Below are 115,343 nucleotides of genomic sequence, written 5' to 3' on the forward strand. Positions count from 1 at the left end.
AATTACTCACAGGCTAAGCTTAATGCCATAGCTAGGAAACTGAATGAGCGCCCTAGAAAGACACTAAACTATCAAACACCGGCAGAACGTTTTGCCCAATCTGTTGCGTTGACCGGTTGAATCCAAGGTTCTTTTACGTCATTGACAGTATTACCTGCCGCCTGTATTTCATCCATCGTCCAATAACGAGGACCATTTAACAAAACAAATGAGGCATCAAAATTCTTCGCAATAGATTCTTTGGTCAAGGTTTTCCACTGTGCTTCAGGACAAAGATTAAGGCCTTGCGTATTAAATACTTTTACCTCTAAATTGAGCCAAGCTCGTTTGCCCACCAGAACTTCGCAATAACGCTGGTTACGCAAATTAGAGACACTTTTCTGAAATACCGGCTGAGAGTCAGCCGATTGGGCAATTGAAGCCCTACAAAGAAGGGCAGAACCCATGAAGAGCAAACCTATTGAAATGAAGTGGGTTGCTTGATTGCGACTAATCATTTTGACGCCCGTTCCAGTGGTAATGTTCGGTACAGCTTACACCTATAAATAAAAAACGCCTGGTCTTTTGAACCAGACGCTCTTATTTCTACAGCCAGATAGCTGGGGAAATTAACGGCTATTACATAATGCTACTCATTCTGCCAGTGTTGCCCATATCAGACATACCACCAGCAGATTCATCTTTTAGGTATTCGATGATACGAAGAAGGTTTGTTGAGTAAATTTAAGAACTAGTCGCCTTAGGAAACTGCCTACGGGCGGTTTTTTATTGCGCTAAGATACGTCATAGAAGCGTCGACAGAATGCTTCATCACTTAATAGGTGGAGACAATATGCAATTCAAATCAGCATTTATTGCTTTTTTAATCTCAATATGCGCAATTTTTTGGGTAGGATCAGCCAGCTCACAAAGCAACTACCCTAACCGAACCATTCAAACCGTCATGCCGCTTCAAGCAGGAAGTGGCGTTGACATCTTGATGCGCCCAGTTGCCCAAAAAATGGGTGAAAGCCTAGGTCAAGCAATCACAATAGAAAACATTCCAGGAGGCGCGGGATAATTGGCGCAGCTAAGGTTGCACAAAGTCCCGCTGATGGCTATGTCTTGGGCGCATTTAATGACAGTATCCTAACGATGTTACCCAATCTATACAAAAAGATTGATTACGATCCGATTCAAAGTTTTGCTCCAATATCTGAGGTAGCTGCGATTACTTTTGTGATGGTTGCCAACCCAACATTTCCCGGAAATACCGCAGCAGACCTAGTGCGTATTGCTAAAGAAAAGCCCGGTAGGATTGACTATGCATCTGGGGGCAATGGTTCACCACAGCATATTGGCATGGAAATCTTCCGCCAATATACTGGCGCCCCAATCGTTCACATTCCTTATCGTGGAGCTGCTGCAGCAGTCACTGACGTCATGGCAGGCCAAGTACCAGTGATGATCAGCGCTTTATCGGTTGTACTTCCTCATATTCGCGCTGGGAAGCTAAAGGTATTGGGAGTGGCGAGTAAAACACGGTCTCCGCTGCTACCCAACGCTCCAACAATTAGTGAGAGCGTAAAAGGTTATGAATTCTCAACCTGGAGCGCCCTACTAGCACCCAAAGGTACTTCACCAGCAATTATTGAAAAACTAAATGAGTCTTTAGCAACTGCGCTAAGAGATCCAAAGCTACGTGAACAACTTATTCAGCAAGGCTTTGAATTTGTCCCTCTCGGCCCAGATCATTTAAAAGAAATGATTGCACAGGGATTGGTAAAGATGAAAAAAGTGATTAAGGATGGCGGTATACAGCCTGACTAATTCGAGAAGAACCAAATAAAAAAGCGCCTGGTCTTTTGAACCAGGCGCTCTTATTTCTACAGCCAGATGGCTGAGGAAAGTAATGGCTATTACATCATGCCGCCCATTCCACCCATACCACCCATATCAGGCATACCACCAGCACCAGATTCATCCTTTGGCGCTTCAGAGATTGCGCAATCGGTAGTCAACAATAAGCCAGCAACAGAAGCCGCATTTACCAATGCAGTTTTTGTGACCTTAGTTGGGTCGATAACACCTTGTGCAACGAGGTCACCGTATTCACCAGTAGCCGCGTTGTAGCCGTTATTACCTGTGCTTGCTTGTACGGCATTAACAACGACACCAGCATCTTCACCGGCATTGCTAACGATAGTACGCAATGGCTCTTGCATAGCGCGCAATACGATGCTGATACCGGCATCTTGATCAGCGTTATCGCCTTTCAAGCCCTTGATACCTTGCATTGCACGAATCAACGCTACGCCGCCGCCAGGAACAATACCTTCTTCAACAGCTGCACGAGTTGCGTGTAATGCGTCGTCAACACGAGCCTTCTTCTCTTTCATTTCTACTTCAGTAGCAGCGCCAACACGAATCACTGCAACACCGCCGGCCAACTTGGCTACACGCTCTTGCAATTTTTCCTTATCGTAGTCGCTAGTAGCTTCTTCGATCTGAACACGAATGTTCTTCACGCGAGCTTCAATCGCTTTAGCATCGCCAGCACCGTCAATGATGATGGTATTTTCTTTGCCTACTTCGATACGCTTCGCTTGACCCAAGTGCTCAAGAGTTGTTTTCTCGAGTGTGAGACCGATTTCTTCAGCGATCACTGTACCGCCAGTCAAAATCGCGATGTCTTCCAACATTGCTTTACGACGATCGCCAAAACCTGGAGCCTTAACAGCACAAGTCTTGATAATGCCGCGAATATTATTCACAACTAAAGTTGCCAAGGCTTCGCCTTCAACATCTTCTGCAATGATCAACAATGGACGGCCAGACTTCGCTACTTGCTCAAGTACTGGGAGCAAATCACGGATGTTAGCAATCTTCTTGTCAAACAAGAGAACATATGGGCTTTCCAATACGGCAACTTGTTTTTCTGGTTGATTGATGAAGTATGGAGAGAGGTAACCGCGGTCAAACTGCATACCTTCAACTACTTCCAGCTCGTCTTCTAATGACTTGCCATCTTCAACAGTGATAACGCCTTCTTTACCCACTTTTTCCATCGCTTCTGCAATGCGCTGACCAATACTGTGGTCGCTGTTTGCAGAGATAGAACCTACCTGAGCGATTTCTTTAGTAGTGGTGCAAGGCTTGCTGATTTTTGCAAGTTCTTGGATAGCTGCTGCAACAGCTTTGTCGATACCGCGCTTCAAGTCCATTGGGTTATGGCCTGAAACTACATATTTCATACCTTCGCGAACGATAGACTGAGCCAATACAGTAGCGGTAGTTGTACCGTCACCAGCGATGTCAGCAGTTTTGGAAGCAACTTCCTTAACCATCTGAGCACCCATATTCTGGAGCTTATCTTTGAGTTCGATTTCTTTTGCTACGGATACACCATCTTTAGTGATTGTTGGCCCACCGAATGAACGCTCGATCACTACGTTGCGACCCTTTGGTCCCAAAGTTGTTTTCACTGCATTAGCAAGAATATTAACGCCTTCGACCATTTTGGTGCGGGCGCTATCTCCAAATACAACATCTTTTGCTGCCATGATTAAATTCCTCTCTTAAATACCGAAATTACTTCTGTACAACAGCCATGATGTCGTCTTCACGCATCACGATGAGTTCTTCGCTGTCAACTTTTACTGTTTGACCTGCATATTTACCAAACAACACACGGTCGCCTACTTTGACGTCAGGTGCATTTAATTTGCCGCTGTCATCGCGCTTACCTGGGCCTACTGCTAGAACTTCACCTTGATCAGGCTTTTCTGCAGCAGCGTCAGGAATGATGATTCCGGAAGCAGTTTTTGATTCTTGATCTAAACGCTTGATGATTACGCGATCATGTAAGGGACGCAAATTCATCTCTTCTCCTATGTTAGTAAGTGTTAACTATTTAAATAAACTATATAAATCAAAGATTTATAATCTCTTCACACGGAAGCCAAGGGTTATTTAGGTACAAATCACCTTTTAGCACTCGCATGTAGGGAGTGCTGATTATATAGGTCTGAATCCTTGGATTTCAAGAGCAGATCCCCATAAATTCTTTAAGGATTTAGCCCCTATCTATACTTTGGACAGGCTGGTAGGACAATTCCTACAGATAAATCAGCCCAAAGCCCTTACCGCTCCAATCCGTCCTGCCTAGACTGGACAGTCACCGATTGGAGAATGCTGATGAGCCCGAAATCCCGGCTGTACACACTTGTAAAGGCATGGAAGAACAAACCCTCCCAAGAAGTACGAGACGCCTGTGGCGACCCCTGGCTTGGCCTAAGCAACCAAGCCCTAGAAGAACACCAATCCTGGTCTAAGCGACAGGCAATTAGTCATGAACCCATTTTTAACTGCAAGGGCACAAAACTGACAGGATCTTTATTTAGACCACTTCTTATTGCGTCCAATATGCAATTACTACGCCTTTTTATGGAGGGTCTAGACACTATTGCATATTGGTATCGTACCGGTCGCTTTATTCCCGGCATCTTGCCAATACCAACGCATGCCATAGCCACAAGCGGATATATAGATGCAATGAGTGAGCTCATTTTGAACTCACGCCTACCGGTTGGCTTAGTAAACATTGGCATTCTAACAATGCCTGAGTCCAACATTTCTGATGCATGCAAAGAAGGATTGCTACGCTTACGTCGGCTTGGCGTCTTACTGCATTTTATGAAATTTACTGGAAGTGTTGAGGAGTTGCAGTGGATCACAGAGATGCAATTAGAAGGTGTACATATTGACATGAGTCAGTTTCGTGAGCGTGAGCTAGCAAGCGGTGTACTGGCCCAACTCAGGCAATCATCCTATTCCCCTACAAAATTTTATGCCAGCAATATCGGGCTGGTAAAGGATTTAGAAAGTGCTTCCACTCTCATTGCCGACCATTCTTATGGTGGGCTCATGATGCCGCCTGTCAGCCGCCATCAGATGCTACAGATTAACGATAGCCGTATCGCTAAAGCCATTTTTTCGCTGCACCCTCATCAACACCCAAACCAAAACGGAGACAAGTAATGAGAAAACGCGTGATGTTGGTAGATGACCATCCAGCAATGCTGATGGCTCTTAAAAGTATGTTGCAAGATCAGTTGTTATTTGAAATTGCAGGACAAGCCCAGAATGGTGAGGAGTGCCTCAGATCCATGAAAGAGGTTAATCCCAATATGGTGATTCTAGATTTAGATATGCCCAAGACAGATGGCTTTGATGTCATACGCCGTATCGGATTAATGTATCCCGAAGTTCGAATGCTTGTTCTCTCCAGCATGGACGAAGCAGTTTACGGCGGTAGAGTTCGCTCCTTAGGTGGTCATGGCTTTGTAAATAAAACTGCTGGGGCTGATGTGATCTTAGCCGCCTGCGTTGCTATCTCGCAAGGTTACAACTTTTTTACTCATGGTAAAAATGGTAATAGCTCATTAACTGATAACGATAAGCTGGCTTTAATTTCTGATCGAGAATTGCAAGTCATGAAATACCTCGGCAAAGGAAATACCAATCAACAGATCTCTGACATGTTGCACATCAGCAATAAGACTGTCGCAACTTATAAGACTAGGGTCTTTGACAAATTAGGGATTAACAATATCGCTGATCTCATCTTGTTCTGTCGTATGAACAACATTATCGAAAGCTAAGTCGCAATGCATCGATCTATCATGCACATTACCCTTTTTGTCATATTGACTGGCTTTATGGGTAGTACTTCTGCAAAATTACTCAGCTCAACAGAGCAAAGGTGGATCGATGCCCATCCTGTGGTGCGTTTTAGCATTCACGAAAAATATGCACCCTATCTAGAAATTAATGGAAGGGGGGAGTGCGGGGTCTTTCATGGCCTATTAATTAAGTTAGGTGAATTTACCAAGCAAGAATTTCTGCCAAAGTGGCGCAAAACTGATCAAGAAGGACTTCAACAACTCGCTGCCGGAGAAGTCGATTTCATCATTGATCCCCCAGTCTTGGATGATGAATACCTCAAGTTCGGCTCATTATCGGAAGCAATCTTTTGGGGTCACGATGCCATTCTGACAAGGCGATCAAAACATGATATGCCTATTGAACCAATCAATATTGCGTTCTTTGATCGTGGTTTTGAAAACCCGCCAATACCTAAACAGCTTCAATCCAGTTCATCTAGTCATATCGATACACTAATCATTGATCTTCTCAAAAAAGATGTTGAAGCACTTGTCTTACCGCTTCGCTTAGCCCAGCAACTCATTCAACAATTGGAAGGAAGGGATCTAAAGATTGATGGGCTTTACAGCAGAGAACCATTTGCATATCGCTGGCTCATTTCGCATCAAGATCAGGCTTTACATGGTGTACTTGGACGTTTTCTTAATAATCTAGACCCAATCGCATCTCGCCAACTTTTTAACCTCAATCCATCCACTTTTGAAACAGAGACTGCCACTCCAGCTTACTTCATGCCCTGGTTCTCCACCTTAGGGATCCTGCTCATTGGCGCCTATTGGTTATGGCGCATGCATCAGAAACAATCTCTTCAAAAACAAGAAGCAGATATTCTGATGTCATCAAAAGAGCAGGCTGAACATGCAAATGCTGCGAAGTCCGCCTTCCTTGCCACTATGAGTCATGAGATTCGCACGCCAATGAATGCAATTTTGGGTGTTCAAGAACTCTTACTCAAGAGACCTCTTCCTGAAAGTGAAAAAGCTTTATTGAAGAGTGCGCACTCATCAGCAGAATCTCTTCTCGGAATCCTAAATCAAGTTCTGGATCTCTCAAAAATAGAGGCCGGTAAACTCACACTCAATATTGAACCCTGCAATCTCAATGCTTTGATAGATGATATCGATTCAGCATTTACGACAGTAGCCCAAAAACAAAGTCTTCAACTTCATACCTCTAAAGACCCACGCATTGCGGAAGTTTTAATGCTAGATGGATTGCGCTTACGTCAAATATTGCAAAACCTCATTAGTAACGCAATAAAATTCACTGATCAGGGTGAGGTTTATTTTTCAATTAGCGTCTTGGCAGATGATCATGCAGGGCAACTGATTGAATTCAGAATTATTGATACGGGAGTTGGCATGGGATCGGAAGAAATTGCCCTTGCGCTGCAACCTTTTGAGCAGATACCAGGCACTACTGAACAAGCAAATGGAACTGGTCTTGGTTTAACCATCACCAATCATCTTGTTACCTCAATGAATAGCCAGCTCTATTTTGAAAGCGCCCCTGGCTTTGGAAGTAATGTCCATTTTTGTCTCGCATTCCCCCGAACGACCATAGCTGCAACTAGTCCCTCAACTTCAGAACATACCAGCCCCTCCAGAAGACTAGTATCTAAGCACGCTCAAAGCGATGAGCCCCCGTTACAAGCCCTAGTAGTCGAAGATCATCCCGCAAGCCGTCAGATTATTTCTTTACAACTTCAAGTCTTAGGTATCGAAGTATCGGTTTGTGATAACGCTATTTGCGCACTTGATCTCATAGACCAACAAGATTTCGATCTACTCCTAACCGATCAATCCATTCCAGGCATGCAGGGGTCAGAACTTGCCAAGCACCTACGAGATAAGGGACATCAAGATCTCATCATTATTGGAATTACTGCCGATATTTATGCGCTAGATTCGCGTCAACAATTTTTAGCTGCTGGTATGAATGCTGTTCTCATAAAGCCATTAAGCCTAATGACATTAGAAAATGAACTATCTCGTTATTTCATATCCAAGGAAACGGATGATGCACCTCTCCCCACAAAAAAATTGGAAGCATATTCATTTGATGCTTTTGGCAATCTCTTAAAAGAAAACCCAGAATACATTCTGGTCATCCTAGAAGAGATTAAAAAGGTTCATGATGAAGTCCTTGAAACCATCAAGGACGATAAATGCAACGAAAGCGACTTCTGTAGACTAGTTCATAAGGTGAAAGGGGGCGCACAGTTGTTGAGCGCCCAATCATTTGTTCAGGCTTGCGAATCCTTAGAACAAGAGGGTAATCTAAGCGTTAGGATCAGCACCTTCATCCAATTGCTAGAGGCGCAAAATCAAATCATTCGCCGTTATCAAGCAAGATATTCAAAGTTTTCGTCTTGGGAGTAGCGCTACATCCAGTAATGTGGGTTTATCCTATGGGAAATGCATCATTTTTTTCCTCGCTCCCTGGCCATAATAGCGGCCGTCTTTTGGCTAGCTAGCTCTTTAGCCAGCGCCAATGAAAACGCGCCTCCAGAAATTCCTAAGGCCGTAAGCAGTAGTCTAGAGCGCAATCAAATACCTCTTGATGCTGTAAGCATTTCAGTTTTAGAGATTGAACCTGGTCGCTCCGGAAAGAACCTAGCCAAGAAAGTTTTAGATTGGCGCAGTGGCGATCCAATGAACCCTGCTTCAACTATGAAGCTACTCACCACATTGAGCGGCTTAGATATCTTGGGTCCACAGTATCGCTGGCGAACCAATGTATATACCGATGGTGTGATTCGTCAGGGGGTCTTAAAGGGCAACATTTATTTGCAGGGCACTGGTGATCCTAAGCTCGTTCCTGAAGAGCTAGCAAAGATGATGAAAGATCTTCAAGGCCTTGGCATTCAGAAGATTGATGGTAATTTATTCTTTGATCGAAGTGCTTATGCACCGAGTGCGATGGAACACAATACCATTGATGGCGAATCTCTTCGCGCCTATAACGCTCCACCAGACCCTTTGCTCTATGCGTTTAGAACAATCTCGTTTCAGCTGGGTAAATCGCGTACCGCAGACTTTATAGATATTAACTATAGCCCACCCTTGTCTCAGCTAAAGGTATCCAATCAGATGCAATTAGTTGATCGTTCATGCGATAACTGGAAAAGTAATATTCGCTTTAATTTGGATCCAGAAGGCGTCAGCAATACCGATCAGCCCTTAACTGCTCAGTTCTCTGGTGCATTTCCGAGCTCCTGTAAGGGCGTAAACTTTAATGTCGTCGCATTAGATGCCAATACCTTTCTAACGCAAGGTTTTGCGGCCGCCTGGGAATTAGCCGGCGGTACATGGACGCAGCCGCCGGTTGGCAAAGACGGTGCTGTACCGCTTGCAGCACGACTACTACTTCAGTTTGAAGGTATTTCATTGGCAGATGATGTTTTAGACATCAACAAATACTCCAATAACGTCATGGCTCGCCAAGTTCTTTTGACTCTAGCGCTAGAAAAAATGGGTAAGCCTGCAACCACCGCCAACGGTGACTTAGTGATTCAGAGTTGGCTCAAAAAAAATGGTTTGGACTTTGAGGGTCTGATTATTGAGAATGGCTCAGGGTTATCGCGCAATGAAGCAATCTCAGCAAGTCAGATGAACCAACTTTTATTGACTGCTCGCAATCTTTCCGTGGGTGATATTTTTTATAACAGCCTACCGATTGCCGGTACAGATGGCACGATGCGTAATCGCTTGATGAGTCAACTGCGAAAATTTTTACACCTTAAGAAAAAACCAGAAGCTAGAATTAAGACAGGCTCACTTGCAGATGTGCGGGCAATATCAGGTTATGTTTTAAGTAAATCCGGAAAGATGTATGCGGTAACTTCATTCATCAACCATCCCAATGCCTGGAAAGGTCTAGATGCTCACGATCAGTTGTTGTCGTGGTTGCTTGAGGATGGGCCAGAACCAAAGCACGCGCGCTGAAGCCGGTCTCTAACGCCATCCCACTCCTCGCCTGCTGGCGGCTCCGGGAACAAAATCAAATCCCAGCCTTGCTGGTCTAAATCACGCAAGGAGCGATATAGCCTGCTAGCAAATGTGGTCGGATCACTAGAGACAATTACTTCTTCAACATCTGTTGATGGATGATCATCGAGAACCAAAGAAGATTCAGAATCCCAAACCGCTACTGCAACCCTAGACTTGATATCCGGAAACTCACTTAAAGCATCCAAGACACGGCCAGGAGCATAAAGGCGTAATGGAGTAGTTGGTGCGTAATGTGCCTTGAGACTTCCAGATACCCTGGGTAAATCGACAGTTACTTCGTTACCACTCTTTACCTCTCCAGGTTGATATACCTTCACACCTGTTTTGGCAAAGATCTCACTTGGAGTAATAGAGCCCGGTCTCAGAAGTATGGCCTTATCGCCTGAAGATAAATCGATGATGGTTGATTCAATACCAACTTCACAATCGCCGCCATCCAACACCATTAAATCCAACATGCCCTCGAATTCATGACGGACATCTGCGGCACTCGTAGGGGAAACCTTACCAAAGCGATTCGCTGAAGGGGCTACAACACCACCTTTAAATTTACGCAACAGCTCTTGAGCAATTGGATGAGAGGGCGCACGAATGGCTACTGTATCTTGCCCACCTGTTAACTCATTTAAAACGCTTTTACCCTTCTTAAAGACCAGAGTTAATGGTCCTGGCCAAAAGGCATTAATTAACTTTAGCGCTTCTTCAGATAAATCTCTTACCCACGGCGCTAATAGTGCTACCCAATCAATTTGGGTTTGATCGAATTTATCTGGAGCAGCTAAATGAACAATTAAAGGATGATTTGACGGGCGTCCCTTAGCAATGAATATTTGCTTAATCGCTTCAGGATTTTTAGCATCCGCACCCAAGCCATAAACAGTCTCAGTGGGAAATGCAACCAAACCTCCATCACGCAATGTTTGCACTGCTTCATTAATCACTGCTGATGATTGCATTGACGTACTATCGGAATTTCCCCTAGACATTCTAGGGCTCGATCCCTAATTCAAGAGCAACAGCTGCACAATTTTGGCGTGCTTCATTAAGGGCTTCACCCAAGCAGTTAATGTGACCCATTTTTCTACCAATTCTGGGGGCAGATTTGCCATAGAGATGTAACTTGGCATCAGGATGGGCTAGTACTTTATCCCAAGCAGGCTCTTTTGGCTGATCTTCATTCCCTTCAAACCAAAGGTCGCCCAATAAGTTCAACATAGATACTGGAGCTAACTGACGGGTGTCACCCAAAGGCAATCTAGCCATTGCTCTAACCTGCTGCTCAAACTGGCTGCTCACACAGGCATCCATGGTGTAGTGTCCAGAATTATGGGGACGCGGCGCGATCTCATTAGCAATAATGTCGCCATTCTTGAGAACAAAGAACTCAACACAAAGAACGCCAACGTAATCAATCTTCCGAATGAGCGCCTTAGCAGCATCAATGATTTTCTTTTCTTGGGCAGGCTTAAGTGAAGGGGCTGGCACAGTCGAGGTATGCAAAATACCCTCGCGGTGAATATTTTGAGCAACTGGATAAGCCACTACAGCATCGTCATAGCCACGCACTACTAAAGCCGATACTTCAAAATCTAAGTCCATACGCTTTTCTAGCACGCACGGTACACGCCCGAATTCATTCCACGCATTGGTCAACTCTTCGAGTGAATAAACAGTAATCTGACCTTTGCCGTCATAACCCATACGAGCAGTTTTTAATATTCCAGGAAAGAGATCGATAGGAGTATGCGCAATGTCTGCTTCATGCTCAATCACAAAGTTGGGGGCCGGCCCAATGTTAGTTTCTGATTTCCAAGCAGCCAAGAAATTTTTCTCAGCAATGCGATTTTGAGCCAATGAAACGCAACTGCTGCTTGGCGCCACAAAGACCCCCAGAGCCTCCAACTCATCTAAAGCTTGAGCGGGCACATTTTCAAACTCAGTACTCACTGATGAACAGAGAGCAGCCATCTCTTTTAAAGCAGTACTATCGGTGTATTCAGCTTGAATATATTTTTCAGCAATAGAGCCTGCAGGGCTATCTGAGCCTGGATCAAGTACGCAAACCTTATAGCCCATCGCTTGAGCAGCCTGAGTGAACATCCGCCCCAATTGACCGCCACCTAAAATTCCTAAATACGAACCCGGCAAAATGGGCTCCATACGATCTGCCATGTAATTAATATCCCGGCAAATTCATTGAACGCGCAGCATCAGACTGCTTTACACGAAACTCTTCTAAGCGTTTCGCCAAATCAGCGTCATGCAAAGCTAAACCAGCAATCACATGCAGGGCAGCATTAGCAGCACCAGCCTCTCCAATTGCGAAAGTAGCGACAGGTATACCCTTTGGCATCTGCACAATGGAATAGAGAGAATCTTCACCGCGCAAATATTTGCTTGCAACGGGAACGCCATAAACTGGGACGATAGTCTTAGATGCAAGCATGCCCGGTAAATGGGCTGCGCCACCTGCTCCAGCAATAATTGCCTGCAAGCCGTTAGCCAGCGCTTTTTCTGCATACTGGAACATATCGTCAGGCATACGATGAGCGGAGAGGACTTTAGCTTCATGAGCAATACCAAATTGCTCGAGCATTTGAGCAGCGTGCTGCATGGTGTCCCAATCTGAATTGGATCCCATCACTATTCCGACGATTGGCCTCTTGCTCATTTACCTCTCCAAATACCTTATATCTATCAAGGACTCTATTATCCTCGAGTTACACCTATCCGTTAAGCAGTCTTAGTAAGACGGGTTAGCGCTTCACGATACTTTTGGGCAGTCTTTTCAATTACATCTACTGGTAATTGAGGTGCAGGGGCTGTTTTAGACCATAACTTACCATCCACCATAGCGGTTTCAAGCCAATCTCGGACAAATTGCTTGTCATAAGAAGGCGGGTTTGAACCAACATAGTAGGTCTCCGCCGGCCAGAAACGTGAAGAATCTGCAGTCAAGATTTCGTCCATTAACACTAGCTGGCCATTTGCATCTAATCCAAACTCAAACTTGGTATCGGCAATGATGATTCCACGAGTAGCGGCGTATTCAGAAGCTTCTTTATACAAACGAATACTCACCTCACGAATTTGATTAGCTAACTTTTCGCCAATCATCTCAATCACTTTTTCAAATGAGATATTTTCGTCATGCTCACCCACTTCTGCTTTTGCAGCTGGAGTGAAAATAGGCTCAGGTAATTTCTGCGCATTCTCCAAACCTTCTGGCAAGGCAATGCCGCAAACTTTGCCAGTTTCTTTGTAATCTTTCCAGCCACTTCCTGCCAGATAGCCACGAACTACCGCTTCAACCAAAATTGGTTTAAGACGCTTAGCCACAACAGCGCGGCCTTTGACCTGGTCTACTTCATCTGCAGCAACGACGGTGGTTGGGTCAACACCAGTTAAATGATTTGGAATAACAGAAGCTAATTTATCAAACCAAAAATTAGCCATTTGATTCAGAACCACACCCTTCTCAGGAATAGGCTCGCCCATGACTACGTCAAATGCAGAGAGGCGGTCCGTTGTAATCATCAATAACTTATCGTCATCTAATGCATAAACATCGCGAACCTTACCTTTAGACAATAAAGGCAATGACTTAATAGAGGTAGCGTACAAAGCGGGCATATTTCAATCACTTCACTATTTGGGTTAATTTGCCACTCTTATATAGCTCTGCCATTTTCTCCAAAGAAATTGGTTTAATTTTGGATGCCTGACCAGCAGAACCAAAAGCTTGGAAACGCGCGATGCATACCTTCTTAGCAGCTTCACGGGCGGGCTTCAAATAATCGCGGGGATCAAACTTAGTTGGGTTTTCAATAAAGTAACGGCGAATCGCACCAGTCATCGCTAAACGGATATCTGTATCGATATTGATCTTACGAACGCCGTTCTTAATGCCCTCTTGGATCTCTTCAACAGGTACGCCGTAAGTCTCTTTCATATCACCACCGAATTCGCGAATCTCAGCAAGCAACTCCTGAGGAACGCTAGAAGAGCCATGCATTACCAAATGCGTATTCGGAATACGTGCATGAATTTCTTTAATACGATCGATAGCCAAAATATCACCCGTTGGCTTTTTGGTGAACTTGTATGCGCCATGGCTAGTACCAATCGCAATAGCTAAAGCATCACATTGGGTTGCCTTCACAAAATCAGCAGCTTGTTCAACGTCAGTCAGCAACTGCTCGCGTGTCATCTTGCCATCAGCGCCATGGCCATCTTCTTTATCGCCCTGCATAGTCTCAAGTGAGCCTAATACACCGAGTTCAGCTTCCACAGTAACTCCAATCGAGTGGGAGAACTTCACCACCTCTTTGGATACGTCGACGTTGTACTCGTAACTAGCAACACTCTTGCCATCTGCTTCCAATGAACCATCCATCATTACGCTAGTAAAGCCGCTCTTGATTGCTGCCATACAAACTGCTGGGCTTTGACCATGGTCTTGGTGCATCACTACGGGAATATGGGGGTAAGCCTCCACTGCTGCAGAAATCAGATGGCGTAAGAATGCCTCACCAGCATATTTTCGTGCGCCAGCAGAAGCCTGCATGATCACCGGGGAATCAGCTTCATTCGCTGCTTCCATGATTGCCGTTACTTGCTCTAAGTTATTCACGTTAAAAGCTGGTAGGCCGTAACCGTTTTCAGCAGCATGATCCAAGAGTTGTCTTAAAGATACTAAAGCCATGATGTTCTCTTAATAAATGTTAATGAGGTTAAAAATAAATCCGTTATGAATCTGTTTTGCGTTTGTAAATGTAAATTACTTCACATGAATAATTTTGAGAGTGTTCGTTCCACCAGGCTCACCCATTGGCTCACCACAAGTTAGCACTACGGTGTCACCTTTTTCGACAGCACCCACTTTTTTTAAGCAAGCCTCTACCTCTTGTAAGGCAGTATCACGATCTTTTGTGTAGTCCAAGCCAATTGGAGTGACATTGCGATAGGTACTTAAAGCCCGCTGAGTTGCAATCTTGGAGGTTAATGCAAAGATCGGCACATGTATATTGTGACGACTCATCCAAATGGCTGTTGAACCTGAGTCCGTTAATGCGGCAATCGCATTGGCATGTAAGTGGTGGGCTGTAAATAGAGCACCCAAAGCAATGGTTTGATCAATACGTGCAAATGTTTGATCCAAAAAGTCGGTATCTAATTTCACGGGGTCTGATTTCTCAGCCTCGATACAAATTTCTGCCATCGCTTTAATCGTTTGAACAGGATACATACCAGCAGCAGATTCAGCAGATAACATTACTGCATCGGTGCCATCTAAAACAGCATTGGCAACGTCACTCACTTCCGCACGTGTTGGTACTGGAGCATTGATCATCGACTCCATCATTTGTGTAGCGGTAATCGTAAATTTATCCGCTTCACGCGCCCACTTAATCATGCGCTTTTGCAAAGCAGGCACTGCGGCATTGCCAACTTCAATAGCAAGGTCGCCACGAGCAACCATAATGCCGTCACTCTCAGCAATAATACTTTTAAGTGCCTCAGGTTCAATGGCTTCTGCGCGCTCTACCTTGGCAATTGTCCTTACTTTGCCAACCCCATATTTAGCGCTCGCAGCGTCTGCCAGTTTACGGGCATACGCCATATCAGCACCATCTTTAGGAAAACTAATTGCCAAGAAATCAACACCCATGGCAATCGCCGCATCTAAATCAGCAATATCTTTTTCAGTCAGTGCTGGTGCGGTCAAGCCGCCACCAGCACGATTGATGCCTTTGTTATTGGAGAGTGATCCACCCTGCTCAACGATAGTAAAAATCTCTCCGCCTTTAACGCTCTCAACTGTGAGAACAACTAAACCATCATTCAATAAAAGACGGTCGCCAGGCTTTACATCACCCGGGAGCTCTTTGTAATCAAGACCTACTTTGGATTGATCCCCGAGCTCACAAGCTACGTCCAGAGTAAATTTATCGCCTTCCTTTAGAAGAATTTTGCTATCGACAAATTTACCAACGCGAATTTTAGGACCTTGTAAGTCAGCCATGATGCCGACTTCTTTACCAGCTTCAGCGGAAATTGTGCGCACTAAGTCATGACGCGCCTTGTGGTCAGCAACGGTACCGTGAGAGAAGTTCATCCGCACAACATCTACACCAGCACGGATCATGTCACGCAAGATTTCAGGCTTTTCGGAAGCAGGCCCTAAGGTTGCAATGATCTTTGTTGCTCTCAACATATTTATTCTTTCGCTCTTTCAGTAAGTATTGCAAAGGCTGGCAAAGTTTTACCTTCTAGGAATTCTAAGAAGGCGCCACCACCAGTAGAGATGTAATCTACTTGATTCTCAATACCGTATTTTGCAATTGCTGCCAAAGTATCGCCGCCACCTGCAATGGAGAATGCAGGTGAGTGCGCAATGGCTGCAGCTAACATCTTAGTTCCACCGCCAAATTGATCAATTTCAAATACGCCTAGTGGGCCATTCCAAACAATCGTGCCTGCATGAGCAAGCATGATCGATAAGCGCGCAGCGGTCTTTGGGCCGATATCCAAAATCATGTCGTCTTCTGCTACTTGATCAGATGAAACTCGGTTTGCGCGGGCTAATGGAGACAACTCATTAGCAACGACAACATCTTCTGGAATCGGCACATGAGCGCCACGCTTTTCCATGATCTCCATGATCTCTCTAGCTTCATCCACTAAATCAGGCTCAGCAAGAGATTTACCAATAGGCAAACCTTTGGCCAACATGAAGGTATTCGCAATGCCACCACCAACGATGAGCTCATCCACTTTCTCAGACAAGGCCTTCAAAATAGTGAGCTTAGAAGAAACTTTGGAGCCGGCAACAATGGCAACTAGAGGACGTTTTGGACTGGCTAATGCACGACTCAATGCATCTAATTCAGCAGCCATCAAAGGGCCGGCGCAAGCAACTGGCGCAAACTTGGCTACGCCATATGTAGTAGCTTCTGCGCGGTGAGCGGTTCCGAATGCATCGTTTACATAGACATCGCACAATGCTGCGATTTTTTTAGCCAACTCATCACTGTTCTTTTTTTCGCCAACATTAAGGCGGCAGTTTTCTAGCAATACTATCTCTCCAGGATTTACTTCAAATCCCCCATTCACCCAATCGCTAATTAATGGAACTTTGCGATTCAGTAAGCTAGCAATGCGATCAGCAACAGGGGCCAAACTATCTTCTGGTTTAAATTCCCCCTCCGTTGGACGCCCTAAATGGGAGGTCACCATTACAGCCGCTCCAGCATCCAAGCACATTTGCACTGCTGGCATCGATGCCCGTATGCGCGTGTCTTCAGTAATGTTTCCAGCTTCGTCTTGGGGAACATTGAGGTCGGCACGGATAAACACTCGCTTACCCTTTAATTGACCTGATTGGGCTAATTCGCTTAAACGCTTAACTTTAAATAAGGAATCCGGCATGAGTTTGGGTAAATAAGTGGTTTATGGGGAAAGCTCCATTCTAAAGGCTCTGGCCCAGCTACCCCCGAGGATCCGAGCCGACAGACTGCCCTGCCTGCTCTACAATAAGGACTTAAATGCATTCTGGGCCGGAAGACCAAAATCTATCGGCTGGTTGCCTGGCTTACAGATACTTAATAGACACAAAAGGTAAAGAAAATGTCGATGTCCGACCGAGATGGCTTTATTTGGACTGATGGGAAGCTAATTCCTTGGCGTGAGGCCAATATTCACGTGTTAACCCATAGCCTCCACTATGGAATGGGCGTATTTGAGGGAATCCGAGCCTATAAAACCCCTCAGGGAACCGCTGTTTTCCGCCTCCCAGAGCACGTAAAGCGCCTTTTTAATGGCACCAAGATCTTCCAAATGAACATGCCTTTTAGCCCTGAAGAGATCACCAAGGGCATTATTGATGTAGTGAACAGCAATAAGCTCGAAGCCTGCTATATCCGCCCAATTATCTTTATTGGCTCTCAAAAGCTTGGAATCTCCCCTAAAGGTAACAGCATCCATACCTCGATAGCTGCCTGGGAATGGGGTGCGTATTTGGGTGAAGATGGCCTAAATAAGGGCATTCGGGTTAAAACATCCTCATTTACACGTCATTTCGTCAATTCTTCACTCGTTCGCGCCAAGGCATCTGGCTACTACATCAACTCTATTTTGGCTAACCAAGAAGTGACTGCCAATGGATACGATGAAGCTCTGTTGCTGGATACCGAAGGTTATGTTTCTGAAGGCTCAGGTGAAAACCTCTTTATGGTTCGTAACGGCATCGTTTACACACCAGATTTAGCCTCATGCTTAGATGGCATCACACGTGACTCCGTTATCCAGATCGCTAAAGATCTTGGCTATGAAGTTCGTGAAAAACGTCTGACTCGCGACGAAGTCTATTCTGCTGATGAAGCATTCTTTACCGGCACTGCTGCTGAAGTTACCCCAATCCGTGAATTGGATGACCGCACAATTGGCGACGGTAAGCGTGGCCCGATCACTGAGAAAATTCAGAAAATATATTTTGATGCAGTCTATGGCAGAGACCCTCAATATAAATCTTGGCTCACTTACGTTAAATAATTTCAGTAATTAGGAAACAGCTCATGACTCAAGCTCAAGTTGTAATGGTGGATGGCAAAGATTTGCCGCTGCACTGCCCCACTAATAAAACACCAGCATGGAACTCGCATCCACGCGTTTTCTTAGACATTACTGAAACCGGTGAAGCCAAGTGCCCATACTGCGGCACCGAGTACAAACTCATTCCCGGCACTGAGCCGCACGGTCACTAAGCCTTATCAGCACCTCTTACTGAGGTGCTGAGTCGGGATACATTACATGCACGGTATTCTGATCATTGCCCCAAACTGGATTGGGGACGCTGTAATGACTCAGCCATTACTGGCATCGCTCAAAGAACAATATCCAGAAGCAAACATTGATGTTCTAGCGAGCACTTGGGTAGCCCCAATTTATCGCGCTTGCCCTGAAGTACATGAAGTCATTGAAGCGAAGTTTGAACACAAAAAATTACAGTGGAACCTTCGCAAAAAACTAGCAAAAAAGCTGGCGACAAAAAAATATCAAGCCTGTTTTGTATTACCCAATAGCCTTAAGTCAGCACTCATTCCTTGGCTTGCTAACATTCCTTTTCGGGTTGGCTATCGTGGCGAATTACGCTTTGGCTTAATTAACTTATCACTAGATAACCCAAGTAAGGTGAATCGGCCGCCTATGGTGGAGCACTATCTTGCATTAAGCCAACTGCTTAATGAAGCGCAATCTGTATCAACAGCAAGCAATCTCGTACCCAAGTTAAATGTATCCGCTACCGCTAATCAATCGGTACAGACTAAATTACTCAATGCCAAAGTTGATCCAGCAAACATCTACGTGATGTGCCCTGGCGCCGAATACGGCCCAACCAAGCGATGGCCCACAAGTCACTTTGCACAATTGGCGCAAAAACTCATTGCCAGCAATCTGCATAGTCAAATCATACTTTTGGGCAGCAAAGGCGATAACGTACTTGCCCAAGAAATTCAGTCTCAGGCAAAGCAAGATAGTCATATTCATAACTGGTGTGGAGATACTTCACTTGATGAAGCGATTGCCCTGATTGGTATGGGTAAAGCGGTCATCAGCAATGACTCCGGCCTAATGCATATTGCAGCAGCCCTCAAAACTCCTCAAGTCGCAATATTTGGATCGAGTGACCCGGCCCATACTCCTCCGCTATCGGATAAAGCTAAGGTAATTTGGCTCAACCTGCCTTGCAGCCCATGCCATAAAAAAGAATGTCCACTAGGTCACTTAAAGTGCTTAAACGACATCTTGCCGGAACAAGTATTCGCTACACTAAATACCTTGCAGCCATAACCCAGGAACAGTAAGCTATGTCCAAACTTGCCAGACTCTTTCACAATGCAGATGAAGTTGTAGAGGCGTGGCGAGATGCACTTCGCCATCGCGATGTGCAGGGTGCCCTAGATATTTGGTTGGATGATGACTCGATCACCTGCGTTCTTCCAGAAGGTCATCGCCTAACTGGTCATGCAGAAATTCGAGAGGGCTTAGAAAGGCTGCTTGCCAAGCAACCTTTATTTTTAGAGCCTATTGCTTGCATTAGTCACTCCGTTTTAGGTGCTGCTATATACGACACAACTGAAGCAGTGCATCTGCGAGTAGATCAAGTTGAAGCGGAATTTTTTCTCAATATTACGCTCGTACTGCTGCAAGATAGTCAAGGTTGGCGCATTGCACACTTGCATGCCAGCCACTCGACTGAAGAAACTTTCGATGCCCCCTCTACTCCCCACGGCTTGCACTAAAGAGCATGGATGATCAAGTACTTCGGTCACTGATGAAGTGGCCAAATGTGCCTGATTGCTATGGCTGGCTTGCCTTAGATCGTCGCGGTCAATGGCGTATGCGAGATGAGTTCACGCAACTCAACAATCTCCCAGGTCAGGTAATTCAACACACCGCTCTGAAAGAATTTATCGTACGTAACTATGCCTGCGATGAACTCGGTAGATACTTTTTTCAGAATGGGCCACAGCGCGTTTACATAACACTAGATGCTACTCCCTGGATTGTAAGAATTCTTCCTAGTGACAAAGGTCTCAATTTTATTAACCAATGCCATCAAAATATGGATCCAGCTGGCGCACTGAGTGATGAGAAGGGCAATATCTATATTGTCGGAAACCTAAATCAAATAATTTATAACGGCAGCGATCGCAAGAACGGTCAATTTACTGAGAGCAATAGTCAAACAATCGCTTTGTTACATGATCATGATTTAGATCAGTTTTCTGGATTAGCCAAGTTACATGAAGAAGCTTGTAGTTTTGGGGGGTCATGGGTTTGGCAAAACAAGCAGTTGTCTTTGGAACCCATTCACTCTGAGGAACTTGCTGCACGCTTTAATTACATAAAAAATCCGCGGCCCTAGCCCGGCATTTTCTTGCCCTGCTCCTTAAGCTCATCTTGATACTGTCGTTGCATTTCACGCAAACGCACATCAATACTAGAGCCTTGATAAAAATCGGAGCCACCAGCAGCGCGAGCAATTCTCAACTGCTCAATCGCTGAAGGCCAAGCTCCCTCTAAGGCATATTTTTCACCGAGAGCGTAATGACGCATAGGGATATTCTTAGCCTGATCATAGGATTGAGAAAGCAAGGTCCACCAAACAATCTCATTAGGCTGAGACCTTGTGCGGGCTTTTAACCATGTGATGGCATCATTAGTGCGGCCTAGTTTTAACTCAGCATTAATCATGGCCGCACCAGCGGCATAAGACTGAGGATAAGCGCGCAAAGTAGCCTGAGCAATTTGTAATGCTTCTTCACTTTTCCCTTTCGCTAAGGCCAGCTCTGAGGCAGTGATGTCTAGAGATAGGCTTTGTCTTTGGATGGGCGATCCTGGTGCGCTTGCCCTCTGAGCCAAATTGCGAGCTTGTTGCAAATCAGCCTCTGCCTGGTCAATTTTTCCTTGGCGTTGCGCTATCAATGCCAGCCCATAGAGGCCTTCCAATTGCTTGCCGATAGCCTGTTGCTTACTGTAGCTCTCAAAAGTATTTTTCAAGTCATACATTCCACTAGATGTGCCTGATTGCTCCATGCGAGCTCGTGCTTTGATGAAATAAAACTCGACAGAGGTTGGAACATTACGCGCCCCCACAGTTCTTGCCCTATCCTGCATATCTGCAATACGGTCTGTTGTTAAAGGGTGGGTTCGAACGTAGCCTGGCACCCCTTTATCCATAATCCCTGTCGCTTTTTGCAAACGCTGGAAGAATCCTGATGCGCCATTGACATCATATCCACTCGCATCCAGAATCTGGAATCCAATACGATCTGCTTCACGCTCCGCATCACGGGAATATGAGAGCTGGTTATTCACTGCAACCGCTTGACCGCCCTGCATCAAACCGGCAGCAGCAGAAGGGTTACGGGAGGCCGCTAAAGCCCCCAGCACCACACCTGCCAGCGCAATCATCATGTTGGTGGTTTGCTTGTCCATCTGACGCGCCAAATGGCGTTGTAATACGTGACCAGTCTCATGCCCCATCACTGAAGCAACCTCAGAATCAGATTCGGCACTGACTATCAGGCCCGTATGAAAGCCAATAAACCCGCCAGGTAAAGCAAACGCATTAATACTGCTATCTTTCACGGCGAAAACTTCAAAGTTATAAGCGCCACTTCCCTGCTCATTTGCGCCCCCAAGTTGCAACTTCCTAGCGGCTTGCAATAGACGGCGCTCCATTTGATTTAAAAAATCATAAAGTGGTAAGTCATTTGAATAATCGGGATCGGGACGAATCTGACGCATGATCATTTCGCCATACTTGCGCTCATCCATTCTGCTTAAGGTGTCTCCGCCAGGATCACCCATGTCGGGCAAAATAATCGTTGGCTGACTTTGCATAGTGCTACGTGTAGGCGCATTAGTGGGACGCGCATCGGGCGATTGCATTGCTCTACCAATATTCTGAATGGCAGCTGAATTACCCTCAACAGAGACATCCCCAGTTGGAGTGGCTGCATATGCAGGAAATCCAGAGAAAGCCAACCCTACCATCAGCTGAATAGCTAAAGCACGGCGCAATAAAGAGGTTTTTGTAATGGACTTTATGTCTTGCATCTCTATATGGTAAAACTTATCCCATGAACAAACTAACTCATTTTGACGCAAGTGGGCAAGCCCACATGGTAAATGTTGGCGATAAGCCTAATACCCATCGTATAGCCATTGCCACTGGCAAAATCACCATGCTTCCTGAAACTTTCAAGATGGTGGAAGCAGGTAGCCATAAAAAGGGTGATGTCCTGGGTATTGCCCGAATTGCAGGGATTCAGGCATCAAAAAGAACATCAGACCTTATTCCTTTATGCCATCCATTAGCGCTGACTCACGTTAGCCTGGAATTTAAAAGCAATCCCCAAGAAAGTAGCATCACCTGCCAAGTCAGAGCAGAAACTACCGGACCAACAGGCGTTGAAATGGAAGCCCTCACTGCAGTCCAGGTTGCCCTACTAACAATCTATGATATGTGCAAAGCAGTAGACCGAGGCATGGCGATGGGAGATATTAAACTTCTTGAGAAGAGTGGCGGGAAGTCTGGAGAATGGAAATCTTCGTAAAGACACCTAAGAATGTTCAATCATAAAAAGCCGCTTTACGGGCGGCTTTTTATTTGAATCTTTACTTAACTATTCTGCATTCCGAAGGTAATAACTGAGGAATTAAATTTGTTTCGGTAGATCTACAGGACCAACCACCTGCCCAGGTTGCGCCTTCCGGTTTAGATAAATCAATAGCCCTAGGGGAGTTGGCATCAGGCTCATTTGTTGGCACTAAATGAAGTGTATTTTTACCTTCAGGCGCTACACTCACTTGATAGTCAATCGCAATAGCACCTGATGTAGTTATTTCAATTAACTTTACGCTACGTGTGGGGGTGAATGTAAAAGATCCATGCGTTGCTTCATCCATAGGAACAGTACCGCGACTTGCAAATGCTTCCGTCACAGCAAGCTTGGCACTGGAGGATAAATTCATACCTTCTACCACTCGACTTCTGGCTATATAGTCCTGATACTGCGGTACTGCCACTGCAACCAAGATCCCAATGATGGCTACAACGACCATCACCTCAATCAAGGTAAAGCCATCTTGATTGCCTTTGATACTTTGAACATCTTGAATATCTTTACTCAGCTTTTGCATATCTTTTAACTCCCTTGGTGAAATACTGCATCATCCAATTTTGCGCAGATTCTCACAAGGAAGTGCGCAACAAAAAAGCCGGCATATTGAGCCGGCTTTTCTGATTTAAAGCGAAGAAATTACGCCGCCTCTTTACTCTTCTCTTTCTTTTTGAGATAAGTGCCAACCAAAAGCACAAAGGCAACTCCAATACCCTCAAAAATCATATGTGCATCTTCAAACGCAGCCTGCATAGAATCTTTTATTGCTGGATCTTCAACCAACATACCCCCTGCTAACAAACCCAATAAGCCAGCTCCCAAAGTAATGATGATTGGGAAGCGATCCATTACTTTTAATAGCAAAGCACTACCAAAAATAATCAACGGAATAGATAAACCCAAGCCAACGATAAGCAGTACCAAGCGAGTTTCTTCTGGACCCTTTTGAGCAGCAGCTGCTACTGCCAAAACATTGTCTAGACTCATGACCAAGTCTGCAACCAAGATCGTGCGAATCGCACCCCAAATATTTGGATGGGCATGCATATCCTCTTCTTCGCCGCTATCCGCCAATAGCTGAACACCGATATAAAGAAGCAAAATAGCGCCAATAATCTTGAGATATGGCAGGGTCAATAACTGAACTGCCGTAATTGTAAGAACTACACGCAAGACAATTGCTGCAGCACTACCCCAAAAAATGGCTTTCTTCTGCTGTACCGGTGGCAAATTACGTGAAGCGAGCGCAATCACAACTGCGTTATCACCAGACAACAAAATATTCGCAACAATAATTGATAAAAGAGCAGCCCAAAATGCTGGTCCTGAAAATACTGATAAATCCATCATGTCTCCTGCGTTTTTATGTTTTAACTACAGATTGCTACTAAAAAAGGATGCTGAATGAACAGCATCCTTTTCGTAATTACTAATTACTAATTACAGCATGGCCTTCAACAAAGCAGCCATCTCTGATGGGTTCTTTGTTACCTTGAAGCCACACTCTTCCATAACGGCAAGCTTGGCATCAGCAGTATCGGCACCACCAGAAATCAACGCACCTGCGTGACCCATGCGCTTGCCTGGAGGCGCTGTTACACCAGCAATGAAGCCAACTACAGGCTTCTTCATATTGTCTTTGCACCAGCGAGCAGCTTCAGCTTCATCTGGACCGCCGATTTCGCCAATCATGATGACAGCGTCAGTCTCTGGATCTTCATTAAACATTCTCATGATATCGATGTGCTTTAAACCGTTGATTGGGTCGCCACCAATACCAACTGCTGTGGACTGACCTAAGCCAATGGATGTCAACTGACCAACAGCTTCATAAGTCAATGTACCGGAACGGCTAACAACGCCAATGCGGCCTTTCTTATGAATATGGCCCGGCATGATGCCGATCTTGATTTCATCTGGAGTAATGATGCCAGGACAGTTAGGGCCTAGTAACAAGGTTTTCTTGCCACCAGCAGCCTCTTTAGCATGCATCTTGTTGCGTACTTCAAGCATGTCACGCACTGGAATACCTTCGGTAATACAAATCACGAAGTCAAGGTCAGCTTCCACAGCTTCCCAGATTGCAGCCGCTGCGCCAGGAGGCGGAACATAAATTACAGAAGTCGTTGCGCCAGTTTGCTGAGCTGCTTCTTTAACAGTTCCATAAATTGGAATATTAAAAATGGACTCACCAGCTTTTTTAGGATTTACACCAGCAACAAAACAGTTTTTGCCGTTTGCGTATTCCTGACATTTTTCAGTATGAAACTGACCGGTCTTACCAGTAATGCCTTGTGTAATGACTTTGGTGTTTTTATTGATCAAAATAGACATATCGAAATTCCTGAATTATTTGTTTTTGGCAACAGCAGCAACTACCTTGGTAGCAGCTTCAGCCATTGAATCGGCGCTAATGATTGGCAAACCAGAGTCTGCAAGAATCTTCTTGCCCAACTCTTCGTTTGTACCCTTCATACGCACAACCAAAGGTACTGTCAGGTTTACTGCCTTACAAGCAGTAACAACACCATCAGCAATTACGTCGCAACGCATAATGCCGCCGAAGATGTTTACCAAAATTGCTTCGACGCTCTTGTTCTTGAGCATGATCTTGAATGCTTCAGTTACTTTTTCTGCGGTAGCACCACCACCAACATCTAAGAAGTTTGCTGGCTCGCCGCCGAACAACTTAATGGTATCCATCGTAGCCATCGCTAGACCTGCGCCATTCACTAAACAGCCAATATTGCCGTCCAATGAGATGTAAGCAAGATCAAATTTAGAGGCTTCGATTTCAGCAGCATCTTCTTCGTCGATATCACGGTACGCAACGATCTCTGGATGACGGAACAATGCATTTGGATCAAAGTTGAACTTTGCATCCAAGGCCTTGATCTTACCGTTGCCTTCCAGAATCAATGGGTTGATTTCAACCAATGAAGCATCGGTATCCCAGTATGTCTTGTACAAGTTTTTAAATACGTCACGCGCCATTGGAATAGACGCTTCAGGAACGCCAATACCTTTAGCAACGATGTCGCAATCCGCATCTGTCAAACCAATCATTGGATCAACAAATACTTTGATAATTTTTTCCGGATGAGATTCAGCAACTTCCTCAATATCCATACCGCCTTCGCTAGATGCCATGATCACATTCTTTTGTGTGCCACGGTCCGTAACGATACTGAAGTAGTACTCTTTTTTAATATCCGCGCCATCTTCAATCAAGAGGCGATTTACCTTTTGACCTTCTGGGCCAGTTTGATGGGTCTTGAGCTGCATTCCCAAAATTTCTGAAGCATATTTCTTCACCTCGTCCATGCTTCTAGCCAATTTCACACCGCCGCCTTTACCGCGACCACCCGCATGAATCTGTGCTTTCACAACCCATACTGGACCGCCCAGTTTTTCAGCGGCCTTCACTGCCTCATCAACACTAAATGCAGGGATGCCGTTAGGAACTGGCACATTAAATTGGCGAAGAAGTTCTTTGCCTTGGTACTCGTGAATTTTCATAATTACTCCGAAACGATATCTTTTTTAGCAAGCGATGAGGATTAGTAAAACCGATGTTGCCTTGATCCCATACTTACTCTAGAAATAGCTAAATTAGCCAAATTTGAATAAATGCGAACGGCTTGACCGACACCATAAGTCTATCATGCTGCAACACCGCAAATTGCCCTTGCTGATCCGTAATTGCCCTAATCAGGGCTCTGGCCACCGATCACCTTTGCAACCACCTCCGAACCAAAACCCTTGGAAGCCAAAAAGCGATACTGCCTTGCTTTCTCCTTTTGATCTTGAGGTTGCGCCCCGTATTTCCTGGTCCAGAGATCAAATGCACGCTGAAATTCCGTCTCTTTGAGGCTCCCAAGAAGCTTGGCTGATTGTTTTGCATCCACGCCAGCCCTTTCTAGCTCATCAGCAATCTTTCGCATCCCATAGCGCTCACTGCGACGGCGGACTAAAGCCTCGGCAAAGCGCTCGTCGGATAGCCACCCTCGGGCCACAAAATCGTCCAAAACAGCCTCAATTTGAGAGTGCCTAGACTCTGGGGTGTGCTCCGCCTGCTCACCCCCTAGCTTGCCCCATCTCGCCTCTGATTCCGTCAGTTTGGCAGCCAGGCCCTTACGACTGTATTCCCGCTGCGACAAAAGACGCAAAGCCCGAGCTTTGAGACTCGGGCTTTGCTTGACCTTCTTGTTGCTACTTAATTCTGACATTGAATTGTTCAGCGCGGTTATTCGACTTCTTCCTCGCTCAGCACATCAGTTACAACTGCTGAACCAGATTTAACACCTAATTTCTCACGAATTCTTGCTTCGATATCTTTAGCAATGGCTGGATTCTCTTTTAAGAACTCACGCACATTGTCTTTACCTTGACCAATACGATCACCGTTATAGCTATACCAAGAACCTGACTTTTCAACGAGGTCAGCTTCAACACCCATATCAATGATTTCGCCTTCTCTAGAAATACCGGCACCGTACATAATGTCAAAAATCGCTTCGCGGAATGGAGGAGAAACTTTATTCTTCACAACCTTCACACGGGTTTCGTTACCGACAACCTCATCACCTTTTTTGATACTACCGATACGGCGGATATCTAAACGCATAGAAGCGTAGAACTTCAGCGCATTACCGCCAGTAGTGGTTTCTGGAGAACCGAACATCACACCAATCTTCATACGAATTTGGTTGATGAAGATCACAGTAGTGTTGGTGCGCTTGATAGCGCCAGTCAGCTTACGCAAAGCTTGACTCATTAAACGAGCTTGCAAACCTGGCAAAGAGTCACCCATATCACCTTCGATCTCAGCTCTTGGAACTAAGGCAGCTACAGAGTCGATGACGATCAAATCAATCGAGCCAGAGCGCACTAAAGCATCTGCAATTTCTAAGGCCTGCTCACCAGTGTCTGGCTGAGAGATTAAAAGATTATTTACATCCACACCGAGGCGTGATGCGTACTGCACATCCAGAGCGTGTTCCGCATCAATAAATGCGCAAGTGCCACCAAGCTTTTGCATTTCTGCAATTGCATGTAATGTCAAAGTAGTTTTACCTGAAGATTCTGGGCCGTAGATTTCAATTACACGACCGCGTGCAAGACCGCCAACTCCAAGCGCAATATCTAATCCGAGCGAACCACTAGATACCACCTGAATATCTTGACTAATTTCAGCATCGCCCAATCTCATGATTGAACCTTTGCCAAACTGTTTCTCAATTTGTGCCAGCGCTGCTGTAAGTGCTTTTTGTTTGTCTCCGCTCATTCCTTCAAACTCTGAAGAGGCTGATTGCTTTTTGTTATCCAAGGCCATTTTTAATTCCCTTTTCACTATGTACTGGGCTTTTTCCCGAAGTTTTATCTACTGTGTAACAACTTAGGAGTTACTGTATATAAAAACAGTACTCTTTGCAAGCGACTTTTATACTGAATTTACGGATTCTTGACTAGGCTGGCTTTGATTAACTCGGTCCCAGTAGAAAAACAGGGGTATAGCGACCGCCCAAACTACCCCTACTAGGATCAATCCAGTGATTTCGCTACCAGGAACCCAAGATCCAGCACCCATCCGAATACCCGCCTCATAGGACATGGGACCAGCAATACCCCCTAAAACAGCTCCCAAAACAGGTCTGCCGCGCAACCAAGTCAAGGATCCATTAACGGTAGTGGCAACCAATACCCATAAAACCCACATCCAAAGGGGAGATAAATAAGGTGACGGCCAATCATCCCGAAAATCCAGGTAGCCCAAATGCATGATGAGGGTGTCGGCTACCAAGCCAAAGATGAAGGCCTTCAATAAAAGGCTGATTTCTGTTTTGGGGGAAGGTGAGCGCCAAGCGTGGAAGGCGATATAGACCAGGGTCGCCACTGCCGCCCAAAGCACTTGTTTATTGGCCGCGCCCAGCACACAGGCAAACCAACCAAGCTGGAAAATAACAAAGTTCCAAAATTTCGCCATACCCAGCACCCTAAGAAAAAGGCCACTGCCCAGGGGCAATGGCCTTTAGATTTGGTGGCGAATCAGGGATTTGAACCCCGGACCTGCGGATTATGATTCCGTCGCTCTAACCAGCTGAGCTAATTCGCCGAACTCGCTATTGTAAATGATCAGAGTCTATCTGTCTAAAGGAAACGGGGTTGCCATGCCCAAACTCTATTTGAGCCTTTATTTAATCTGAAAGGTGCTGAGTGCCTCGTCGCGACCATAAAGCACATTAAATTCAATTTTCTTAGCTAAAAAGAGCTTTTTCAACACTTCATCCTTGTTTTCAAAAACAATGGCTGTTTGCTCGGGGTAGCGCGAAAAAGGGTCGCTTGAGACATCGAGCACCACACCATCAATCTTGATTTGTTTAATAGAGCGCTTATAAAACTTATCGGAGCGTATAAAAATGAGGCGTTTTACATACTTATCCAGCACAAGCTTTTGACCTTGATCGTTGGTCTTGTAGTAGTAGACCAGCTCTTCTTTGCCATTAGTGGTCATGTCACGCTCCTCATCCCACTTGGCATGAACACCTTGGCTCACCATGAAAGCAAAAATTAGTAGGGCTGCTCGTCTAAGCGTTGAGATAATTTTCTTTTGAGAGAAATGCTTCATGCATTCATATTATCCCAAGCTACGGATAAAAAGCAGAAGGCGTAATATTCCTAAATGAAGAATCTTTTTCTATCTCGCCTTTTAGCTACCCTGCTCTTAAGTCTGTGTATGCCCATTTGCGCTTCTGCAGCCCAAATCTTCGTCACCAATTACCCGTCTGAAGCCAATGCTAAAGTCTTTGTCACCAAGTACCCATCAGAGGCTAACTGTATTGTGTATGACACCCAATACTCCAGCGATAGCGAACCAGGTGTTTGGTTCTACACAAAATACAAGAGCGATGCACGTGCAGTGATTTACTACACTCAATATAAGTCCGAAGCAGATCTCATTGTGTATTTCACTAAATACAAGAGTGATGCGCGCTGCCGTTACTGATTACCATTTATCCATCTCATGAGACTTCTTTCGATATCTGCCGGTAAGGTAGCCCCTTTGTTTAGCAATGACCATCCTAACTACAAGTCAGTTGCTTCGGCAATTCGCAAAAAAGTAGTAAGCAGCCTAGAAAATTCCACCCCAATTGAAATTACCTCACTGGGCGTAAAGGGAGATGAGCAAGCTGACCTATCAGTACATGGCGGTATTGAAAAAGCGATTTATGTTTACCCAGCCGAGCACTACGCTTTCTGGAATGAGCTGCTTACCCGCGAAACCAAGAGACCCACTGATTTGCAATATGGCGCTATCGGCGAAAACTTCACGATTGAGGGCTTACTTGAAACAGAAATATTTATTGGGGATCGACTAAAAATCGGAGAATTAGAATTCACAGTAGTAAAACTACGCGAGCCTTGCTTCAAGTTCAATGCAGCTGTTGGCTATAAAGGCGCAAGCAAAGCAATGCTTCAATCTGGATTTAGTGGCTGGTATTTACGTGTATTAAAAACTGGGTTACTAAGTGCTGGTGCTGTAATCACTTTAACTCCAGGCCCAAGAGAAACCTCTATTGCCCAGCAAAATCAAAAGCTCTTAAGCAATCGCAATCAGAAAGATTTGTGGGAATAAAAAAACCCGACCATTTCTGATCGGGTTTCTTATTTGATGCAGACTAAATGACTTAGTCTTTTGCGTAGATGTCTACGTCTTTTGTCTCTTTAATAAACAGTGTACCGATTACCAACGTCATCGCAGCGATGATGACTGGGTACCAGAGACCGTAGTAAATATTACCGTTTTGCGCTACCAAGGCAAAGGAGATCGTTGGCAGCAAGCCACCGAACCAACCGTTACCAATATGGTATGGCAAGGACATAGAGGTGTAACGAATGCGGGTTGGGAACATCTCAACCAACATTGCGGCGATTGGACCATAAACCATAGTTACCAATAGCACTAAGATCACCAAAATACCAAGAACTGCAGGGTAGTTAATTGCAGCAGGATCAGCCTTTACAGGATAGCCAGCGGCATTTAACGCTTCACGAATTTGCTTCTTGAACTCAGCATCTTTTGCTTTAGCTTCAGCAGGCTCAAGACCCTTAGCAGTGTAGCCAGTGATTTCTGTATCACCAATCTTCACAACCGCTGTACCGCCCGCAGGACCAGCAATGGTGCTGTAACTAGCAGAGTTTGAAGCCATCACTTGTTTTGCAATATCGCAAGAACTTGTGAACTTCGCTGTACCTGTTGGGTTGAACTGGAATGTACATTCATTCACGTCAGCAGTAATTGTTGCTGGTGCAGTTGCCATTGCTTTTTCCAATGCTGGGTTAGCAAAGTGGGTTAAGCCATTGAACAAGGAAACTGGTGTGTTAGGGATGTACAAAATGATCGCAATCAACAGGCCACCCATGATGATCACTTTACGGCCAATCTTGTCAGACCATGAGCCGAAAATAACGAAGAATGGTGTACCGATTACCAATGAAGCAGCAATCAACAAGTTTGCAGACTTAGGATCTACCTTCAGCACTTGGGTGAGGTAGAATAAAGCGTAGAACTGACCTGTGTACCAAACCACTGCCTGACCTGCAACCAGACCAAACAATGCCAAGATAACAATCTTCAAGTTCTTCCATTGACCAAATGACTCTGTCAAAGGTGCTTTAGACAATTTGCCTTCTTCTTTCATCTTCTTGAAAGCTGGTGATTCATTCATGGACAAACGAATCCATACAGAAATACCCAACAATGCGATAGAAGCGATGAAAGGAACGCGCCAACCCCAAACATCAAAGTCTGGACCGGTGAATTCACGTGTGAACAAAATCACGAGCAAGGAGAGGAATAAGCCAAGGGTGGCTGTTGTCTGAATCCAAGCTGTGTAGGCACCACGCTTACCATTAGGAGCATGTTCTGCAACATAAGTGGCAGCACCACCGTACTCACCACCCAAAGCTAAACCTTGAAGCATACGCAATGCGATCAAGATAACTGGAGCAGCAACACCGATAGCTGCATAGTTAGGCAGAATACCTACGATGAAGGTCGAACCACCCATCAACAAGATGGTTACCAAGAAGGTGTACTTACGACCAATCAAATCACCTAAGCGACCAAATACCAATGCGCCGAATGGGCGAACGATAAAGCCAGCAGCAAACGCTAACAAAGCGAAAATGAAGGCAGAGCCAGCATCTAAGCCTGAGAAAAACTGCTTGGCAATAACAGCAGCCAAAGAACCATAAAGATAAAAGTCGTACCACTCAAAGACCGTACCTAATGAGGAGGCAAAAATAACTTTGCGCTCTTCGGGGGTCATTGGGGCTGCTTTAGTTGATGTTGACATCAGTAGCTCCTAACTATTTTTATTAAATAAAAAACAACGGATTGATTATGCTTTGAAAAAATTCAAAGAAATCCACTAGTTAGGGTAATTCCCCATCAAATAGGATCGGGGTTTTCCCGAGAAATGAGAAATCTAGAGGTAATTTCACAACAAGTATGAGCCTCACGCCTAATACAAGGCATAGCTTGTATGTTGCGGACATAAAAGCCATGCAAGCAAAAAAATTGGGGGCTAGGGGAATGGCGCTGTTAGCGCGTTTTAGTAATAAACATTTTGGGTACGCGCAGATCCCAGTAAATAGCTGCTGCGCGTAGTCCAAAAATTCCGAGCATACAAATCACGGAACCCTCAACTACATACTGAGGTAAGAAGTTCAATATCAGAACATAGGCACAACATCCCAGGGTTACTGGAATTGCATAAAGCTCATGTGACATGATGAGTGTTTTTCTGCCAGCCAAAACATCGCGCAATAAACCACCACCGATTGCCGTAACAACGCCCAAAATAACGGGCGCTACTGGTAGGCCATAACCCATACTCCAGGCCTTATCAGTCCCCTGAATAGCAAAGAGTGCCGCACCAAAACCGTCTATATATAGCATCCAGCGATAAATTTGCGGTTGCGTGAAGAAAGACTCTGCGAAGAAAGTAACGACACTGGCGCCTAGTGCAAGCCATACATAAAGTTGATTCTCGGACCAGAAAATAGGGGCTTCCAAAATGATGTCACGAATAGTACCTCCGCCAATCGCAGTGATCAGCCCAAGCACCAACACACCAAAGAGATCAACGCCACGATCTGCAATCGCCAAGACTCCAGTCACAGCAAAGGCCATGGTTGCAATGATGCCAATCCAGAAATTAATATCTTCCATATAAATAAGTCTAAAGCACTTTGCATGAATAAAGACTGCAATATCCATCTCAATATACTGATAGCCATCAGATTAAATGTGATTTTGATATGACCCCCAAGCTTTATAGCTGTTGGAGTAGCTCTGCCGCGTTTAGTGTTCGTATTGCGCTGAACCTTAAAGGCATATTGGGGGTAAATCGATGCAGGGAGATTAAACCCCGTTGCTCCACCACAAAAATAATGAGAGCGTGAGTAATGAGCTCACAGTTGTTATTAAAACTACTCTAGAAATCACGCTGCCGTCAGCTTTGTAATATTGCGCCAACATAAAAGGCCCAGTACCAGTAGGTAGTGCACTCAAAATCACAATTGCACTCACCCATAATGCTGGCAAATCCAAAATTAGTGCCGCAATGATCCAGGCAATTAAGGGCTGAAGAATTAGCTTTGCCAAGCTAATACCCCAAGCTTGCGCTGGTGCGGCAGTACTTTTTTGTATTAGAAATAAACCAATCGATACGAGCGCACAAGGTGTCGATGCAGCAGCCAAGAAAGCAATTACCTGGGCAATCGGATCATACAAAGTCAGGTCGCTAGCCGACCATACCAAACCAGCAATAGGCGCAATTAATAATGGATTGGTACAAAGCGATTTGATGACACTCCACATAATCTGATGCGGTTTTTTATGCGACAAGATGCCGATTTCAACCAACACTGTCGCCAAAGCAAACATGACAAACACAATGAATGTAGAAATAATCGCGGGCGCCAGACCATCTTGACCCAAGGCAAGTGCGCTCAAAGGTATGCCCATATACCCAGTGTTTGAGTAAGAAGCGCTAAGGCCATCGAAGCTGGCTGCAGCTAAATCTCGATTGTGTTTCCAACTAATCGAAAGCACTAGGACGAAAACAATCAAACAACTCAGAAAAAATGCAGTAATAAAACCTGGCTGCCAGAGGGTTTGCCAACCGCTATTAGCAGCAAAGTTAAAGAGCTGAGCCGGCAATGCCAACCAGACAACAAATCGGTTTAACTCTATGGAAGCGTTAATACCCAACTTACCCGCGCGCCCACCAACATACCCAATCAGAATGAGTAAAAAGACTGGAAGAACTACATTAAATACGTAGAGCAAAATATTTAACGGATGAGAGTGGCGGGTTAGGAAATCTTCTTCAACGTCTTGACATAACGCTGTGCATTTTTGACATAACGTCCAGCGATATCGTGGATGTCAGCAATTTGCTCTGAGGTCAGCTCTTTAACTACTTTGGCAGGCGCCCCCAAAATCATGGAGCCATCTGGAAATTCTTTTCCTTCGGTAACGAGCGCGCCTGCACCAACCAAACAGTTTTTACCAATCTTGGCGCCATTTAAAACAACCGCGCCAATGCCAATCAAACTACCATCCCCAATTTGGCAACCATGCAACATGACTTGATGCCCTACAGTGACATGCTTACCAACGATGAGTGGGAAACCTGGGTCGGCATGCAGTACAGATGCGTCTTGCACATTACTGCCTTCTCCAACTTGAATGAGGTCGTTATCGCCGCGGATAACTACCTTGGGCCAAATACTCGCATCTAGATGGAGCTCTACTTTGCCGATCACTTCCGCGCTCTCGGCAACCCAAGCACCCGCAGCCAATTGTGGGGCGTTTCCGTCTAGTTCAAATATAGCCATGACTCATTATAGGTATGAATCCGGCTATAAATAAACAGCAAGATCGGTGAATTACCAGTTAGGTTCGCGATCCGGTGTAGAAGAAATGCGATGCACACTTAAATCAGCGCCTTCATACTCTTCTTCTTGTGACATTCGAATACCCAAGAATGCTTTTAGAGCGCCGTACACAATAAAACCGCCGACTAGCGCTATACCAACACCCAACGCACTACCAATCAATTGACCAGTAAAAGTAATGCCGCCAATTCCACCAAGCGCTTTAGTTCCAAAGATACCTGCGGCTAATCCACCCCAGAGACCGCATAAGCCATGCAAAGGCCATACACCCAGAACATCATCAATCTTCCAGCGGTTTTGAACCAAGGTGAACATATAAACAAACAAAGCGCCAGCAACTAAACCAACAAATAAAGCACCTAGAGGATGCATTAAGTCTGAGCCTGCACACACCGCAACCAAACCAGCAAGTGGGCCGTTGTATGTAAAGCCAGGGTCGTTGCGGCCAACTACCCAAGCCGCCAATGTTCCACCAACCATTGCCATTAATGAGTTCATCGCAACTAGGCCGCTAATCTTGTCGATCGTTTGCGCGCTCATCACATTAAATCCAAACCAACCTACCGCCAAAATCCAAGCACCCAAAGCCAAGAAAGGAATGCTTGAGGGTGGATGAGCAGAAATTTGACCTTCTTTTGTATAGCGGCCACGACGCGCACCTAACAGAATGACTGCAGGCAAGGCAATCCAACCGCCTACCGCATGAACCACTATCGAGCCTGCAAAGTCATGAAACTCTTCACCAGTGAAGCCTTTGATCCAAGCCTGAATGCCATAGTGTTGGTTCCATGCAATACCTTCAAAGAAGGGATACACAAAGCCAACCAATACAAAAGTAGCTATTAATTGAGGATTAAATTTAGCGCGCTCTGCAATTCCGCCTGAAATAATTGCTGGGATTGCTGCCGCAAAAGTTAGCAAGAAGAAAAACTTCACCAACTCATAACCATTCTTCTCCGCTAACAACTCTGCGCCAGAGAAAAAATTCACGCCATAAGCAATGCTGTAACCAATAAAGAAGTACGCAATCGTTGACACTGCAAAGTCCACCAAGATTTTGACCAAGGCATTTACTTGGTTTTTCTTGCGCACGGTTCCGAGTTCCAAGAATGCAAATCCCGCATGCATTGCCAGAACCATAATGGCGCCGAGCAAGATGAATAAAGCATCGCTACCTGACTTCAAAGTTTCCATGAAATTTCCCCTCTGATTTTTTGCATCATTATGGGGAATTAAAAAACCCAAAAAAGGGCATGCTGCACTTTTTTAGTGCATATACCTGAATTTATATGGTTTATTATCATTTCTACATACACCTAAGGGAGAACCCATGAAAAAATTCCTCATTGCATTAGCCGCTTTAGCTTCATTTTCCGGCTTTGCCCAAGCACAAGAAACTATCAAAGTATTGAGCACTCAAGAACTGGCAAATGTTTGTAAACTCCCTGCAAGTCCAGAATCACGTAGCTTTTGTATTGGCTTTACAACTGCTGTGTATGAAACCTATTTAACTACACGTCACCCACAACGTGCAAAGCCATTTATTTGCGTTAAACAACCAGCGCCAGCGCGTGATGAAGTTATTGGTGATTTTGTGAAGTTTGCGCAAAGCAATCCCCAGGTTGCTGACAAGCCAGCATCAGGTGTTTTCTTGGGCTTCTTGGCGTCACGCTTCCCTTGCGCCAAAAAATAATCCAAGCAGCTTAGCCAAACCAATACCTATTTAAAGGATCAGTTGAGATGAAAAAAATTATCGCAATTACTGCAGCAACTTTAGCAATCGCTGGTTGTTCAAACATGAGCAACACTGAGCAACGCACACTTTCAGGGGCAGGCATTGGCGCAGCAGCTGGCGCTGTTGGCACTGCAATCTTCCACGGCAATCCTATTTGGGGTGCAGTTGGTGGCGCAGCAGTTGGCGCAGCATCTGGATATGTCTATGATGCATACAAGAAAAATGAAGGCGCAAATTACAACGCTGGCTATAACGCCGGAAAAAATAATCAGCCAGCGCAAGCACCAAACTAAGCCACATCACTCGGTCTAAAAAAAAGCCGAAGTTCAGCGACACAACCCCAGCTCGTATTAATTTACCAGCTGGGTTTTTATTTGAATCTGGCCAGCTAGGGCTTTATGTATTGGGCACTTATCTGCAATTTCCATTAAGCGCTCTTTTTCTTCTACGCTTAAACTTCCTTGAAGCTGAATCTCTCGGGAGAATGTTTCAATATCATCAGCCCTCTCAATATCTACAGTCACAATCGCATTCTCTAGTTTCATTTCTTTGCGCCCTGCATACATCTTTAAAGTCATTGACGTACAGGCAGCCAAAGCAGCACCAAGATATTCATGAGGACTTGGGCCAGTTCCAGAGCCTCCTTTAGAAACTTCTGCATCGGCTAAAAAATGGAGATCTCCAGCAGTCAATTTCTGCTGAAGTGGGCCTTGGCCAAACTGCGAAACTACTTTTCTCATAATGGTCCTAAAAATTATTTCAGTGGGTTGAATTAAGGAATGACTTTAACCGGGATGGGGTTTGCTTGCTTTATTTACAGCAGGTAATTGCGCTTTCTTCCATGCGGTAAAGCCACCCTCTAAATGGCAAATATTGGGCACGCCCATTCTTTGCAAGGTTTGCGTGGCTAAAGCTGAACGCCAAGCGGAGGCGCAATACAAAACCAACCGTTTCCCCTCGCCAAAGACAGGCTTGTAATAAGGGCTATCTGGATCAACCCAAAACTCCAGCATGCCCCTTGGAGCATGCAGGGCATTCGGAATCATGCCCTCTCGTTCTAACTCGCGAATATCGCGAATATCCACAAATACTACATTGGGGTCAGCTAACAATTCCTGCGCCTTTTCCATGGGCAGAGTCTCAATTTCAGTCATTGCCTCCTGAATGAGCTCTTGATATCCAACCTTTAATTTCACCAAAATCCCCTAAATTAACAGTATCAAAATCTTCTCACACACCTGCTAACATTCAGTTATGAACTTTACCCCCACAGAACTTGGCGCAAGCGTTATTTTTGCAGTTGCCGTTTTGCATACCTTTTGCACCGGCTATTTTGAATCCATCGCTAAAAAATCCCCACGACATGCTGGCCTATGGCACCTCCCTGGCGAAGTGGAGATTGTTTTTGGTTTTTGGGCAGCCGTCTTAGTTATTTTCATCTCTCTGCAAGATGACTTGAATACTGCCAAAGCTTTTCTCAATAAACGCAATTTCACGGAACCCCTCTTTGTCTTTGCCATCATGATTGTGGCGGGTACAAAACCCATTCTTCATATTTCTACTCAAATTTTGCATGCGCTTGCTAAGCTCTTGAAGTTTGTATTTCGCATTCGTAGCGCTCCTGCCTTATATTTTTTAATACTCGGAGCCACACCGCTCTTAGGCTCTTTAATCACAGAACCCGCAGCGATGACGCTAGCGGCTTTTTTATTACGCGACCTAGTCTATCGCCATCAATGCTCTAAGGCGCTCTTATTTGGAACCCTTGGAGTTTTATTTGTAAACATTTCGATTGGGGGCACACTCACTAACTTTGCTGCTCCACCCGTCCTCATGGTGGCCTCTACCTGGGGATGGAGTTCGGCATTTATGTTTAGCAACTTTGGCCTAGAGTCTTGTATTGCCATTTTTATTAATGCTCTCGCAGCGACCCTTATCTTTCATCGCCAACTCATTGAACCGAGTGACAATAAAAAAGAGATGAAGATTCCATTAGCAGTGATCTTCATGCACCTGCTGTTCTTATTCGGAGTGGTTTTCTTTGCGCATGACCCAGTTATTTTTATGTGGATTCTGCTGTTCTTTATTGGTTACACCACCGCCTACCCCAAACATCAAAGCCCCCTCATTCTGAAAGAGGCGCTTTTAGTTGGATTCTTCTTAGGTGGCCTGGTTGTATTAGGTGCTTTACAGGGCTGGTGGCTTCAACCGATTCTCGAAATGATGAGTCCGACCGCAGTCTTTTATGGCAGCCTTGTCTTAACCGCATTTACAGATAATGCTGCTCTCACCTATTTAGGGTCGCTGGTTACCGGAACTTCACCAGAGTTCAAGTTGGCTTTAGTGGGTGGTGCGGTTGCGGGTGGCGGCCTAACAGTGATAGCCAATGCCCCCAATCCAGCAGGCATTGCAATCTTACGCAGCCATTTTCCCGGGCATTCAGTTTCCGCGTTGTATTTGTTGATTGCAGCCATTCCACCCACAATCGTGGCTATTCTGGCTTACAGGCTCATATAAGCACAACATAAGCCCGAGTACGCCTTAGGCAGTAAAATCTGAGCTTCGCCCCCAGCTATAAACCTGAGAACGGCATATGAAAAAGCTCTATATCAAAACCTTTGGCTGTCAAATGAACGAGTATGACTCGGGAAAAATGGCAGACCTCCTCCATGCCGATGAAGGCATGGTCATGACAGATCGGCCTGAAGATGCCGACGTAGTCCTACTAAATACCTGCTCGATACGTGAAAAAGCAGAAGACAAAGTCTTCTCAGACTTAGGTCGACTACGCGAGCTAAAGAAAAAAAATCCTGACTTACTCATTGGAGTTGGTGGTTGCGTCGCCAGCCAAGAAGGTCAGCAGATTGTCAGTCGTGCGCCTTATGTGGATGTCGTGTTTGGACCTCAAACACTTCATCGCTTATCCGACTTGATTGCTGAACGACGCAAAACGGGAATTTCGCAAGTAGACATTTCTTTTCCTGAGATTGAAAAGTTTGATCATCTACCTGCATCACGCCAAACTCGTGGTTCGGCTTACGTTTCGATTATGGAAGGCTGCTCTAAATATTGCAGCTACTGTGTTGTACCTTACACACGCGGCGAAGAAGTCTCAAGACCATTTGATGATGTTCTTACTGAAGTGGCAGGCCTTGCCAGCAAAGGTGTAAAAGAAATTGTTCTGCTTGGTCAAAATGTAAATGCTTATCTGGGCAAAATGGGTGGCACCGAAGAGATTGCCGACTTTGCTTTGCTCATTGAATACATTGCCGAAATTCCTGGGGTTGAGCGCATTCGATTTACTACTAGCCACCCTAAGGAATTTACACAACGCCTCATCGATGTCTATGCCAAAGTACCTAAGCTTGTAAGTCACCTACATTTACCAGTACAGCATGGATCAGATACGATTTTATCTGCGATGAAGCGTGGCTATACAGCCTTAGAATTCAAAAGCATTATTCGCAAGATGCGTGCTGTTCGCCCCGACCTAACCTTATCAAGCGATTTCATTGTGGGCTTCCCAGGTGAAACTGAAGCTGACTTTGAGAAGTTGCTCAAGATGGTGAAGGAATTAAATTTTGATAACAGTTTTTGTTTTATCTTCAGCCCGCGCCCAGGAACACCCGCAGCCAATCTCGCCGATGAAACGCCATATGAAGTCAAGCTAACGCGTCTTCAGACTTTATTAGCATTGGTTGAAGGACAAGCAAATGAAATTAGTCAAAAAATGTTGGGAAATACGGAAAAAGTATTAATCGAAGGTCTTGCAAAGGATGGCATTAATTTACAAGGCCGAGCTGAAAATAATCGCGTGGTTCATTTTGTGGCTCCCGATCAAGATATTGAAGAGCTCATTGGCCAGATGGTTGATATTCGTATCACGGAAGTACTCAATTACACCCTCAGAGGCGAAATGGTAGAAGCACATGCCCACTAAAGGCCAAAAGATTCCTCTTAAACTAACAATTGATCTGCAGTATGGGGGTCCAGCAATTGAATCCGCCGTTAGTAAGGTAGCCTCCTCTGTTCTTATTAAGAAATGGGTTAAGAGTGCTACGCCCCTTAGTGGCTTAATTACCCTTCGCTTTGTGAATGCCGCAGAGGGCAAAAAGTTAAATCTAGCCTTTCGTCAAAAAGATTACGCTACCAATGTTTTAACTTTCCCTTACGAGCTTTCAAAAGAAGTTTTGACTGCCGATATTATTTTTTGCTTACCAGCGCTTCAAAAAGAAGCCAAGGAACAAGATAAAACATTGAAAGCCCATTTGGCGCACTTAATTGTGCACGGCTGTCTTCATGCCCAAGGGCATGATCATGAGATAACCCGTGATGCTAAAAAAATGGAATCGCTGGAAATCCAAATTCTCCAAGAATTGGGCTTTGCTAACCCCTATTCTTGAGTTGCCATATTTCTAAGCTATTCTTGCTATATGTCTGACCCCAATAAATCCCTTTTAGACCGCCTGGCTGACTTTTTAAGTCCCGAGCCCACAGAACCTAGTGAACGCCGTCAAGAGCTCATTGAAACTCTGCGCGAGGCCCATTCCGAGGGGCTAATAGACGCTGATGCCCTCTCAATGATTGAGGGGGTTTTTCAAGTAGGTCAGTTATGTGCTCGCGACATCCTTGTGCCGCGCGCCCAAATTGACTGGATCGATATTGGTCAGGGACTTCCTGAAATTATTAAGAGTGTGATCACAGCAGCTCACTCCCGTTTTCCTGTATTCGAAGGTAGTCGAGATAATGTCATTGGAATTTTATTAGCCAAAGACTTATTGCGTCATGCCACCGAGAAAGATTTTCAAGTTCGCGATTGGTTACGACCAGCCGTCTTTATTCCAGAATCCAAACGTCTAAGCGTCTTATTGCGAGACTTTAAAGACAATCGCAATCACTTAGCTATAGTCGTAGATGAATACAGTGGCGTAGCTGGAATTATTACGATCGAAGATGTACTTGAACAGATTGTTGGCGATATTGAAGATGAGCATGATGTTGATGAAGAAGCTGACAACCTGATCGCATTAGATAATGGCGATATTCGTGTTAAAGGTATTACTGAACTCGAACAATTCAATGAAATGCTTGGCACCCACTTTGAAGTTGAAGATATCGAAACAGTTGCAGGCTTGGTCATTCAGCATTTAGGTCGTGTACCTAAAATGGGCGAGATTATTGAGATAGATGGTATTGAATTTGAAGTTCAACGCGCCGACCCAAGACAAATTCATATTTTGCTTGCGCGACAAAACAATAAAAAATCAGACTGAGATTTAGATTGTTTGACCAGCACTCTTATCGTCCGCGTATGAGCGTCAATATTTTTTCTGTCTTTATTTTGTTTGTATTAGGCGCTGCTCTCGCTGCTATTGCCGAATTGCCTTATGGTGGATGGATTCAGATTCCTGTCTTAAGTCTTCTCTGGTGGCGACTTGACCCCCAATCTCCAGCATCTTTCAAAAAACAATTTGCCTTAGGCCTCTCATTTGGCATTGGTTATTTTGTTGTCGGTCTTTGGTGGCTATACATTAGTCTGCATGATGTTGGCGGCATGAATGCACTTCTTGCTTGTATGGGGGTATTTCTACTCTCTGCGTATGTAGCCCTTTATTTTGCTTTAGCAACACTTGCAATTCCACTATTTAAAAAGAATCGTTTATCAGGCCTGCTCTTAGCAGCAAGCTGGGTGCTCGCAGAATTCTTGCGAGGCTATGTCTTTACTGGGTTTCCATGGATGGGCTTTGCTGAAAACCAATTTAATGGTCCCTTCGCCCCTATAGCCCCTTTCTTTGGTGGGCTAGCCTGCACCTTTTTAGCGGTATGGGTGTCCTGGGAACTTTATCAACTTCGCAAGCACATAGTTTCTAGCGTCCTTTTGATTGCAATTGCAATTGCTGCTTCGCAGCTTGCTGGTTTATTCATATTTACAAAACCCACTGGAGAGCCCATTAGCGTTCGGCTCATTCAAGGTAATTTTGAGCAAAGTCTAAAATTTAATCCTCAGGCTATTGGCCAACAGATTGATTTCTATGCAGGTGAAATAACTAAAGAAGCAGCCAATCTCATCATTATTCCTGAGACCGCCTTTCCATGGCCACTTCCCAATTTGCCGATAGGCTTAATTGATTACTTGCAAAACTTTTCTAATAAAAGCAGTAGCAATCTCCTACTTGGCTTAATTGGTGAAGTGTCCGGAGAAGCCGGTATGCAGTACTCAAATCGCGCAACAGGACTCTCCCCCAATGCGGTACCCTATCAATACGATAAAACCCATCTTGTTCCCTTTGGAGAGTTTATCCCTCTCGGCTTCCAATGGTTCGTCAAAGCATTTCATGTACCCATGAGTGACTTTGCCAGAGGAAGATTGAATCAAGCACCATTTACCATCGTACGTAAAGATCAAGACGATATTCATGCCGCAATCACGATTTGCTACGAAGATGTCTTTGGTGGTGAATTAGCCTCTCGCATTCAACACAGCGATAAACCGGTTAACTTGCTAATTAATATGACCAATCTTGCTTGGTTTGGGGAATCGCAAGCCTCTACTCAGCAACTCAGACTTTCGCAGCTACGCTCACTAGAAACTGGCTTGCCTGCCTTGCGTGCAACTAATACGGGAATTACTGCCGTCCTTGGACCAGATGGTCAAGTACTTAAATCTCTCCCAGAATTTACTCAGGCCACCCTAAGCACCCAAGTACAAGCCTATTCTGGCAAAACACCGTATGTAATTTGGGGCAATTTACCGATTTTGGGTATTTCTTGCTTGCTCTTACTCTGGGGCTTGATTCGGTACAGACGTTTTTAAGCATTTTTTAACTCCAGAGTACTCTAGCCATGTAGAATCAATAGCTTAGCCAGGTTAATCATGCTTACTTTTCAGCAAATCATTCTCAAACTTCAAGATTATTGGGACCAACAAGGTTGTGCCCTATTGCAACCCATCGACCTCGAGGTTGGTGCCGGTACATCTCATACTGCGACCTTCCTTCGTGCAATTGGTCCCGAGCCATGGAAGGCAGCTTACGTGCAGCCATCCCGCCGACCAAAAGATGGTCGATATGGTGAGAATCCAAATCGTCTCCAGCACTACTATCAATATCAGGTAGTACTAAAACCCGCTCCAGAAAATATTTTGGATCTCTATTTAGGGTCTCTAGCCGCTTTAGGCCTGGACCTTAAAGAGAATGATGTTCGCTTTGTAGAAGACGACTGGGAAAACCCGACGCTTGGCGCTTGGGGTCTTGGCTGGGAAGTTTGGCTCAATGGCATGGAAGTAACTCAGTTCACCTACTTCCAACAAGTTGGTGGTTTAGATTGCAAGCCGGTTCTTGGTGAAATCACTTACGGCATCGAACGCTTGGCAATGTACATCCAGAACTGCTCAAATGTATATGACCTAGTCTGGGCTGATGGCATCTCTTATGGCGATGTATATCACCAAAATGAAGTTGAGCAATCTTGCTATAACTTTGAACACTCTAATACCGATTTATTGTTTGCAAACTTTACAAACTTTGAAGGTGAAGCGAAACGCTTGATGGAAGTGCCGTTAGCACTTCCCGCTTATGAGATGGTTCTTAAAGCTGCGCACACATTTAACTTGCTGGATGCTCGTGGTGCCATCTCGGTTACTGAGCGTGCAGCCTATATTGGCCGCATTCGTAACCTTTCTCGCGCAGTTGCTCAAGCCTACTTTGAGTCTAGAGAAAAACTGGGCTTTCCAATGTGTCAACGTCAAGCTAAAGCTCAGGCTTAAGCGCATCGAGATTTCTGCATTCCACATATGAGCACATCCAATACAAATCCCCAATCAGCAACATTACTGATTGAGGTATTTACTGAAGAGCTACCGCCAAAGTCATTACGCCGCCTAGGTGATGGATTTAGCGAAGGTATCTTCGTAGCCCTCAAAGCCGCAGGCTTAGCATCCGAGTCTTCTAAAGTCACCAGCTTTGCTACACCACGCCGATTAGCAGTTCAAGTAACTAACGTTTTGGATCAAGCGCCAGACTTTCCTGTACGTGAAAAATTACTACCTACTAGCATTGCATTTGATGCTGAAGGCAAAGCTACTCCACCCTTACTCAAAAAATTAGGTGCACTTGGGTATGGAGATATTGATCTTGCTGCTCTAGAAAAATCGGGTGAGGGCAAGAATGAAGCCCTTTATCTCAATGTCATTGCTAAAGGTGCCGCCCTTGAGCAAACCGCACAAACAGCCCTTGAGCAAACATTGAACAAACTGCCCATTGCAAAAATGATGCACTATCAAGTGCCGCAGAAGAATGGTCAATTGGCGGATGTGCAATTTGCTCGCCCTGCTCACCGCATCATTGCACTTCATGGCGGCAACACGCTAAATATCAGCGCACTGGGCATCGATGCAGCCAATCAAACCGAAGGTCATCGCTTCCTGGCCCCGGGCAACATCACAATCGACAGTGCAGAGCAATACGAATCAGACCTACAGTTAAAAGCGAAGATTATTCCTAGCTTTAATCAGCGTCGTGCACAAATTGAAACAGCCCTTTTAAAAGCGGCTGGTGATGATTTAGTGTTAATGCCAGATAGCCTGCTAGACGAAGTAACAGCTCTCGTTGAATGGCCAGCCATCTATGAGTGTCATTTTGATCAAGAGTTCTTGGAAGTGCCACAAGAATGTTTGATTTTGACAATGCAAACCAACCAAAAGTACTTTGCGCTTACGGATAAGCAAGGCAAATTACGTAATCGCTTTTTGATTATTTCGAATATTGAAACCAATAAACCAGATGCCATCATTTCCGGCAATGAACGCGTTGTGCGTCCACGTCTATCTGATGCCCGCTTTTTCTTTCAACAAGATCAAAAGCGTCCATTAGCTTCCCGCGTGGCTGATCTTGGCAAGGTGGTTTATCACAATCAATTAGGTAATCAGCTAGATCGCACTAAGCGCGTTCAAGGCCTTGCATTAGGTATTGCCAAGAAATTAGGCGCTGATGAAAAGTTGGCTTCACGAGCGGCAGAAATTGCTAAAACAGACTTATTAACCGATATGGTTGGTGAGTTTCCAGAATTACAGGGAATTATGGGGCGTTATTACGCCACCCATGATGGCGAGAATGCGGATGTTGCTAGCGCTTGCAGCGAGCACTATATGCCACGCTTTGCAGGTGATGCCTTGCCGCAAACCCAAACTGGCACGATCTTGGCCATTGCCGACAAACTAGAAACCTTAGTTGGCATTTGGGGTGTTGGACTTGCCCCTACTGGTGATAAAGACCCGTATGCCCTACGTCGTCATGCCTTAGGTATTTGCCGTTTACTCTTAGAAAAAAATCTTTCGCTGAATTTGCCGGAATTAATTGAACTCGCTCGTGCGCAGTTTCCGCAAGCTGATGTACAAGAAAAAGCAAAAGCTGCTGATATCTACGCATTCATTATTGATCGTCTACGCGCTTATTTGCGCGACCAATCGGTTGCTGGTAAAGCCTTTACTAGCGCTGAGATTGATGCAGTCTTGAGTCAAGAACCAGCACAAATTAATGACTTGATCGAGCGCCTAACTGCATTACGTGAATTTAATGCTCTCGCAGAAGCCTCCCAACTGGCTGCAGCAAACAAACGTATTAGTAATATTTTGAAGAAAACGACTACTGCGATTCCAGCAGCATGTTCTGCAAAATTACTGCAAATTCCAGCAGAGGCGACGCTACACAAGGCATTGGAAACAGTGACTCCAGCACTCAATGCTGCCTATGAAAATCGTCAATTTGTTGAACTCTTAAAAGCGCTTGTTGCCTTGAGTGGGCCAATTGATCAATTCTTTGCGGACGTCATGGTGATGGACCCCAACCCCGAGCTACGAGACAACCGTTTAGCTCTCCTGCAACAACTTCACCAGAAAATGAATCTCGTTGCCGATCTCGGCAAATTAGCATGATCACTAGCTCCTCTAAATTAATCATTCTGGATCGCGATGGCGTGATCAATGAAGATAGCGATGATTATGTGAAGTCAGTAGAGGAATGGATTCCCCTTCCAGGAAGTCTAGAAGCCATTGCTTTACTCAATCAAGCTGGCTATCAAATTGCCATCGCAACCAATCAGTCAGGCCTTTCAAGAGGTTATTTCACCATTAGCGACTTGCATGCCATGCACAACAAGATGGATGGCCTACTAAAACCACTTGGCGGTCGTGTTGATAGCATCTTTTTTTGCCCCCATCAGGATGCGCATCAGTGTGATTGCCGCAAACCTGCACCAGGCATGATGAAAGAAATTGCTTTACGCTATAAAAAGACGGATAGCGTTAAGCCGCTGACCGGGGTTCCTATAGTGGGTGATTCTTTGCGTGATCTCGAGGCCGGAGTAGCCTTAGGAGCAATACCCCATTTAGTGCTCACCGGCAAGGGCGAAAAGACGCTCTCAAAAGGTAGGCTTCCTGAGGGAACGCAAATTCATGCCGATCTCTTGGCATTTGCAAATGCACTTTTAGAAAATAAGGCTTAGACCAATCTTGAAATTGTTCCGCTCCATTCTCTTTGCTTTATTTTTAGTTATCTTTACGCCTATTTGGTCAGTCTTATGCATGCTGGCCTTTCCATTCTTGAGCCCAGAAAACCGCTACACCTTTATTGGGCTATGGAACAAAATCGTTATCGCCTTATTAAAACCATTGTGTGGAATTCATTATGAAATCCGTGGCATGGAAAACATGCAGGCAGTGCTCAATGAGCGCGTCATCATTCTCAGCAAGCATCAGTCTGCTTACGAAACGATTGCGTATATTGCATTGCTACCCAAACAGCTCTGCTTTGTCTTTAAGCGGGAACTACTCTGGATTCCTTTTTTTGGCTGGGCGCTAGCATTACTAAAAATGATCCACATTAATCGCTCCAATAAGCAGACTGCAGCCCATTCAGTGGCCACTCAGGGCCGTAAACGATTGAGCGAAGGCAAGTGGATCATGCTCTTTCCGGAAGGCACTAGAACACCAATCGGCTCAAATAAGCCTTATCGCAAAGGTGGAGCTCGCCTTGCTAGCGCGACTGACGCCTTAGTGATTCCAATTGCGCACAACGCTGGTCGCTGTTGGCCAAAGAATAGCTTCATCAAGGAACCTGGCACAGTCATTTTCTCAATTGGGCCAGCAATTAGCTCAGCGAATAAAACTGCAGAACAACTCCAAAAAGAGGTGGAGAGTTGGATTGAATCTGAAATGCGCGTGATTAATCCCAGCGCATACGAATAAATTATGAGGCGAGAACTTTCGCCCACTCGATATAGCGATCAACAGAAATATCCTGAGCTCTTGCTTTAAGCTCTGTCTCAGTCAAACTCAATCGATCAGCAAAAGCACTCAAGTTAGTACGCAACATTTTTCTTCTTTGTGAAAAGGCTGCAGCAACAACTTTCTCCAAAGAGCTCCATTGCGCATTAGATAAAGCGAAATCCCTTCTCGGAATCATACGCACAACAGCCGAATTTACTTTGGGCTGAGGATCAAATGCTTCTGGCGGAACCTCTAATACCAGCTCCATGTCATAGCGAGCCTGAAGCATCACAGATAGACGACTGAAGTCAGAGCCCCCTGCCTTTGCCACCATTCGCTCTACAACCTCAGCTTGCAACATAAATACCTGCTCATCAATATGGCTTGCAGCGGCCACCAGATGAAACAGAAGTGGGGATGAGATGTTATATGGCAAGTTACCAACTACCTTGCATAGGCCTTGCTTATCAGCACGATTCTGCGCCCAGGCCAAGAAATCAAATTTAAGGGCATCACCCTCAATTACTGTAAGGCCCTCGAGGCTTTTCTCATTCCAAAAAGCCACTAAATCACGGTCAATCTCTAAAAGGTCTAAGTGATCCAGATTATTGAGCAAAGGAAGGGTTAGTGCGCCAAGCCCCGGTCCGATCTCAATAACATGCATATCTGAACCGGGATTAATCAGCGCAACAATGGAATAAATGATTCCATTGTCTTGCAGAAAATTTTGGCCAAACCGCTTACGTGCACGATGCATGTATCAGCCTTGCTTTCGTTGATTAAGTGCTAACTCATAAGCCAAACACAAAGCCTCAAGCATGCTACCCGAGTCAGCAATTCCCTTGCCGGCAATATCTAAAGCCGTCCCATGATCTACTGAAGTGCGGATAATAGGCAACCCCAAAGTGACGTTTACCCCATTACCGAAAGTAACGAATTTAAATGGTGCTAAACCTTGATCGTGATACATGGCGATGAAAGCATCGACTTGTGCAACAGAAGCTGGATCAAACATCGTATCGCCAGGATAAGGGCCAGACACATGAATACCCAACTTCTTAGCTGCTTCAATTGCTGGCGAAATAATTTCAATTTCCTCACGGCCTAAATACCCAGACTCTCCTGCATGAGGATTTAAGCCTGCCACCCGAATGAGGGGCTTGGCAACTCCGAATTTCTTTTGCAAATCTTGGTTAACAATTTGAATTGTTTCCAATATCAAGTCATAAGTCAGCGCTTGAGGCACATTCTTCAAAGGAAGATGGGTAGTAGCGAGAGCAACGCGCAAATCTCTAGGCGCCTTAAGGCCTAAAAAGCCACTAGGTAATGATGCACATAACATCATCACAACATGAGAAACCTTGCAGCGCTCTGCAAGATACTCTGTATGCCCTGTAAAAGGAGTTCCAGCATCATTGATAATACTTTTCTGCAGTGGCGCAGTCACCATCGCGTCAAAGCGCCCTTGAAGGCAGCCATCAATTGCTTGGTCTAACAAACGAACAACGTAATGCGCATTATTTGAATCCAGAGCCCCCAAAACCACAGGCGCCCCAAGCGAATTGGCCTGAATATGTAATCGACCGGACAAATCTGGGCTGAGATTTGTTGGCAACTCCAATAAGCGCTCATTGCCTAACAATGTAACTTGAGCATCCGCATGCTTACGGAGAAACTCAAGCGAAGCCGCTAAAGAAACTTCTGGTCCGATACCGGCTGGTTCGCCGGTGCTTACAACGAGATTAACGAGGTGCGCTGCTTGCTGCATCATCCACGTTCAGAATTTTTACAGTTGCGTTATCACGCAGCTCACGCATCCACTCTTGATAAGCTTGTTCAAACTTTCTTTCGCGAATTGCTGCACGTGCAAATTGACGTTGCTTCTCGACAGTAAGCTGGCCTTCGCGACGATCTAGCACCTGAATCAAATGCCAACCAAACTCAGTTTTAACGGGATTACTAACCTCGCCAATTTGCAAGCGATTCATAGCCTGCTCGAACTCTGGAACTAAATCTCCAGGGCTCATCCAACCCAAGTCACCGCCATTAGGCGCCGATCCATCTTCAGAGTATTTTTTTGCAAGCTCTGCAAAATCTGCAGTTTTTACACGCACTTGATCACGATATCCTTGCAAGCGTCTCTCCGCATCTTGATCGCTTAAACCAGCACGACTTCTGAGCAAAATATGACGAGATAAAGTTTGCGTGATGGGAATATTCTGGGGAGTAGTTGAGCCAGCATCTGGAGCGCCAGCTTGTTGGGGTGCCGGGCTCGCACCTGCGGCACGGCGATCCAGCACTTTGAGCACATGGTAGCCAGCAGGGCTCTTCACAACAGTACTAGCAACTTGCCCACCGCCAGTATTGCGAATAGCCTCATAAAATAACTGCGGCAAACGATCAGGAGTGCGATAGCCCAAGTCTTGAAACTTAATTTTTGGATTTTCTTTCGCAGCGATTGCCCCTAATTGCAAGAAATCAACATCACCACGAGCATCACGCAATAACGCATCAGCTTTCTTCTTAGCTTCTGCTTGAGCTCCAGCTCCAGCAGAAGCATCTACTGGAATAAAGATTTGAGCTACGTCGATCTCCTCTGGCTCGCCTTTGGCTGCTGGAGTTGATCGTTGCGCACCCCCAGAAGTCATAGCTCTTGTACGTTCAGCGATAAAGTTATCGATTTCAGCATCAGATATCTTCAGCTTGCCTTCAATTTCGCGCTCCCGATAACGAGTGACGATGACATCGTCCCGCAACATCTCCCTGTAGCGCTCAAATGTACTCCCAGAGGCAATTACTCTCGCTTTGAATTCCGCATAACTTAACTTGTTCTTAGCGGCAATGTCGCCAATAATTTTATCTAGTTCTTTATTGGTAACTCTCACGCCTTCTAGCTCAGCATTTTGGAGCTGAATTTTTTCTAAGATAATTCGATCCAAAATTGCCTGTCGAACCGTTCCATCTTCAGGTAGTTTTACGCCTTGCTTTTTAAGTGCAGCAATTCGATCATCAATTTCCTTACGCGTTACATAACCTGTATTGACCACTGCTGCGACACCGTCAATATTACGAATCTTATTTTCCGCAGCTGTAGTTGTCTTAGCTGAATCTTGAGCAAATGAGACATTCGCAAATAATCCAAGGCCAAGGAAAATGGCGGAGATGCTAATTTGTTTAAAACGATTCATACAAAGCATTATTGATAGTTCTCGTATGTTGAAGGTGGTATAGGCTTAGAGGTTGGCATATATCCAGGAACATTTAGCTTCATGATATCAACTGGATTGCTTCCAGCGCTACCAAAGCCCTTAAATTCCACCTGAAAGAGTACCTGGGTGGTGGTTATTTGGGAAGTATTCAAGACTTGAGAATAAGCCCCTCGGAATGTCCAGCAATCCCTACTCCACTCTAGAGCCACCAAAGTATTTAAGGTCTTGGTAGTCAAGGCATCGTAGCCCCAGCGACCTAAAACAGAAATTTCCCGGGTAATGGGCCATTGACCAGAGATATTGTATTGATCCGTTGTAGTGGATGCAGGCACGAATGCTTGATTATTTTGAACCGATGCCTGAACTGGTGGCGACCAAACATTGCGGTAGCCGAAATTTAAACTTCTTCCCGGGGTAGGACGCCAACTACCGCCAACAGTGGTTTGAACAAAACGATTAAGCTGGGTATTGTACTGACCGAATACATCTGCACTGAAATTACCCAGTAAGCGAATAGAGCCGGAGCCCAAGGTATCTGAATAAGTGGTGGGATTCAAGATCGTGCCGTTCAAGCCAACTCGTTGTCCAGTGAACTGCTGCTTTTGCGCAAGGGTGATATTAGCGCGCTCTGCTCCAGTATTGGCCTCAATCATGCGACTTGTTAAACCAAGCGTGGCCGCATTGGCATCTGCAATACGGTCGTTACCAATAAAGGTGTTTTCACTAAAGATTTGGGAAACGCCAAAGCCCGCATCCGCCGTATCAAATATTGGGGTCTGCGCTTGACTCTGATAAGGGGTGTAAACATAAAAAGCACGAGGCTCCATAGTCAGCAACATATCCCGGCCAAAGAAACCTTTTAATTCTGCGGCATCTCTTTCAAAGGCTAATGCAGAATCCAAGCTAAAGGTTGGAATAGTGAATCCTTGTGCAACTGGCGCCCCACCCGATACAAATGGAGTGGCGTTATACATGTTTGATTGAAAGCTTACTTTTGGCGTGATGTAGTAGCCTGGGGTCACTTGCGGTAAAGCCATGGCGCCTTTTATCACCGTCCTATCCGCTTGGCTATAAACACCTGGGGCGGTAGACGATAAGTTTCCAGCGATGTTGTAAGAGAATCTCGTGTAGTCAGCAGAAAAAGTAGTTGCTGGGCCTGTTGGCAAAGTAACGTACTTGCCGCTAGTATCGGCGACAGCTGGAGTTAATCGATTATTGTATGCGGCCGTAATATTTGGTAACACGTTGTATGGCGCCTGAACTATATTCGTTGGATCCGGTTGTAAAGTTTGAAATGTTAATGCCCTAGCTGACACCATCCAATTGCTTAAACTTCCTGTTAGCCCTTTAGTGGTACCCACCTCCTGACGAAACTGACTTGTAACAGACCCTGCGATACTCTGCGAAAAATCAGTTGGATATAAATTATCCGAAACACGCGCTATGTTTGCATAGCCCGACCATGAGCCCGGCATTGGAATACCGCCGGGACCTACGCCCCCACTAAATACCTGTCGTTGCTGCCAGTCATAACGCCACCGACTAGTTCCAGTCTTATTGTCATGAGCCAAGTAATCGCCACCTAATATACCGCTGTACTTACTATCCAGAAAGCGATAGTTTGCGCCTATCTGCAAACCACGCTCGCTCATATAACGCGGGAGAATTAATAAATCTCTATTGGGTGCGATATTGACGTAATAAGGCTGTGTCATATCAAAACCGTTATTCGAGCTGTACCCAGCAACGGGAGCCAAAATGCCCGAACGACGTTGATTAGAAGTTGGTGCAGTGAAGTAAGGAACGTAGGCAATAGGTACATCAAAGAAACGCATTACACCATGAGTGCCGACCATTTCCTTCTGCTCGTTATCAATCTCTAGAGTGCTAGCTGAAAAATACCAATCCATATTTTGCGGCGTACATGTGGTGTATGTCGCCTTATCGAAAACAAAAATATCTGAGTTTTCGATAGTGAGTTTTTTTGCAGTTCCATTACCGCGGGTATCTCGCAGTTCGTAGGTGGGAGTCTCCATCTCACCTTCACGAGCATCTACTTTAAATTTGGCAGTTGGTCCTTTAAAAGTTGTATTGCCTTTGATCAACTCAGCATTACCTACGAGATCAGCAATATCAGTATCTGGGTCATAAATAATCTCATCAGCTTTAATAACTCCACCGTTGCGTCGCATTTGTGCGCGACCTTTTAGCTTCATCTTCCGATCAACTACACCCTCAATAGAATCGCTTGAAGTAAAAGTAAGCGCTTTACCATCCTCTATAGGCAACCCGGTTCTGAGCTGATCATCCAACTTTAAGACAGTAACATTACCTCGATCTGGCAATAAAACAGTATTGGAATTGGCTTGTGCATTTGCAGGCAAAGGAGCGGGCGCTTGAGCGCGTCCGCAGTGGGCAAATTGAAGCAATGTCACCCCCATTATTACGCGTAGGGTTACATGCAAAAAAAGAGGGGCGCAAAGGCCGGCGCGACGGCGATAATGACTCATAGATCCAGACCCGCCTTATTATACGAATCGACCATGACTGACTTACGCTTAAACACCCTTTGCAACTGGCTAAAAGCCCTGGAAGCTAGCTGGCAATTAGATCTCGACTCCCTGGCACCAGCCTCAGCCGATGCCAGCTTTCGACGCTATTTCCGAATTGAGTCCGAAAAGCCTAATTTTGGGACTTTGATCGTCATGGATGCCCCACCCCAACATGAGCCTTTGGATGCCTTTATTAAGGTCGATTTATTGCTCTCAGAGGCGGGCTTAAATGTGCCAAAAATCCTTGAGCAAAACCTCGCTGAAGGCTTCTTACTATTAAACGATTTAGGGACCAAAACCTACCTTGCTGAACTCAATAACGAGTCAGCCGATGATCTCTATCAAGATGCAACTCATGCATTAGTTCAGATGCAATTGGCGAGCAAGCCGGATGTATTGCCAAACTATGATGAAGCGCTATTGCAGCGAGAGTTAGATTTATTTCCAGAGTGGTATTTAAGGAAGCATCTCCAAGTTGAACTCAATACGCAACAAACTGAGCAACTCAAGAAATCTTTCGAACTCATTATTGAAAATAATTTAGCGCAAGCTAAAGTCTATGTTCATCGTGACTACCATTCTCGTAACTTGATGGTGACAGAAAAAAATAATCCTGGAGTGATTGACTTTCAGGATGCGGTATATGGACCCATTACTTATGATGCTTCTTCATTGTGGCGTGATGCTTACATTGCATGGCCAGAAGAGCGTGTCATTGATTGGGTAATTAAGTTTTGGGAAGAGGGCCGTAAGGCCGGCCTACCAATGCCAAATGATTTTGGACATTTCTATCGAGATTTTGAATGGATGGGTCTGCAACGCCATCTTAAGGTTCTAGGTATTTTTGCAAGACTCTTTCATCGCGATGGCAAGGATGGTTACCTTAAGGATATTCCGCTTGTTTTGGAATATGCGATTGCTACCGCGAACCGCTATATTGAATTAAAACCGTTAGCTCGAATTCTAGAATCTACTCGTACCAATAAAGAATGAATAGTAACTCCTGATGAGTAAAAGTAATCTGATTCCCTGTTTTTTGCTTGCTGCTGGCAGAGGTGAGCGCATGCGCCCTCTTACGGATGATTTACCTAAACCATTACTCTGTATTCAAAATAAATCTTTACTAGCATGGCATTTGGAGGCCTTAGCAAATGCCCATATTCAAGATGTAGTCATTAATCACGCTTGGTTAGGCGAAAAAATTGAGGCTGCCCTAGGGGATGGAGTGCAATTTGGGCTTCATATTCAGTACTCCCCTGAGGAAAGTGCCCTAGAAACGGCTGGTGGGATTTGCAAGGCGCTACCAATCATTGCTCCAAAAGACTACTTTTTAGTGATTAATGGGGATGTATTTAGCCCGAACTTGCCAATTACTCAACTTTTGGAAACGGTATCCCAGATGCGGATAGCTGGTGGCAAGCCTTTGGCCCACTTATTGATGGTGCCAAACCCAGTCCAACATCCTGAAGGGGATTTTTACCTCCAAGGCACTGCAGTCAACAACATCGAGTCCATTGGAGCCGAAAAGCTCACTTTCTCTGGAATTGGGATTTATCACAAAGACCTCTTCAAGGACCTGGAATTCGGAGCGCCGGCCAAGCTTGCGCCTCTATTGAGAAGTGCAATGGAGCAAAATAAAGTGTCTGGTGAAAAATATCTCGGTCCATGGCACGATGTAGGCACACCTCAACGCTTACATGAGCTTAATGCAGCATATGAATAAAACGAACATTTATCAGCTTCGTAGAAATAAGTTAGCAGAACAAATCTTTGCCAAAAATGGCGGGGGAATTGCTGTCATTTCAACCTCTCCCGAGCTTGCCCGCAATCGTGACAGTGAATTCCCTTATCGCCACGATAGTGACTTTTACTACTTGACGGGTTTCGAAGAGCCGGGCGCTACACTGGTAATGAAAGTTACAGGCAATGGTAAAAATTGCCAGCTTCAATCCCACTTGTTCTGCAGACCCAAAGATCCTGAGCGAGAAATCTGGGATGGTATCCGTCTAGGCCCTGAAGCAGCACCAGAAGCTTTGGGCATTGAATATGCTCACAGCAATAAAGAGTTAGATCAAAAACTCAGTGAGTTATTGGCTGATGAAGATGCGGTGTATATCCGTCTTGCTGAAAGCGCTGAAGCTGATAGACGCTTGCGTCATTGGATGAAACAAGTACGAGCTCAAGCGCGCTCTGGAATAAACCCACCATCTGAGTTTCACGATGTTGAGGCACTCATTCATGAAATGCGTTTATTTAAAGATGCCCATGAAATTGACATCATGCGTCGTGCTGCAGCGATTTCCGCTCGTGGGCATATCCGCGCCATGCAAATCTGCAAGCCTGGCATGCGCGAATACCAACTCGAAGCAGAATTACTGCATGAGTTCCGGAACAGCGGTTCACAAAGCGTTGCCTACAACAGTATTGTTGCCAGCGGTGAAAACTCTTGCATTCTTCACTATCGCGCAGGCGCAACCGAATTACGTAGTGGCGAGCTTTGTCTAATTGATGCTGGGTGCGAACTTGATGGTTATGCATCAGACATCACAAGAACCTTTCCAGTAAACGGAAAATTTACTGGGCCACAACGTGCCCTATATGACATCACCTTAGCCGCGCAAGAGGCTGCGGTAGCAATAACTAAACCTGGCACTACATTTATGCAGCCGCATGAGGCAGCACTAAAAGTGCTTACCCAAGGTCTTCTTGATGAAAAACTGCTCAAACTTGCGGAGCTGGGCTCCTTAGAAAACGCAATTGAGACTGGAGCCTATCGTCGCTTCTATATGCACCGCACATCTCACTGGTTAGGTATGGATGTACATGATGTGGGTTCTTATCGCGAAGCTAGCCAAGAGGCATCCAGCGAAGAAAAGCCATGGCGCATTCTTAAAAGCGGCATGGTGATCACAGTAGAGCCCGGTTTGTATGTCAGGCCTGCGGATGATATTGATGAAAAGTTCTGGAATATCGGTATTCGTATTGAAGATGATGCCGTCATTAATGACTCAGGATGTGAGCTGATTTCTCGTGGCGTGCCTGTCAAGGCTGATGAGATTGAAGCTCTGATGAAAAACGCATAAAGATATTTTAATAAAAATGAGTTCACTAAGGAATCCGCTGAGTTGCGATATCTTGATTCAGGGTGGCGGTCCAGTTGGACTTGCTTGCGCAGCATGGACCTTACAAAAATTTCCTGATCCAAAAATGATCTTACTTGATCGTAACTCTGCCAATGACGACGATTTAGTAAGCGCTGATAGTAGAGGCATTGCCCTTTCACACGGCAGCAAACTCTTGCTCGATACGATTAACGCTTGGCCAAAAGACTTTGCCCAAATTCATCGCGTGCATGTTTCACAGGCAGGTCGCTTCGGCCGCGCACTCATGACGCGAGAAGAGCTCAAGCAAGATGCCTTGGGGCACATTATTCGCTATCGCGATATCCATCTCACTCTGCGCAAAGCCCTGCGAGCTATTCAATTAAAAAGTCCCCACTTTGTTTGGGAGCACATACATAAGGATGCTCAAGAAAGCCAGATCCATGCAAAATGCATTGTGCATGCTGAGGGTGGCTTATTTAAGACGCAAGAATGGGTTGAGTCTGGTCGAGACTATGATCAGTCAGCTCTTGTAGGTTTAGTTGAGGTTGAAAATGCTGAACCTCATCAAGCTTGGGAACGTTTTACTGCAGAAGGTCCTTTGGCCGTATTACCTAGCCACTATGGCGCTAATATTTTGAATCTGGTTTGGTGCGGTTCACCAGAATCTTCACAACATCGCTTACAACTGAGTGATACAGACTTCTTGAGTGAGCTACAAAAAGAATTTGGTTCACGCATCGGACGCTTCCTAAAAATTCAAGATCGTCGTTTGTATGAACTTGGTTTGAACTTTCGCAAAGAAATTACTAAAGGCAATGAAGTTTGGATTGGTAATGCTGCGCAAACTTTGCACCCAGTAGCGGGCCAAGGCTTGAATTTGGGATTACGAGATGCCTTCTTGCTATCTGAGAAGTTGGTTGAGGTATTTTCTGGATCCACAGAAGAACAATTTCCAGCAGATGTGGAAAATGTACTGCAGAGTTATGCCCAAAGTCGCAAGGCTGATAGAACAACCACCATTGGTCTTACCGACTTCATGGCCAGAGTATTTACTTCTAGTCTAGCTCCAATCGTGATGGCTCGTGGATTAGCCTTATCTGCCCTCCAGTGGCTTCCACCAGTCAAAACAGCCTTAGCTCGCCAGATGATGTTTGGTAGGCGCTAAAGGGCTTAGATAGCCCCCAAAATAGAAACCTTCGCCGTTTGATCTGGAACAAGCTATTTGCCTATTTTTTAGGCAAATTTAGGGGTGAATGTGCTAAAGTGTCATGCTTTCCGCCCAAGCCCTTTTAGATGAACATTGGCCCTCACCTCCTCGCAAATAAGTTATTTGTAGCCCCCATGGCTGGGGTAACAGACCGCCCGTTTAGACAGCTTTGTAAGAAACTAGGCGCTGGATACGCCGTCTCTGAAATGGTGGCCTCAAATGCCTTGCTTTGGAAAAGCGAAAAAACGCAGCGTCGTGCCAACCATGTTGGTGAATTCAAGCCGATTGCTGTCCAAATTGCAGGGGCTGATCCAGCGATGATGGCGGCAGCGGCAAAAATCAACGTAGATCATGGCGCCCAAATTATTGATATCAATATGGGATGCCCTGCTAAGAAAGTTTGCAATGTGGCGGCTGGCTCCGCACTATTACGCGATGAGCCCTTAGTGCAGCAAATTCTAGAAGCAGTTGTCAATGCTGTTGGAATTGGGCCAGATGCAGTACCGGTGACTTTAAAGATTCGGACGGGATGGGATCGCGAGCACAAGAATGCTATTGAGATTGCGCGTCTTGCAGAAAAATCCGGCATCTCCATGCTCACCGTTCATGGTCGCACTAGAGCTGACTTATATCACGGTGAGGCAGAGTATGAAACGATTACCGCAGTCAAAAATAGCGTGGGTATTCCAGTAGTTGCTAATGGCGATATCACCAGCCCAGAAAAAGCGGAACAAGTGTTAAGAATCACTGGTGCTGATGCCATCATGATTGGTCGAGCCGCTCAGGGTCGCCCTTGGATCTTCCGTGAAATCAACCACTATCTCGAAACGGGTGGCAAGCTACCAACCCCGGAGATCAATGAGATTCAGGCCATCATGAATGGGCATCTAATAGACCACTACGAATTCTATGGCGAACATATTGGTCTTCGTACTGCTCGTAAGCACATTGGCTGGTATTGCAAGGGTTTGCGTGATTCACATGCTTTCCGTCAGCGCATGAATAATGCAGACGATTGCAAAACCCAACTGCAAATGGTCAATGATTATTTTGACGAGATGAAATCCCATTCTGACCGCTTATTATTTTTGGAAGCGGCATAGTTCTGCACTTATTTAATTCTCTAATTGTAGTTTTCTTATTTTTTTGTTTTTGTATTGATAGATTGTTATGACCAATAAGCACCCGATTACCGAATGTATAGAAACCCAATTGCAGGATTACCTGCATGACCTCAAAGGAACAGCGCCGACTGATATTTATCAAATGGTATTGGCTGTGGTCGAAAAACCGATGCTCGAATTAGTAATGCAGCATGCCAAGCAAAACCAATCGTTAGCAGCTCAATATCTGGGCATTAATCGCAATACTCTGCATAAGAAGCTCGTTGAGCATCAACTACTGAAGTAATCGCAAACATCACTAATAACAAAGCCATTTCTTAAATTAAGCTCCGAAAACCATGATCCGTACAGCCCTCCTCTCCGTCTCTGATAAAAATGGCATCCTGCCTTTTGCTAAAGCCCTCCATGAGCAAGGCGTTAAGCTCATTTCTACTGGGGGTACCGCAAAACTCTTGGCTGAAAATAATCTACCCGTTGTAGAGGTTTCTTCCTTGACGAAATTCCCAGAAATGCTGGATGGTCGCGTAAAAACCCTCCACCCGATGGTGCATGGCGGCTTATTGGCTCGTAGAGATTTTCCAGAGCATATGGCGGCTTTAAAAGAGCATGGCATTGATACGATTGATATGCTTGTCATCAACCTTTACCCATTCAATGAAACTGTTGCTAAAGAAAGCTGTTCATTTGAAGATGCGGTTGAAAATATTGACATTGGCGGTCCAGCAATGCTTCGTGCTGCCGCAAAGAATCACCAAGACGTTACCGTATTGATCTCACCAGAAGATTACGCCCCCGTCTTAGCTGAAATGAAAGCCAATAACAATGTAGTTTCTTACAAGACCAATTTAGCTTTAGCTAAAAAAGTATTTGCCCATACCGCGCAATACGATGGTGCGATTGCCAACTATCTCTCAGCTTTGGGTGATGACTTAGATCACAAAGCACGTTCTGCATACCCAGAAACTTTGCACCTTGCCTTTGAAAAAGTACAAGAGATGCGTTACGGTGAGAACCCACACCAATCTGCAGCGTTCTACAAAGATATCTATTCAGTAGATGGTGCACTAGCCAATTACAAACAACTACAAGGCAAAGAGCTTTCTTACAACAACATTGCAGATGCTGATTCTGCCTGGGAATGCGTCAAGAGCTTTTCTGGCAATGCCGGTGGCGCTGCAGCTTGCGTCATCATTAAGCACGCCAACCCTTGTGGCGTAGCGGTTGGCGCCACAGCGCTTGAAGCTTATCAAAAAGCATTTAAAACCGATCCCAGCTCAGCCTTTGGCGGCATTATTGCCTTTAACGTTCCTTGTGACGGCGCCGCCGCTGAAGCCATCTCCAAGCAATTTGTAGAAGTATTGATTGCTCCTAACTTTAGCGATGAAGCCAAAGCGATCTTTGCTGCAAAACAAAATGTACGTCTACTAGAGATTCCATTAGGCAATACATTTAATACTTTTGACTTCAAACGCGTTGGTGGTGGCTTGCTCGTGCAGTCTCCTGATGCCAAGAACGTTCTCGAAAGTGAAATGCGCGTTGTCAGCAAGCGCCTGCCAACTCCAAGCGAAATGCACGACATGATGTTTGCATGGCGCGTAGCCAAGTTTGTGAAATCCAATGCCATTGTGTATTGCGCTAATGGGATGACTCTTGGTATCGGTGCCGGTCAAATGAGCCGCGTAGACTCTGCGCGCATGGCTAGCATCAAGGCTGAGAACGCTGGCTTAAGCCTTAAAGGTTCTGCAGTAGCAAGCGATGCGTTCTTTCCGTTCCGTGATGGCTTAGATGTGGTTGTGAATGGTGGCGCAAGCTGCGCCATTCAGCCAGGTGGCAGTATGCGTGACGATGAAATCATTGCGGCAGCAAATGAGCATGGTATTGCCATGATCTTTACTGGCACGCGTCACTTCCGCCACTAAGAAAACAGGAAGTAATAAACAAACTTATGCGCTGGATAGGGATCGACCCAGGTTTACGGACCACCGGTTTTGGAGTCATTGATGTTGATGGCCAAAAGCTGACCTACGTAGCTTCTGGAACAATTGAGAGTGGCGACCCAGACAAAGGCTTACCTGAGCGCTTAGGCGCCCTCTATGCTGGTGTCAAAGAAGTTCTAGAGACCTATCGACCAGAGTCTGCTGCAATTGAAGAGGTCTTCTTAAACGTCAATCCTCGTTCCACACTCATGTTGGGTCAGGCACGGGGCGCTGTCATTGCTGCCCTTGTTTCAGAAAAACTCCCAGTAGCCGAATATAGCGCCCTTCGCGTCAAGCAAGCTATTGTGGGTACGGGCCGCGCAGCCAAACCGCAGGTTCAGGAAATGGTGAAGCGCCTCCTAAGACTCAATCGTGCCCCAGGCACTGATGCGTCTGATGCGCTGGGTGTTGCTATTTGCGCCGCTCACCATGCACAAATACCAAAAGCAATTACCGCAGCCACTCAAGCATTAGTCCCCAAGAAACGCAGCAAGTAAAAATACACAGCACAGGTTAAGATCTCTACATGATTGGTCGCATTCAAGGTACTCTCGTTTCAGTTCACCCTCCTCGTCTTTTGGTCGATTGCCAAGGTATTGGCTATGAGGTTGATGTACCGATGAGCACTTTGTATCAGCTGCCTCAAGCAGGTCAAAAAATTACCCTACTGACACATTTCCAGGTTCGTGAAGATGCACAGCAACTCTTCGGATTTGCCACAGAGACTGAACGTGAAGCATTTAGACAACTCATCAAGATTAGTGGCGTCGGTTCGCGCACAGCACTAGCAGTCCTCTCCGGCATGAGTGTGAATGAACTGGCGCAAGCTATTGCGCTTCAAGAAGCCGGACGACTTACCCAAGTACCTGGCATTGGTAAGAAAACTGCTGAGCGTCTCTGCCTAGAGCTCAAAGGCAAGCTAGCTCCAGACCTAGGCATTACCGGCGACAAACCCCAGGCGATTGAAGCAAGTAGCGAAGTATTGCAAGCACTCTTGGCTTTAGGCTACTCAGAAAAAGAAGCGCTTATGGCACTCAAGCAAATTCCACCCGATACCAGTGTTTCTGATGGCATTCGTATGGGCTTGAAGTATCTATCTAAAGCCTAATAGCCAAACAGCACTAAACTCTCAGCATGGCAATACACACAGACGACCTCAGCTCTATTCCTGAAGATTTACCGGAGAATACCGACCGCATTGTGAGTGGTTCAGCCGGCAATACTGAAGCCGTTTTTGAAAGAGCTCTTCGTCCTAAACAGCTTGATGAGTATGTTGGCCAAACCAAAGCCCGCGCCCAATTAGAAATCTTTATTAGCGCTACAAGAGCACGCCAAGAGGCCCTAGATCACGTTCTCTTGTTTGGGCCTCCTGGTCTTGGTAAAACCACCTTAGCCCACATCATTGCCAGAGAACTTGGCGTAAATCTGCGTCAAACCAGCGGACCCGTTCTAGATAGGCCAGGCGATCTTGCTGCCTTACTCACTAATTTAGAAGAAAACGACGTTCTCTTTATTGATGAGATTCATCGCCTCTCTCCAGTTGTGGAAGAAATCCTATATCCGGCATTAGAGGACTACAGCCTAGACATCATGATCGGCGAAGGTCCTGCAGCGCGCAGCGTAAAGATTGATCTCAAACCATTTACCCTGATCGGCGCAACTACTCGTGCCGGCATGCTGACCAACCCATTGCGTGATCGTTTTGGCATTGTGGCTAGACTCGAGTTCTACACGACTGAAGAGCTCACTAAGATCATTAATCGTTCAGCCAGTTTGCTCAAAGCTGATATTGATCCAGAAGGCTCCGTAGAAATTGCAAAGCGTGCTCGTGGCACTCCTCGTATTGCTAACCGCTTATTACGCCGCGTACGTGACTATGCAGAAGTAAAGGGCACCGGCACCATTACTAAGGCTATGGCGGATGCTGCACTCAAGATGCTAGATGTGGATCCAAGTGGCTTTGATGTGATGGACAGAAAACTCTTAGAAGCAATCTTGCACAAGTTTGATGGTGGCCCAGTAGGCATTGATAACTTGGCAGCAGCTATCGGCGAAGAGCGCGATACGATTGAAGATGTTCTTGAGCCCTATTTGATTCAACAGGGCTACTTGCAAAGAACCTCAAGAGGCAGAGTAGCAACCCGCCAGGCTTATGAGCACTTTGGTTTAACACCGCCAAGTGGCAGTGCTAGCTTGGATATTTAAGCCAGGGTCACTTTCGCAAACTTACGTTTTCCAACCTGTACTACGTAAGTACCAGCCTCCACCTTTAACTGTTTATCGGTGATCGTCGCACCATCTATCTTCACACCGTTTTGCTCAATATTGCGCATCGCTTCAGATGTCGATGGAGCAAGGCCTGCAGCCTTCAAAAGATTGGCGATTGCCATAGGCGCACCAGAGAGATTTACTTCTGGAATGTCATCGGGTACACCACCTTTAGCGCGGTGATTAAAGTCCTCTAAGGCTTTTTCGGCAGCCGCTTGCGAGTGGAAGCGTGCCACGATTTCTTGAGCAAGAAGTACTTTGCAGTCTTTTGGATTGCGACCTGCAGCAACTTCTTGCTTCATCAAATCAATTTCAGCCATTGGACGGAATGACAGCAATGTGAAATAGTCCCACATCAAATCATCCGAAATGCTAAGGAGCTTGCCAAACATATCGCCAGCAGGCTCGCTGATGCCAATGTAATTGCCTTTGGACTTACTCATCTTCTCAACGCCGTCCAGACCAACTAGTAATGGCATCGTCAAAATACATTGGGGTTCTTGGCCATACTCACGCTGGAGCTCACGCCCAACTAAAAGATTAAATTTTTGATCTGTACCACCCAACTCTAAATCACTCTTGAGTGCAACAGAGTCATAACCTTGCATGAGTGGATATAAAAACTCATGAATTGAAATGGGCACGCCATTGCGATAGCGCTTAGTAAAGTCATCACGCTCTAACATGCGAGCAACAGTATGTTTAGCAGCCAACTGAATCATGCCGCGCGCGCCTAAGGGATCACACCACTCACTGTTGTAGCGCACTTCAGTTTTAGAAGGATCGAGGACCATGCTCGCTTGGCGATAATAAGTTTCTGCATTGAGGGCAATTTCTTCTGCGGTCAAAGGAGGGCGAGTTGCATTACGACCTGATGGATCACCAATCATGCTCGTAAAGTCACCGATCAAGAAAATAACGGTATGACCTAAATCTTGTAGCTGACGTAACTTATTCAAAACAACGGTATGCCCCAGATGAATATCAGGAGCCGTAGGATCTAAACCTAATTTAATCCGCAGTGGTGTCTTGGTAGCTTGGCTACGAGCCAGTTTCTGAACCCAGTCTGCTTCAACTAATAGCTCATCGCAGCCACGCTTGGTGACTTCGAGCGCCGCAAAGACTTCGGGGGTCAAAGGATATTTTTGTTCTGGTTTAGCCGTCATGCTGATTCGGATTGCTGATTCAGTTAAATTAGTAGTTAAATTGCTAAAGCATAATTGTCGCATTCCTGAGAGCCCCATGAACAAACCCCATTCCCTCTATATCGGCCTGATGTCTGGCACCAGTCTAGATGGGATAGATGCTGTTCTAGCCAAGATAGGGCCTAATGGGGAAGCTAGTGCACTAGACGCCATTAGCGTCCCTTTCTCAGCGGAGCTCCGTAACGCCCTATCTGAGCTCCAAAGCCCTGGTCCAAATGAGCTCCACCGAGAAAAACAAGCAGGAAATGCTTTGGCCCTGGCCTATGCAGAAGCAGTTAGCCAGCTACTCAGAAAAGCAAATCTACAGCCGTCTAATATCACTGCCATCGGTGCGCATGGTCAGACCATTCGCCACCAACCTCATCTGGGTGAAATGGCCTACACACATCAAACCCTGAATCCAGCCCTCTTAGCAGAAAAGACTGGTATTGATGTCATCGCCGATTTTAGAAGTCGGGATTTGGCTGCAGGTGGGCATGGTGCGCCTTTAGTACCTGCATTTCATGCGCAGCAATTTGTAGAAGATAAACATTTAGCCATTCTCAATATTGGTGGCATTGCTAATCTCACATTACTTCCCAAGAATGGTGAAGTTACTGGCTTTGATTGTGGGCCGGGAAATATGCTGATGGATGCGTGGATACAAGAGCATCAAGGCAACGCATTTGATGAGAATGGCAACTGGGCATTGCAGGGAAAAGTTAATGAAGCATTACTTGCGAAAATGTTAGCCGATCCCTTCTTCGCCAAAGTCCCGCCCAAGAGTACTGGTAGAGATGACTTTCATCTTGCTTGGTTACAAGAAAAAATAAGTGCTGTTAATTATCTTTGTGAAGATGTACAGGCAACCTTACTTCATCTAACGGCCCACTCGGCCCTCGAAGCTTTAGCACATCATGCCCCGCAAACCCAGAAGCTGATTGTCTGTGGTGGTGGCGCCCGAAATAATGCATTGATGAATTTATTCAAAGTGAAGTCGCGGCATTTCTTCAAACAGCCATTAGAAATTACTACAAGTGAATCCGCAGGGATTGATCCGCAGCTTGTGGAAGGCCTTGCCTTTGCATGGCTTGCGTGGGCTCATAAAGAAAAACGGCCAGCAAATTTGCCAGCCGTTACGGGAGCGAAGGGTCCTAGAATTCTAGGCGCTTGTTACCCAGCTTAACTTCGCTGCTTAATTAAATATTAATTAAGTTCGTTTTTATTTAAGCAGAGAAAGATGATCCGCAACCACAAGTAGTTTGCGCATTTGGATTCTTAATCACAAACTGTGAACCGTTGATGTCTTCTTTGTAATCAATCTCAGCGCCAACTAAATATTGGAAACTCATTGAATCAACTAATAAAGTAACACCGTTCTTTTCAAAGAGAGTGTCATCTTCATTCACAGCATCATCAAATGTGAAGCCATACTGAAATCCTGAGCAACCGCCACCTTGGACGAATACGCGCAATTTCAACTCTGGATTACCTTCTTCGGCAATCAAGTCCGCCACTTTTGCAGCAGCGCTGTCCGTGAACACCAATGGGGTTGGTGGTTCAGCTAAATCTTGTGCAGGTTGTGTAGCTAATTCAGTCATGATTTACTCCTAATTCAAAAGGCAATATCTTATTTTAGGCTTTTAATGGCCAGTTTGCTGAAGGGTCATTACGGCGATACAGCAATCTGGGTGAGGCCTGTCGTCTCCGGGAGGCCAAACATGAGGTTCATGCACTGGACTCCCTGGCCTGAAGCACCCTTCACCAAGTTATCTTCCACCACCAAAATAACTAAAGTATCACCGCCGCCTGGACGATGAATCGCAATCCGAATACCATTACTACCCCTTACAGAGCGTGTTTCTGGGTGACTACCTGCAGGCATCACATCCACAAAAGGCTCGTCTTTGTAGAAATTCTCATAAAGCTTTTGGTAATCGACCTCTTTGCCAGCATCAGTCAAACGCACATACAAGGTCGAATGAATACCTCTAATCATCGGCGTTAGATGTGGCACAAAGGTCAAACCAATCTGATCATGGCCAGCAATTGCCTTTAAGCCCTGCTCGATTTCCGGTAAATGGCGATGTCCCTTCACGCTGTAAGCCTTGAAGTTATCACTTGCCTCAGACAATAGTGTGCCGATCTCTGCTTTACGTCCAGCGCCAGAAGTTCCTGACTTAGAGTCAGAAATAATATGGCTACCATCGATCAGCTGTTTACCACCTGTTGATTGCGGTGAAAGTAATGGTGCGAGGCCAAGCTGCACTGAAGTTGGGTAGCAGCCTGCCAAACCAATCACGCGGGCCTTCTTAATGGCATCACGATTGATCTCTGGTAAACCATAAACTGCTTCTGCCAAAATTTCTGGGCAGGTGTGCTCCATGCCATACCACTTTGCGAACTCTTTGACATCCTTCAAACGAAAGTCTGCGGCAAGATCCAAAATCTTCACATTGTTAGCGAGTAATTCTTTTGCCTGCGCCATCGCAACGCCATGCGGAGTTGCAAAGAACACCACATCACATTCATTAAGCTTAGCCTCATCAGGCGTTGTAAATTTCAGAGAAACACGGCCACGTAAAGATGGGAACATATCAGCTACTGGCATGCCAGCTTCTGTGCGAGAAGTAATTGCAGTGAGCTCTACCTCAGGATGCTGCGCCAATAAACGCAACAACTCCACTCCAGTATATCCAGTGCCGCCTACGATACCAACTTTAATCATGTCACTCTCCAAAATGCGCTATATCGAAATTATCGTATAGAGCTTACTACTTGATTCTTACGATTGTCTTAATTGTAGAAACAAAAAGGGCCGCTTGCGCGACCCTTTCGATAAAACTTGAGCGACTGAAAGAATTAGCGCTTGCTGAACTGCTTACGACGACGCGCGCCGTGCAGACCAACCTTTTTACGCTCAACTTCACGAGCATCGCGAGTTACCAAGCCTGCTTTAGACAGGGCTGGCTTCAAAGCGTTGTCGTAGTCGATCAATGCACGAGTAACGCCGTGACGAACTGCACCAGCTTGGCCAGTTTCACCGCCACCAGAAACGTTTACTTTGATATCAAAGGTCGTTAAGTGGGCTGTGAGAGCCAAAGGCTGACGTGCAATCATGCGTGATGTTTCACGAGCAAAGTATGCGTCGATAGGCTTACCATTAACAATGATTTCGCCTTTGCCAGATTTAATGAATACACGCGCCACAGAACTCTTGCGACGACCAGTACCGTAATTCCAATTTCCGTAATTAATAGCCATTTGGGTTCCTTAAATCTCTAACGCTTTAGGCTGTTGAGCCGTGTGCGGATGATTAGCGTCGCCATAAACTTTCAATTTCTTGATCATGGCATAGCCTAGTGGGCCTTTTGGCAACATACCCTTCACAGCCTTCTCCAAAGCGCGACCTGGGAAACGGTCTTGCATCTTGTCGAAGTTAGTCGAGCTAATACCACCTGGGTATCCACTGTGACGGTAATAAATTTTGTTCAAGCCTTTTGTGCCAGTGACACGGAGCTTAGAAGAATTGATAACGACAATAAAGTCGCCAGTATCAACGTGTGGGGTGTATTCAGGCTTGTGCTTGCCGCGTAGACGGAGTGCCACTTCACTGGCGACACGACCGAGGACTTTGTCCGTAGCGTCAATCACGAACCATTCATGCACTACCTCATGGGATTTTGCAGAAAAAGTTTTCATGATTTCTCAAATTGTTATGGTCAAAAAAATTACCCCAACCAAACTACGTCCACCTTGGCCCTGCTTATGTTTGCAAGCTCGCAGATTCTGCAATTTAACTGGTACAACAAATTACCGCTGACCGGCTCGGTAATTCAGTAAAGCCTTGAATTGTAACCTAAAAAAAACCCAGGAACGAGTCCTGGGTTGGAATCCACCTATGTTTGGGTGGAGGAGACACTGGGAGGTAAGTCGCAGTCTTATACAAGACTGACTACCAATATGGTTATTCTACACAAGGATTATGGTGCAACGCAAGAATATTGACCAAAATCAATATTTTTATGTTGCTGTGCAGCAACTTAGTTTCCCTTAAAATAGGTAAACTATTGATAATATTGGTTAATTTAGTAAGTTAGGGGTCACTAATAATGGAATGTCGAGTAAGTTGGTTGGGTAATGGCGGTATGGCTTTTTCTGCAGAAACTGGCAGCGGCCACCTTGTAAACATGGATGGCGCACCTGAAGCCGGCGGCAGAAACCTCGCCCCAAGGCCAATGGAACTCCTTTTAGCGGGCGCGGGCGGCTGCTCAGCCTTTGATGTGGTTTTAATCCTACAAAGGGCCCGTCAGGCTATTAGCGGCTGTGAAGTGGCTCTCCAGGCAGAAAGAGCTACAGAAGACCCTAAAGTCTTTACCAAGATCAATTTGCACTTCATTGTTAAGGGCAAAGATCTTGACCAGGCAAAGGTAGATCGCGCCGTAAAGCTTTCTCATGAAAAGTATTGCTCAGCCACAACCATGTTGGCCAAAACAGCAGAGCTGACTTACAGCGTCGAAATCATTTCAGAATAAGTGCAGAGTCAATCGATAAGCCGGATTCTGTCGCCTAGATTTGCATCTAGGGGCAATCATTCCTCTAGGCCGTTAGTTACCTAACGGCTCAAGCTCCCTACCCGCAGACTCAGCGGGACGCCTCATCGTCTGCTTACTTGGGATTGCTCCGGGTGGAGGTTACCGCGTTTCACCGTAACTAAATACGCTCGTCTCTGTGGCCCTATTCCTCACGTCGCCGTGGATGGCCGTTAGCCATCACCCCTCCCTATGGAGTCCGGACTTTCCTCCCCCTCAATAAAGAGGCGGCGATTGCCCAATTGACTCTGCGACTGCAGTCTAACGCAGTCAGGAGAATTTGGCTAAGAAACGAATGATTTGATTTTTTAAACGAGTGACCAGGCGACGGTTTCACCAGCACGTAGTGGCACGATAGTGGCATCACCTAAAGGCAATTCCGCTGGAATACTTTGCGCTTGTTTGACCAAAATAATTGTTTTGCTATTTCGCGGCATTGAATAAAAGTCTGGACCAAAGAAACTAGCAAAGCCCTCTAGCCTATCTAACTTGCCAACACTCTCAAATGCTTCCGCATATAAACCTAGAGCATTAAAGGCGCTGTAACAACCGGCACAACCACAAGCGGCTTCCTTAGCACCCTTGGCATGCGGTGCACTATCAGTACCCAAAAAGAAGCGAGAGTTACCACTAGTGGCAGCGTCTAATAAAGCAACGCGATGCTCTTCACGCTTGAGTACTGGCAAACAATAATTATGCGGACGAATACCGCCAGCAAAAATCGCATTACGATTCATTAGCAAATGTTGTGGGGTAATGGTTGCTGCAATCGTATTGTTTACACTCGTCACCGTATCACGTACATAGTGAGCCGCTTGTTTAGTGGTGATGTGCTCAAACACAATCTTGAGTTCAGGCAATTTTTTGCGTAAGGGCTCTAATACCGCATCAATAAATACCGCCTCACGATCAAAGATGTCAATATCCGCATGTGTCACTTCACCGTGCACAAGCAAGGGCATTCCAACCGCTTGCATCGCTTCTAATGCAGCATGGCAATGCTTGAGGTCACTGACACCTGCATCACTATTCGTAGTTGCGCCCGCAGGATATAACTTAAAACCTACAATGCCTGCGGCTTTGGCCTTATGCACTTCATCTGCAGACGTATTGTCAGTGAGATATAAAGTCATTAAAGGAGTGAAGTCACTGACACCCAGAGACCTTAAATTCGATTCAATGCGAGATTGATAGGCCTTAGCCAAATCCACAGTAGTTACTGGTGGCTTGAGATTGGGCATGATGATGGCGCGTGCAAATTGGCGCGCAGTATCAGCCAATACATCTTTCATCACTTCACCATCACGAATATGCAAGTGCCAATCGTCTGGTTGAATCAATTGAATTTGAGTAGGGCTATTGGACATATTATTTTTCTAGCAAGATGATGCGGAAATCATTCACATTAGTAAGTGTAGGGCCAGTTTCCACTAAAGCACCTAATTCTGCAAAGAAGCCATAGCAATCATGTGCTGATAAGAATTTCTCTGGCACCAGGCCTGCGGTCTGGCTAGCTTGGCGCACGGCGCTATCAAACCAGGCTCCAGCATTCTTTTCGCTGCCATCAACTCCATCGGTATCCGCAGCCAAAGCAGCCATTCTTGACAAATCAAAACTAGCAGTCAAAAGTGATAGCAGGTATTCACTGCAACGACCACCACGGCCTTTTATGCCTACTGGAATGGTAACGGTACATTCACCACCTGAAATGAGTGCAAGCGGCTTATCAATTCCCTTGGCCATATAGTCACGAGCTAACGCCGCCTGCTCCACGCCAACTTCATGCGCTTCACCAGTAATAGTATCTCCTAAAACAATGGGCTCGTAACCCTGCGTGCGCACATAGTCAGCGGCAGCCTCTAAACTTTTATAGGCAGTTGCAATCACATGGTTGGCCACTTGAGCGGAGATTAAATCAGAATCTTTTAGAGTCTCTGGCTTTTCTCCCACTAAACCTTGTTTGAGATGACTTAACACTGATCCAGGAATAACAGATTCATCCAAATCATATTTTCCCAAGATGTTGAGTGCATCTAAATACGTTGAGTAGTCAGCAGCACATGGACCACTAGCTATATCTGCAGGTGAATCACCTGTGACATCAGAAATTAATAGTGCCTCTACTCGTGCACCACGCTCAATCGCAACCCTAGCTAAATTGCCACCTAGGATTGCAGACACATGTTTACGTACTACATTCATTTCTTCAATTGGTGCACCACTACGCAAGAGCGCTTCAGTGGTCTTGCGCATGTCATCAATGGAAATGCCTTCTTGCGGCAAGGTGAGCAGGCTTGAGCCTCCTCCAGATACCAGGGCAATCAATACATCACCCTGTCTCAGAGTATTTGTTAACGCTAAGACTTCTTTTGCCCCATCCATGCCAGCCTGATCGGGCACTGGATGCCCTGCTTCCACGACCTTGATAACGGTAGTTGGTGACCTATGGCCATAACGCGTGAGCACAACTCCCTCTAATTTCACTTGCGGCCAATACACCTTGGCATATGCTTCTAATGCGCTCGCCATAGATGCACTAGCTTTCCCTGCGCCAACAACTAAGCATCTGCCAGTAGGCTCTTGACCCCTTGGAAATATCTTTGCCAAGTGCTGAGGAACAATGACTTGCGGATCCGCTACAGCAACAGCAGCAGTAAAAGCATTTTTGAGAATTGTTTCTTTATTTACTGACATAGAGGGCGAAGAAATAATCTAAGTTATCAAGCTATTCTAATCAAGGGCGGCACGTTCTTGCATTTGCCACATCTCAGCATATTTACCCTGATGGGCAAGCAGTTCCATATGGGTTCCACGTTCGACAATCTGTCCGTGATCCATGACCAATATTTGATCCGCATGAATAATCGTTGATAAACGATGAGCAATGATGAGGGTTGTTCGGTTCTTAGCCAAACCGAGCAGCTCGTCCTGAAAAGCACGTTCTGTTTTCGAATCTAACGCTGAGGTAGCCTCATCAAAAATCAACATGGCAGGCTTCTTCAGTAGTGTTCTAGCAATCGCTACGCGCTGCTTCTCACCACCCGAGAGCTTTAAGCCCCGCTCTCCCACCTGAGTGTCATACCCATCAGGTAAGCGCCTAATGAAGCTGTCGATTTGGGCTGCCCTAGCAGCCTCTTGCACCTCTTCAATGGTTGCTGAGGGATCGCCATAGGCAATGTTGTAGCCAATCGTATCATTAAATAGCACGGTGTCTTGCGGAACAATGCCAATTGCCTTGCGCAAACTAGCCTGTGTCACATCCCGAATATTCTGTCCATCAATCAGAATTTCTCCGACTTGAACATCGTAGAAGCGGAACAGTAATCTTGCCAAGGTGCTCTTACCTGCGCCACTTTGACCTACTACCGCAGTAATCGTTCCCGCAGGAATATTAAAACTAACATCACGCAAAATTTCACGCTTGGCTTCATAGTGAAACGATACATGCTCAAATCGCACATCGGGGCCATGGCCATGATTTTGAACCTGCAGTGGTTTTGCATCTGGGGAATCGGCAATCTCTTTATCAGTATTGAGCAAAGAGAACATACGATCCATATCAGTTAGAGACTGCTTAATTTCACGATAAATAACGCCCAAGAAATTGAGTGGTATGTAAAGCTGAATCATTAATGTATTAACTAAAACTAAATCACCTAAAGTCATCGTACCATTGACGACGCCTGCCGTAGCTCGCCATAGAATGAGCATCAGACCAATTGCAATAATGATCTGTTGGCCAAGATTCAGGAAGGCCAAGGTCTTTTGTGACTTCACTGCAGCCACTTGATAACGCAGCAAATTTTCATCGTAACGGCTAGCCTCAAAAGCTTCGTTACCAAAATACTTTACTGTCTCAAAGTTCAATAGAGAATCAATTGCTTTTTGATTGGCTTTTGAATCCATATCATTCATGGTTCGGCGGTAATGGGTGCGCCACTCTGTCACCACTACTGTAAAAGCAATATAGAAGACTAAAGCAATGAATGTAATTGCGGCAAACCAAATATCGTAGGAATAAGCAAGGTAGCCCAACACTAAACAAAACTCAATTAATGTTGGCAAGATGCTGTACAAGGAATATGAGATCAGCGACTGGATGCCGCGTGTACCACGTTCAATGTCTCGGCTAACGCCACCAGTTTGGCGGGCCAAGTGAAAGCTTAGCGCTAAAGAATGTAAATGCTCAAATACTTGGAGCGCTACTTTTCGAACAGCGTTCTGAGTTACCTTAGCAAATAAGGCCTCACGTAATTCTGCAAATACAGATGCGGAAATTCTTAATACGCCATAGGCGAAAATAATTCCCAGGGGCACTATTAGAAGAGCTTGAGGGGAGCTGGCTTTGATGTCTAAAGAGTCTATTAACTCCTTCATGACAATTGGAATACCTAAATTGGCAACCTTAGCTGCAAATAGGCAGCTCAAAGCAATCAATACCCTAAAGCGATACTCTAAAAGATAGGGGAGGAGATCGCGAATAACACGCCAATCACTGCGCCCTGGTGTTTTTGAATCTGCACTACCGTGATGATGCCCTGATGAATGTCTCATCACTCTATCTTATTCCTAATTCACTATTTAACTGAGCTTAGTTCGTAGAAAACAATTTCAGAATAGCCTCGCCGTTGCTAGGAGAAAAACATTTTTTAGCAGCATCTTCGTATGACAGCCACTCATAAGCTACATGCTCTCTTGGAGATAGTGTAATTTGAATGTTATCGGGAACCTCTAATGCAAACCAGTGCTCGATATTTCTGGTGACTCCAGGGGCATAACGAAAGCGCCACTCGGGGTAGATTTCATATTCGATTTGATGATGCATATTCTGCAATGCACCTGTTGGCAACTGATTAACAGCAATACCTGTTTCTTCAAACACTTCACGGCCGGCTGCCAAAGCCAAATCTTCATCGGGTTCATCAAGACTGCCGGTGACTGATTGCCAAAAACTCGAGCGATCAGCACGCTCTATTAATAAAACATCCCTATTCGATTTATAGATAACAACTAAAACCGAAATAGGGATTTTTAAGGTAGGCACTACTTAAGTTTCTTTAAGCAGCAGGTGTGGCTTGACGCAAACGGATATGCAACTCACGTAACTGACGCTCATCGACTGGGCTAGGAGCCTGAGTTAACAAGCATTGCGCGCGTTGAGTTTTAGGGAAGGCAATCACATCACGAATGGATTCTGCACCAGTCATCATGGTCACGATACGATCTAAACCGAAAGCAATACCACCATGTGGAGGTGCGCCATACTGAAGTGCATCCAATAAGAAACCAAACTTCGCTTGCGCTTCTTCTGGATTAATCTTCAATGCACGGAAGACTTGGCTTTGAACTGCTTCTTGATGAATACGAACAGAGCCGCCACCAATTTCACTACCGTTCAAGACCATGTCATACGCTTTAGCTAAGCACTTGCCTGGATCTGATTCCAGATACTTCATATGCTCGTCTTTAGGGCTAGTGAATGGATGATGGCAAGCAACCCAGCGGGCTTCACCTTCATCGTAATCAAACATTGGGAAATCAACTACCCACAATGGCTTCCAACCCTCAGTAAAGAGGCCATGCGCCTTGCCCCAAGCAGACTGACCAACACGTAAACGTAAATTACCAATCGCATCGTTTACTACTTTTTCTTTATCAGCACCGAAGAAAATAATGTCGCCATCTTTTGCACCAGTTCGCTTCAAGATTCCTTCAATTGCTACGTCATGCAAATTCTTAACGATTGGTGACTGCAAACCATTGCGACCTTCAGCAACAGAGTTCACCTTAATCCAAGCTAAACCCTTAGCACCATAGATACTCACAAATTGGGTGTAGTCATCGATTTCGCTACGACTGATTTCAGCGCCACCAGGAACACACAAGCCGACCACACGGCCACCAACTTGGTTAGCAGCACCTGAGAACACCTTGAAATCCACGTCTTTCATTAGATCGGTCAATTCAGTGAATTCAAAGTTCACACGCAAATCCGGCTTATCAGAGCCAAAACGTGCCATACCCTCGGAATAAGGCATGGTTGGGAATGGGTTAGGCAGCTCAACATTCATGGTCTTCTTGAAAATATGACGAATCATGTTTTCAAACAAATCACGAATTTCCAGTTCACTTAAGAAGGCTGTTTCACAGTCGATCTGAGTAAATTCAGGCTGACGATCAGCGCGCAAATCTTCATCACGGAAGCATTTAGTAATTTGATAGTAACGATCAAAGCCAGCAACCATTAGTAACTGTTTAAACAATTGTGGTGACTGTGGCAATGCAAAGAACTGGCCATCATGCACACGGGATGGCACTAAATAATCACGTGCACCTTCAGGAGTGCTCTTTGTCAACATTGGTGTTTCGATGTCGATAAAACCAGCATCATCCAAATAACGACGACACTCCATTGCAACGTTGTAACGTAAACGCAAATTCTTTTGCATTTGTGGGCGACGTAAATCTAATACACGATGAGTCAGGCGAGTAGTCTCAGATAAATTCTCATCATCGATTTGAAATGGTGGAGTTACGGAAGCATTCAGGATCACTAAGCTATGGCAAAGAATCTCTACTTTTCCACTAACTAAGTCGACGTTCTCGGTACCAGCAGGGCGTGCACGAACAAGGCCTTTGATCTGAATACAGAACTCGCTACGCACTTGCTCAGCAAGGGCAAACATCTCTGGACGATCGGGATCGCAAACAACTTGTACAAAACCTTCGCGGTCGCGCAAGTCAATAAAGATAACGCCTCCATGGTCACGGCGGCGGTTAACCCAGCCGGAGAGGGTGACTTCTTGACCAATCAGTGAATCAGTTACCTGGCCGCAGGTATGGCTTCGCATCAACATAACAATTTCCTATAAATCAAAAATGGTGTGGTAACTGAGATGTAGTTAATCCACTAGAACTATTGGGGGGAACAGAGCCCATTGAAACTATATGTTTCAAAGCCTCTTCCACACTCATCTCCAATTCAATCGTTTGTGCACGCGGCACAATCATGAAAAAACCAGAGGTAGGATTTGGGGTGGTTGGCAAGAAAACATTAACGTAGTCTTCGCCTAATTTGGCAGTTACTTCTTCAGCAGGTGCCCCGGTTTGAAAAGCAATCGCCCAGGAATCTGCATGTGGATAACGAATTAACAGGGCTTTACTAAAAGCTTGTCCACTTCCAGAAAATAAAGTGGATGAGACTTGCTGAACGCTGGAATAAATTGAACGAACAATCGGTATGCGATTAACAAATTTATCCCAGACCTTTAACCACCATTGTCCCGCAAAATTAATCGCAGTCAATCCAGTAAGAAGTATGACCGCAATCACAATCAATATTCCAACGGCCGGTAGATCACGGAAATGCTGCAAATCTCTAGCGGCATCTGCTGGAAGAACCACAATAATGGCGTGCATTACCGAACCAAAAACACCGTCGAGCAGGTTCAGACCCCAAGCAATCACCCAAACGGTGATCGACAATGGAGCCCAAACGAGGATGCCAGCAATAAAGTATTTTTTCATATGTTCTGCCTAACCCGCTATTTTAGCGGGTTAACGGCTAATCAGCGAGAGACTAATAAATGCGTAGGCTAATAATCAAAATTCCGGCCAAAAACCCGCCAGCAAAGAGCATTGCGCCAGCCAAGAGGCGATGTGTACGCCTTTCTTGGAGCAAAAGGGCCTTCAAGACCTCCAATTCGCCTGTTTGGTCTTTTATTTGATGCCTTCCTTGGGCAAGACTATCTGCAATTAGACGTGGCAATGTAGGCAGAATTTTGGCCCAAGTAGGCGCTTCTTCCTTGATGCCATCAATAAGACCACGCCACCCTAACTGCTTGCTTACCCATTTTTCCAGAATCGGTTTCGCTGTTTTCCACAGATCCAGATCAGGATCTAGCTGACGGGCTAGTCCCTCGACATTGAGGAGGGTTTTTTGCAATAAAGTGAGTTGCGGCTGAATTTCGACCTTAAAGCGGCGTGATGTTTGGAATAAACGCATCAGCACGATACCCAAAGAAATTTCCTTTAGCGGGCGATCAAAGTACGGCTCGCAAACTGATCGTACCGCACCCTCTAATTCTTCAACACGGGTATTGGCTGGAACCCAGCCTGATTCAACATGTAACTCAGCAACGCGACGGTAATCACGATTAAAAAATGCTAAGAAATTGAGTGCTAAATAATTTTTATCCGATTCACTTAATGCGCCGACAATTCCGAAGTCGAGTGAAATGAAACGACCGAATGTTTCAGGCTCCAAGCTAATCATAATGTTGCCGGGATGCATATCCGCATGAAAGAAACCATACTCGAATACTTGAGTAAAGAAGATTTCTACGCCATCAGAGGCCAACTTTTTAAAGTCAACACCCGCTTCTCTTAACGCCGCAGTTTTACCAATGGAGATGCCATACATTCTCTCCATCACAATCACATTGGTATGACATAAATCCCAGTACATCTCGGGAATCATCAGCTTTTGAGAATCCGCAAATTGTCTGCGTAGCTGGCTACCATTGGCAGCTTCACGCATGAGATCTAATTCATCGTGCAAGTGTCTATCAAATTCTGCGACGTTCTCTCGCGGCTTTAATCGACGACCATCCTCAGAAATCTTTTCTATGACTTTAGCTAAGTCATACATCAGCGCTATATCGCCATCAATCACCGGGAGAATGCCTGGACGTAAGACTTTAATAGCTACGGCGCGACCTTCCCACTCAGGGCGTTTATCTGTGCCCCGCAGTACACCGAAGTGGACTTGCGCAACAGATGCGCTAGCGACAGGAGTTGCATCAAAGCTAAGGAAGACTTCCTCGATCGGTTGCCCCAAATCCTTTTCAATCAAACGACGTGACTCTTCATTTGAGAATGGGGGAACCTGATCTTGTAATTTAGCCAATTCATTGGCGATGTCTTCTGGCAATAAATCACGACGAGTAGAAAGTACTTGGCCAAACTTCACAAAAATAGGGCCGAGTGCCTCTAGCGTTAATCGAATGCGGTCGCCCCTAGGTAAATGGCGTCCAGGAGAAGCCCAGCATAATATTGTTAAGAAACCTCGACGAATACCAGGCTTTAAAAGATCGCGCAGGAGGGGCAATAAACCATAACGCCATGCGGTAAAAAATATAAAAAAGAGACGAGCAATTCGACGCACGATTTATTTAGCCTTTTGCTCTAAAAGTTGAATGCGCTTTTCCATGCGATCTACAGACTCGCGCAATTCACTTAACTCAGATTTACGAACCATAAAGTCTCGTTTATTTAAAAGCACTTTCTTTTCTTCACTGACATACTCCACTACATTGTCCAGCAAATCGCTTGCAGCAGATCGAGTGGCAGAGATAAACTTTTTTCCCTGTCTTACGGCGAAATTAGCTGGTGCATCGCCCACCAAGCGAGCCAAGTCCTCCTCATATTCCCAGCGTAACTGTCCCGCGAGGCGACCTAACAATTGAGCCAAGTCTGCATCACCAGTAATTTTGATAGCCTTAAAAGCCTGCTCACGTAATGAACCTGAGCTACCGGCTAAATCGCTCAATGCTTTAGCAGAAACCTCCAAAGTGAGCGAAGGCGCTTCGATTTCTTTAAGGCTGACTAAACAACCATCGGGTTTAATCTCAAAACAAAGATTGCCCAGGGGTAGCTGCAACAAAATGGTTTTGTTTGCGTGCCGAGCCAACTCAGCCGAGGCCCAGGGCTCACTCCCCAAAACGTGATTAATCCCCCGGCAAGCTGCGCCAGAAGCAAACGTATGGGTGGTTGAAAAATGTCTATTCATGAGTGTAAAAAACCCGCACTAGTGCGGGTTTTCCGACGGAAAGTACCTAAAGCTTAAACCAACTGGGAGATGCCTGCTAGTACCCAGCCGCCAGGGCCGTCCAAAGGCTTACTTAAATTCCAGATTTCAGAGAAGTCGCTAGCTGGAGCACCCTGTTGCTCACGGATCATGCCGCTGAACTGAACGCTGCAGAAGTAATGACCATCAGCCGTCTCGATACCCAGGAGCTGTGCATTAATCGTGACGACATCCGTTTGATTGCTGCCATCGGTGCGGCCAGACAAATCTTGCTGAATCGTGGCAAACATATCGGGCGTTGTAAATTCACGCAAAGATGCAAGGTCGCCTTGATCCCAAGCTTTTTGTAAGCTCACGAAATATTGTTTTGCATTCTCCAAAAATGCTTGCTGATCAAATCCTGGGGGTAAGGTTGACTGAAATACCTCAGGCTCAGCACTCACACCACCGAATGCATTTGCAGCAGGCGTAAAAGCAGGTTCCTGTCTTGGAGACTCTACGCTACTGCGTTGCATACCCTGTGGCGGTACATTGGCATTCTGACCAGCGCCAGACAATGCAGGCAACAGTTTACGAATAATGAACATGATGACAAAGCCTGCCAACATCGCGATAAGCAAACCAGTAATGAGAGAAGATGCTGCCTCACCCATTCCGAAGTGGGATAAGAGATAGCCGATTCCCAAGCCTGCAGCTAAGCCGCCTAAAATGCCGCCCATGCCACCAAAACGACTAGGTGCGGGTGCTTGCGGAGCTGGGGCCGGAGCAGTCGGCTGCGCTTGCTGAACTGGCTTTTGCACAGGAGCAGCCTGACGTTGCATTGGTGCACTTGGCGCGCGACCAAGACTTCTTCCGCCGCCTAAGCGGGCAGCATCAACCTGACCAACCATTGCAATGATCAAAGTAAAACTCAAGAGAACTGCTTTAAAAAAATGTTTATTCATTTTTATATTTACCCCTTCTTTTAACTACTAAAATTCTTTAGTTTTTAAGAGCTTAAAAACTATACAACCATCAGTATTTAATACCAATATGTAAGGCAACGATACCCCCAGTCATCCTGTGGGTTTCCACTTCATCAAAACCAACCCCCAGCATCATTTCTTTGAGGGTTTCTGCATCGGGATGCATGCGAATCGATTCAGCTAGATAGCGATAGCTTTCTGAATCTTGCGCAATCTTCTCACCCAACCAAGGCAAAACCTTAAAGGAATAAGTGTCATAAACCGGCTGTAAAAAAGCATCTGGCTTAGAAAATTCCAAGACCAAGACTCGGCCGCCCGGCTTAATCACGCGCAGCATTTCACCTAAAGCAACATCTTTGTGAGTCATATTGCGTAAACCAAAAGCAACAGTCACCACATCAAAATGATTATTGGGAAAAGGAATTTTTTCAGCATCAAACTGCACGCAAGGCAAAGCCATACCGTGATCCAATAGACGGTCACGCCCCACCCCCAACATAGAGGCGTTGATATCACTTAACCAAACTTGAGCATCTGGGTTGCGCCCCCAATCAGCCGCTTTTGCGAAAGCTGCGGCGAGATCGCCAGTACCACCAGCAATATCCAAAATCTTTTGGCCAGGACGAACATTTGCGCGAGCAATCGTCACTTTTTTCCAAACACGATGCAGGCCAAATGACATCAGGTCATTCATCACATCGTATTTACTGGCTACCGAATGAAATACCTCAGCAACCTTGCCAGCCTTCTCCGACTCGTCAACACTTTTATATCCGAAGTGCGTTTTACTCATTAGTGGCTTCCACAAGAATGGCCTGATGCGCCACCAGGCTGGCCCATTGGCGTATCACGGTCTACACCAGCAGCAGCCAATTTATCTAGATGCTCTTTCCATAATTGCTCCTGGTTCTCACACAGAAACAATAAGTAGTCCCAGGTATATAAGCCAGAGTCATGCCCATCAGAAAAGCTAGGCTTGAGGGCATAGTGCCCTACTGGCTCAAGGTTAGCTATCAAGACATCGCGCTTCCCAGTTTGCAATGTTTCCTGTCCCGGGCCGTGACCTTGGACTTCAGCAGAGGGTGATAAAACTCTTAACAATTCAAAAGGCAAACGATAGGTCTTGCTGTTCTCATATGAGAGCTCCAAGACCTTGGATTGCTGATGCACAACGATATTGCCTGGAATCATTAAACGAGAACCCTCTCAATACCGCCTTGGTTTGCCTTGGTTACGTAGTCTTGCATCCAATCCTTACCCAGTATCTTTTGAGCCATCTCCACAACAATGTAATCGGCTGTTGTGTCGCTATCAGCATCGAAGCGCGTGAGACCTTGTAAGCATGAAGGGCAACTGGTTAACACTTTGACATCACCAGTGAAATCATCTTTACGTAAATCATTTGCGCCTTTTTCCATCTCAATCTGTTTACGGAAACGTACTTGAGTAGAAATATCGGGACGAGTCACGGCCAATGTTCCAGATTCACCACAGCAACGATCATTCTTTTGAATGGCCTTGCCATCCTCTAATTGAATGAGCTCATTAACAGTCTTCAAAGGGTCTTGAAGCTTCATTGGTGAGTGACAAGGGTCGTGATACATATACTTCACGCCCGTAACGCCAGAGAGCTTTACGCCTTTCTCTGCTAAAAACTCATGAATATCAATAATGCGGCAGCCAGGGAATATCTGCTCAAACTGATATCCAGCTAACTGGTCATAACAAGTGCCGCAAGAAACCACTACGGTCTTGATATCCAGATAATTGAGAGTATTGGCAACGCGATGGAATAACACGCGGTTATCCGTAATCATCTTGTCTGCTTTATCGAAGTCGCCATTGCCACGTTGGGGATAACCACAACAGAGGTAGCCAGGCGGCAGAACAGTTTGTACGCCAACATTCCACAACATGGCTTGTGTAGCTAAACCAACCTGCGAGAACAAACGCTCAGACCCACAACCCGGGAAGTAAAACACCGCTTCAGTATCTGCAGAAGTTGTTTTAGGATCACGAATAATAGGAACGTAGTTTGCATCTTCAATATCTAATAAAGCACGCGCTGTTTTCTTAGGAAGATTGCCAGGCATCTTCTTATTTACAAAGAAGATTACCTGCTCTTTAACGCTTGGCTTTCCAACTGTTGCAGGCGGATGAGCAGTTTGTTGTTTTGCAAACTTACGCAATACATCATTGCCCAAGCGTTGTAACTTATAACCCCAACCAATCATGGTCTTGCGAGCAAGATTAATACTTTCTGGACTAGTTGCATTTAAGAAGAACATGGATGCAGCGGTACCAGGATTAAAGCGCTGCTGTCCCATCTTGCGTAAGAGGTTACGCATATTCATGGTCACATCACCAAAGTCAATCTTGACCGGGCAAGGCGTTAAACACTTGTGACATACCGTGCAGTGTGCAGCTACATCATCAAACATTTCCCAATGGCGAATCGAAACACCACGGCGAGTCTGCTCTTCATACAAGAAGGCTTCGATTAATAAAGAAGTAGCTAGGATCTTGTCACGCGGGCTATAGAGCAGGTTTGCACGTGGTACGTGGGTTGAGCAAACAGGCTTGCATTTACCGCAACGTAAACAATCTTTCACACTATCAGCAATCGCTCCAATATCGCTTTGTTGCATGATGATCGACTCGTGACCCATCAAGCCAAAGCTTGGTGTGTAGGCCATACTGAGATCAGCATGAGGCATCAACTTGCCTTTGTTAAAGCGACCTTCTGGATCTACGCGATTCTTATAGCTACGAAAGTCTTTAAGCTCGGCTTCAGTTAAATACTCTAGCTTGGTAATACCAATTCCATGCTCGCCAGAAATCACACCGTCTAAAGAGCGTGCTAGTTTCATAATACGATCTACCGCACTATGTGCATCTTGCAGCATCTCGTAGTCATCGGAGTTCACCGGAATATTGGTGTGAACGTTGCCATCTCCAGCGTGCATATGAAGAGCTACGAATACACGCTTACGCAAAATGTTTTTGTGGATTGCCTCTAACTCAGCCAGAATCGGCTCAAATGCAAGACCGCCGAAAATGATCCGCAGCTCTGAGCGCACTTCTTCTTTCCAAGAGCCACGCAAGCTGTAGTCCTGCAAGCGTGGGAAATAAGAGTCCATCTCAGTGAGCCACTCCGCCCAACGTCCACGCACCTTAGCAATAAGCTCCAAGGCTTGCTGAACCCGATCACCCAAGATTTCTGCTGTAGGGATTTCATATTCAGCATCACTCTTGCCCAGTGGTAGTGCACTCTTTTTCAAGAAAGCCTCAAGGCCATCAAGCACTTGCAGCTTATTTTTGAGTGAAAGCTCTATATTGATGCGTTCGATACCATCGGTGTACTCGCCCATACGAGGCAAAGGAATCACGACGTCTTCGTTAATCTTAAAAGCATTGGTATGACGAGCAATCGCAGCTGTACGAGCACGATCTAGCCAGAACTTTTTGCGAGCCTCAGCACTAACGGCCACAAAACCTTCGCCAACACGTAAGTTAGCCATGCGCACTACTTCACTAGTAGCGGCGGCAACAGCCTCTTCATTATCGCCGGCAATATCGCCAATCAATACCATCTTCGGCAAGCTATTGCGCTTTGATTTAGTAGAGTAGCCAACCGCTTTTAAGTAGCGATCATCCAAATGCTCAAGACCAGCCAAAATTGGGCCGCCCTGCTTGCTTAAGCCATCTAAATACGCTTTGATCTCGACAATACTTGGGATAGCTTCTCGTGCTTGACCAAAAAACTCCAGGCAAACAGTACGCATGAATTTCGGCATGCGATGCAATATCCAAGTTGCGCTAGTGATCAAACCATCGCAACCTTCTTTTTGTACGCCAGGTAAACCTGATAAAAATTTATCGGTAACGTCTTTACCTAAACCTTCTTTGCGGAAGCGCCGACCTTCAACTTCTAATAATTCTTTTTTGAGAATGCGCTCACCTGGTTCACTATTTCCATCAGACCAAGTCAACTGAAAGCGCACAGTCGCCACATCATGGATCTTGCCCATATTGTGTTCAAGACGTTCAACATCCAACCAATTACCTTCGGGGTCAACCATGCGCCAGCTAGCAAGATTGTCTAAGGCAGTTCCCCAAAGAACAGCTTTCTTACCACCAGCGTTCATGGCAATATTGCCACCAATACAACTTGCATCGGCAGAAGTAGGATCGACCGCAAACACAAGACCAGCAAGCTCTGCAGCATCCGATACTCGACGGGTAACAACGCCAGCACCAGTAAAGATTGTTGGTACTTCGCTATCAAGCCCTGGTAGCTTCTTAGTTTTTACGCCGCCAATATCTTGTAACTTCTCAGTGTTGATCACTGCAGACATTGCGTAAAGTGGAATCGCGCCACCGGTATAACCAGTGCCGCCTCCGCGAGGAATAATGGTCAGACCTAATTCAACGCAGGCTTTTACTAAGCCCGGGATTTCTGATTCGTAATCCGGCTTTAGAACAACTAGCGGAAACTCAACACGCCAGTCAGTTGCATCAGTAACGTGCGCAGCGCGAGAAACGCCATCAAAACAAATATTGTCTGAAGCAGTGTGGCGACCCAACTCCTTACGAGCACGCTTACGTATGACTTCAACTTCTTTAAATCCGTTTTCGAAATTTTCAATTGCGCGATAGGCAGCACTTAATAGGATATCTACTTGATCTGCAGAATCGCCACCATTGCGCTTCTTCACTTCGCCCAAGCGATGCCATAAAGCATCGGTTAATTGTTTGCGACGAGTTGGGCTATCAAGCAAGTCATCTTGCAAGAAAGGGTTGCGCTGTACTACCCAAATATCACCGAGGATTTCAAATAACATGCGAGCAGAACGACCCGTGCGACGAACACCACGTAGGTTATTCAGAACGTGCCACGACTCCTCGCCCAGCAAGCGAATAACAATCTCTCGATCAGAAAAGGAGGTGTAGTTGTAGGGGATTTCACGAAGACGGGGGGAGCCCGCCTCAGCATCCAACAACTGGTTTAAAGCCAATGGTGCGTTCATAGCGACATATTTGATAAATAAGCATTTTAATAGAGCGAACCTGATAGTGGCAGGATTCCGAGAAAGTTGCTCCCAAAACAGATAAACCCTTGCAAATCTAAGGGCTTAGAAGCCATCCGTGGTACGCTCATCAGATGGCAACGAACTATTTAAAGAAAATTTTATCGGCTCGCGTCTATGACGTAGCCAGAGAAACAGAGCTTCAGGTCGCCCCAGAACTGACAAAACGTTTGGGCAACCAGGTTCTCCTCAAAAGAGAAGATAACCAACCTGTTTTCTCCTTCAAACTGCGTGGTGCCTATAACAAAATGGCCCATTTACCCCCAGAAGCCCTAAAACGCGGGGTTATTGCTGCTTCTGCCGGTAATCATGCCCAAGGCGTAGCCCTATCAGCCGCCAAAATGAAGTGCAAGGCCGTGATCGTGATGCCAGTAACCACTCCGAGCGTCAAAATCGATGCAGTAAAGGCAAGGGGCGGATCTTGGGTAGAAATCATCCTGCATGGTGAATCCTATAGTGACGCATTCAAGCAATCAGAAATTTTAGGCAAGAAACGCGGCCTCACTTTTGTCCATCCTTTTGATGATCCTGATGTCATTGCCGGGCAAGGAACAATCGCCCACGAGATCTTTACTCAATACGAAAAACCGATTGATGCAGTTTTTGTAGCCATCGGTGGCGGTGGCTTGATTTCTGGCATTGGCGAATACATCAAAGCCGTTAGCCCCAAAACAAAAGTAATCGGCGTTCAAGCTTCTGACTCCGATGCCATGAATCAATCACTGAAGGCAAATAAACGCATTGAGATGAAAGATGTTGGTTTATTTTCTGATGGCACTGCAGTCAAGTTAGTCGGCAAAGAAACATTTCGCATCTGCAAAAAAGTTGTAGATGAAATTGTTACCGTTGATACCGATGAAATCTGTGCAGCTATAAATGATGTCTTTACTGATACCCGCAGTATTCTTGAGCCTGCTGGCGCACTTGCCATTGCGGGCATGAAGAAGTATGTCGAGAAAAAACGCATCAAGAAGAAAACCCTAGTGGCTGTGGCTTGCGGGGCCAACATGAACTTTAGTCGCCTGCGCTTTGTGGCTGAGCGCGCAGACGTTGGCGAGTTCCGCGAAGCGGTATTTGCCGTAACTATTCCCGAAGAGCGCGGCTCTTTTAAACGCTTCTGTGAATTGCTTGGCAAGCGCAATGTAACTGAATTTAATTATCGTATTGGCGATCAAAGTGAAGCGCATATTTTTGTTGGCATTGGCACGCAAAAAGCCGGCGATAGCGAAGCGATTGCAAAGCATTTCCGTAAAGCAAAGTTCGCAACAATTGACTTAACTCATGATGAGTTAGCAAAATCACACTTACGTCATATGGTGGGTGGTCACTCTGCGCTTGCTAATGATGAATTGCTCTACCGTTTTGAATTTCCAGAGCGCCCAGGTGCTTTGATGAAATTCTTAACCAGCATGGCGCCAAACTGGAATATCAGCCTGTTCCATTACCGCAATCATGGCGCTGACTATGGTCGTATTTTGATTGGTATTCAGGTTCCCAAGAATGAGCAAAAGAAATTCCAAAGTTTCTTGGCAACCCTAGGTTATCCGCACTGGGATGAAACCAATAACTCTGCATATCGCCTGTTCCTGAAATAGAGTCAGTTAGAGATGTCATACACACTCACCGGAAAACTTGTCGTCGCGATCTCATCGCGTGCCCTATTTGATTTCGAGGAAGAAAATCGCATCTTCGAATCGACCGATGACAGCGCCTATATGAAGCTACAACTCGAGCGACTGAGTGAGGCAGCCCAAAAGGGCGTAGCTTTCCCACTAGTCAAGAAACTCCTCGCCTTTAATGATGAGGGTGAACAGCGGGTTGAAGTGGTGATCCTTTCCCGCAATGACCCAGTCAGCGGCCTGCGGGTGTTCCGCTCGGCAGAACACCATGGCTTACATTTAGAGCGTGGTGTTTTCACCAGAGGCAGACCTCCGTATCACTACCTGCGCTCTCTGCATGCCAATCTCTTCTTGTCTGCGAATGAGGATGATGTGAGAGCGACGATCGATGCAGGTTTTCCTGCAGCGCGCGTATATCCAGAGTCCAGCAAAACTGCTGAGTCTCACCCCAATGAAATACGTATCGCATTTGACGGAGACGCAGTGTTGTTCTCTGATGAAGCCGAACAAGTATTTCAGAAAAAAGGTTTGGAAGCATTTGTCGATCATGAGAGCAAGAAGGTTGATATTCCATTACCTCCAGGCCCATTCAAGCCGTTATTGGAGGCACTTCATAGACTGCAACGCTCTACTAGCGAAAACGGGATGCGCATTCGTACCGCACTAGTCACGGCACGCTCTGCCCCGGCACATGAACGCGCCATACGAACATTGATGGCATGGGGTATTGATGTGGATGAGGCCATGTTCTTAGGTGGCTTATCTAAGAGTGAGTTCTTACGAGAGTTCGAGCCAGACTTTTTCTTTGATGATCAAACAGGTCATTGCCAATCAGCAGCTTCTGTAGCCCCAACTGGCCATGTTGTATCAGGCGTATCGAACAAACCAAAAAACTAAAAATATAACGACTCAAAACAAAAAGAAATAAAGTAATTCATGGCAACAATTTCACTCGGACAATCAACGCAATACCCAGATCAATATGATCCAAGTTTGTTGTTTCCCATTCCAAGAGCTGAGAATAGAAAAAAGCTGGGTCTCAAAGAGGGCCAGGCATTGCCATTTGTAGGTGTTGATATTTGGAACGCCTATGAACTGAGTTGGCTTAATCAAAAAGGGAAACCCCAAATTGCATTGGCTGAGTTTCAGACTCCCGCAGACTCACCAAACATGATTGAGTCCAAGTCATTCAAGCTGTATCTCAACAGTCTCAATAGCGCACGCTTTGAGGATGAAAATGAAGTTAAAGAGCGGCTTATTGCGGATCTCTCCGCAGTTGCTGGTAGCAAGATCACTACTCGCATCAATCCCACCGAAGCAGTGTCTAAAAAAGGCATGCAGGAAATGAGCGGCATCTTGATGGATCGCCTCGACATTGAAGTGGATCCAAATTTGCCAGCTGACCCAAGCCTGCTGGGTGTGAATGAATCCTTTGGGCCGATTGAGCAATGCTTAGTCTCTCACCTGCTAAAATCTAATTGCCCGGTTACGGGTCAGCCTGATTGGGCTAGCGTACAAATTCGTTACCAAGGTAGACCAATCCTTGAGGAAGGTTTATTACGTTACCTGATTGGCTTTAGGCAATTAGGTGAATTTCACGAGCATTGCGTTGAAACTATCTTTACCGATATCAAACGACAGTGCAAACCAGAAAAGCTATCTGTATATGCTCGCTATACACGACGTGGCGGCCTAGACATTAATCCTTTCCGTACCGATCACAATTCACCTTGGCCAGATAACATTCGGCACGCACGACAGTAAGATATAAAACTTAGGCAATAAAAAACCCCTTGTAGGAAATCCTAGAAGGGGTTTTTGCTATTGCGGTAATTACTTTAAAACGGGATATCGTCATCCATTGCACCGAGTGATGCAGCATTAGAGGCTGCTGGAGCAGAATGCTCAGCCGGCTTTGAGCGGCTATAGCTCTCGCCACCGTCACCACTTCCGCCCACTGGCTTGCCACCAAGCATTTGCATCGTTTCTGCAACGATCTCTGTGGAATACTTTTCTTGGCCGCTTGCGTCAGTCCATTTGCGTGTACGCAAACGGCCTTCAACGTAAACCTGTGAACCTTTTTTGAGGTACTGACCAGCGATTTCTGCAAGCTTGCCAAAGAATGCAACGCGGTGCCATTCTGTGGTTTCTTTCATTTCGTTAGTTTGTTTGTCTTTGTAGCGATCAGATGTTGCTACTGAAATATTTGTAACTGCGTCGCCGCTTGGCATGTAACGCGTCTCTGGATCACGTCCTACGTTACCTACGATGATGACCTTATTTACCGAAGCCATGTTGTCTCCCGAAGAAAAAATACTACTGTTATTACTACTAAAAAAATAAACTGCTCGCTTTAATTTAATCTATGAAGCTGCGGTTATGTCGTGGTGCTTACATCCTTGGATTCTGTTGCTCTCGTTGGCATTTCACCCATCGACCAAGCAATTATAAGCCAGCAAACTAGGAGTGCTACGCCCATTGCAAAGACCGATAAATCACCATGGCTATCCATTAAATAGCCGCCAATAACCGCCCCTGAGAAGAGGCCAATCGATTGGGTAGTGTTGTAAACACCTAATGCCGTGCCCTTAGATTCTCGAGCAAAACGAGATACCAAAGAGGGTTGTAAGGCTTCTAGCAAATTAAATCCTACAAAATAAACCAGTAATGCAGTTGCAATCATCATGACTGAATTTGCTTGCGTAAAGATGAACTCTGCAAGCAGCAATAAAATAATCGCAACTAATAGTACTGTTCTTAATTTCTGCTTCTTCTCGCCGTAAATAATTGCGGGCGCCATGAATACGAATGACAGTAACACTACAGGAAGATAAATTTCCCAGTGTGATGAGAGCGGCAATCCAGCCTGTACTAGCAAACGCGGGACCACCAAGAACATCGCTACTTGAGTTGCATGTAATACAAACACGCCAAGATTTAAACGCATTAAGTCTGGACGAAAGAAAACTTCTTTTAATGAAGCTTGTTGAACTTTTGCCTCTGGCTTGCTCGTTGGCAAAACGGAATAAGTAACAAACATCGCAATCACGCCCAACACTGCTAGAACTATAAAAATTCCGCTCAGACTAATCGCGCGATAAATCGGGGCGGCAATAACCAAGGACAACGCAAACGAGAGGGCAATACTGCCACCAACTAATGCCATGGCTCGAGTACGGACCTGCTCACGAGTCAAATCCGCTACCCATGCAGAAATCGCTGCCGAGACCGCCCCAGCACCCATAATCCCACGGCCAATAGCAATCCAGAGCAGGTCATCTTTAGCTGCGCAAATTAAAGCTCCAGCCACAAACAGGGATAAGCCCCATAAAACAACTGGTTTACGCCCAATTCGGTCCGATAAACGGCCCAAAGGGATATAAAAACAGGCCTGCACAATATTGAAGATCCCGAGGGTCAAACCTACCCAGAGGGCGTGCTCACCACCCGGCAAGCCACGCGCATGAATGCTAAAGATGGGCAAAAGCAAGAAAAGGCCCAGCATACGGAGGCCAAATATGCCTGCCAAGGCCAGAGTGGAGCGAAGTTCAGAAGGATTCATGGGAAAGAGCTATATTAACAAGTTACGCTAAATAATCATGAATAACGAAATCAAGATCCGCGGTGCCCGCACCCACAACCTCAAAAACATCAATCTAGACATCCCTAGAGAGAAACTTGTTGTCCTTACTGGCTTATCAGGCTCAGGCAAAAGCTCATTGGCTTTTGACACTCTGTATGCAGAAGGCCAACGCCGCTACGTGGAATCTCTCTCGGCTTATGCCCGTCAGTTTTTACAACTCATGGAAAAGCCAGATGTCGATACGATTGAAGGGCTTTCACCAGCGATTTCCATTGAGCAAAAAGCAACGAGTCATAACCCGCGCTCAACAGTGGGTACCGTTACTGAAATTCATGATTATTTGCGTTTGTTATTTGCACGCGCAGGCACACCCCATTGCCCAGATCATGATCTTCCACTAGAAGCCCAAAGCGTTTCCCAAATGGTTGACACTGTGTTGTCGATGCCGGAAGATACGAAGCTCATGATTCTCGCTCCTGTTGTGAGTGAGCGCAAAGGTGAGTTTGTCGACCTCTTCCAGGATCTGCAGGCACAAGGGTTTGTGCGCTTCCGCGTGCGCTCTGGTGGTGGCACGGCAAACGTTGCTAAAGCAGAAATTTTTGAAGTTGATCAATTGCCAACGCTTAAGAAAAACGATAAGCACTCTATTGAAGTGGTAGTGGATCGCATTAAAGTACGTCCTGATATTCAGCAACGTTTGGCAGAATCTTTTGAGATAGCCCTTCGCCTGGCTGATGGCAAAGCCATGATCGTAAATATGGATACTGGCAAAGAGATGATTTTCTCTAGCAAGTTTGCTTGCCCAGTTTGCTCATATTCATTACAAGAGTTAGAGCCTCGCCTCTTCTCGTTTAACAACCCAATGGGCGCATGCCCATCTTGTGACGGCCTAGGTCACCAGTCCTTCTTTGACCCTAAGCGTATCGTGGCGCACCCTGATTTATCACTCGCTTCAGGCGCCATTAAAGGCTGGGATCGCCGCAATCAGTTCTACTTCAAACTCCTTCAGACCCTAGCCAAACATGGCGGCTTTGATGTAGAGAAGCCATTTGAGACACTCAATAAGAAGCAACAAGATTTGATTCTCTTGGGCTCTGGTGATGTCACTATTCCTTTTGAATACATCAACGAACGAGGCAAAAATAGCATTCGTGAACATGCCTTCGAGGGTATTGTTGCGAACTTTGAAAGACGCTATCGCGAAACTGATTCCATGACAGTTCGCGAAGAACTATCGCGCTATCAAAATGTCCAAACCTGCCCAGAATGTAACGGTAGTCGTTTGCGTAAAGAGGCACGCTTTGTCAAAGTCGGTGAGAAAAAACAATCTCGCGCAATTTATGAGATCAGCGCCCTACCACTGAAAGAAGCTAAAGAATATTTTGAAACGCTTGAACTCAAAGGCGCTAAACGAGAAATCGCTGACAAGATTGTCAAAGAGATTGGTGCACGTCTGCGCTTCTTAAACGACGTAGGTCTGGATTACCTTTCCCTCGAGCGCAGTGCCGACACCTTGTCCGGTGGTGAGGCTCAACGTATTCGTTTGGCTAGCCAGATTGGCTCTGGCTTAACAGGTGTAATGTACGTATTGGATGAACCGTCCATTGGTCTGCATCAACGTGATAACGATCGCCTGATTGGCACCCTGAAGCACCTGCGTGATTTAGGTAATAGCGTTTTGGTAGTTGAACATGATGAAGATATGATCCGTGCCTCTGACTGGGTGATTGATATTGGCCCTGGGGCTGGCGTTCATGGTGGTGAAGTGGTTGCTCAAGGCACGCCGGCAGAAGTAGAAGCAAACCCAAATTCTTTAACGGGCGCTTATCTTGCTGGCAGAGAAGCCATTGCGGTTCCAGAAAATCGTATTCCTGTAAATGATCGTTTCTTAGAAATCATTGGCGCGCGTGGCAATAACTTGCAATCAGTTCACGCCAAGATTCCCGTTGGATTATTAACCTGCGTTACTGGTGTATCAGGCTCAGGTAAATCCACCTTAATTAACGATACCTTGCATCATGCTGTCGCGCAGCATCTGTATGGATCGAATGCAGAGCCTGCAGCACATGATGCGATCAAGGGTCTAGAGCATTTCGATAAAGTCATTAGCGTTGACCAGTCACCGATTGGCAGAACACCGCGCTCTAACCCAGCTACCTATACCGGGCTATTTACTCCGATTAGAGAACTCTTCGCTGGCGTACCCGCATCTCGAGAGCGTGGCTATGAAGCTGGTCGCTTCTCTTTTAACGTTAAGGGTGGTCGCTGTGATTCCTGTGAAGGCGATGGCGTACTCAAAGTAGAGATGCACTTCCTACCTGACGTGTATGTTCCATGCGATGTATGTCACGGCAAGCGCTACAACCGCGAGACCTTAGATATTCGCTACAAGGGTAAGAATATTCATGAAGTGCTCTCGATGACTATCGAACAGGCACATGAATTCTTTGAAGCGGTTCCAGTTGTGAAGCGCAAACTCAAAACATTGCTAGACGTAGGTCTTGGCTATGTGAAACTCGGGCAAAGTGCCACCACCCTATCCGGCGGTGAAGCGCAACGTGTGAAACTTTCTCTTGAGCTTTCTAAGCGTGATACCGGCAGAACCCTATATATCCTCGATGAACCAACCACGGGTTTACATTTCCATGATATCCAATTGCTATTAACCGTGATTCAAACGCTCAAGAAACAAGGCAATACGATTGTCATCATTGAGCACAACTTAGATGTTATTAAAACAGCTGATTGGATTATTGACTTAGGGCCTAAGGGCGGCGCCGGCGGTGGACAGATCATTGCTACTGGTACACCTGAAGATGTGGCTAAAAATGAATTGAGTTTTACAGGTCACTACCTAGCTCCACTGCTGACTCGCAAAACACCCACTCCTGCAGCCAGCAAAAAGAAAGCGAAGTAAAGCAACAAAAGCGTGCAGTGTTTGGATTGATCTCAGAGTAATTTAGCTTCAGCTAAATCAGTCGCCTCTGAATTGCCTGAGATCACCAAAATATCATTGGCCTCAAGCTGGAGATCTGGAGTAGGATCCAACTTCACATAATCTGCGTTTCGACCCTTGCGCCTTACTGCCTGAACATTGACGCCGTCTTTCTCCAGATCGAGTTCACCGAGCGTTTTGCCAATTGCCCGTGAATGCGGTAGCAGGGTAATTGCGTGTAAGCGCCAAGATTCATTCGAACCAAAGTCATCGTCTGCAGATCCCCGGAAATAGCCCCTGAGCAAGCTGTAACGCTCTTCTCTTGCTGTCGTTATGCGTCGTACTACCTTACGCATTGGCACGCCCATAATCAGCAGAACATGGGAAGCAATCATTAAGCTACCCTCAATGAGCTCGGGCACGACTTCGGTAGCACCAGCTGCCTGCAGTTTTGCAATATCTGCATCATCTCTAGTACGAACCAGCACTGTCATACCAGGGCGTAAATGTTCAACCTGACGAAGAACCCGCATGCTTGCTGCAGTATCAGCATAGGTGATTACAACTGCCTTAGCTCTCGAAAGGCCGGCGGCAACTAAATAATTTTCACGGCTTGCATCGCCATAAACTACATTATCACCAGCAGCCGCAGCCTCTTTGACGCGATCAGGATCTAAATCCAGAGCAATGTAAGGAATTTTTTCTTGGTCAAGCATGCGCGCCAAACTTTGACCTGAACGACCAAAGCCGCAAATGACTACATGGTTTTCATTGCGTACGCTTTTAGAAGCAACGCGAGTGAGAGCTAGTGATTGCAGCAACCATTCATTGCTAGAAAAACGCATTGCTATACGATCACTGTACTCAATGAGAAATGGTGCGCAGAACATTGAGATCAACATAGCTGCTAATACTGCTTGACTCAAGGTGGGGTCAATTAGATCCAATCCATCAATCTGATTGAGCAACACAAAGCCAAATTCACCTGCCTGAGCCAAACACAAGCCGGTTCTAATGGAGATGCCAGTACCGGAACCAAAGGCCCGTGATAACAAGGCAATCAGGCCAAACTTAAAGATGAGCGGGCCAATCAGGAGCACTAAAACCAGTAACCACTGCTCACGTATGACATTGAAATCTAGCAACATGCCAATCGTAATAAAGAAGAGGCCAAGCAAGACATCACGGAACGGTTTGACATCCTCTTCCACCTGGTGACGATAAGGAGTTTCTGAAATCAACATGCCCGCCAAGAACGCACCGAGAGCCAGCGATAAACCAAAGTGCTCGGTTAATCCGGCCATACCCAACACAATCAACAAGAGGTTGAGCATGAATAATTCTTGTGAGCGTAACTTAGCAACCAACCTAAACCAATGACTCATCAAGCTTTGACCAATAAAGAAAATCAATACCAAAGCTATCGTAATTTTGATTGAGGCTGCTGTAAGCGCAACAAATAAGTCTGAAGGATTTTTTCCGAGTGATGGCAACAAGATCAGCAGGAATACAACCGCCAAATCCTGGAATAGCAAAATGCCTACGACATTACGGCCATGTTCGATCTCTAACTCAGCACGATCCGAGATCAGTTTGGTCACAATGGCAGTAGATGACATTGCTAACGCGCCACCTAAGGCGATAGCAGCATGCCATGAAATGGGATAAATCCAATTAATCAAAAGACTCGCTGGGACTGCCAGCAACATAGTCAAAATGACCTGACTACCCCCCAATCCAAATACGATCGACCGCATGGCTCTGAGCTTATGAAGATTAAATTCCAGGCCGATTGAGAACATCAGGAACACCACACCAAACTCAGCCAAATACTTCACCGTAGCCGAATCATTTGCCAAGCCAAGGGCATGTGGGCCAATCAGCACGCCAATGGCCAAATAGCCCAGAATAGGGGGTAAGCCAAAATAGCGGAAAATAACCACTCCGGCCACACCCGAGGCCAGGAGAATGAGGGTTAATTGAAGGACTGACGGCATATACTTACTTGATGATAGCTAAGACTCGTGAACGTACCCTAAAGCTTGCGCGCGACACCCTCACTATTGAGGCTGCTGCACTGCAAACCATGCGTGATCGCCTTGAAGGCGCTAACGCTGACGCCCTTGTGCTGGCAGTTGAGCTTTTACATGGCTGCAAAGGCAGAATCGTGGTGTCCGGAATCGGTAAATCGGGACATATTGCCCGAAAAATTGCTGCCACCTTTGCCTCCACCGGATCCCCAGCATTTTTTGTTCATCCTGCTGAAGCCAGCCACGGTGATCTAGGCATGGTGACCAGAGATGATGTTTTCGTCGCTCTTTCCAATTCTGGCGAGACCGATGAACTTCTCACCATCGTTCCAATTGTGAAACGTACGGGCGCAAAACTGATTGCCCTTACTGGTGCCCCAAATTCTTCTCTTGCCAAATTAGCAGACGCGCACTTAGATACCAGCGTTGAAAAAGAAGCTTGTCCTTTAAACCTCGCGCCTACTACTAGCACCACTGCAGCACTAGCAATGGGTGATGCGCTAGCGGTTGCCTTATTAGACGCACGAGGCTTTGAAGCCGAGGATTTTATTCGCTCCCATCCCGGCGGCAGACTAGGTCGCAAGCAACTGATGCATGTAAGCGAAGTGATGCGTAGTCTTGCAGAAACGCCGAAGATTTCTATCGACGCTTCACTGCAAGATGCCTTGCTTGAGATGACATCAAAGCGTATGGGCATGGTGGTAATACTAGACGCCAACCAGAAAGTATTTGGCATTTTGACCGATGGTGACTTGCGTCGCCTCCTAGAAAAAACTACCAATCTAGCTGGCATCAAACTCGAGAGCGCAACCACTCCAGATCCCCGCACCATACCAGCAGAGTTACTTGCTGAAGAAGCAATTGAGATGATGGAAAAACATCGTATTAATCACCTAGTGGTGACTGATGACAAAGGCCATTTACTAGGCGCCTTAAATCTGCATGATTTATTTGCCGCCAAAGTCATTTAATTTAATTAGTGATCGAAATTTTTTATGCCTAGCGCCTTTACACCTCATAACACCAACCCCCTTACGCAATACCCACAAGCTTGGGAGCGCGCTGGTCAAGTAAAACTTCTAGTATTGGATGTTGATGGCGTTCTGACCAATGGACAGGTTTGGATTGGTGCGGATGGCAAAGAGTCTTTAAAAGCTTTTGATATTCAAGATGGCTTAGGAATCAAATTATTAGAGCAATGCGATATTCCGACTGCCATTATTACCGGCAGAAGTTCCAAAATGGTTTTAGCGCGCTGTGAAGAGCTTGGTATTAAATATGTTCACATGGGCGTTGAAAATAAAGCTATCGCATTGGGAGAACTCATTAAATCTCTTGGACTGACTACAGCCGATTGCGCTGTCATGGGTGATGATTGGCCAGATCTGCAAATGATGAAAAATGCAGGCCTACGGATTTGTCCGGCACAAGGTCATGAGGCTGTTAAAGGGTTCGCTCACTTAGTGACGACTCGTAGCGGTGGCAACAGCGCCGTGCGCGAGGTATGCGATCTGATTCTGAAAGCACAGAATCGTTATGAAGAATTGCTAAATAAGGCCCGTAGCTAAGTAATGCAATTAAAGCCTCAACAAATTAGAGTAGGCATTGGTCGCGTCCTTTTGCGTCTAATGCCCTTGATTTTGATGGGCGCACTAACACTAGCAACCTTTTGGCTCGTACAAAAAAATACTCCGCCAGAAAAATCTCCCCTAGAGCGTGTGCGACTTCATGAGCCCGATTACACAATTAAAGATGGCGCACTGTCTGCCTTAAATGAATTAGGCAACACCAAATATCGAATTTTGGGAGTCAAAGTTACTCACTACGATGACGATGCCTCAATCGATATCCTTACACCTCGTATGCGCTTGTTTCAGGCAGAGAAAGCGCCTGTTACCGTCAAGTCAGATACCGGACATGTCGATGGCGATCTCACTATTTTGGATTTGTACGATAACGCCAGTATCTTTCGCCCCGCTCAAGAGGCGACGGCATCACAGCCTGCTACTTTAAGAATGTTGGCTAGCTCAAGCTATTTCAAAGTACTTATCAACGATGACATTATCGAAACAGATCGGCCAATTACCCTTGAGCAAGGGATGTCGATCATGAGCTCTACTGACGGTGGTGTATTTAATAACGTTGAGCAAAGCATGGTGCTCAGCGGTCAAGTCAAGGGACGCATCGAACGCGCCCCACGGAGTAAACCATAAAATGGTTCCGATGAAATACATGCTCACACGTGTAGCGATACTCAGCTGTCTCGCGCTTGGGTTGACCGCTCCTGTTTCAACGTATGCAGAGAAAGCAGATCAAGATAAACCCATCATCCTCGAAGCCGAAAAAGTTTCCGTGGATGATGTCAAACAAGTTTATGACCTTAATGGTCAAGTATTACTGATTAAGGGCAGCATCATTGTTACCGGCGAAGATGGACATATTGCAGTAGATCCTCAGGGCTATGAATTTGTGGATGTTGTTGGAACGCCTGAAGCAGTAGCAAGCTTTAGACAACGTCGTGAAGGACTTGCTGATGAATTCATGCAAGGTCGCGGCACTCAAGTGACTTATGACGCAAAGACAGAGTTTCTAACCCTTACCGGTGATGCCAGCCTCAAGCGCTTACTCAATATGCAAATGCTTGATCAGCTGAAAGGCTGGAAAATTGAGTACGATGATGTAAAGCAGTACTATCGAGTCGTACCCCCCAAAGATGCAAAGCCGGATGATTTGCCTACAGCAAGGGCCATCCTTTCACCAAGACGAAAAGCAACCCTAGAGAAATGACAGCGGATTTAGCCCAAATCAATGATGCGCCAACACTAAGTGCCCATAATTTACAAAAACGTTACGGCTCAAGAACTGTAGTTCGGGACGTATCAGTCCAAGTAAGGTGTGGTGAAGTCGTTGGATTGCTAGGGCCAAATGGGGCGGGCAAAACAACCTCCTTCTACATGATTGTTGGCCTTGTCCCACTGGACGGGGGAAACATCGTTTTAGATGGCGCAGATATTACGCATTTACCCATTCATCAGCGTGCTCGCATGGGTCTCTCCTATTTGCCGCAAGAAGCCTCGGTATTCAGAAAGCTGAACGTAGCGGAAAATATTCAAGCCGTACTAGAACTCCAGGCTCAAGGAGGCAAACCCCTCAGCAAGGCTGAAATTGCCAACCGCCTGGATGAACTCTTAGGCGAACTCCAAATCAGCCATCTTCGTAATAACCCAGCCCTTTCCCTTTCAGGTGGTGAACGTAGGCGCGTGGAGATTGCTAGAGCTCTCGCTTCCCAGCCAAAATTTATCTTGTTAGATGAACCATTTGCTGGTGTTGACCCTATTGCCGTTGGGGAAATTCAACGAATTGTGCGCTTCCTTCGAGACCGACAAATTGGGGTGCTCATCACAGACCATAATGTTCGTGAAACCCTAGGCATCTGCGATCACGCCTACATCATCAGTGAAGGCAGTGTATTGGCCGAAGGCAAGCCTGAGCAGATTATTCAAAACGATGCCGTTAGAAGAGTCTATCTGGGCGAAAACTTCCGGATGTAAGCCAGGCAAGGCTCTACGCTTCTAAAGTAATAAAAATTGCACTTCCCTCTTGGTTTTCAGCAAATTCGCTGATACGCTGGAGGCTCATGGTTTATTTTCCAAAAAAAACAGCACAAAAAATTTCAGGGGCTTGCTGCGCACCCCGGGTATGACAATGCGCACGCATCTATAGCATCTATAAAAGGAGTCGCTAATGAATTTAAAAATTAATAGCCGTCATGTGGAAGTTACCCCTGCCATGCGCTCTCATCTCGAGGCGGGGCTAGCCAAAATTCGTAAGCACTTCGACCACGTCATTGATGCGTCTGCTTTTCTGGTGGTAGATAAGGCCAAAGAAAAGGATTTACGTCAAAGCGCTGAGATCACCATTCACCTTAAGGGCAAGGACTTGTTCGCTGAAGCACACAATGCAGATCTCTATCACGCCATGGATGCTGTAGTTGATAAACTAGAGCGCCAAGTCGTAAAACATAAAGAAAAGATTCAGGATCATCATCACGAAAAGCATTTTGAGTGATCAAGTGCGTCAGGACACCTATAATCAATTCACATGAATGCCCTGATCAATCTTTTTACTCCCGACTGCATTGCATTAGACATCCCCGCCAAAAGCAGGGCTGATGCATTTGCAGCCGCTGGAGAACTATTCTCCAAACAAACAGGTATCGCAGCTAACTCAGTAGTTGAGTTCCTCAATGCTCGCGAAGATTTAGGCTCCACCGCCCTCGGCGCGGGTGTAGCTATACCCCATGCATGGTCGGGTTAAGGGCTTAAAGCAGCCTAGCGCAGCCTTTATGAGACTGCAAAATCCAATCGAATTTGCTGCTCCGGATGGCGAAGCGGTATCCATCATGATTTTTTTATTGGTGCCCGAAAAAGCCACGCAACAACATTTAGAAATTTTGTCTTCGATCGCTCAGCTCCTATCGGATGCTAATGCTCGCCAGACCTTGTCTTCTGCAACAGATCCTGTAAAAGTGTGCGAACTCTTACAACACTGGGGCACAGCAAAATGACTCAGCTATTACTCCTAGAGGGAGTAACTGCTCAGCAGATTTTTGATGACAATGTTTCAGACCTAAAACTTTCTTGGATTGGCGGTCTTGAAGGCGCGGATCGTAGATTCCCACCTGAGGCCGTAAAGGCAGCTGCTGCCAGCTCAGACTTGGTGGGTCACTTAAACCTCATTCACCCAAGCCGTATTCAGATATTTGGTGAGCAAGAGGTTGACTATCACGCAGCACTAGAGCCAAAACAAAGACAAGAGCAAATTGCGAACTTGATCTCTAAGACCCCGCCTTGCGTCATCGTAGCCGATGGCAAGAGTGCGGACCCTGACTTAAAGTTATTCTGCCAGCGGTCTTCAACGCCTTTATTCACTACTGCGATTTCTGCAGCAGAAGTCATTGACCATTTACGTACCTACTTAACTAAGATTGGCGCGCCTCAAATCACGATGCATGGTGTCTTTATGGATATTCTGGGTTTAGGGGTACTCCTCACCGGCGAATCTGGCCTAGGTAAAAGTGAATTAGGTCTTGAGCTCATATCTCGTGGGCATGGACTGGTTGCTGACGATGCAGTTGACTTTGCACGCCTTGGACCGGACTACATTGAGGGTCGCTGCCCAGTTATCTTACGTAACCTACTTGAGGTGCGTGGATTAGGCTTGCTCGATATTCGCACGATATTTGGCGAAACTGCCGTGCGTCGCAAATTAAAACTCCGTCTAAATGTTCAATTGGTTCGCAGAACTGATGGTGAGTTTGAGCGCTTACCCCTTGAGGCTCAACATATTGATGTTCTAGGGATCCCAATTCGTACAGTCAAAATTCAGGTGGCTGCAGGTCGTAACTTGGCCGTACTAGTGGAGGCCGCTGTACGCAATACCATTTTGCAACTGCGTGGCATCGATACCTTAAAAGAATTTATCGAACGTCAGCGTATTCAAATGAATGCTGAAGCTGACGCCACCAAATCACAAGGTCGCCTACTCTAAATTATGCAGATAAATCTGATTACCGGAATCTCAGGCTCAGGTAAATCAGTAGCCCTGAGGGCTTTTGAGGATGCGGGCTATGACTGCGTAGATAACCTTCCTGTTCCTCTTCTAGAAAGCCTTATCTCCACCCTTGAAAAAGAAGGGTGTGCGCAAGTTGCAGTTGCCATCGATGCTCGTCGTGGGCAATCGATTGAAAACCTACCCTCGATTCTTGAAAACTTACGCAAAAATCACCAAGTCAGAATTGTTTTCTTAAATGCTGACACCAACACGCTCATTCAGCGCTTTTCTGAGACACGCAGACGCCATCCTTTATCTACCCATGCCAAGCAATCCCAATCTGCAACATTAATTGAAGCGATTGATAAAGAACGGAATCTGCTAGAACCTTTGCGTACTCAAGCGCACAGCATCGATACCAGCAATCTACCCGCTCATGCACTACGCTCCTGGATTCAGGATCTTCTCAAAGACAAGCCTGTAGGCCTCACGGTAATTTTTGAATCTTTTGGCTTTAAAAAGGGCGTTCCTAGTGAGGCAGATCTAGTGTTTGATGTACGCTGCCTAACAAATCCTCATTACGATAAGGTACTGAGGCCTCTCACTGGCAACGATAAGCCTGTAAAAGAGTTCCTGGAAAAAATTCCGGAGGTAGTGAGCATGGAATCAGACATCACACAATTTATTAACAAATGGTTGCCTCACTACATTGCTGATGGTCGCAGTTATTTAACGGTGGCTGTAGGTTGTACTGGTGGCCAGCATCGCTCTGTATATTTGGTCAACCGCTTAAGTGAACACTTCCGCGCCCAAAAAGATCTTATAGACTTGCAACTCAATTTTTTAGATCGTCACCGCGAACTAGACTCAAGCCTTGCAGCAAAATCTTAATTGGTTGGGGTAGGCCATAGCGCCCCAACTGATTTAAAGCTACCCATTTTAGATCTGGATTTGAGAAGGTCAGCTCTTTTGAGCTACTTGCCAGCCATATCTGCATCCACAAACGGCGATGAGTAAAGACATGCTTAATTTCTTCGCTGTACTTTACTGACTTGCATGCTTTCGTAAGTGTGGCCATCTTTTCATCTGGCAATGTAGCGGCAAATAATGTTTGCGCACTAATATCTAAGTCCTTTGTGCCAGATACCCTAGGTGTCCAGGGCCCCTCTGGCAGAGACCAAAGACCACCCCAAATAGCTTTACTCGGGCGTTTTTGCAATAGGACAGAATTGCCCCAGCGCATCAGCAGCATATTGCAATCAAATTCTGGAGATTTTGCTTTCTTCGTTTTTTGCGGAAGTAAAAGCACTTGGTCGCTCAAATTTGCCTGGCAATCTTTCGCAAAGGGGCATTTCTTTTCCGAGCCTAAACAAACTGGTTTACGTGACGTACACCAAGTAGCGCCAAAGTCCATCAACGCCTGTGTATACACTGGCATATCAGCGGGCTTACTTGGTAATAGCTCGGTTGCCAAAGTCCATAGGCGATCGTTTACTGCCTTGTCCTGTATGGATCCTTCAATTGCGAATAATCGCGCGAGAATGCGCTTCACATTGGCATCCAGAATAGGCGCACGACCATGGAATGCAAAGGCTGCGATAGCACCTGCAGTAGAGCGCCCAATACCTTTCAATTGCTCAAGCAAAGTTGGATCACTGGGAAACTCACCCTTGGACTCTGCGATGACTTGTTTTGCGCAAGCATGTAAATTTCTAGCACGCGAGTAATAGCCTAAACCAGCCCACTCGGCTAGCACATCATCAATATCAGCAGCGGCTAATTTTTTGACTGTTGGAAAGCGCTTCATAAAGCGTGGGTAACGCTCAAGGACCGTCGCTACTTGAGTTTGCTGCAACATAATCTCTGAAACCCATACTGCATAAGGGTCTCGATTACCTTGCCATGGTAAGCCTGAACGCCCGCTGATCGCATGCCAAGCCACTAACTTTGAGGCAAATGTATTGATCAGCGCTTTTGACATTGAGGACAAAAATAAGTAGAGCGTTGACCCTGTACTATCTGATTAATGGGTGTTTTACATACCTTACATGGCAAGCCTTTGCGATCATAGACTTTGGTTTGAACCATAAAGTGGCCGGGATCACCATCGCTATTCACAAAATCCTTTAATGAGCTGCCACCCGCATCGATTGCTTTTTTCAATATTGATCTCACCGCTCTAGCAAGACGAGAGCATTGTGGTCGAGTGAGCTTGCCGGCCGCCTTAGCCGGATGAATACCCGCCTCAAATAAACTTTCAGAACAATAAATATTGCCGACACCGACAACCGCTTGCCCTGCCAAAAGAAACTGCTTCACAGCAACACTGCGTTTGCGGGATTTTTGATACAAAATATCCGCGCCCAGCCCACCCGCAAACTCCGGAGAAAATGGCTCAACGCCTAACTTTTGCAAAAGCGCAAATGCTTCAATGGGGCCTTTTGATTTGGGATGCCATAAGACTGCGCCGAATTTTCGTGGGTCATGTAAGCGCAAGCTGAACTTAGCAAATTCCAGCGTGACCCGATCATGGGTCTTCAGGGGATCGGAACTGGGCAGAACACGCAGAGTTCCTGTCATTCCCAAATGAATCAGTAAATAACCTGTATCCATTTCCAATAAAAGATACTTCCCGCGCCTTTCAATAGCGTGCACTGTTTGACCGGGTAAGGTTTTAGAGAGGCTGGTAGGCACAGGCCAGCGTAAGCGTCCGTCAATAATCTTGACGGCACTGACTTTACGCCCCTCGAGATGGGGGGCGATTCCTAATCGGGTGACTTCTACTTCTGGCAGTTCTGGCATAAATGAATTGTAGATTCGCGGATTAGAATGTGCTTATGAGTAAATTCAGACTAAAACCTCTCTTACAGGGTTTATTCCTTGCAACCCTGACTGGTGGATCAATTACATCAGCGCATGCCCAGACCCAGCAAGATGGATTGCAATCCGGTGAAGCCGTTTTTGAAGTGCTCGCCTCAGAAATCGCCATTCAGCGTGGTGAGGCTGGGCTGGCTTACAACACCTACCTGGAAATGGCGCGTCAATATAAAGATCCTAGGCTCGCCCAAAGAGCTATGGAAATTGCGATTGCAGGCGGCTCTCCTGATTTAGCCATGCAAGCAGCGAAAACTTGGGATGAGCTATCTCCAAATTCAGATACAAAACCCAAAGAAGTATTGGTAACCCTATTAGTTTTGAGCAACCGCTGGAATGATGCCGTTAAACCGGCCATTGCTTTACTGCGTCAACAAACGCCGGCGCAACAAGAAAATACCCTCTTACAGCTACAAGCATTGCTAGCTAAAGCAAAAGATGAGTCTGAAGCCTTACGCGCTTTTTATGAAATCGCATCTTCCGTCAAGATCCCCCCTAAGGATCCTGGCTTGCTCTACACGTACGCCATGTCTGCTGAAAAGGCTGGTCATATTGATGTCATGGAAAAAACTTTGCGCGATATTTTGCGCAAGAACCCAAATGATGTGAATTCGTTAAATGCTCTTGGTTACTCCTTAGCCGATCGCAATATAAAGTTACCTGAAGCACTTACACTCATTAGCAAAGCACATCAACTCTCACCAAAAGATAGTTTTATTTTGGATAGCCTAGGCTGGGTGAACTTCCGTCTTGGCAAAAATACACTTGCATTAGAACAATTGCAGCAAGCATTTGCCATGAAACCAGAAGCAGATATTGCAGCCCATACTGGAGAAGTGTTATGGGCCATGAATCGCCGTCCTGAAGCTGAAGAAATGTGGCGCCAAGGACAAAAGATAGATGCCAATAACCCAACACTCAGAGAAACCTTACAACGTTTAAAGCCCGACTGGGCTAAAGATGACCAGATGTCAAAGGGCTCATGGGACGGGCGTTTCGCAGTCAAGGTAATTGGTTTAACTGAGTCGCAAAACCAAGGCGGCTCCGGTGGTTTTACTTTGACCCAAGACGCATTAAAAGATGTTTTAGAGATCCGCAGCCCTCTGGGTGGATCGATTGCAAAAATTACTATTACACCTGGTGAAGCTACGCTCGAAAGCGACGGTAAAGTTGTTACCGCAGTAGATGCAGATACATTGGTACAAAACACTTTAGGACTTCCACTACCAGCGCGTGGACTATCTAACTGGTTAAGAGGCGAAGTGCGCCCCGGAAGCGAAGCAAGTATTGAGAGAAACTCCAAGGGTCAGGTGAGCAAAATTGGTCAAGATGGTTGGGACTTGGTATACACATGGAGCAATACCAATCGACTTGAAAAACTGATCATGACACGCAGCTCCAACATCGGCTCGATTGACATTCGTCTGGTATTTGATCGTCCGAATGATTAAGCAAAATAATCATGGCGAACTCTGATCAGCTAACGCTTCGTTCGCCAGCTAAGCTCAATCTTTTTCTTCACATCATTGGGCGCAGAGATGATGGCTATCATCTTCTTCAATCTGTTTTTCAGCTGATTGATTGGTGCGACACCATCCACTTAAAGAGAATTTCTGGAAATGAAGTGCGCCGTATTAATCCAATTCTTGGCGTGCCGCCTGAACAAGATTTAGTCGTACGCGCAGCAAACTTACTCAAAGATTTTTGCAAGATTGAAGCTGGTGTTGAAATCGATCTTCAAAAAGAAATTCCGATGGGAGCCGGCATGGGGGGCGGATCCTCTGATGCAGCCACTACCTTGATTGGCCTGAATGCCCTTTGGGATCTCAATCTCTCCAAAGAAACGCTTTCCACCCTAGGGCTTCAGCTTGGTGCCGATGTCCCCTTCTTCATTTTTGGTCAAAATGCCTTTGTTGAAGGCATTGGGGAGAAAATTCAAGCAATTTCCCTTCAAAGTCCTGATTTTTTGGTCATCTTTCCCAATAAAGGCATCGCAACCGCTAGCATTTTTCAAGACCCGGAATTGACCCGAGATCACGCTCAGATTACAATTGATGGCTTTCTTGCATCGCCATTGTTATATCAATCGAATGATTGTCAGGCCGTAGCGATGCGGATTTGCCCAGAAGTGAAGCAAGCTTTGGATTGGATTATCCAGGCAGTACCGGGCTCACAGCCCCGAATGTCTGGTTCTGGAAGTAGCGTTTTTGCAGTCTTAGACCCTAAGACCGACACCGCAAAACTAGAAAATCTTCTGCAAAATCTTCCTGAAGGGTGGGTAGGTCGGGTTGTTCGGGGGCTAAATAAAAATCCCGCTTACAATTTGGTTCTTCAGATTGACCTGTAGGGGAATCGCCAAGCTGGTTAAGGCACTGGATTTTGATTCCAGCATGCGAAGGTTCGAATCCTTCTTCCCCTGCCAAAGACTGTAGAAACGACAAAGATAAACTTTTGACCTCACCAAACCCATAAGACTATGTCCTCCATAAACGCTGATTTATTGACTCTTTTCACAGGCAACGCAAATCCCGTTTTGGCAGAGGCAGTAGCCAAAGAACTCAATCTCCCAATGGGAAAAGCCTTTGTTGGCCGATTCTCCGATGGCGAGATCCAAGTAGAAATTCAAGAGAACGTCCGCGGCAAGAATGTCGTGGTTATCCAATCAACCTGTGCACCTACAAATGACAGCTTGATGGAACTCATGATCATGATTGATGCCCTGAAGCGTGCATCTGCAAGCCTTATCACCGCAGTGATTCCTTACTTCGGCTATGCCCGCCAAGACCGCCGCCCTCGTTCTGCACGCGTTGCGATCTCTGCTCGTATTGTGGCCAACATGCTTCAATCCGTTGCTGGTATCGAGCGCGTTTTGACAATGGACCTGCATGCAGATCAAATTCAAGGCTTCTTTGATATTCCGGTAGACAACATTTATGCCTCCCCAGTCCTTTTGGCTGATCTAGAAGCACAGAAGACTAAAAAAGATCTGATCATCGTATCTCCAGACATTGGCGGCGTAGTACGCGCCCGCGCAATGGCCAAGCAATTAGGCACTGATTTAGCCATTATTGATAAACGTCGCCCTAAAGCGAACGTATCCGAAGTAATGCACCTGATTGGCGAAGTAGAAGGCCGTCACTGCGTCATCATGGATGACATCATCGATACTGGTGGAACACTCTGTAAGGCCGCTGAAGCGCTTAAAGAGCGTGGCGCCAAGGGTGTTACTGCCTACTGTACTCACGCCGTGCTATCGGGCGGTGCTGTAGCGCGTATTGCCGCTTCTGAATTGGATGAATTGGTTGTTACTGACACCATCCCCTTGACCGCAGAAGCAATAAAAGTCTCCAAAATTCGCCAATTGACCGTAGCCCCACTACTAGCTGAAACCCTTTCCCGCATTAGCAAAGGTGATTCAGTGATGTCGATGTTTGCTGAATAAGCCAAAAATCACTGTTTTACCCTGGTTTTTGGCAGTGTTAAGCCTTTTGTAGGCAAAAACACCCTTTCCCACGATATAATCAAAGGCTTTTCTGTTTGGTCGCGAACGGAAATTAACCTTAATTAGGAAATTCATCATGAAAGTAGTTGCCTTTGAAAGAAGCGTACAGGGAACGGGTGCGAGCCGCCGTCTGCGCAATTCCGGAAAAACTCCGGGAATCGTTTACGGTAGTAAAGATCCAGCCTTGGTCATCGAGTTAGACCATAACGCGTTGTTCCATGCTCTCCGCAAGGAAGCATTTCACTCATCCATTTTGGATTTGGAAATTGATGGCAAGGCACAAAAAGTGTTGTTGCGCGATTACCAAATGCATCCATTTAAGCCATTGGTATTGCACATTGACTTCCAGCGCGTATCTGCGACTGAGAAAGTTCATATGCGCGTTCCATTGCACTTCACAAATGCTGACACCTCAGCTGCAGTGAAATTGCAAGGCGCTGTTATTAGCCACATCCTTACTGAACTCGAAGTTTCTTGCTTACCATCAGACCTGCCAGAGTTCATCGAAGTGGACTTGGCGAAGATTGAAGTTGGTCATGGTGTTCATGCTAAAGATCTTGCATTGCCAAAAGGTGTTACCTTGGTATTGCATGTTGAGCAAGAGAACCCAGTGCTTGCAAACGCACGTATTCCAGCCGTTAAATCTGCTGATACTGAAGCAGCCCCTGCTGCTGCCGCTCCTGCAGCTGAAGCACCAAAGGATAAAGCTTAATTTATTAGCTAAATCGCTTGTACTAGAAGGCCTGCGTAAGCGGGCCTTTTTTATTGCCTTCAATTTTCATTCTTTTTTGGCGAAAAACTTTTATATCTTTAAACTCTCAACATGACTAAATTAATTGTTGGCCTGGGCAACCCTGGAGATGAACATGAAGCAGATCGGCACAATGCTGGCTTCTGGTTTGTCGACGCCCTAGCAATACAATTCAGTGCACGCTTTGAAACAGAAAAGCGCTTTCATGGAAAAGTAGCAAAAGCGAAATGGGAAGGTGAAGATCTTTACTTACTCAAGCCCAGCACTTACATGAATCTTAGTGGTCAGTCAGTTGGGGCGCTTTGCCGCTTTCACAAAATCACACCGACAGGTATTTTGGTAGTGCAAGATGAGCTTGATCTCAAGCCGGGTACTGCGCGCTTAAAGCTAGGCGGCGGTACTGGTGGCCATAATGGTCTAAAAGATATCCAAGCCCATTTGAGTACGCCTGATTATTGGCGTTTACGTCTAGGTATTGGACACCCAAGAGATTTAGCGGGTGATGGGCGTCCTATGGATGTCGCTGATTATGTATTGCGTAGACCGCAGTTAGCCGAGCAAAAACTGATCGATGCCAGCATTGAGAATGGCTTGCAAATATTGCCACTCTTTTTAAAGGGCGACACCCAAACAGCCATGATGGAGCTGCACTCTAAGGGCTAACTTAGTTAAGCCACTTAGTTAAGCTGCCCAGTTAAGCAGCATTAGTCTTTTTGGCAGCAGTTAATAACTTGAACTTCACCATCAATTGGTCTTGAGTTTCAGTGTGCTTAGGATTAAATGGAATGCAGTCAACTGGGCAGACCTGGCGACACTGGGGTGCATCATAGTGACCTACGCATTCAGTGCATTTATCAGGATTGATTTCGTAAATCTCCAGACCCATGTAGATCGCATCATTCGGGCACTCTGGCTCGCATACATCGCAGTTGATGCATTCGTCCGTGATCATTAAAGCCATGGTTTACTCGCCAATATCACTCTTTTCACTCTTTATTCTGAGTGCCTGCTGCAATTTTTTGGACTAGCCATTTTTCCACTGATGGGAAAACAAACTTACTCACATCGCCACCCATCGAAGCAATCTCACGCACGAAAGTGCCAGAGATAAATTGATATTGATCAGATGGGGTTAAGAACAAAGTTTCAACATCGGGTAGCAAATAACGATTCATGCCGGCCATCTGGAACTCATACTCAAAGTCAGATACCGCACGTAAACCACGCACAATCACACGTGCATGATGCTCGCGAGCGAAATCCTTAAGTAAGCCTGTAAAACCAACGACTTTGACATTAGGATAGTGGCCAAGCACTTCCTTCGCAATATCAATACGCTCTTGCAATGTAAAAAATGGACGCTTACTACGACTATCAGCAACACCCACAATCAGCTCTTTGAAAATGCTTGATGCACGGCGAACCAAGTCCTCGTGACCACGAGTAAATGGATCAAATGTTCCAGGGTATACAGCAACTGTCATAACGTTCCTAAGGCTTTATCGGCTACAGGCAAGAGTTTAGCCCTTTCCGCTCCGAAATAGACAAGCTTTTACCTGTCCAGCCTCTAAGTATTTTCCACAATGCCAGTCTGGGAGAAGGGCTTCTATCTCCTCGCGTGGACGGCTAGAGGGAAATTCCACATAAATGCCGCCGCCCGCAGAGTCATCACATACCCTAGCAGCCTCGCTAACCGATCGATCCAACAGACTCAAATCCTGAAATGGCGGATCAATAAAAATTAAATTGCTAGAACGATCTGGCTGCTGTTTCAGAAATTCAAGACTATCGCGTTGTAGGATTTCTACAGTTCCAGTGACCGGCGAAGACTGCAATAGAGCAAAATTGGCGCTTAAATTTGCATAAGCCTTTTTATCTATCTCAAGCAGTACTACAAATTCAGCCCCTCTTGAAGCAGCCTCCAAACCCAAAGCACCAGTGCCCGCGAAAAGATCTAAGCAGCGTAAGCCTGATAAGTCTTGCCCTAGCCAATTAAATAACGTTTCACGAATACGATCAGTTGTAGGACGCAAACCCGGAAGATCTAGAACGTTTAATAACCGACTTCTCCAGTTGCCGCCAATGATCCGAACCTTCTTTGGTGGCTCAGCTTTTAGATTCTTGATGGGTTTATTTATTTTTTGCTCCCAGCACAACAATCTTCATGCGATCCATCGCAAGGTATTTTTTAAATGCAGCATTTACCTGCTCTAAGGTAACCGCCTCAACTTGTTTAGTCCATATATCCATCGTATCCAGCGGTAAGTCATTCCATACGATTGAAGATAGGTTATCTAATAACTTGCGATTGTTATCAATGCGCAGTGGATAGCCATTCACTAAATTTGCTTTAGCGGCAACAAGCTCAGATGGAGTAGGTCCATCAGTAATAAATTGGCCTATTGTTGAGCTCATGACTTCTAAAGCCAGCGAAGCTTGATCATTCTTAGTTTGCAAGCCCGCCTGAAAAATGCCGTTATCTTTTCCGGGGGCGAAATAACTAAACACGCTATAAGCAAGGCCGCGCTTCTCTCGTACTTCAGACATCAGGCGAGATACAAACCCGCCGCCGCCTAAAATATAGTTACCCACAAGCAATGGGAAGTAGTCAGGGTTATTGCGAGCTATCGCCGTCATCCCCATTGCAATATGAGCTTGTTGTGCATCAAAGGGAATTTGAATCTCTCTTTGTGCCAAGGGCTCTACCGGGGAGCGTTGTAACTCCGGTAATTTCGTAATAGATTGCCCTGATTGAGGAATTTGCTTTAACAAAGCCTGAACGATTTCGTTTGCCTGAGCGCGATCAACATCGCCAACAATACTCACAATCATGCGATCGCCACGGTAAAACTGTTTGTGGAAATCCTTCAAATCATTTGCATTGACAGAGCCAATAGATTTCACGGTCGGAGAATCGGCCAATGGGTAGTTTCCGTAGACTGATTTTTTAAAGCGGCGCTCAAGAACAAACTCGGGTTTCGTTTCTGCCTCCAGCAAGCTCGTAATTGTTCTTTGTTTTTCACGCTCAACGATTTTTGAATCATAAGTTGGCGCACTCAACATGGCGGAAGCCAATTGCACCGCTCTATCGCGCAAATCTTTTCTACTCAAACTACGTATGCGCAGGATGGCACGTTCACCACCTACTGATAGCCCAATATTTGCCCCTAGGTCAGCGATTTCATCGGCAATTTGGGCCTCATTCAATAAACCCTTATCACCACGAATCCCATAATTCATAAGGGCGGCAGTCATATCTGCAAGTCCGCTCTTACCAGCAGGATCATAGCGATCACCCGCATCAATGCTGATCTCAATATCTACCATTGGCAAAGCTTTAGTTTGAACTAAATAAGCCTTGGCCCCTTTATAGGAATCTAACTTTTCGATAGGCAAGATGGCATGTACATTACCGAGAAAACCAAAAGTAAATAGGCAAGCGGCAAGACTCTTTACGAAAGAATTCATTATTTACCCTCCTTGCCTGCAGATTTACGAGCTTGGGGGTCTAAAACAGCAATCGTCAAACCCTCATCAACTAGATATTTTTTAGCGACTGCTTGAACTTGTTCAGGGGTAATGGCCTGCATTTTCTCCAACATATAATCGATGTCTTTCCAAGAAAATCCTGCCATCTCAGAACTACCGATTTCCATTGCCTGACCAAAGATAGAGTCACGCTTATAAATCTGCTCTGACAAAATACGCACCTTAATCCTCTTGAGCTCGGACTCTAATATGCCTTTTTGCTTTAGCTCTTCAAGTGCTTTCCGAATGCTTGCCTGCGCTTGATCAACTGTTTTACCTTTGGCCATCGTTGCGCTAATTAAAAATAGCTCTGGCCCACGCGAGATCATGTCATAACCCACGCCAACATCATTGACTACCTTTTCCTGCTTAACGAGAGTGCGATTTAAGCGCGCATTGTCATAGCCATCGAGCACGGCCGTCAGCAGCTCTAGAGCATAGGGCTCTGGATCATCAAGCTTCCCAGGCTCAAGGCGGGGCGCTTTCCAAGCCATAGATAATTGAGCGCTATCAGCTGGCGCCTTAACTTGAGTCTGCTTAGTGCCTTTTTGCGGTGGCTCAATTTGTGGCTTGCGAACAGGCAATTCATGAGCGGTGGCTACACCATAATATTTTTCTACTAAACCTAAAACTCTTTTTGCATCTACATCACCAGTGATGACTACTGTTGCATTATTTGGTGCATACCAACTGCGATACCAATCGCGCGCATCGGTCGCTTTCATATTTTGCAAGTCATTCATCCAACCAATTACAGGATGACGATATGGGGAGCTCATATAAGCAGTTGCCATCAATGATTCATTCAGCAAACTATTTGGATTATCTTCAGTGCGCAAACGGCGCTCCTCCATAACTACCTGGATTTCTTTTAAGAACTCAGCGTCATCAAAATTTAGATTAGACATACGGTCTGCTTCAAGCTTGATGACATCTTCTAATTTTGATTTTTCAACTTGCTGAAAGTAAGCGGTGTAATCGCGCGATGTAAATGCATTTTCGCGCCCACCCACAGCGGCTACCAAACGAGAGAATTCACCTGCCTTAACTTTGTCGGTGCCCTTAAACATCATGTGCTCAAGTACATGGGCTACCCCAGTCTTACCATTGACTTCATCCATGGAGCCAGCTCGATACCAAACCATGTGAGCCACTGTTGGTGCGCGATGATCTTCCCTAACAATCAATTTAAGGCCATTGCTTAATTGATATTCATGCGTATCACCCGAATCAGGACCAGCGGCCTGAGCCAATTGAGCAAATACGATGAATAGAAAGGAAATTCGGAGTAAATTGGAAAGCATCTGCTAAATCACCATATCCCTAGAATTAAATTGATAAGATGCAAGTTTTAAATTGTATCGATTATGTTCGACTTACGTAAAACCCTCGGATCTCTTTTCAAATCAAGCAAGATTGATGAATCTTGGTTTGAAACTTTAGAAGCATCACTCATTCAAAGTGATGTGGGTCTACCCACGACCGAACAACTCATCGGCAAACTACGTAAAGCAGCAAAATCCGAAAATGCCTCAAGCCCAGAAGAGTTGCAAGCACTTCTTATTCAAGAAGTGAGCGCACTATTAACTGCGATTGAACCTTCACCAAACCCATTGTTCACAAGTGATAAGCCTAACACTCCAGAGGTGTGGTTGGTTGTAGGGGTAAATGGTGCTGGCAAGACTACGACCATTGGCAAACTCTGTCGGCTCTTGCAATCTCAAGGTAAATCAGTGCTCCTAGCCGCTGGAGATACCTTCAGAGCCGCTGCACGCAATCAACTCCAGGAATGGGGTGGACGTAATCAGGTTGACGTGATCACCCAAGAAGGTGGCGATGCCGCTGCAGTTGCTCACGATGCCATTCATGCCGCCATCTCACGCAAGAACGATATTCTCATCATCGACACTGCAGGTCGTCTTGCTACCCAAGATAACCTCATGGAAGAGCTCAAGAAAGTAAAGCGTGTCATTGGAAAAGCGCTTCCCGGGGCGCCTCACCACACCCTCCTCGTTTTGGATGGCAACACTGGGCAGAACGGCTTAAGTCAAGTCAAGGCCTTTCATGCCGCTCTTGGTCTAACTGGAATCATTGTTACTAAGCTAGATGGCACCGCTAAGGGCGGCGTGATCTGTGCACTAGCCCATACCCTCCAAGATGACCCAAAACCCGCTGTTTTAGCCCTAGGCAAAGGAGAAGGGATTGATGATTTAGCCCCCTTCACAGCAGGGCAATATTCATCTGAATTATTCAATTAAATCAATGGTTTACAAAGTATCTAAGCAGCATAATTACCGTTAGCACTCTCTTGACAAGAGTGCTAAAATAAATATCTATTAACACCTCACATTTATAAAAAATGGCTCAAAAGAAATCTGACAAACCGAATTTGCAATCACTGCCAGTCGCGCAGACTGCTGCTACGGCGTCTGCATTTCCAATGTTGCCAACTCTTGGGGTTGGCACTCTCGATTCATACATTGCGTACGTTAATCGTGTACCAATGCTTAGTGCCGCGGAAGAGTTACATCTTGCGCAGGAGTTTCGTCGCACAGAAAATGTGGATGCTGCTAAAACTTTAGTGCTCTCCCATTTACGTTTAGTGGTATCCGTTGCTCGTCAATATCTTGGCTATGGCATTCCACATGCTGACTTAATTCAAGAAGGCAATATTGGTTTGATGAAGGCCGTTAAACGCTATGACCCAAATAACGGTGCGCGTTTAGTGTCTTATGCAATCCATTGGATCAAGGCGGAGATTCATGAGTACATTCTCAAGAATTGGCGTTTAGTCAAAACCGCAACGACTAAAGCACAACGTAAGCTGTTCTTTAACTTACGTAGCAATAAACCTACCTTGAGTGCACTTACCCCAAGCGAAGTAGAGGCTTTGGCTAAAGCGCTCGATGTTAAAGGCTCTGACGTTAAAGAGATGGAAATGCGCCTTGCTGGTGGTGATGTTGCACTTGAAGGCGATGACAGCGACGATGAGTCCGCTTACGCACCGATTCAATGGCTTGCAGACAACTCTCAAGAGCCTACTGCTCGTATTGCTAGCGCTGAAGCCGACGCCTTGCAAGGGCCTAAGTTAGATCAAGCACTAATGGCTTTAGATGAGCGTAGTCGCAATATTGTGCAATCTCGCTGGTTGGCCATGGATGCCGAAGGCAATGGCACAAAGACACTGCATGACCTAGCTGATGAATACGGCATCTCAGCAGAACGTGTTCGCCAAATTGAAACCGCTGCTCTTAAAAAGATGCGTGGCCTGCTGCAAGCAGCTTAATTAGCTTAAGCTGCAAACTTTTTTACTTCAGCAGTTCTTTCAAATCATGCGCCAAGGTCTCAGGACCTTGAGCGTGCTTGATATACAAACGTAAGCGGCCATCAGGATCAAACGCATAGCTGCCTGCTGTGTGATCTATGGTGTAAGAGCCTGGCTTAGTTCCTGGCACTTTTTTATAATAAATCCTAAAGTCCTTAGTCACCTTCTCTAAAGCAGCCTCATCCGCAGGGCGTAAGCCTAAGAAACGGGGATCAAACGCAGGCACGTATTGTTTGAGAATCTCTGCAGTATCGCGCTCTGGATCTACCGTGACAAAAAGCACCTGCACCTTATCTGACTGAGGTCCCAAGAGGGTCATTACTTGCTGCATTTCAGTCAATGTTGTTGGGCAGACGTCAGGACACTGGGTATATCCAAAGAACATCACCACTACTTTGCCCTTAAAGTCTGCGAGGGTTCTTACCTTGCCGTCAGGATCTAGCAAACTAAAGTCTTTACCAAAAGCTGTGCTACCGGTGATATCAATATTTTTAAACTCTGGCTTTGGACTGCAAGCAGTCAATACAAAACAAAGAATTGCTAACATGCAAATGCGCAAAAAATTCATATGATTCTCAGATGAAATAGTGGTCTATCAGGAGCACTGCAAAGAGTAGCGAAAGATAGGTAATAGAAAAGCGGAAGGTCTTTTTGGCTAAGGCATCGCTATATGAAATGAATAGC

At 45.7% G+C, this 115,343-nt stretch carries 115 protein-coding genes, 2 tRNA genes, 1 other RNA gene and 2 pseudogenes (1 of these 120 running past the window's edge); 59 read left to right on the forward strand and 61 right to left on the reverse strand.

Annotated features, from left to right (window positions below; all coding sequences use genetic code 11):
* Positions 1-120: pseudogene (locus tag ICN48_RS03760) on the forward strand (IS30 family transposase); the annotation flags it as partial.
* Here ICN48_RS03760 and ICN48_RS03765 read toward each other — a convergent pair.
* Entirely contained in the window at positions 72-497 is a 426-nt protein-coding gene (locus tag ICN48_RS03765) for a hypothetical protein (protein ID WP_216152399.1), read from the reverse strand. The pseudogene ICN48_RS03760 and the gene ICN48_RS03765 sit on opposite strands and share 49 nt — an antisense overlap.
* A 335-nt stretch (positions 498-832) precedes the next feature.
* Between ICN48_RS03765 and ICN48_RS03770 the strand changes: the two genes are divergently transcribed.
* Both ICN48_RS03770 and ICN48_RS03775 read left to right on the forward strand, forming a co-directional pair.
* On the forward strand, positions 833-1,060 hold the full coding sequence (locus tag ICN48_RS03770) for a hypothetical protein (RefSeq protein WP_216152400.1): 228 nt from the start codon (positions 833-835) through the stop codon (positions 1,058-1,060).
* Between the two features lie 44 nt (positions 1,061-1,104).
* Positions 1,105-1,809 carry a tripartite tricarboxylate transporter substrate binding protein gene (locus ICN48_RS03775; protein WP_255539451.1) on the forward strand — a complete coding sequence of 235 codons (705 nt, stop codon included), beginning with the start codon at positions 1,105-1,107 and terminating at the stop codon, positions 1,807-1,809.
* Between the two features lie 89 nt (positions 1,810-1,898).
* Here the strand turns inward: ICN48_RS03775 and groL are convergent, their stop codons facing one another.
* Both groL and ICN48_RS03785 read right to left on the reverse strand, forming a co-directional pair.
* A complete protein-coding gene (groL, locus tag ICN48_RS03780) occupies positions 1,899-3,542 on the reverse strand; it encodes a chaperonin GroEL (RefSeq protein WP_216152401.1) in 1,644 nt (547 codons plus the stop codon).
* A gap of 28 nt (positions 3,543-3,570) precedes the next feature.
* Positions 3,571-3,861, reverse strand: coding sequence for a co-chaperone GroES (locus ICN48_RS03785; protein WP_072582790.1), 291 nt, complete (start codon positions 3,859-3,861; stop codon positions 3,571-3,573).
* Between the two features lie 315 nt (positions 3,862-4,176).
* On the opposite strand from ICN48_RS03785, the gene ICN48_RS03790 reads away from it, so the two are divergent.
* Genes ICN48_RS03790 through dacB form a run of 4 tightly spaced genes read left to right on the forward strand, consistent with a single transcriptional unit; the run spans position 4,177 to position 9,653 of the window.
* The gene (locus ICN48_RS03790) at positions 4,177-5,019 is read left to right on the forward strand and encodes a diguanylate phosphodiesterase (protein ID WP_216152402.1); all 843 of its coding nucleotides are present in this window, start codon (positions 4,177-4,179) and stop codon (positions 5,017-5,019) included.
* Complete coding sequence (locus tag ICN48_RS03795) at positions 5,019-5,642, forward strand: response regulator transcription factor (RefSeq protein WP_216152403.1); 624 nt, start codon at positions 5,019-5,021, stop codon at positions 5,640-5,642. The genes ICN48_RS03790 and ICN48_RS03795 overlap by 1 nt, the downstream gene beginning before the upstream one ends.
* A gap of 21 nt (positions 5,643-5,663) precedes the next feature.
* The gene (locus ICN48_RS03800; protein WP_216152404.1) at positions 5,664-8,087 is read left to right on the forward strand and encodes an ATP-binding protein; all 2,424 of its coding nucleotides are present in this window, start codon (positions 5,664-5,666) and stop codon (positions 8,085-8,087) included.
* 36 nt (positions 8,088-8,123) lie between these two features.
* On the forward strand, positions 8,124-9,653 hold the full coding sequence (gene dacB / locus ICN48_RS03805; protein WP_216152405.1) for a D-alanyl-D-alanine carboxypeptidase/D-alanyl-D-alanine-endopeptidase: 1,530 nt from the start codon (positions 8,124-8,126) through the stop codon (positions 9,651-9,653).
* On the opposite strand, the gene ICN48_RS03810 is transcribed toward dacB, so the two are convergent.
* The 7 genes from ICN48_RS03810 to ICN48_RS03840 all read right to left on the reverse strand — a co-directional run bounded on the left by ICN48_RS03810 (position 9,599) and on the right by ICN48_RS03840 (position 17,150).
* Positions 9,599-10,675 (reverse strand): L-threonylcarbamoyladenylate synthase, encoded by a 1,077-nt coding sequence (locus ICN48_RS03810; protein ID WP_255539452.1) that lies wholly within the window; start codon positions 10,673-10,675, stop codon positions 9,599-9,601. The two genes, dacB and ICN48_RS03810, sit on opposite strands and share 55 nt — an antisense overlap.
* Positions 10,676-10,706: 31 nt before the next feature.
* Positions 10,707-11,891, reverse strand: coding sequence for a 5-(carboxyamino)imidazole ribonucleotide synthase (locus ICN48_RS03815; RefSeq protein ID WP_216152407.1), 1,185 nt, complete (start codon positions 11,889-11,891; stop codon positions 10,707-10,709).
* Positions 11,892-11,895: 4 nt separating this feature from the next.
* Positions 11,896-12,390 carry a 5-(carboxyamino)imidazole ribonucleotide mutase gene (gene purE / locus ICN48_RS03820; RefSeq protein WP_216152408.1) on the reverse strand — a complete coding sequence of 165 codons (495 nt, stop codon included), beginning with the start codon at positions 12,388-12,390 and terminating at the stop codon, positions 11,896-11,898.
* Between the two features lie 62 nt (positions 12,391-12,452).
* Positions 12,453-13,352 carry a phosphoribosylaminoimidazolesuccinocarboxamide synthase gene (locus ICN48_RS03825; RefSeq protein WP_216152409.1) on the reverse strand — a complete coding sequence of 300 codons (900 nt, stop codon included), beginning with the start codon at positions 13,350-13,352 and terminating at the stop codon, positions 12,453-12,455.
* Positions 13,353-13,359: 7 nt separating this feature from the next.
* A complete protein-coding gene (gene fba / locus ICN48_RS03830; protein ID WP_215360205.1) occupies positions 13,360-14,424 on the reverse strand; it encodes a class II fructose-bisphosphate aldolase in 1,065 nt (354 codons plus the stop codon).
* Between the two features lie 75 nt (positions 14,425-14,499).
* Positions 14,500-15,936 carry a pyruvate kinase gene (gene pyk, locus ICN48_RS03835; protein WP_216152410.1) on the reverse strand — a complete coding sequence of 479 codons (1,437 nt, stop codon included), beginning with the start codon at positions 15,934-15,936 and terminating at the stop codon, positions 14,500-14,502.
* A gap of 2 nt (positions 15,937-15,938) precedes the next feature.
* Positions 15,939-17,150, reverse strand: a complete 1,212-nt coding sequence (locus ICN48_RS03840; protein ID WP_216152411.1) for a phosphoglycerate kinase — start codon at positions 17,148-17,150, stop codon at positions 15,939-15,941.
* A gap of 198 nt (positions 17,151-17,348) precedes the next feature.
* Between ICN48_RS03840 and ICN48_RS03845 the strand changes: the two genes are divergently transcribed.
* From ICN48_RS03845 to ICN48_RS03865, 5 genes are read left to right on the forward strand one after another with little or no spacing between them, the layout of a single operon-like run.
* Positions 17,349-18,272, forward strand: a complete 924-nt coding sequence (locus ICN48_RS03845) for a branched-chain amino acid transaminase (RefSeq protein WP_216152412.1) — start codon at positions 17,349-17,351, stop codon at positions 18,270-18,272.
* Positions 18,273-18,295: 23 nt separating this feature from the next.
* Positions 18,296-18,484 carry a zinc-finger domain-containing protein gene (locus tag ICN48_RS03850; protein ID WP_072582777.1) on the forward strand — a complete coding sequence of 63 codons (189 nt, stop codon included), beginning with the start codon at positions 18,296-18,298 and terminating at the stop codon, positions 18,482-18,484.
* Between the two features lie 46 nt (positions 18,485-18,530).
* Positions 18,531-19,571 carry a lipopolysaccharide heptosyltransferase II gene (waaF, locus tag ICN48_RS03855; protein ID WP_216152413.1) on the forward strand — a complete coding sequence of 347 codons (1,041 nt, stop codon included), beginning with the start codon at positions 18,531-18,533 and terminating at the stop codon, positions 19,569-19,571.
* 17 nt (positions 19,572-19,588) lie between these two features.
* Positions 19,589-20,023, forward strand: a complete 435-nt coding sequence (locus ICN48_RS03860) for a nuclear transport factor 2 family protein (RefSeq protein ID WP_216152414.1) — start codon at positions 19,589-19,591, stop codon at positions 20,021-20,023.
* A gap of 5 nt (positions 20,024-20,028) precedes the next feature.
* Positions 20,029-20,649 (forward strand): DUF2946 family protein, encoded by a 621-nt coding sequence (locus ICN48_RS03865; protein ID WP_216152415.1) that lies wholly within the window; start codon positions 20,029-20,031, stop codon positions 20,647-20,649.
* Here the strand turns inward: ICN48_RS03865 and ICN48_RS03870 are convergent.
* Complete coding sequence (locus tag ICN48_RS03870; RefSeq protein WP_216152416.1) at positions 20,646-22,346, reverse strand: M48 family metalloprotease; 1,701 nt, start codon at positions 22,344-22,346, stop codon at positions 20,646-20,648. The genes ICN48_RS03865 and ICN48_RS03870 overlap by 4 nt on opposite strands.
* A 23-nt stretch (positions 22,347-22,369) precedes the next feature.
* Here ICN48_RS03870 and moaC point away from each other — a divergent pair, with 23 nt between their 5' ends.
* Positions 22,370-22,846: a cyclic pyranopterin monophosphate synthase MoaC gene (moaC, locus tag ICN48_RS03875; RefSeq protein WP_216152417.1), complete on the forward strand. Its 477-nt coding sequence runs from the start codon at positions 22,370-22,372 to the stop codon at positions 22,844-22,846.
* A 61-nt stretch (positions 22,847-22,907) separates the two neighbouring features.
* Here the strand turns inward: moaC and ICN48_RS03880 are convergent, their stop codons facing one another.
* From ICN48_RS03880 to ICN48_RS03920, 9 genes are all read right to left on the reverse strand, one after another.
* The gene (locus ICN48_RS03880; protein ID WP_216152418.1) at positions 22,908-23,432 is read right to left on the reverse strand and encodes a pilin; all 525 of its coding nucleotides are present in this window, start codon (positions 23,430-23,432) and stop codon (positions 22,908-22,910) included.
* 119 nt (positions 23,433-23,551) lie between these two features.
* Entirely contained in the window at positions 23,552-24,259 is a 708-nt protein-coding gene (locus ICN48_RS03885; RefSeq protein WP_216152674.1) for a TerC family protein, read from the reverse strand.
* A gap of 93 nt (positions 24,260-24,352) precedes the next feature.
* On the reverse strand, positions 24,353-25,246 hold the full coding sequence (gene sucD / locus ICN48_RS03890) for a succinate--CoA ligase subunit alpha (protein ID WP_215347738.1): 894 nt from the start codon (positions 25,244-25,246) through the stop codon (positions 24,353-24,355).
* 15 nt (positions 25,247-25,261) lie between these two features.
* Positions 25,262-26,431 (reverse strand): ADP-forming succinate--CoA ligase subunit beta, encoded by a 1,170-nt coding sequence (gene sucC, locus ICN48_RS03895; RefSeq protein ID WP_216152419.1) that lies wholly within the window; start codon positions 26,429-26,431, stop codon positions 25,262-25,264.
* 188 nt (positions 26,432-26,619) lie between these two features.
* The gene (gene recX / locus ICN48_RS03900; protein WP_216152420.1) at positions 26,620-27,141 is read right to left on the reverse strand and encodes a recombination regulator RecX; all 522 of its coding nucleotides are present in this window, start codon (positions 27,139-27,141) and stop codon (positions 26,620-26,622) included.
* A gap of 17 nt (positions 27,142-27,158) precedes the next feature.
* Positions 27,159-28,241 carry a recombinase RecA gene (recA, locus tag ICN48_RS03905; RefSeq protein ID WP_370624155.1) on the reverse strand — a complete coding sequence of 361 codons (1,083 nt, stop codon included), beginning with the start codon at positions 28,239-28,241 and terminating at the stop codon, positions 27,159-27,161.
* A 114-nt stretch (positions 28,242-28,355) separates the two neighbouring features.
* Positions 28,356-28,898 (reverse strand): DUF2878 domain-containing protein, encoded by a 543-nt coding sequence (locus ICN48_RS03910; protein WP_216152422.1) that lies wholly within the window; start codon positions 28,896-28,898, stop codon positions 28,356-28,358.
* A gap of 52 nt (positions 28,899-28,950) precedes the next feature.
* Positions 28,951-29,027 (reverse strand) — tRNA-Met (locus ICN48_RS03915).
* Positions 29,028-29,105: 78 nt separating this feature from the next.
* A complete protein-coding gene (locus ICN48_RS03920; RefSeq protein ID WP_216152423.1) occupies positions 29,106-29,540 on the reverse strand; it encodes a hypothetical protein in 435 nt (144 codons plus the stop codon).
* Positions 29,541-29,594: 54 nt separating this feature from the next.
* Here ICN48_RS03920 and ICN48_RS03925 point away from each other — a divergent pair, with 54 nt between their 5' ends.
* Together ICN48_RS03925 and ICN48_RS03930 are read left to right on the forward strand one after the other, a co-directional pair.
* Positions 29,595-29,918 carry a DUF6150 family protein gene (locus ICN48_RS03925; RefSeq protein WP_216152424.1) on the forward strand — a complete coding sequence of 108 codons (324 nt, stop codon included), beginning with the start codon at positions 29,595-29,597 and terminating at the stop codon, positions 29,916-29,918.
* Between the two features lie 18 nt (positions 29,919-29,936).
* Entirely contained in the window at positions 29,937-30,548 is a 612-nt protein-coding gene (locus ICN48_RS03930; RefSeq protein ID WP_216152425.1) for an MOSC domain-containing protein, read from the forward strand.
* Between the two features lie 52 nt (positions 30,549-30,600).
* On the opposite strand, the gene ICN48_RS03935 is transcribed toward ICN48_RS03930, so the two are convergent.
* From ICN48_RS03935 to ICN48_RS03955, 5 genes are all read right to left on the reverse strand, one after another.
* Positions 30,601-32,271 carry an MFS transporter gene (locus ICN48_RS03935; protein ID WP_216152426.1) on the reverse strand — a complete coding sequence of 557 codons (1,671 nt, stop codon included), beginning with the start codon at positions 32,269-32,271 and terminating at the stop codon, positions 30,601-30,603.
* Positions 32,272-32,519: 248 nt separating this feature from the next.
* Positions 32,520-33,197 carry a trimeric intracellular cation channel family protein gene (locus tag ICN48_RS03940; RefSeq protein ID WP_255539453.1) on the reverse strand — a complete coding sequence of 226 codons (678 nt, stop codon included), beginning with the start codon at positions 33,195-33,197 and terminating at the stop codon, positions 32,520-32,522.
* Positions 33,198-33,341: 144 nt separating this feature from the next.
* Complete coding sequence (locus ICN48_RS03945; protein WP_216152427.1) at positions 33,342-34,271, reverse strand: AEC family transporter; 930 nt, start codon at positions 34,269-34,271, stop codon at positions 33,342-33,344.
* A gap of 26 nt (positions 34,272-34,297) precedes the next feature.
* Positions 34,298-34,822, reverse strand: a complete 525-nt coding sequence (locus ICN48_RS03950; RefSeq protein ID WP_216152428.1) for a gamma carbonic anhydrase family protein — start codon at positions 34,820-34,822, stop codon at positions 34,298-34,300.
* A 51-nt stretch (positions 34,823-34,873) separates the two neighbouring features.
* Positions 34,874-36,076, reverse strand: a complete 1,203-nt coding sequence (locus ICN48_RS03955; protein ID WP_216152429.1) for an ammonium transporter — start codon at positions 36,074-36,076, stop codon at positions 34,874-34,876.
* A 136-nt stretch (positions 36,077-36,212) separates the two neighbouring features.
* Here ICN48_RS03955 and ICN48_RS03960 point away from each other — a divergent pair, with 136 nt between their 5' ends.
* Both ICN48_RS03960 and ICN48_RS03965 read left to right on the forward strand, forming a co-directional pair.
* Positions 36,213-36,575 carry a Rap1a/Tai family immunity protein gene (locus tag ICN48_RS03960; protein WP_216152430.1) on the forward strand — a complete coding sequence of 121 codons (363 nt, stop codon included), beginning with the start codon at positions 36,213-36,215 and terminating at the stop codon, positions 36,573-36,575.
* Between the two features lie 47 nt (positions 36,576-36,622).
* Complete coding sequence (locus ICN48_RS03965) at positions 36,623-36,910, forward strand: glycine zipper domain-containing protein (RefSeq protein WP_215360261.1); 288 nt, start codon at positions 36,623-36,625, stop codon at positions 36,908-36,910.
* 57 nt (positions 36,911-36,967) lie between these two features.
* Here ICN48_RS03965 and ICN48_RS03970 read toward each other — a convergent pair whose 3' ends face one another.
* Both ICN48_RS03970 and ICN48_RS03975 read right to left on the reverse strand, forming a co-directional pair.
* On the reverse strand, positions 36,968-37,357 hold the full coding sequence (locus tag ICN48_RS03970) for an OsmC family protein (protein WP_216152431.1): 390 nt from the start codon (positions 37,355-37,357) through the stop codon (positions 36,968-36,970).
* 45 nt (positions 37,358-37,402) lie between these two features.
* The gene (locus ICN48_RS03975; RefSeq protein WP_216152432.1) at positions 37,403-37,813 is read right to left on the reverse strand and encodes a rhodanese-like domain-containing protein; all 411 of its coding nucleotides are present in this window, start codon (positions 37,811-37,813) and stop codon (positions 37,403-37,405) included.
* Between the two features lie 58 nt (positions 37,814-37,871).
* Here ICN48_RS03975 and ICN48_RS03980 point away from each other — a divergent pair, with 58 nt between their 5' ends.
* The 9 genes from ICN48_RS03980 to ICN48_RS04020 all read left to right on the forward strand — a co-directional run bounded on the left by ICN48_RS03980 (position 37,872) and on the right by ICN48_RS04020 (position 47,859).
* On the forward strand, positions 37,872-39,134 hold the full coding sequence (locus tag ICN48_RS03980; RefSeq protein ID WP_216152433.1) for a putative Na+/H+ antiporter: 1,263 nt from the start codon (positions 37,872-37,874) through the stop codon (positions 39,132-39,134).
* A 76-nt stretch (positions 39,135-39,210) separates the two neighbouring features.
* Positions 39,211-40,557: a tRNA (N6-isopentenyl adenosine(37)-C2)-methylthiotransferase MiaB gene (gene miaB / locus ICN48_RS03985; protein WP_216152434.1), complete on the forward strand. Its 1,347-nt coding sequence runs from the start codon at positions 39,211-39,213 to the stop codon at positions 40,555-40,557.
* The gene (ybeY, locus tag ICN48_RS03990; RefSeq protein ID WP_216152435.1) at positions 40,547-41,020 is read left to right on the forward strand and encodes an rRNA maturation RNase YbeY; all 474 of its coding nucleotides are present in this window, start codon (positions 40,547-40,549) and stop codon (positions 41,018-41,020) included. The genes miaB and ybeY overlap by 11 nt, the downstream gene beginning before the upstream one ends.
* A gap of 30 nt (positions 41,021-41,050) precedes the next feature.
* Positions 41,051-41,890 carry an HlyC/CorC family transporter gene (locus ICN48_RS03995; protein WP_216152436.1) on the forward strand — a complete coding sequence of 280 codons (840 nt, stop codon included), beginning with the start codon at positions 41,051-41,053 and terminating at the stop codon, positions 41,888-41,890.
* Positions 41,891-41,928: 38 nt separating this feature from the next.
* Positions 41,929-43,431, forward strand: coding sequence for an apolipoprotein N-acyltransferase (gene lnt / locus ICN48_RS04000; protein WP_216152437.1), 1,503 nt, complete (start codon positions 41,929-41,931; stop codon positions 43,429-43,431).
* A gap of 60 nt (positions 43,432-43,491) precedes the next feature.
* Positions 43,492-44,382 (forward strand): glycine--tRNA ligase subunit alpha, encoded by an 891-nt coding sequence (glyQ, locus tag ICN48_RS04005; protein WP_216152438.1) that lies wholly within the window; start codon positions 43,492-43,494, stop codon positions 44,380-44,382.
* A 27-nt stretch (positions 44,383-44,409) separates the two neighbouring features.
* On the forward strand, positions 44,410-46,548 hold the full coding sequence (gene glyS / locus ICN48_RS04010; RefSeq protein ID WP_216152439.1) for a glycine--tRNA ligase subunit beta: 2,139 nt from the start codon (positions 44,410-44,412) through the stop codon (positions 46,546-46,548).
* Positions 46,545-47,117 carry a D-glycero-beta-D-manno-heptose 1,7-bisphosphate 7-phosphatase gene (gene gmhB, locus ICN48_RS04015; RefSeq protein ID WP_216152440.1) on the forward strand — a complete coding sequence of 191 codons (573 nt, stop codon included), beginning with the start codon at positions 46,545-46,547 and terminating at the stop codon, positions 47,115-47,117. The genes glyS and gmhB overlap by 4 nt, the downstream gene beginning before the upstream one ends.
* Positions 47,118-47,124: 7 nt before the next feature.
* Positions 47,125-47,859: a 1-acyl-sn-glycerol-3-phosphate acyltransferase gene (locus tag ICN48_RS04020; protein ID WP_216152441.1), complete on the forward strand. Its 735-nt coding sequence runs from the start codon at positions 47,125-47,127 to the stop codon at positions 47,857-47,859.
* A gap of 1 nt (position 47,860) precedes the next feature.
* Here ICN48_RS04020 and rsmA read toward each other — a convergent pair whose 3' ends face one another.
* The 4 genes from rsmA to ICN48_RS04040 are packed head-to-tail and all read right to left on the reverse strand — an operon-like array spanning position 47,861 to position 53,599.
* Positions 47,861-48,637 carry a 16S rRNA (adenine(1518)-N(6)/adenine(1519)-N(6))-dimethyltransferase RsmA gene (gene rsmA, locus ICN48_RS04025; protein WP_216152442.1) on the reverse strand — a complete coding sequence of 259 codons (777 nt, stop codon included), beginning with the start codon at positions 48,635-48,637 and terminating at the stop codon, positions 47,861-47,863.
* Positions 48,638-48,640: 3 nt separating this feature from the next.
* Entirely contained in the window at positions 48,641-49,648 is a 1,008-nt protein-coding gene (pdxA, locus tag ICN48_RS04030) for a 4-hydroxythreonine-4-phosphate dehydrogenase PdxA (protein ID WP_216152676.1), read from the reverse strand.
* Positions 49,623-51,068, reverse strand: a complete 1,446-nt coding sequence (locus tag ICN48_RS04035) for a peptidylprolyl isomerase (protein WP_255539454.1) — start codon at positions 51,066-51,068, stop codon at positions 49,623-49,625. Before ICN48_RS04035 ends, pdxA begins: the two co-directional genes overlap by 26 nt.
* An 8-nt stretch (positions 51,069-51,076) precedes the next feature.
* Positions 51,077-53,599, reverse strand: a complete 2,523-nt coding sequence (locus ICN48_RS04040) for an LPS-assembly protein LptD (RefSeq protein ID WP_216152444.1) — start codon at positions 53,597-53,599, stop codon at positions 51,077-51,079.
* Positions 53,600-53,632: 33 nt separating this feature from the next.
* Here ICN48_RS04040 and ICN48_RS04045 point away from each other — a divergent pair, with 33 nt between their 5' ends.
* From ICN48_RS04045 to ruvB, 10 genes are all read left to right on the forward strand, one after another.
* Positions 53,633-54,634 carry an aminoglycoside phosphotransferase family protein gene (locus ICN48_RS04045; protein ID WP_216152445.1) on the forward strand — a complete coding sequence of 334 codons (1,002 nt, stop codon included), beginning with the start codon at positions 53,633-53,635 and terminating at the stop codon, positions 54,632-54,634.
* Positions 54,635-54,647: 13 nt separating this feature from the next.
* On the forward strand, positions 54,648-55,364 hold the full coding sequence (gene murU, locus ICN48_RS04050) for an N-acetylmuramate alpha-1-phosphate uridylyltransferase MurU (protein WP_216152446.1): 717 nt from the start codon (positions 54,648-54,650) through the stop codon (positions 55,362-55,364).
* Positions 55,357-56,724, forward strand: a complete 1,368-nt coding sequence (gene pepP, locus ICN48_RS04055) for a Xaa-Pro aminopeptidase (protein WP_216152447.1) — start codon at positions 55,357-55,359, stop codon at positions 56,722-56,724. Before murU ends, pepP begins: the two co-directional genes overlap by 8 nt.
* 16 nt (positions 56,725-56,740) lie before the next feature.
* On the forward strand, positions 56,741-57,910 hold the full coding sequence (locus ICN48_RS04060) for an FAD-dependent monooxygenase (protein WP_216152448.1): 1,170 nt from the start codon (positions 56,741-56,743) through the stop codon (positions 57,908-57,910).
* Positions 57,911-58,038: 128 nt separating this feature from the next.
* Positions 58,039-59,055: a tRNA dihydrouridine synthase DusB gene (dusB, locus tag ICN48_RS04065; protein ID WP_216152449.1), complete on the forward strand. Its 1,017-nt coding sequence runs from the start codon at positions 58,039-58,041 to the stop codon at positions 59,053-59,055.
* Positions 59,056-59,122: 67 nt separating this feature from the next.
* On the forward strand, positions 59,123-59,362 hold the full coding sequence (locus ICN48_RS04070; RefSeq protein WP_216152450.1) for a helix-turn-helix domain-containing protein: 240 nt from the start codon (positions 59,123-59,125) through the stop codon (positions 59,360-59,362).
* Between the two features lie 52 nt (positions 59,363-59,414).
* Positions 59,415-60,995 (forward strand): bifunctional phosphoribosylaminoimidazolecarboxamide formyltransferase/IMP cyclohydrolase, encoded by a 1,581-nt coding sequence (gene purH, locus ICN48_RS04075; protein ID WP_216152451.1) that lies wholly within the window; start codon positions 59,415-59,417, stop codon positions 60,993-60,995.
* A 26-nt stretch (positions 60,996-61,021) separates the two neighbouring features.
* The gene (gene ruvC, locus ICN48_RS04080) at positions 61,022-61,549 is read left to right on the forward strand and encodes a crossover junction endodeoxyribonuclease RuvC (RefSeq protein ID WP_216152452.1); all 528 of its coding nucleotides are present in this window, start codon (positions 61,022-61,024) and stop codon (positions 61,547-61,549) included.
* A gap of 29 nt (positions 61,550-61,578) precedes the next feature.
* A complete protein-coding gene (ruvA, locus tag ICN48_RS04085; protein ID WP_216152453.1) occupies positions 61,579-62,160 on the forward strand; it encodes a Holliday junction branch migration protein RuvA in 582 nt (193 codons plus the stop codon).
* Between the two features lie 26 nt (positions 62,161-62,186).
* Positions 62,187-63,257 (forward strand): Holliday junction branch migration DNA helicase RuvB, encoded by a 1,071-nt coding sequence (ruvB, locus tag ICN48_RS04090; RefSeq protein WP_216152454.1) that lies wholly within the window; start codon positions 62,187-62,189, stop codon positions 63,255-63,257.
* On the opposite strand, the gene tyrS is transcribed toward ruvB, so the two are convergent.
* The gene (gene tyrS / locus ICN48_RS04095; RefSeq protein ID WP_216152455.1) at positions 63,254-64,486 is read right to left on the reverse strand and encodes a tyrosine--tRNA ligase; all 1,233 of its coding nucleotides are present in this window, start codon (positions 64,484-64,486) and stop codon (positions 63,254-63,256) included. The genes ruvB and tyrS overlap by 4 nt on opposite strands.
* A 76-nt stretch (positions 64,487-64,562) precedes the next feature.
* Here tyrS and ICN48_RS04100 point away from each other — a divergent pair, with 76 nt between their 5' ends.
* Positions 64,563-65,690 (forward strand): anhydro-N-acetylmuramic acid kinase, encoded by a 1,128-nt coding sequence (locus ICN48_RS04100; protein WP_216152456.1) that lies wholly within the window; start codon positions 64,563-64,565, stop codon positions 65,688-65,690.
* A gap of 40 nt (positions 65,691-65,730) precedes the next feature.
* Here ICN48_RS04100 and erpA read toward each other — a convergent pair whose 3' ends face one another.
* The 4 genes from erpA to rplM form a co-directional block, all read right to left on the reverse strand.
* On the reverse strand, positions 65,731-66,105 hold the full coding sequence (gene erpA, locus ICN48_RS04105) for an iron-sulfur cluster insertion protein ErpA (RefSeq protein WP_068319574.1): 375 nt from the start codon (positions 66,103-66,105) through the stop codon (positions 65,731-65,733).
* Between the two features lie 68 nt (positions 66,106-66,173).
* Positions 66,174-67,232: an N-acetyl-gamma-glutamyl-phosphate reductase gene (argC, locus tag ICN48_RS04110; protein ID WP_216152457.1), complete on the reverse strand. Its 1,059-nt coding sequence runs from the start codon at positions 67,230-67,232 to the stop codon at positions 66,174-66,176.
* Positions 67,233-67,366: 134 nt separating this feature from the next.
* Positions 67,367-67,768: a 30S ribosomal protein S9 gene (gene rpsI, locus ICN48_RS04115; protein ID WP_072582726.1), complete on the reverse strand. Its 402-nt coding sequence runs from the start codon at positions 67,766-67,768 to the stop codon at positions 67,367-67,369.
* A gap of 9 nt (positions 67,769-67,777) precedes the next feature.
* Positions 67,778-68,206, reverse strand: a complete 429-nt coding sequence (gene rplM, locus ICN48_RS04120; protein WP_072582725.1) for a 50S ribosomal protein L13 — start codon at positions 68,204-68,206, stop codon at positions 67,778-67,780.
* A 410-nt stretch (positions 68,207-68,616) separates the two neighbouring features.
* Here rplM and ICN48_RS04125 point away from each other — a divergent pair, with 410 nt between their 5' ends.
* A complete protein-coding gene (locus ICN48_RS04125; protein ID WP_216152458.1) occupies positions 68,617-69,039 on the forward strand; it encodes an OsmC family protein in 423 nt (140 codons plus the stop codon).
* Here ICN48_RS04125 and rnpB read toward each other — a convergent pair.
* From rnpB to ICN48_RS04190, 13 genes are all read right to left on the reverse strand, one after another.
* Positions 69,040-69,346: RNase P RNA component class A (rnpB, locus tag ICN48_RS04130), an RNA gene on the reverse strand. It lies immediately after the preceding gene.
* Positions 69,347-69,404: 58 nt separating this feature from the next.
* Positions 69,405-70,463 (reverse strand): dihydroorotase, encoded by a 1,059-nt coding sequence (pyrC, locus tag ICN48_RS04135; protein ID WP_216152459.1) that lies wholly within the window; start codon positions 70,461-70,463, stop codon positions 69,405-69,407.
* Position 70,464: 1 nt separating this feature from the next.
* On the reverse strand, positions 70,465-71,790 hold the full coding sequence (locus tag ICN48_RS04140) for a glycerate kinase (RefSeq protein ID WP_216152460.1): 1,326 nt from the start codon (positions 71,788-71,790) through the stop codon (positions 70,465-70,467).
* Between the two features lie 36 nt (positions 71,791-71,826).
* Positions 71,827-73,650: an ABC transporter ATP-binding protein/permease gene (locus tag ICN48_RS04145; protein WP_216152461.1), complete on the reverse strand. Its 1,824-nt coding sequence runs from the start codon at positions 73,648-73,650 to the stop codon at positions 71,827-71,829.
* 37 nt (positions 73,651-73,687) lie between these two features.
* The gene (gene nudB, locus ICN48_RS04150; protein ID WP_216152462.1) at positions 73,688-74,140 is read right to left on the reverse strand and encodes a dihydroneopterin triphosphate diphosphatase; all 453 of its coding nucleotides are present in this window, start codon (positions 74,138-74,140) and stop codon (positions 73,688-73,690) included.
* 13 nt (positions 74,141-74,153) lie between these two features.
* On the reverse strand, positions 74,154-75,953 hold the full coding sequence (gene aspS / locus ICN48_RS04155; protein WP_216152463.1) for an aspartate--tRNA ligase: 1,800 nt from the start codon (positions 75,951-75,953) through the stop codon (positions 74,154-74,156).
* A 16-nt stretch (positions 75,954-75,969) separates the two neighbouring features.
* The gene (locus ICN48_RS04160) at positions 75,970-76,623 is read right to left on the reverse strand and encodes a DUF502 domain-containing protein (RefSeq protein ID WP_216152464.1); all 654 of its coding nucleotides are present in this window, start codon (positions 76,621-76,623) and stop codon (positions 75,970-75,972) included.
* Positions 76,624-76,675: 52 nt separating this feature from the next.
* Positions 76,676-78,262 carry a ubiquinone biosynthesis regulatory protein kinase UbiB gene (gene ubiB / locus ICN48_RS04165; protein ID WP_216152465.1) on the reverse strand — a complete coding sequence of 529 codons (1,587 nt, stop codon included), beginning with the start codon at positions 78,260-78,262 and terminating at the stop codon, positions 76,676-76,678.
* Positions 78,263-78,265: 3 nt separating this feature from the next.
* Complete coding sequence (locus ICN48_RS04170) at positions 78,266-78,886, reverse strand: SCP2 domain-containing protein (RefSeq protein WP_216152466.1); 621 nt, start codon at positions 78,884-78,886, stop codon at positions 78,266-78,268.
* Between the two features lie 53 nt (positions 78,887-78,939).
* The gene (locus ICN48_RS04175) at positions 78,940-79,848 is read right to left on the reverse strand and encodes a Tim44 domain-containing protein (RefSeq protein WP_216152467.1); all 909 of its coding nucleotides are present in this window, start codon (positions 79,846-79,848) and stop codon (positions 78,940-78,942) included.
* Positions 79,849-79,918: 70 nt separating this feature from the next.
* Positions 79,919-80,662: a bifunctional demethylmenaquinone methyltransferase/2-methoxy-6-polyprenyl-1,4-benzoquinol methylase UbiE gene (ubiE, locus tag ICN48_RS04180; RefSeq protein ID WP_216152468.1), complete on the reverse strand. Its 744-nt coding sequence runs from the start codon at positions 80,660-80,662 to the stop codon at positions 79,919-79,921.
* A complete protein-coding gene (locus ICN48_RS04185) occupies positions 80,662-81,060 on the reverse strand; it encodes a gamma-butyrobetaine hydroxylase-like domain-containing protein (RefSeq protein ID WP_216152469.1) in 399 nt (132 codons plus the stop codon). The genes ubiE and ICN48_RS04185 overlap by 1 nt, the downstream gene beginning before the upstream one ends.
* Entirely contained in the window at positions 81,060-84,899 is a 3,840-nt protein-coding gene (locus ICN48_RS04190) for an FAD/FMN-binding oxidoreductase (RefSeq protein WP_216152470.1), read from the reverse strand. Before ICN48_RS04190 ends, ICN48_RS04185 begins: the two co-directional genes overlap by 1 nt.
* 134 nt (positions 84,900-85,033) lie before the next feature.
* Between ICN48_RS04190 and ilvA the strand changes: the two genes are divergently transcribed.
* The 3 genes from ilvA to queF are packed head-to-tail and all read left to right on the forward strand — an operon-like array spanning position 85,034 to position 88,342.
* Entirely contained in the window at positions 85,034-86,554 is a 1,521-nt protein-coding gene (gene ilvA, locus ICN48_RS04195) for a threonine ammonia-lyase, biosynthetic (RefSeq protein WP_216152471.1), read from the forward strand.
* Between the two features lie 12 nt (positions 86,555-86,566).
* Complete coding sequence (locus ICN48_RS04200; RefSeq protein ID WP_216152472.1) at positions 86,567-87,475, forward strand: 5'-nucleotidase; 909 nt, start codon at positions 86,567-86,569, stop codon at positions 87,473-87,475.
* A 39-nt stretch (positions 87,476-87,514) separates the two neighbouring features.
* Positions 87,515-88,342 (forward strand): NADPH-dependent 7-cyano-7-deazaguanine reductase QueF, encoded by an 828-nt coding sequence (queF, locus tag ICN48_RS04205; protein WP_216152473.1) that lies wholly within the window; start codon positions 87,515-87,517, stop codon positions 88,340-88,342.
* A 74-nt stretch (positions 88,343-88,416) separates the two neighbouring features.
* Here queF and ssb read toward each other — a convergent pair whose 3' ends face one another.
* Positions 88,417-88,872, reverse strand: a complete 456-nt coding sequence (gene ssb, locus ICN48_RS04210; protein ID WP_216152474.1) for a single-stranded DNA-binding protein — start codon at positions 88,870-88,872, stop codon at positions 88,417-88,419.
* An 83-nt stretch (positions 88,873-88,955) separates the two neighbouring features.
* Entirely contained in the window at positions 88,956-90,140 is a 1,185-nt protein-coding gene (locus ICN48_RS04215) for an MFS transporter (RefSeq protein WP_216152475.1), read from the reverse strand.
* A 37-nt stretch (positions 90,141-90,177) separates the two neighbouring features.
* Here ICN48_RS04215 and uvrA point away from each other — a divergent pair, with 37 nt between their 5' ends.
* Entirely contained in the window at positions 90,178-93,078 is a 2,901-nt protein-coding gene (gene uvrA / locus ICN48_RS04220) for an excinuclease ABC subunit UvrA (protein WP_216152476.1), read from the forward strand.
* Between the two features lie 32 nt (positions 93,079-93,110).
* Here the strand turns inward: uvrA and ICN48_RS04225 are convergent, their stop codons facing one another.
* Positions 93,111-95,093, reverse strand: coding sequence for a monovalent cation:proton antiporter family protein (locus ICN48_RS04225; RefSeq protein WP_216152477.1), 1,983 nt, complete (start codon positions 95,091-95,093; stop codon positions 93,111-93,113).
* Between the two features lie 11 nt (positions 95,094-95,104).
* On the opposite strand from ICN48_RS04225, the gene ICN48_RS04230 reads away from it, so the two are divergent.
* The 9 genes and pseudogenes from ICN48_RS04230 (at position 95,105) to rapZ (ending at position 101,570) form a co-directional block, all read left to right on the forward strand.
* Positions 95,105-96,097 (forward strand): SIS domain-containing protein, encoded by a 993-nt coding sequence (locus ICN48_RS04230; RefSeq protein ID WP_216152478.1) that lies wholly within the window; start codon positions 95,105-95,107, stop codon positions 96,095-96,097.
* A gap of 24 nt (positions 96,098-96,121) precedes the next feature.
* Positions 96,122-96,694, forward strand: coding sequence for an HAD family hydrolase (locus ICN48_RS04235; protein WP_216152479.1), 573 nt, complete (start codon positions 96,122-96,124; stop codon positions 96,692-96,694).
* A 3-nt stretch (positions 96,695-96,697) separates the two neighbouring features.
* Positions 96,698-97,339: an LPS export ABC transporter periplasmic protein LptC gene (gene lptC, locus ICN48_RS04240; protein ID WP_216152480.1), complete on the forward strand. Its 642-nt coding sequence runs from the start codon at positions 96,698-96,700 to the stop codon at positions 97,337-97,339.
* Between the two features lies 1 nt (position 97,340).
* Positions 97,341-97,913, forward strand: coding sequence for a lipopolysaccharide transport periplasmic protein LptA (gene lptA, locus ICN48_RS04245; RefSeq protein WP_255539455.1), 573 nt, complete (start codon positions 97,341-97,343; stop codon positions 97,911-97,913).
* Entirely contained in the window at positions 97,910-98,677 is a 768-nt protein-coding gene (gene lptB, locus ICN48_RS04250) for an LPS export ABC transporter ATP-binding protein (RefSeq protein ID WP_216152481.1), read from the forward strand. The genes lptA and lptB overlap by 4 nt, the downstream gene beginning before the upstream one ends.
* A 193-nt stretch (positions 98,678-98,870) precedes the next feature.
* Positions 98,871-99,194: a ribosome hibernation-promoting factor, HPF/YfiA family gene (gene hpf, locus ICN48_RS04255; RefSeq protein WP_012358449.1), complete on the forward strand. Its 324-nt coding sequence runs from the start codon at positions 98,871-98,873 to the stop codon at positions 99,192-99,194.
* 33 nt (positions 99,195-99,227) lie between these two features.
* Positions 99,228-99,693, forward strand: a pseudogene (locus ICN48_RS04260) (PTS sugar transporter subunit IIA).
* Positions 99,690-100,676, forward strand: a complete 987-nt coding sequence (gene hprK / locus ICN48_RS04265) for an HPr(Ser) kinase/phosphatase (protein WP_216152482.1) — start codon at positions 99,690-99,692, stop codon at positions 100,674-100,676. The pseudogene ICN48_RS04260 and the gene hprK overlap by 4 nt, the downstream one beginning before the upstream one ends.
* Before the next feature lie 3 nt (positions 100,677-100,679).
* On the forward strand, positions 100,680-101,570 hold the full coding sequence (rapZ, locus tag ICN48_RS04270) for an RNase adapter RapZ (RefSeq protein ID WP_216152483.1): 891 nt from the start codon (positions 100,680-100,682) through the stop codon (positions 101,568-101,570).
* On the opposite strand, the gene mutY is transcribed toward rapZ, so the two are convergent.
* Both mutY and mutM read right to left on the reverse strand, forming a co-directional pair.
* A complete protein-coding gene (gene mutY, locus ICN48_RS04275) occupies positions 101,515-102,660 on the reverse strand; it encodes an A/G-specific adenine glycosylase (RefSeq protein ID WP_216152484.1) in 1,146 nt (381 codons plus the stop codon). The genes rapZ and mutY overlap by 56 nt on opposite strands.
* The gene (gene mutM / locus ICN48_RS04280) at positions 102,645-103,481 is read right to left on the reverse strand and encodes a bifunctional DNA-formamidopyrimidine glycosylase/DNA-(apurinic or apyrimidinic site) lyase (RefSeq protein WP_216152485.1); all 837 of its coding nucleotides are present in this window, start codon (positions 103,479-103,481) and stop codon (positions 102,645-102,647) included. The genes mutY and mutM overlap by 16 nt, the downstream gene beginning before the upstream one ends.
* Positions 103,482-103,516: 35 nt before the next feature.
* Here mutM and ICN48_RS04285 point away from each other — a divergent pair, with 35 nt between their 5' ends.
* From ICN48_RS04285 to pth, 6 genes are all read left to right on the forward strand, one after another.
* On the forward strand, positions 103,517-105,004 hold the full coding sequence (locus tag ICN48_RS04285) for a lipoprotein insertase outer membrane protein LolB (protein ID WP_216152486.1): 1,488 nt from the start codon (positions 103,517-103,519) through the stop codon (positions 105,002-105,004).
* A gap of 11 nt (positions 105,005-105,015) precedes the next feature.
* Positions 105,016-105,900, forward strand: a complete 885-nt coding sequence (gene ispE / locus ICN48_RS04290) for a 4-(cytidine 5'-diphospho)-2-C-methyl-D-erythritol kinase (RefSeq protein ID WP_216152487.1) — start codon at positions 105,016-105,018, stop codon at positions 105,898-105,900.
* Positions 105,899-105,975: transfer RNA gene (locus ICN48_RS04295), tRNA-Gln, on the forward strand. Before ispE ends, ICN48_RS04295 begins: the two co-directional genes overlap by 2 nt.
* 54 nt (positions 105,976-106,029) lie before the next feature.
* Entirely contained in the window at positions 106,030-106,995 is a 966-nt protein-coding gene (locus tag ICN48_RS04300; RefSeq protein WP_216863749.1) for a ribose-phosphate pyrophosphokinase, read from the forward strand.
* Between the two features lie 136 nt (positions 106,996-107,131).
* Complete coding sequence (locus tag ICN48_RS04305) at positions 107,132-107,767, forward strand: 50S ribosomal protein L25/general stress protein Ctc (RefSeq protein WP_216152488.1); 636 nt, start codon at positions 107,132-107,134, stop codon at positions 107,765-107,767.
* A 111-nt stretch (positions 107,768-107,878) separates the two neighbouring features.
* On the forward strand, positions 107,879-108,469 hold the full coding sequence (gene pth / locus ICN48_RS04310) for an aminoacyl-tRNA hydrolase (RefSeq protein WP_216152489.1): 591 nt from the start codon (positions 107,879-107,881) through the stop codon (positions 108,467-108,469).
* A gap of 31 nt (positions 108,470-108,500) precedes the next feature.
* Here the strand turns inward: pth and ICN48_RS04315 are convergent, their stop codons facing one another.
* The 5 genes from ICN48_RS04315 to ICN48_RS04335 are packed head-to-tail and all read right to left on the reverse strand — an operon-like array spanning position 108,501 to position 112,638.
* Positions 108,501-108,767 carry a YfhL family 4Fe-4S dicluster ferredoxin gene (locus ICN48_RS04315; protein WP_216152490.1) on the reverse strand — a complete coding sequence of 89 codons (267 nt, stop codon included), beginning with the start codon at positions 108,765-108,767 and terminating at the stop codon, positions 108,501-108,503.
* Between the two features lie 25 nt (positions 108,768-108,792).
* The gene (gene coaD / locus ICN48_RS04320; protein WP_215391691.1) at positions 108,793-109,290 is read right to left on the reverse strand and encodes a pantetheine-phosphate adenylyltransferase; all 498 of its coding nucleotides are present in this window, start codon (positions 109,288-109,290) and stop codon (positions 108,793-108,795) included.
* Positions 109,291-109,326: 36 nt separating this feature from the next.
* Positions 109,327-109,965 carry a 16S rRNA (guanine(966)-N(2))-methyltransferase RsmD gene (gene rsmD, locus ICN48_RS04325; protein ID WP_255539456.1) on the reverse strand — a complete coding sequence of 213 codons (639 nt, stop codon included), beginning with the start codon at positions 109,963-109,965 and terminating at the stop codon, positions 109,327-109,329.
* Complete coding sequence (locus ICN48_RS04330; protein ID WP_216152491.1) at positions 109,937-111,274, reverse strand: pitrilysin family protein; 1,338 nt, start codon at positions 111,272-111,274, stop codon at positions 109,937-109,939. Before ICN48_RS04330 ends, rsmD begins: the two co-directional genes overlap by 29 nt.
* Positions 111,274-112,638, reverse strand: a complete 1,365-nt coding sequence (locus ICN48_RS04335; protein WP_216152492.1) for a pitrilysin family protein — start codon at positions 112,636-112,638, stop codon at positions 111,274-111,276. The genes ICN48_RS04330 and ICN48_RS04335 overlap by 1 nt, the downstream gene beginning before the upstream one ends.
* A gap of 63 nt (positions 112,639-112,701) precedes the next feature.
* Between ICN48_RS04335 and ftsY the strand changes: the two genes are divergently transcribed.
* Both ftsY and rpoH read left to right on the forward strand, forming a co-directional pair.
* Complete coding sequence (gene ftsY, locus ICN48_RS04340; RefSeq protein ID WP_216152493.1) at positions 112,702-113,592, forward strand: signal recognition particle-docking protein FtsY; 891 nt, start codon at positions 112,702-112,704, stop codon at positions 113,590-113,592.
* Between the two features lie 101 nt (positions 113,593-113,693).
* Entirely contained in the window at positions 113,694-114,620 is a 927-nt protein-coding gene (gene rpoH, locus ICN48_RS04345; protein WP_216152494.1) for an RNA polymerase sigma factor RpoH, read from the forward strand.
* A 22-nt stretch (positions 114,621-114,642) separates the two neighbouring features.
* Here rpoH and ICN48_RS04350 read toward each other — a convergent pair whose 3' ends face one another.
* Together ICN48_RS04350 and cyoE are read right to left on the reverse strand one after the other, a co-directional pair.
* Positions 114,643-115,227: an SCO family protein gene (locus tag ICN48_RS04350; RefSeq protein WP_216152495.1), complete on the reverse strand. Its 585-nt coding sequence runs from the start codon at positions 115,225-115,227 to the stop codon at positions 114,643-114,645.
* A gap of 7 nt (positions 115,228-115,234) precedes the next feature.
* Positions 115,235-115,343, reverse strand: partial view of a heme o synthase gene (cyoE, locus tag ICN48_RS04355; protein WP_216152496.1) — the 3' end only. It continues 785 nt past the right edge of the window; the window shows 109 of its 894 coding nt (coding positions 786-894); the start codon falls outside the window, past its right edge — the gene reads right to left on this strand; its stop codon occupies positions 115,235-115,237.

Origin of the sequence: Polynucleobacter sp. JS-Safj-400b-B2 (assembly GCF_018881975.1) — a bacterium.
Classification (GTDB): Bacteria; Pseudomonadota; Gammaproteobacteria; order Burkholderiales; family Burkholderiaceae; genus Polynucleobacter.

Bases quoted from the DNA above. Each gene is read 5' to 3' on its own strand.
- ICN48_RS03765 (WP_216152399.1), bottom strand. From the start codon at position 497: ATGATTAGTCGCAATCAAGCAACCCACTTCATTTCAATAGGTTTGCTC.
- ICN48_RS03770 (WP_216152400.1), top strand. From the start codon at position 833: ATGCAATTCAAATCAGCATTTATTGCTTTTTTAATCTCAATATGCGCA.
- groL (WP_216152401.1), bottom strand. From the start codon at position 3,542: ATGGCAGCAAAAGATGTTGTATTTGGAGATAGCGCCCGCACCAAAATG.
- ICN48_RS03785 (WP_072582790.1), bottom strand. From the start codon at position 3,861: ATGAATTTGCGTCCCTTACATGATCGCGTAATCATCAAGCGTTTAGAT.
- ICN48_RS03790 (WP_216152402.1), top strand. From the start codon at position 4,177: ATGAGCCCGAAATCCCGGCTGTACACACTTGTAAAGGCATGGAAGAAC.
- ICN48_RS03795 (WP_216152403.1), top strand. From the start codon at position 5,019: ATGAGAAAACGCGTGATGTTGGTAGATGACCATCCAGCAATGCTGATG.
- ICN48_RS03800 (WP_216152404.1), top strand. From the start codon at position 5,664: ATGCACATTACCCTTTTTGTCATATTGACTGGCTTTATGGGTAGTACT.
- dacB (WP_216152405.1), top strand. From the start codon at position 8,124: ATGCATCATTTTTTTCCTCGCTCCCTGGCCATAATAGCGGCCGTCTTT.
- ICN48_RS03810 (WP_255539452.1), bottom strand. From the start codon at position 10,675: ATGCAATCATCAGCAGTGATTAATGAAGCAGTGCAAACATTGCGTGAT.
- ICN48_RS03815 (WP_216152407.1), bottom strand. From the start codon at position 11,891: ATGGCAGATCGTATGGAGCCCATTTTGCCGGGTTCGTATTTAGGAATT.
- purE (WP_216152408.1), bottom strand. From the start codon at position 12,390: ATGAGCAAGAGGCCAATCGTCGGAATAGTGATGGGATCCAATTCAGAT.
- ICN48_RS03825 (WP_216152409.1), bottom strand. From the start codon at position 13,352: ATGCCCGCTTTGTACGCTACCTCTATTAAGTCATTGCCTTTATTGTCT.
- fba (WP_215360205.1), bottom strand. From the start codon at position 14,424: ATGGCTTTAGTATCTTTAAGACAACTCTTGGATCATGCTGCTGAAAAC.
- pyk (WP_216152410.1), bottom strand. From the start codon at position 15,936: ATGTTGAGAGCAACAAAGATCATTGCAACCTTAGGGCCTGCTTCCGAA.
- ICN48_RS03840 (WP_216152411.1), bottom strand. From the start codon at position 17,150: ATGCCGGATTCCTTATTTAAAGTTAAGCGTTTAAGCGAATTAGCCCAA.
- ICN48_RS03845 (WP_216152412.1), top strand. From the start codon at position 17,349: ATGTCGATGTCCGACCGAGATGGCTTTATTTGGACTGATGGGAAGCTA.
- ICN48_RS03850 (WP_072582777.1), top strand. From the start codon at position 18,296: ATGACTCAAGCTCAAGTTGTAATGGTGGATGGCAAAGATTTGCCGCTG.
- waaF (WP_216152413.1), top strand. From the start codon at position 18,531: ATGCACGGTATTCTGATCATTGCCCCAAACTGGATTGGGGACGCTGTA.
- ICN48_RS03860 (WP_216152414.1), top strand. From the start codon at position 19,589: ATGTCCAAACTTGCCAGACTCTTTCACAATGCAGATGAAGTTGTAGAG.
- ICN48_RS03865 (WP_216152415.1), top strand. From the start codon at position 20,029: ATGGATGATCAAGTACTTCGGTCACTGATGAAGTGGCCAAATGTGCCT.
- ICN48_RS03870 (WP_216152416.1), bottom strand. From the start codon at position 22,346: ATGCAAGACATAAAGTCCATTACAAAAACCTCTTTATTGCGCCGTGCT.
- moaC (WP_216152417.1), top strand. From the start codon at position 22,370: ATGAACAAACTAACTCATTTTGACGCAAGTGGGCAAGCCCACATGGTA.
- ICN48_RS03880 (WP_216152418.1), bottom strand. From the start codon at position 23,432: ATGCAAAAGCTGAGTAAAGATATTCAAGATGTTCAAAGTATCAAAGGC.
- ICN48_RS03885 (WP_216152674.1), bottom strand. From the start codon at position 24,259: ATGGATTTATCAGTATTTTCAGGACCAGCATTTTGGGCTGCTCTTTTA.
- sucD (WP_215347738.1), bottom strand. From the start codon at position 25,246: ATGTCTATTTTGATCAATAAAAACACCAAAGTCATTACACAAGGCATT.
- sucC (WP_216152419.1), bottom strand. From the start codon at position 26,431: ATGAAAATTCACGAGTACCAAGGCAAAGAACTTCTTCGCCAATTTAAT.
- recX (WP_216152420.1), bottom strand. From the start codon at position 27,141: ATGTCAGAATTAAGTAGCAACAAGAAGGTCAAGCAAAGCCCGAGTCTC.
- ICN48_RS03910 (WP_216152422.1), bottom strand. From the start codon at position 28,898: ATGGCGAAATTTTGGAACTTTGTTATTTTCCAGCTTGGTTGGTTTGCC.
- ICN48_RS03920 (WP_216152423.1), bottom strand. From the start codon at position 29,540: ATGAAGCATTTCTCTCAAAAGAAAATTATCTCAACGCTTAGACGAGCA.
- ICN48_RS03925 (WP_216152424.1), top strand. From the start codon at position 29,595: ATGAAGAATCTTTTTCTATCTCGCCTTTTAGCTACCCTGCTCTTAAGT.
- ICN48_RS03930 (WP_216152425.1), top strand. From the start codon at position 29,937: ATGAGACTTCTTTCGATATCTGCCGGTAAGGTAGCCCCTTTGTTTAGC.
- ICN48_RS03935 (WP_216152426.1), bottom strand. From the start codon at position 32,271: ATGTCAACATCAACTAAAGCAGCCCCAATGACCCCCGAAGAGCGCAAA.
- ICN48_RS03940 (WP_255539453.1), bottom strand. From the start codon at position 33,197: ATGGATATTGCAGTCTTTATTCATGCAAAGTGCTTTAGACTTATTTAT.
- ICN48_RS03950 (WP_216152428.1), bottom strand. From the start codon at position 34,822: ATGGCTATATTTGAACTAGACGGAAACGCCCCACAATTGGCTGCGGGT.
- ICN48_RS03955 (WP_216152429.1), bottom strand. From the start codon at position 36,076: ATGGAAACTTTGAAGTCAGGTAGCGATGCTTTATTCATCTTGCTCGGC.
- ICN48_RS03960 (WP_216152430.1), top strand. From the start codon at position 36,213: ATGAAAAAATTCCTCATTGCATTAGCCGCTTTAGCTTCATTTTCCGGC.
- ICN48_RS03965 (WP_215360261.1), top strand. From the start codon at position 36,623: ATGAAAAAAATTATCGCAATTACTGCAGCAACTTTAGCAATCGCTGGT.
- ICN48_RS03970 (WP_216152431.1), bottom strand. From the start codon at position 37,357: ATGAGAAAAGTAGTTTCGCAGTTTGGCCAAGGCCCACTTCAGCAGAAA.
- ICN48_RS03980 (WP_216152433.1), top strand. From the start codon at position 37,872: ATGAACTTTACCCCCACAGAACTTGGCGCAAGCGTTATTTTTGCAGTT.
- miaB (WP_216152434.1), top strand. From the start codon at position 39,211: ATGAAAAAGCTCTATATCAAAACCTTTGGCTGTCAAATGAACGAGTAT.
- ybeY (WP_216152435.1), top strand. From the start codon at position 40,547: ATGCCCACTAAAGGCCAAAAGATTCCTCTTAAACTAACAATTGATCTG.
- ICN48_RS03995 (WP_216152436.1), top strand. From the start codon at position 41,051: ATGTCTGACCCCAATAAATCCCTTTTAGACCGCCTGGCTGACTTTTTA.
- lnt (WP_216152437.1), top strand. From the start codon at position 41,929: ATGAGCGTCAATATTTTTTCTGTCTTTATTTTGTTTGTATTAGGCGCT.
- glyQ (WP_216152438.1), top strand. From the start codon at position 43,492: ATGCTTACTTTTCAGCAAATCATTCTCAAACTTCAAGATTATTGGGAC.
- glyS (WP_216152439.1), top strand. From the start codon at position 44,410: ATGAGCACATCCAATACAAATCCCCAATCAGCAACATTACTGATTGAG.
- gmhB (WP_216152440.1), top strand. From the start codon at position 46,545: ATGATCACTAGCTCCTCTAAATTAATCATTCTGGATCGCGATGGCGTG.
- rsmA (WP_216152442.1), bottom strand. From the start codon at position 48,637: ATGCATCGTGCACGTAAGCGGTTTGGCCAAAATTTTCTGCAAGACAAT.
- pdxA (WP_216152676.1), bottom strand. From the start codon at position 49,648: ATGCAGCAAGCAGCGCACCTCGTTAATCTCGTTGTAAGCACCGGCGAA.
- ICN48_RS04035 (WP_255539454.1), bottom strand. From the start codon at position 51,068: ATGAATCGTTTTAAACAAATTAGCATCTCCGCCATTTTCCTTGGCCTT.
- ICN48_RS04040 (WP_216152444.1), bottom strand. From the start codon at position 53,599: ATGAGTCATTATCGCCGTCGCGCCGGCCTTTGCGCCCCTCTTTTTTTG.
- ICN48_RS04045 (WP_216152445.1), top strand. From the start codon at position 53,633: ATGACTGACTTACGCTTAAACACCCTTTGCAACTGGCTAAAAGCCCTG.
- murU (WP_216152446.1), top strand. From the start codon at position 54,648: ATGAGTAAAAGTAATCTGATTCCCTGTTTTTTGCTTGCTGCTGGCAGA.
- pepP (WP_216152447.1), top strand. From the start codon at position 55,357: ATGAATAAAACGAACATTTATCAGCTTCGTAGAAATAAGTTAGCAGAA.
- ICN48_RS04060 (WP_216152448.1), top strand. From the start codon at position 56,741: ATGAGTTCACTAAGGAATCCGCTGAGTTGCGATATCTTGATTCAGGGT.
- dusB (WP_216152449.1), top strand. From the start codon at position 58,039: ATGAACATTGGCCCTCACCTCCTCGCAAATAAGTTATTTGTAGCCCCC.
- ICN48_RS04070 (WP_216152450.1), top strand. From the start codon at position 59,123: ATGACCAATAAGCACCCGATTACCGAATGTATAGAAACCCAATTGCAG.
- purH (WP_216152451.1), top strand. From the start codon at position 59,415: ATGATCCGTACAGCCCTCCTCTCCGTCTCTGATAAAAATGGCATCCTG.
- ruvC (WP_216152452.1), top strand. From the start codon at position 61,022: ATGCGCTGGATAGGGATCGACCCAGGTTTACGGACCACCGGTTTTGGA.
- ruvA (WP_216152453.1), top strand. From the start codon at position 61,579: ATGATTGGTCGCATTCAAGGTACTCTCGTTTCAGTTCACCCTCCTCGT.
- ruvB (WP_216152454.1), top strand. From the start codon at position 62,187: ATGGCAATACACACAGACGACCTCAGCTCTATTCCTGAAGATTTACCG.
- tyrS (WP_216152455.1), bottom strand. From the start codon at position 64,486: ATGACGGCTAAACCAGAACAAAAATATCCTTTGACCCCCGAAGTCTTT.
- ICN48_RS04100 (WP_216152456.1), top strand. From the start codon at position 64,563: ATGAACAAACCCCATTCCCTCTATATCGGCCTGATGTCTGGCACCAGT.
- erpA (WP_068319574.1), bottom strand. From the start codon at position 66,105: ATGACTGAATTAGCTACACAACCTGCACAAGATTTAGCTGAACCACCA.
- argC (WP_216152457.1), bottom strand. From the start codon at position 67,232: ATGATTAAAGTTGGTATCGTAGGCGGCACTGGATATACTGGAGTGGAG.
- rpsI (WP_072582726.1), bottom strand. From the start codon at position 67,768: ATGGCTATTAATTACGGAAATTGGAATTACGGTACTGGTCGTCGCAAG.
- rplM (WP_072582725.1), bottom strand. From the start codon at position 68,206: ATGAAAACTTTTTCTGCAAAATCCCATGAGGTAGTGCATGAATGGTTC.
- ICN48_RS04125 (WP_216152458.1), top strand. From the start codon at position 68,617: ATGGAATGTCGAGTAAGTTGGTTGGGTAATGGCGGTATGGCTTTTTCT.
- pyrC (WP_216152459.1), bottom strand. From the start codon at position 70,463: ATGTCCAATAGCCCTACTCAAATTCAATTGATTCAACCAGACGATTGG.
- ICN48_RS04140 (WP_216152460.1), bottom strand. From the start codon at position 71,790: ATGTCAGTAAATAAAGAAACAATTCTCAAAAATGCTTTTACTGCTGCT.
- ICN48_RS04145 (WP_216152461.1), bottom strand. From the start codon at position 73,650: ATGAGACATTCATCAGGGCATCATCACGGTAGTGCAGATTCAAAAACA.
- aspS (WP_216152463.1), bottom strand. From the start codon at position 75,953: ATGTTGATGCGAAGCCATACCTGCGGCCAGGTAACTGATTCACTGATT.
- ICN48_RS04160 (WP_216152464.1), bottom strand. From the start codon at position 76,623: ATGAAAAAATACTTTATTGCTGGCATCCTCGTTTGGGCTCCATTGTCG.
- ICN48_RS04170 (WP_216152466.1), bottom strand. From the start codon at position 78,886: ATGAATAGACATTTTTCAACCACCCATACGTTTGCTTCTGGCGCAGCT.
- ICN48_RS04175 (WP_216152467.1), bottom strand. From the start codon at position 79,848: ATGAATAAACATTTTTTTAAAGCAGTTCTCTTGAGTTTTACTTTGATC.
- ubiE (WP_216152468.1), bottom strand. From the start codon at position 80,662: ATGAGTAAAACGCACTTCGGATATAAAAGTGTTGACGAGTCGGAGAAG.
- ICN48_RS04185 (WP_216152469.1), bottom strand. From the start codon at position 81,060: ATGATTCCAGGCAATATCGTTGTGCATCAGCAATCCAAGGTCTTGGAG.
- ICN48_RS04190 (WP_216152470.1), bottom strand. From the start codon at position 84,899: ATGAACGCACCATTGGCTTTAAACCAGTTGTTGGATGCTGAGGCGGGC.
- ilvA (WP_216152471.1), top strand. From the start codon at position 85,034: ATGGCAACGAACTATTTAAAGAAAATTTTATCGGCTCGCGTCTATGAC.
- ICN48_RS04200 (WP_216152472.1), top strand. From the start codon at position 86,567: ATGTCATACACACTCACCGGAAAACTTGTCGTCGCGATCTCATCGCGT.
- queF (WP_216152473.1), top strand. From the start codon at position 87,515: ATGGCAACAATTTCACTCGGACAATCAACGCAATACCCAGATCAATAT.
- ssb (WP_216152474.1), bottom strand. From the start codon at position 88,872: ATGGCTTCGGTAAATAAGGTCATCATCGTAGGTAACGTAGGACGTGAT.
- ICN48_RS04215 (WP_216152475.1), bottom strand. From the start codon at position 90,140: ATGAATCCTTCTGAACTTCGCTCCACTCTGGCCTTGGCAGGCATATTT.
- uvrA (WP_216152476.1), top strand. From the start codon at position 90,178: ATGAATAACGAAATCAAGATCCGCGGTGCCCGCACCCACAACCTCAAA.
- ICN48_RS04225 (WP_216152477.1), bottom strand. From the start codon at position 95,093: ATGCCGTCAGTCCTTCAATTAACCCTCATTCTCCTGGCCTCGGGTGTG.
- ICN48_RS04230 (WP_216152478.1), top strand. From the start codon at position 95,105: ATGATAGCTAAGACTCGTGAACGTACCCTAAAGCTTGCGCGCGACACC.
- ICN48_RS04235 (WP_216152479.1), top strand. From the start codon at position 96,122: ATGCCTAGCGCCTTTACACCTCATAACACCAACCCCCTTACGCAATAC.
- lptC (WP_216152480.1), top strand. From the start codon at position 96,698: ATGCAATTAAAGCCTCAACAAATTAGAGTAGGCATTGGTCGCGTCCTT.
- lptA (WP_255539455.1), top strand. From the start codon at position 97,341: ATGGTTCCGATGAAATACATGCTCACACGTGTAGCGATACTCAGCTGT.
- lptB (WP_216152481.1), top strand. From the start codon at position 97,910: ATGACAGCGGATTTAGCCCAAATCAATGATGCGCCAACACTAAGTGCC.
- hpf (WP_012358449.1), top strand. From the start codon at position 98,871: ATGAATTTAAAAATTAATAGCCGTCATGTGGAAGTTACCCCTGCCATG.
- hprK (WP_216152482.1), top strand. From the start codon at position 99,690: ATGACTCAGCTATTACTCCTAGAGGGAGTAACTGCTCAGCAGATTTTT.
- rapZ (WP_216152483.1), top strand. From the start codon at position 100,680: ATGCAGATAAATCTGATTACCGGAATCTCAGGCTCAGGTAAATCAGTA.
- mutY (WP_216152484.1), bottom strand. From the start codon at position 102,660: ATGTCAAAAGCGCTGATCAATACATTTGCCTCAAAGTTAGTGGCTTGG.
- mutM (WP_216152485.1), bottom strand. From the start codon at position 103,481: ATGCCAGAACTGCCAGAAGTAGAAGTCACCCGATTAGGAATCGCCCCC.
- ICN48_RS04285 (WP_216152486.1), top strand. From the start codon at position 103,517: ATGAGTAAATTCAGACTAAAACCTCTCTTACAGGGTTTATTCCTTGCA.
- ispE (WP_216152487.1), top strand. From the start codon at position 105,016: ATGGCGAACTCTGATCAGCTAACGCTTCGTTCGCCAGCTAAGCTCAAT.
- ICN48_RS04300 (WP_216863749.1), top strand. From the start codon at position 106,030: ATGTCCTCCATAAACGCTGATTTATTGACTCTTTTCACAGGCAACGCA.
- ICN48_RS04305 (WP_216152488.1), top strand. From the start codon at position 107,132: ATGAAAGTAGTTGCCTTTGAAAGAAGCGTACAGGGAACGGGTGCGAGC.
- pth (WP_216152489.1), top strand. From the start codon at position 107,879: ATGACTAAATTAATTGTTGGCCTGGGCAACCCTGGAGATGAACATGAA.
- ICN48_RS04315 (WP_216152490.1), bottom strand. From the start codon at position 108,767: ATGGCTTTAATGATCACGGACGAATGCATCAACTGCGATGTATGCGAG.
- coaD (WP_215391691.1), bottom strand. From the start codon at position 109,290: ATGACAGTTGCTGTATACCCTGGAACATTTGATCCATTTACTCGTGGT.
- ICN48_RS04330 (WP_216152491.1), bottom strand. From the start codon at position 111,274: ATGAATTCTTTCGTAAAGAGTCTTGCCGCTTGCCTATTTACTTTTGGT.
- ICN48_RS04335 (WP_216152492.1), bottom strand. From the start codon at position 112,638: ATGCTTTCCAATTTACTCCGAATTTCCTTTCTATTCATCGTATTTGCT.
- ftsY (WP_216152493.1), top strand. From the start codon at position 112,702: ATGTTCGACTTACGTAAAACCCTCGGATCTCTTTTCAAATCAAGCAAG.
- rpoH (WP_216152494.1), top strand. From the start codon at position 113,694: ATGGCTCAAAAGAAATCTGACAAACCGAATTTGCAATCACTGCCAGTC.
- ICN48_RS04350 (WP_216152495.1), bottom strand. From the start codon at position 115,227: ATGAATTTTTTGCGCATTTGCATGTTAGCAATTCTTTGTTTTGTATTG.